Raw genomic sequence first — 113,046 nt, 5'->3', positions numbered from 1 at the left:
TTCGTTAATCCCACCGTTCGGTGAGGTATAGCCGAGACAGCCCATAATAGTGTCGTACAGCTCAACGTGACGGCGCGGTACCTTAATCTCTGCCTGCTGTTTCAGGTGGGCAAACATTTTGGCTTTGTCCGGGTTTTCCAGATACTTGTCCGACATCCACATGATCATCGGCACGCGGAACTGCTCTGGTGGCGCCAGCTTACGCGGCGTACCGTGTAAATGCTCTTTCTCGTTGATGGACTCGCCGTGGTCGGCCGCGTAGATCACAATCGCTTTCTTATCGCGAAGCTGGTCAATCACCCGGCTGAGGAAGGTATCCACATACAGAATCGAGTTATCATAGGCATTGATCAACTCCTGCTTGCTACAGTTCTTGTTAATGCCGACGCACTCAGGCGTCCATTTGGCGAAATCGCGCGTGTAACGCTGATAGTAGCTGTAGTGTGACCCTTTGGTATGCAGAACAATAAGGTGCTTACCCTGCGGATGGTTTTTCAGCGACTGTTCCATTTCAGAGAGCAGCAGCATGTCATCAACGTTCTTTCCGCGGTTACGCGGCTCGGCGCCAATCTGCTCGCGGTAGGCGATGTTATCCGCCATGGTGTTGGTGTAGAACCACATCTCACTTTGCATGGCGAACAGATCGGAGCTAAATCCAAGCTGCTTCAGAACAGCAAATACGTTTTGCTCTTTGAGAGTGCGCTGAGGGTTATCACTTGCACCGCCCTCGCGAACAAACATACAGCGCAACGAGAGCTTCGTGGCGGTATCGCAGGAGTAGCCGCGGTATGCCACCAGATTCTTTTCCTGCGCCAGTTTCGGGGTGGTATCGCGGTCATAACCGAGAATACCCATATGATCCCAGCGCGTCGTTTCGCCGATAACGAAGACCACGTAAGTATCATCCAGCCCGTCAGCCGGAGCCTGGTAGGTGAACTTTTTGGTCGGGTTAATCAGCGATTTCACATCGCTGGATTCGTCCGCCTGAGCCCAGGCATAAAGACCTAACGCCGACAGCCAGTTAGACGGCAGGTACGAGTTAGCCACCACGCCGCCGTAGCTTGGCATATCCACGCCTGTCGCTTTTTCGATCCGTTTTTGCTGCTTTTCCATCAGGCGAATAGGCGCCCATACCAGCAGACCCGCCAGAAGAACGACGGCGACGTTGCGGATGCGCTGTCCCCGGGTACGCAGCTGGCGTAACAGGGTGTAGCGACAGGTGTTACTCCAGATAAAGAAGAGCGGGATCAGGCAGGTCAGAATCGTCCACAGGATGAACCCTTGACCCACCACCTCTTTCGAGAGGTCGATGTCCGTGGTCATCACCGAGGCCACAATACCGTAGCCAATGACCACGTTCATGAATGTCATGTAATAGCTTGCGGCGGCGGAGATAATCACCACCAGCGAGGCCAGAATTTGCCATGTACGACGGCCAAAGAGAGAGAGCAGGCGTAACAGGAAGAAGGTCGCCAGAATTGAGCCAAACACTTCAATCGCGGCAAAAATTCCATTTCTTACAGTGAGGTGTTCGAAATAACCTTCCACTCGTCTGAACAGCACCGCGCCATTCAGAAACAAACCGATATAGACAGCCAGCATCAGACACAATCTTTGCTGGGTAAGAGACCTAATATATTTCATGCAAACAACCCTGGGGGAAGGGGTATAAAAACCCGCCGAATCTCAGTGAGAAAGCTGACAGAGTAAGTAGATGCGAGAGAAACCGTTATCAGAAACGTCTACAAGCGCGATAAGTAGACCACAGCAGGGAAGAAAAGTGGCAGCAGAGAATGTGAATCGATGAAGATTTTTACAAAATAGCAAGTCCGGAAGCGATTTAGAAATAAATAAAAGAGGCCCTGCGGCCTCTTTTCATCGCATCATACATGCGCTTCTTTATACAGTTCGCGCTGCGGCTGACGGATCGTGGTGGACAGCGCCAGCGAAATAATCAGCAAAGCGAATATCACGCAGAAGGTCACGTAGAAGCCGCCAAACAGCGAGGCAATCAGTGAACCGCAAATACTGCCGATACCGAAGCCGAGATAAATGACGCCGTAGTTTTTCGCCAGGTTGTTCAGGCCGAAGAACTCGCTCACCAGTGACGGGAAGACGGTAATAGTGCCGCCAAAGTTAAAGGCTACGCAGGCAATTGCTGCAAAGAATGTCGCCTCGTTCAGCGGAGCGAACAGCAGAGCTGCCATACCCACCAGGGAGATGACCTGCCCCAGCGTAATCACACGGATACGGGCGATTTTGTCAGACAGGATACCCAGCACCAGACGACCCGAGAGGTTAGCGATGGAGATGACCGTTACCGCGTTCGCCGCCGTCGCCGCGTCCAGTTTTACCATCCCCTGCGCGATATCTTTCGCCACACCGATGACATACAGACCGCTCATGCAGGCCGTCAGGAACATCACCGCCAGCATCCAGTACTGCGGCTTACGCATGGACTGAGCGAGGGTGAAATCGTTCTCCACCACGCCGTTAACGGTTTTCACTTCCTGCTGCGGCGCATCTTTCATCAGCGTGGCGCCGAAGAGGATCATTACCAGCACAATCACGCCCCAGATCATAAAGGTTTTCTCAAGCCCCACCGAGGCCAGCAGATGGGAGTCAATGAATTTGAACCCCAGGCTGCCCAGGCCATATGAACCAATGGCAAACGCGGAGATAAGCCCTTTACGCTCCGGGAACCACTTCACGCAGTTAGACAGCGTCAGCAGATAACCTGCGCCGTCCGCCAGACCCACCAGCACCCCGGCGCTTAGCCACAGCATCATCAGGTTGTTTGAATGTGCCGTCAGGAAGAAGCCCACGCCCAGCAGGATCCCGGAGGCCATGGTTACGCGCTTCACGCCGAAGCGCTCCTGAAGTTTGCCCGCCACGGAAGAGGAAATCGCTAATCCAAGGCTCAGCAAGCCGAAGGAGAATGCCACCTGGCTTATCGGTGCGCCGAGCTTATCGGACAGGGCGCTGTTAAACAGGCTCCAGGTATAGACCGAGCCCAGTGCGAACTGGGTAACGATGGTGCCGAAAAGCGTCAGCCAACGCGTGCGGTTATAAGTTGATGTGTTCATGGCAGTGTCCTGCAAGAGAAATTAAGGAAGTTCGCTGAGGACACGATAAACAAAACCCCAAAACGCCAGGGTTAAAACGGCATGAAATGCAGGAGATACGGAATGAAATGCCTGGAAGCGGGAATGAATGACCTTGCCGGAAAAGAAAACGCTTAAAGGTGAGTGACCACTATCACCACAGCCCGCGCCGTTATTGTATTAAATATGTTACCGCAGCGTTTAAAAAAGTAACAACCCTAAAATTTGGCGCTTAAGCCCAGGGTGTACAAATATTCTTCCTCCGACTGCTGGTTGTAGCTGATCTTCGCCCAGGGATGTAAATCACCATACTGCGTATCAACGCGCCACCCCAACGAGTTCACGCTGGCATGCCAGAGGGGATCGGTAAGCGGCTGCGTGGTAGTTGCCTCACCAAATGCATTCACCGTTGCAGGGGGAGCGCCATCAGTGCGCCACGCCATGACGGGGCCGGTGGTAAAATGTCCCGTCACGGGAAAATTCCAGCCAACGCTCAGAACGGTTTCCGCATCTGAACCGGATGGGTCGTTCAGGGCAAAGCCCGCAGCATTCTGCGAATGGTTGATACGCTCCGCGAGAATATCTTCATAACGAGGTTGGTGATCGGCGTCCCATGTATAGCGTTCCGTCGTATTACTTTGTGCATCTGAAACGATATATTCCTGTTGCCACGCAAAAGCGGTGTTACATATAAGCAGGCAGGCTGAGACACCCACCAGGCCAGAAGCAGCATGGCGACCACTGATTTTTTTTAACATCATCAAAGCGACTCCAGAAAGAGCCGAGTTCGGCGATATATGTCATTGTTCGAAGAGGTATTAGGGCGTATAGCCCTGTATTAACTATTGTCTCTTTAGCAAACACGTCAAGCCGGGCAGATTGAAATTTTTGCGTTTACCGTATCAGGAAGGGAGATGACCTATGCAACGTTGCGGCTGGGTAAGCCAGGATCAGCTTTATATCGATTATCACGACAAGGAATGGGGCGTGCCGGAAACCGACGGTAAAAAACTGTTTGAAATGATTTGCCTTGAAGGCCAGCAGGCCGGGCTGTCGTGGATCACCGTTCTGAAAAAGCGTGAGAACTATCGCAAGGCCTTCCACCATTTCGATCCGGTTGCGGTGGCCGCCATGACCGACGAAGACGTGGAAAGGCTGGTTCTGGATACCGGTATCATCCGCCATCGCGGTAAAATTCAGGCCATGATTGGTAACGCGCGTGCTTATCTGGCGATGGAGCAAAACGGCGAACCCTTCTCAGCTTTTGTCTGGTCGTTTGTGGATAACGAGCCGAAGGTGACGCAGGCCGCCACGCTTGCAGAGATCCCAACGTCGACCCCCGCCTCAGATGCCCTGTCAAAAGCACTGAAAAAACGCGGCTTTAAGTTTGTGGGCACCACCATCTGTTACTCCTTTATGCAGGCCTGCGGGCTGGTCAATGACCACATTAAGGGCTGCTTCTGCCACCCGGAGGGCCACCATGATCCGCAAATGGCAAAGTGAGGATACCGCTCCGCTTTTGAGTCTGTGGCTGGAGAGCACCACCGAGGCGCATCCGTTTATCGACGCAAGTTACTGGCAAGCGAATGAAGCGGTAGTGCGGGATGATTACCTTCCCGCCGCCGAGACCTGGGTCTGGGAGGAAAACGGTACCCTGTGCGGTTTTATCAGCGTCATGCAGTTCCAGTTCGTGGGGGCGTTGTTTGTCGCCCCGGCGTTCATCGGAAGGGGGATCGGGCGTGCGCTGCTGAACTATGTTCAGCAGCACTACCCGTATTTAACCCTGGAGGTGTATCAGAAAAACGTGCGGGCGGTGAATTTCTATCATGCTCAGGGTTTTCGCATCGAAGACAGCGCCTGGCAGGATGATACCCAACACCCGACGTGGATCATGAGCTGGCAGGCGGATCAAATGCCGTAAGGGGAAGCGCCGGCCCCTCATATTTCTCCACCCATGCCAGCGCCGTATTCCCCGCACAGCCATTCCCCAGCTTCGAGCTGGGGAGATCTTTGGTCAGGACGTTTACGGCGCCGTTCTTACAAATACCGCCCTCGTCCAGCGCCAGATCCGGCCATGCTCCCTGATGAATGCAGAACACGCCAGGGCGGATCCCGTCACTCACCACGGCGCCAGCCAGCACCTGCCCGCGTGCGTTCCAGACGCGAACGAGATCGCCGTCGTTAATCCCCCGCGCCTTTGCATCGTCGCTATTCAGCGCGATCGGCTCACGACCCGCCACCGCATACTGCTCGCGCAGAGCCGAATAGTTGAGCTGGCTGTGCAGACGATGGGCAGGATGGGCAGACAGCAGCTGAAGCTGCCCCGGCTGCGCATTGCCATGCCATTCGTCCGGCTCCAGCCACGCCGGGTGCGGCGGGCAGTCCGCGTAGCCAAAGCTGGCGATGCGCTCGCTGTGGATCACAATCTTCCCGCTTTCGGTTTTTAACGGGTTATTCTCCGGATCGCGACGGAAGTCAGCAAAGCGCACAAACCGCGCGTTCTGCTCGCTTTCCGGCATTTCGAAGAGTTGATTCGCCTCCCAGAATTCAGCAAATGGCGGCAGCGTCACGCCCTGCGCAGCCCCGCGCTGGCAGGCAATCTGGTAAAACGTTTCCAGCCATTGCAGATCCGTTTTGCCCTCGGTGAAACGCTCCCTTCCGCCCGCTTCCCATAATTCACTCAGGTCAGCAAAGACGTCATAATCATCCCGCGCTTCATCCCGGGGAGCCACTACGCGCTTCATCGGCACCATATGCTGGTTGCTGTAATCCCCCGTCATGGTGAGATCGTTACGCTCGAACGAGGTCGTGGCGGGCAAAACGATATCGGCATGTTTCGCTGACGCGGTCCAGAAGCACTCCGAGATCACCACCAGCTCCGGTTTCTGCCAGGCGCGGATCAGGCGGTTGGTATCCTGGTGATGGGTGAAGTTGGCCCCACCCGCCCACCAGACAAACTTAATATCCGGGAAATGGCGATCCTGACCGTTGTGCTGATAAAACCCGCCGGGGTTCTCCAGAGCTTCAACAATGCGTGCCACCGGAATTTTATCCACAGCGTCCACGCCCCCCTGCACCGAGCCCTGCATGGACGCCAGCACCGCCGCTTTACGCGTCGGGTTGCCGCCGTTGGCAAAGTGATAGGAAAGGCCAAAACCGCCGCCGGGTGTGCCAATCTGCCCAAGCATCGCGGCGAGCGTCACCAGCATCCAGTGCTTCTGCTCGCCAAACTGCTGGCGCTGCATCCCCCATCCGGACATGAGCATCGTGACATGGCTATGGAATAACGCTGCCAGTTCGCGGATTTTAGCGGCATCAACGCCGCAAATCGCCGCAGCCCACTCTGCGGTTTTGGCGATACCGTCGGTTTTGCCCGTCAGATAGTCGGCAAATTTATCGAACCCCGTTGTGCAGCGCGTCAGAAATTCCGTATCGTGCCAGCCGTTCTCCACCAGGGTGTGGGCGATACCCAGCATCATCGCCACGTCGGTGCCCATATGCGGCGCGATCCAGTCGGCGCTGTCGCCGAAGAAATCAAGCGTTTCAGAACGCATCGGATCGATACAGATGATGCGCTTGCCGCTTTTGCGCAGCGCATCGAAGTAGGAAACGCCCTGCTCGTCGGACGCATTCCAGGCAATTTTAAGGGTATTGAGCGGGTTGGCGCTCCACAGCACCACCACCTCTGTATGCTCCAGCACCAGCGGCCAGCTGGTCTGCTGCTGATAAACCTCATTTCCGCCCACGACATACGGCATGATCGCCTGCGCCGCGCCGGTCGAGTAATCACCCAGATGGCCGGTATATCCTCCGGTCAGGCTCATATAGCGTTGCAGCAGGGTTGCGGCCTTATGCAGCACGCCGTTTGAGCGCCAGCCATAGGAGCCGGCAAAAATGGACGACGGGCCATAGCTGTCGCGGATGCGTTTATGCTGCGTATGGATCAGCGCCAGGGCATCGTCCCAGCTCACGCGCACGAACTCATCCTGCCCGCGAATACCTTGCGGTTTATCCGGTGACGCCAGAAAGCCTTTACGCACCATCGGCCAGCGTACGCGGGTTTTGCTATGTACCTGATCGCGAACGACGGTCTGTAAAGAGTTGAGATGGCGCGAAGGCAAAGCCCCGCGAGACGACAGCACGGTGTCGCCATCGGTTTCGACCAGCATCGGCCCCCAGTGGGCGGCGGTCAGAATGGTTTTTGTTGAGGTGCTCAAAGCGTGCGCTCCTGGTTGCGTGCAGGTATGACGGCCTTTCATTGAGGCAGTTTATCGTTTGTGACAAATTTCAGAGTTATACACTGAATTTTCTCCGTATTCGGACGTCATAATCCACTGCCACGTCCGTCGTGGCAAAGAATAAAAAGGATTAAGGAAATAAGATGAAAAAACGCGTACTCGTTATTGCCGCTCTGGTGAGCGGTGCACTGGCTGTTTCAGGCTGCACAACCAACCCTTACACCGGCGAACGCGAAGCGGGTAAATCCGGCATTGGCGCGGGTATTGGTTCCCTGGTGGGCGCTGGCGTTGGCGCACTCTCCTCCTCCAAGAAAGATCGCGGTAAAGGTGCACTGATTGGCGCAGCGGCAGGCGCAGCCCTGGGCGGCGGCGTGGGTTATTACATGGATGTGCAGGAAGCAAAACTCCGTGACAAAATGAAAGGTACAGGCGTGAGCGTGACGCGCAGCGGTGACAACATCATCCTGAACATGCCAAACAACGTGACCTTTGACAGCAGCAGCGCGACGCTGAAACCCGCAGGCGCGAACACCCTGACCGGCGTGGCCGCGGTGCTGAAAGAGTACAACAAAACTGCCGTGAACGTGATTGGCTACACCGACAGTACCGGCAGCCAGGATCTGAACATGCGTCTGTCGCAGCAGCGTGCCGATTCCGTGGCCAGCTCGCTGATCACCCAGGGCGTAGAAGCGAACCGCATCCGCACCAGCGGCATGGGTCCGGCTAACCCGATCGCCAGCAACAGCACGGCGGAAGGCAAAGCGCAGAACCGCCGCGTTGAGATTACGTTGAGCCCTGTGCAGTAGGTAAAAGCAAAACGGCAACCCTGTTGCCGTTTTAGTGTTTGCGCCCTCTCCCGTGGGAGAGGGTTGGGGTGAGGGCATCAGACCGCCACCCGGCAAATTGCTTGATTCGTCAGATTTTCCCGCTAAGGTATTCTCACTAATTTCAGGGAAATCAGCGATGAGCAAACCAACCCGGGCCACCATCAGCGACGTGGCGAAAGCCGCCAAAACCGGTAAAACCAGCATTTCGCGCTACCTCAACGGCGAGAAACACCTGCTTTCCGATGCGCTGCTGGCGCGAATTGAACAGGCCATTGCCGATCTCGACTACCGTCCCAGCCTGATGGCGCGCGGCCTCAAGCGGGGTCGTACCCGTCTGATTGGCCTCATCATCGCCGATATCACCAACCCTTACTCCGTTAACGTCCTCAGCGGCATTGAGGCGGCGTGCCGTGAGAAAGGCTTTACCCCGCTGGTCTGTAACACCAATAACGAAGTTGATCAGGAGTTGCACTACCTCGATCTGCTGCGCAGCTATCAGGTGGAAGGGATCGTGGTCAATGCCGTCGGGATGCGCGAAGAGGGACTAAATCGCCTGCAACAATCGTCGCTGCCGATGGTGCTTATTGACCGCAAAATCCCGGAATTTGCCTGCGATGTGGTCGGGCTGGATAACACCCAGGCGGCCACCACTGCCACCGAACATCTGATTGAACAGTGTTTCGAAGCCATTTTGTTCCTGAGCGAACCGCTGGGTATGGTTAACACCCGCCGCGACCGCCTGGCTGCATTTCGTGCCACGCTGGCGCGTTATCCCGGTGTGATCGCCGAAAATGCCGAAATCTCCCTCCATGAAGCCGATCAGCTGGATAATACCCTGCGCCAGTTCCATACCCGCCATCGGGGTATGCGCAAAGCGGTGATCTCCGCGAACGGGGCGCTGACGCTTCAGGTTGCCCGCTCGCTTAAACGCATTGGCCTGCACTGGGGCAGCGACATCGGCTTACTCGGCTTTGATGAACTGGAGTGGGCTGAACTTGCTGGCGTAGGCATTACCACCCTCAAACAACCCACCTGGCAGATCGGCTATGCCGCGGTTGAACAAGTGGTTCGCCGCATTGAAGGCACCCGCGACGCCGTACGCGAGCAGGTTTTTTCTGGCGAGCTGATCGTTCGCGGCTCTACTGCCCGTTAATTTCCCCTTCGTGACAGCGATCATAAATTCAGCATCCCGATCTTTTCTTTGGAACCGGTTCCATCTAGCGTAATACTATCGATTACACCCTGGAGTCAGGAAATGAGCAGGAAAATTATGGTGGTCACCGCCGCGTATGGCGCGGATCAGGTGCGACAAGCAGGCGGTCAACGGGCGATGCTTCCCGTTATTGCCGGCGCAGGGGCTGATGGCGTTGAAATCCGCCGCGAGCTCTTCAGCAGCGACGAGTTAATGGCCCTGCCTGCGCTCGGCGAGTCCATTGAACTGCTGGGTTTACTGGCGTGCTACTCCGCCCCGGCCCCCCTGTTTATGCCCGATGGAACCCTCAACCCGGATCTTCCGCGCTACCTTAGCGAAGCCAGCACCCTGAACGCCCTGTGGCTTAAAGTCTCGCTGGGCCATTTCAGCGACAAACAACCGCTTGAAGCCCTGCGCGTACTGCTGGATGAAAGCGGCATGACGCTGGTGGTGGAAAACGACCAGACCGACTGCGGTCAGCTCGCTCCGATGCAGCGCTTCAAAGCTGCCTGCCGGGTAATGGCGCTGCCGGTCACGCTGACGTTCGATATGGGCAACTGGCTGTGGGTTGGCGACTCCCCGGAAGAGGCTGCACGTCAGTTGGCTCCCGCCGTGAGCTACATTCATGTGAAGGCCGCGGTCCCGCATAAGGCGCAATTCCGCGCCGTCGCGCCGGATCAGACCGATTCTCGCTGGCGGGATCTGCTTAATCAACTCCCTGCCGATGCGCCACGCGGTATCGAATTTCCGCTGGAAGGGACGGATCTCACCGCCGTCACCCGCCATTACGTCAACCTGCTGCGCGAGGAGTAGACCATGCACAAGACGCTGGATGTCATCACCATCGGCGAGGCCATGGCGATGTTTGTCGCCACCGAAACAGGCGAGCTGAGCGCAGTGGAGCACTTTATCAAACGCGTTGCAGGTGCTGAGCTGAATGTTGCTACCGGCCTTGCGCGGCTGGGGCTGAATGTTGGCTGGGTAAGCCGCGTGGGAAATGACAGCTTTGGCCATTTCGTACTCGACTCGCTGAAAAAAGAGGGCATTGATGCCGCAGGCGTGACCCTCGACGGACGCTTCCCGACGGGTTTTCAGCTGAAATCTAAAGTTGAAAATGGAACCGATCCCATCGTGGAGTATTTCCGTAAAGGCTCAGCGGCAAGCCATCTCTCCGTGGATGATTATCACCCCGCGTATTTCTCCTCCGCGCGCCACCTGCACCTGAGCGGCGTGGCGGCGGCGCTCTCGGCCAGTTCGTACGATTTACTCGATCATGCCGCTTCGGCAATGAAAGCGCAGGGCAAAACGATCTCCTTTGATCCAAACCTGCGTCCGGTGCTGTGGAAAAGCGAAGCGGAGATGGTTGAGAAACTCAACCGACTGGCGTTTCAGGCGGACTGGGTACTGCCGGGGGTAAAAGAGGGAATGATCCTCACTGGCGAGAGCACGCCGGAAGGCATTGCTGATTTTTACCTCAACAAAGGAGTAAAAGCCGTGGTGCTGAAAACCGGTGCTGACGGTGCATGGTTCAAAACTGCCGACGGCGAGCAAGGCGCCGTCGCTGCGGTAAAAGTCGATAACGTGGTCGATACCGTGGGTGCGGGCGATGGGTTTGCCGTCGGGGTCATCAGCGCCCTGCTGGAGGGCAAACCGCTGTCGCAGGCCGTGGCGCGAGGCAACAAAATTGGTTCGCTGGCGATTCAGGTGCAGGGCGACAGCGAAGGATTACCAACACGAGCAGAGCTCGGAGTCTGAATTCCCTCTCCCTGTGGGAGAGGGCCAGGGTGAGGGCAGCAATCCGCACCAGATAATTAAGCCACCGTGTACCCTACAGACAACGGCGGCAACAACCTCAACAACAGAGGCAAGCCTATGAACAGTTCGACCAATGCAGTAAAACGCTGGTGGTACATCATGCCAATCGTGTTTATCACGTACAGCCTGGCGTACCTTGATCGTGCCAACTTCAGTTTTGCATCCGCCGCCGGGATCAACGAAGACCTCGGGATCACCAAAGGGGTCTCCTCCCTGCTGGGCGCCCTCTTCTTCCTGGGTTATTTCTTCTTCCAGATCCCCGGCGCGATTTACGCTGAACGCCGCAGCGTGCGAAAGCTCATTTTCATCTGCCTGATCTTATGGGGTGCATGTGCATCGCTGACTGGCGTGGTGAATAATATTCCTGCTCTGGCGGCTATTCGCTTTATTCTCGGCGTGGTTGAGGCGGCCGTCATGCCAGCAATGCTGATTTACATCAGCAACTGGTTCACAAAATCTGAGCGTTCACGTGCCAATACGTTCCTGATACTCGGTAACCCGGTCACCGTGCTGTGGATGTCGGTGGTTTCCGGCTATCTGATCCAGTCCTTCGGCTGGCGCGAGATGTTCATCATCGAAGGGGTTCCCGCGATTATCTGGGCCTTCTGCTGGTGGGTGCTGGTGAAAGATAAGCCAGCCCAGGCAAAATGGCTTTCTGAAAACGAAAAAGCCGCACTCCAGGCGCAGCTGGATAAAGAGCAGCAGGGGCTGAAAGCGGTGCGTAACTACGGCGAAGCCTTCCGCTCCCGGAACGTTATTCTGCTGTGCGCACAGTATTTTACCTGGAGTATTGGCGTGTACGGCTTTGTGCTATGGCTGCCGTCAATTATCCGCAGCGGCGGTGAAAACCTTGGCATGGTGGAAGTGGGCTGGCTGTCATCAGTGCCTTACCTGGCTGCGACCATCGCGATGATTATCGTCTCCTGGGCATCGGACAAGCTGCAAAACCGTAAGCTGTTCGTCTGGCCACTCCTGCTGATCGCTGCTTTTGCCTTCATTGGTTCCTGGGCCGTAGGCGCGAACCACTTCTGGGCCTCGTATACGCTGCTGGTGATTGCGGGTGCGGCCATGTATGCCCCGTATGGTCCGTTCTTTGCCATCATCCCGGAAATGCTGCCGCGTAACGTCGCAGGGGGCGCGATGGCGCTGATCAACAGTATGGGTGCGCTGGGTTCGTTCTTTGGCTCGTGGTTTGTGGGCTATCTGAACGGCGCCACCGGCAGCCCTTCAGCTTCTTACATCTTTATGGGGGTGGCGCTTTTTGCCTCGGTATGGCTTACTCTGATCGTTAAGCCTGCTAATAATCAACAGCTACCCGTCGGCGCACACCACGCCTGAATCCTTTTAAATCAACGGAGATTAGCATGAAGCCGTCCGTCATTTTGTACAAAGCACTGCCTGAAGATCTGCAAAAACGCCTGGAGGAACACTTTACCGTTACCCGGGTAAAGAACCTCAGCCCGCAAACCGTGGCACAGCACGCCGACGCGTTTGCCTGCGCCGAGGGCCTGCTGGGTTCAAGCGAAAAGGTGGATGCAGCGCTGCTGGAGAAAATGCCGAAGCTTCGTGCAACCTCAACCGTTTCTGTGGGCTACGACAATTTCGACGTGGATGCGCTTAACGCGCGCAACATCCTGCTGATGCACACGCCACATGCTCTGACGGAAACCGTCGCCGACACGCTGATGGCGCTGGTGCTCAGCACTGCTCGTCGCGTGGTGGAGGTGGCTGAGCGCGTGAAAGCGGGCGAATGGACGAAAAGCATTGGCCCGGACTGGTTCGGCGTGGACGTACATGGCAAAACGCTGGGGATTGTTGGGATGGGCCGTATCGGTCTGGCGCTGGCACAGCGCGCCCATTTCGGCTTCAACATGCCCATTCTGTATAATGCCCGCCGTCATCACGCTGAAGCTGAAGAACGTTTCAACGCCCATTACTGCGAGCTTGATACGTTGTTGCAGGAAGCCGACTTTGTCTGCCTGATCCTGCCGCTGACGGATGAAACGCGTCATCTCATCGGCAGGGCGGCGTTTGAAAAGATGAAGAAATCGGCCATTTTTATCAACGCGGGTCGTGGTCCGGTGGTCGATGAGAAGGCGCTGATTGAGGCACTGCAAAACGGTGAGATCCACGCCGCCGGTCTGGACGTGTTTGAACAGGAGCCACTGCCGGTGGATTCTCCGTTACTGAACATGCCAAACGTCGTCGCCCTGCCCCACATCGGCTCTGCAACTCATGAAACACGCTACAACATGGCGGCGACCGCCGTGGATAACCTGATTGCCGCGCTCGGCGGTAAAGTGGATAAGAACTGCGTTAACCCGCAGATACAACAGTAGAAACGAAAAAACCCGCCAGAAGGCGGGTTTTTGAATTTTGTGCTACTGGGTTGGAAGCTTACAGGCTTACAACGTTACCAGCTGCTGGGCCTTTAGCGCCGCTTTCGATGGTGAAGGAAACTTTCTGACCTTCATCCAGAGATTTGTAGCCATCGTTCTGGATAGCAGAGAAGTGTACGAACACGTCTTTAGAGCCATCGTCAGGAGTGATGAAGCCGAAACCTTTATCAGCGTTGAACCATTTTACCAGACCAGTCATTTTAGCAGACATAGAAATTACCTTATTAACAAATATATTGTGCCTTCCGGCTTGATGGATTGCGTTACAGATTTTTAAGCGATGAAGGAAGGGTCACTACGAAGGGTATCTATGGATAACAATCTGGACTGCTTTACTAAACTGCTTTAGGTCTGTGTAACAAACCGACGAAGATAGTTATACCGATATGGTAGAAGAATGACAAGCGTTATTTTCATCATGCATAAAAAAACCCCGCCGAAGCGGGGGTTTTTCTTATTCCGTTGCAGCGACCGCTGCGCTCCAGGCCTGGCTAAAGGCCTGATGCTGGGACGCCAGCGGCCCAATCAGCGTATTGTACTGACTCGCCTGCTGGGAGGTCGGGAACTGGATACCGTTAGAGACGAAGCTCACCTGCGTACCCTGCTCATTAATAAAGTCACCCACCTGAACCAGCTGCTGAGTAAAGACTTGCGCCGCCGGGATCAGTGGTTGCAAGGCGTTTGACGGCTTGGTCACGACTTTCTCATACACCTGGTCATAAACCGGCTTGAGATCCTCGTCCTGCTTCAACGCGGAGCGCGACGCATCAGCCTGCATTTTGGCATTTTGCAACTGCTGGCTCAGCACCCCAAGGGCGCCGTTGGACTGGCGCAGCGGTTCGCGCTGGGTCATATAATCCTGTGGAACGCGAATGGCATTGACGCTATCCACGACCGGGCGAATACCCGAATCCATCGCCTGGCTTACCTGCTGTGAATAGCCATACAGTATGGCGTAATCCGACACGAATGGACCAAACTGTTTTTTCTGATCCGCAGTCAGCGTTGGTAAACGCTCGCCGCTACGCATCACTGTATTCTGTAAAAAATCGATAAACGCTTTGCGCTGATCGCCTTCTTTATCGAAACACCCACTCAGGCTAACAACCATCAACAACGCCGCAATAGGCGCAAACCAGCGAGAGCAGGACTTTCCTGTCGCCATTTTATTACTCCTTTCACCCAAAAAGCGCACACCGGCACACGCGTGCCCAACGCTGACAAGGATAGTCCAGGTCAGCCTTGCAAGATAGAGTTTTCATGCAAAACGGGTATTGCCGTTTTTGTACTGACTATTTACAAAAAAATACCTGTGCATCCCTACATATGATTAATCAGGTAATTAGCATAACTATCCATATAGCTGAAACGGGTAAAGCGATCGTTATCGCACAATTAATCACAACCGTGACGATCCTGTGTTTGGTTTAGGGACTATTCTTAACATGCTCTCTGATGTTCATGATCCCGATGTGTGATTTATGAGGAGTTCTCAATGGAATTAAAAGATCCTGAGTTTGAGCTGCTGAGCAGCCTGGAACAGATTATTTTTAAAGATGTACCGCCGACGGTTACCCTGAATCAAAAGTCCAATCCTTTTAGTGAATTTGAGCGTTTACGCAAAGGGTCGGGCCTGAAAACAGATGAATTCGCAAGAGCGATGGGTGTCAGCGTAGCGATGGTGCTGGAGTGGGAGTCAAAGCGTGAAAAACCTACCCCAGCCGAGCTAAAGCTGATGCGCCTGATCCAGGCAAACCCTGACCTTCGCAAGCAGTTAGCCTGATAAAGTTTGTTTGCCCCCGCCCTTGCGGGGGCTTGTGTTTAGAAGCTTTCACATCGCCAACCCGACTCTTCCCACACCAGCTCATGCGTCAGCTTTAATCCTGCTAAAAACGCTTCATCGTGCGACACCACCAGCAGCGCGCCGGGATAATCGGCCAGGGCCGCTTCAATGGCCTGAACGGAAGCCAGATCGAGGTGGTTGGTCGGCTCATCCAGAAGCAACAGCTGCGTTGCCGCTTCACGCCACAATACGCAGGCTAGCGCGGCCTTCAGGCGCTCGCCGCCGCTTAGATCGGCCAGTGGAAGTGTCACTTTCTCCGCGCCCAGCTGAAGCTGCGCTAAACGGGTACGCAGCGCCCCCTCTTCGAGCGGCGTATTGCCCAGGCTAAGGTGTGTCATCACCGACTGCGACAGATCCAGCCGGGAAAGATGCTGATCGAGATAAGCACATCTGACGGAGACCTTACAGGTTCCCGTAACAGGGGCGGTTTCGCCCAACATCACTTTCAACAGCGTGGATTTCCCACAGCCGTTCGGCCCGCGTAGCGCCACGCGCATCGGGCCATCCATTCGCCAGTTTATCGGGGAGACAGGCACGTGCGGAAGCACCAGTTCTTCCAGCACCAGCACCTGTTTTCCCTCCGGGATTTCACTGCCCGGCAGGGTAAACATCACCGCGTTATCTTCTTCAACCCGCTCGCGTGCCTGGTGAACCGCAGCGTTCAGGGCATGATTTTGATCGCTATGCTGTTTTTTCCAGGAACCAATCCGCTCTTTCGCCGCCCCTTTGTATTTGACCCGTTCAAACGAGGCGATGTTAAGGCTGTCGACCGTGCGAAGCGTTTTGGCTGAACGCCGCAGGCTGTCGTCATGCTCTTTATGCATACGGGCGCGGGTACGCTTGCGCTCGGTGGCAGCATGCTCCAGCGCGGCGCGGGCAGCCAGCTGTTCAGCATCACGCTGGGTTCGATAGTCAGCATAATTCCCACCGTAGCTGCGCAAGCCCAACGCGCTCAGTTCAAGGATACGCGGTACCTGGGCCAGCAACTCACGGTCGTGAGAGGCCACCAGCACCCCGCCATGATACCGGGAAAGCTGCTCGTAGAACCACACGCGGCCTTGCCTGTCGAGGTGGTTGGTCGGTTCGTCCAGCAGCAGGTAATCAGCATCCGCGGTGAATGCACCGCACAGCAAGGCACGAATGCGCTCGCCGCCGCTTAGCTCTGCCGCGCGTTTGTTCGGCTCAAAAGAGGGAAGTTTTGCAGCGATAAAAGCCTGGCTTAGCCGTTCAGCCAGATCCCAGTAACCATCGAGCGTGTCGAGATCGTCGGGTTCATAATGACCGCCGTCGATGCGCGTGCGCGCCGCAAAGATCGCGTCGTAACCAAGCAGTCCGGCAAGAGTCGTATCCGCAGAAATATCCTGCTGCTGCGCCACATAGACGTGTGTACCAAAGCGCTCAATGTGACCGCTGGCGGGTTCATCAACCCCTGCCAGCAGACGCAGAAGGCGTGTTTTACCGCTGCCGTTGCGGCCAACCAGCGCACACACTGACGCATCCAGAGAAAGATTCAGTGGACCAAAAAGGATATCGCCCGTCGCAAACTGACAGGTGACCTGATGCAAAATAAAAGAGGGGGATTGCGCAAAATGAGCCATAAGCACTCCTGAATGAAATCAAAACATCCCCTGCCGACGCGATGCGTTGAGCAAGGATCGAAATTCATCAGTCGTGTTTGTTCATTTTTGGGGGGCGCTCCTGAGGGCGAAATTTAACGGGAACAAGAATAACGGCAATGCGCCGCCCATTTCAAGGTTAAATTTTCACCAGCGCTATTGCCCGAGCGTAAAAAACCCGCCGAAGCGGGTCTCACAATCAGATAAACGCAAACGCATCGCCAAACAGACGATCTTCCCGCGCGTCACGCTCGTTGCAGAACAGGTCGCGGGCAATTTTCGCCATTTCAAAGCGACCGGCAATGTAGATATCGTGCCCGGCCAGCGTTCCGTGATCCTGCAATACCGCAGTCAGCACCGTGCCGCTGCGCCCGCGCCAGCCCTCTTCCGGCTGCTCGACGACCGGCTCGATGCGCAGGTTTGGATGATTGACGCTCAGCGCTTCCAGCTCAGACAGATCGTAAAGGTGCTTCTCTTCACGGCCGCCCCAGTAGATGGTGATATCGCGATTTGGATTACGCGCCAGCGCCGTCAACAGAATAGAGCGGACATAGGAGAAGCCTGTACCACCGGCAATCAGGATCAGCGGACGGTCTTCGTCTTCACGCAGCCAGGCCTCGCCATGAGGAATATCGACCACGATTTCACGCTCTTTCAGGATGCGATCCATCACGGCCATCGCGTACAGGTTAAGCTCAGACGCACCAATATGCAGCTCAATAAATTCCTTCTCTGCTGGCGTTGAGGCCATAGAGAAAGGACGCTTATCACGCTCGTCCATCACGACCATCAGGTACTGACCGGCACGGAATGAGAATGCCGCTTCAGGAACCAAACGGACGCGATATACGGTGTCGGTAATAGCATCTACCGACGTCACTTTACAGCTTAAGGTTGTCATTCGCTCTCTCTGTCGGGAAGTCTATAGGGCTAAACGGTCTTATTCTGCCTTACCGTTATTCATTATGGCCAGCTCGTCCCAGATCGCGTCAATTCGCGCGGTCACGGCAGGATCTTTTTCGATCGGGCGACCCCATTCACGGTCGGTTTCGCCAGGCCATTTGTTCGTGGCATCCAGTCCCATTTTTGAACCAAGGCCGGAAACCGGCGAGGCAAAGTCCAGATAATCAATCGGCGTGTTTTCCACTAACACCGTATCACGCGCCGGATCCATACGCGTGGTGATGGCCCAGATGACGTCATTCCAGTCGCGGGCATTGACGTCATCATCGCAGACAATCACAAACTTGGTATACATAAACTGGCGCAGGAAAGACCATACGCCCATCATCACGCGCTTAGCGTGACCGGCATACTGCTTCTTCATCGTCACCACCGCCAGGCGATACGAACACCCTTCCGGCGGCAGATAAAAATCAACAATTTCCGGGAACTGCTTTTGCAGGATCGGCACGAACACTTCGTTCAGCGCCACGCCAAGTACCGCCGGTTCATCCGGTGGGCGGCCAGTGTAAGTTGAATGATAAATGGCATCTTCACGCTGGGTAATGTGCGTGACGGTGAATACCGGAAAGTTATCCACTTCGTTGTAATAGCCGGTGTGGTCGCCGTACGGCCCTTCGGGTGCCAGCTCGCCCTGTTCAATGTAACCTTCCAGCACGATCTCTGCGCTGGCTGGCACTTCCAGGTCATTGGAGATGCACTTCACCACTTCGGTTTTGGTACCGCGCAGCAGCCCTGCAAAGGCATATTCCGACAGCGTATCAGGAACAGGCGTCACCGCGCCCAGAATGGTTGCCGGATCGGCACCCAGCGCGACGGAAACCGGGAAGCGTTCACCCGGATGGGCCGCGCACCACTCCTGGAAATCCAGCGCGCCACCGCGGTGGGACAACCAGCGCATGATGAGCTTGTTCTTGCCAATCAGCTGCTGGCGATAAATGCCGAGGTTTTGACGCTCTTTATGCGGCCCACGCGTCACGGTGAGGCCCCAGGTAATCAGCGGTGCGGCATCTTCAGGCCAGCACTGCATAATGGGAATTTTGGTCAGATCAACCGCATCGCCTTCCAGCACTTTTTGCTGGCATGGCGCGCCGCGCAGGCGTTTGGTGGGCATATTCAACACCTGCTTAAACTGCGGCAGCTTGTCGAACAGGTCGCGGAACCCTTTTGGCGGCTCCGGCTCTTTCAGAAAGGCCAGCAGTTTGCCCACTTCACGCAGCGCCGTGACATCTTCCTGCCCCATGCCCATCGCCACGCGGCGAGGTGTGCCAAACAGGTTGCACAGTACCGGCATAGCGTAGCCTTTTGGGTTTTCAAACAGCAACGCCGGGCCGCCCGCGCGCAGGGTGCGGTCAGCGATTTCTGTCATTTCCAGATACGGATCAACAGGAAGCGTAATGCGTTTGAGTTCGCCCTGCTTTTCCAGCAGCGCCAGGAAGTCGCGTAGATCGTGGTATTTCATGCAGTTAATCATGGCCTCTCTGTAAGCGCTTCATTATACGGCGTAAGACCGCGTGATGCTGTAATTTTGTTAAATTAGCGTGAACTTCCACGACTTACTCTCTTTTTCGCCATTATAATCACCTTAGCGATCCCGCCAGGGTTTTGGTATGCTTGCGCCCCGAACAATGGGAAGAGTGATTATGCAGGCCTGGTATTTACTGTATTGCAAACGCGGGCAACTTCAGCGCGCACAGGAACATCTTGAACGTCAGTCTGTTAACTGCCTGACGCCCGTGATCACGCTTGAAAAATTGCAGCGTGGAAAACGCACGACCGTCAGTGAGCCTCTGTTCCCTAACTATCTGTTCGTTGAGTTCGACCCCGAAGTGATCCACACCACGACGATCAGCGCCACGCGCGGCGTCAGCCATTTTGTGCGTTTTGGCGCCCATCCGGCAAGAGTACCGTCATCGGTTATTCATCAGCTCTCTGTCTACCAGCAGCCTGAAGATATTACCGATCCGGAAACCCCTTATGCCGGGGACAGCGTGGTGATCACCGAAGGCGCTTTTGAAGGGTTACAGGCCATCTTCGCTGAACCAGACGGTGAAGCGCGTTCTATGCTGCTGCTCAACCTGCTGAACAAAGAGGTGTTGCAGAGCGTTAAAAACACCGATTTCCGCAAAGTTTAGAACTGCACGCCGAACAGACGACGCACGTTGTCATCGGTTTGGGCTGCCAGCCACTGCGCATCTTCCCCGCGCCAGTACGCCACTCGCTCAGCAATGTGTCCCAGATAAGCCGGTTCGTTACGTCGTGATGCCGGTTTGGGCTGCATATCCCGGGGCAACAGATACGGCGCATCCGTTTCCAGCAACAAACGATCGGCCGGGATTACGGATAACAGCTCGCGCAGCTCCAGCCCACGACGCTCATCGCACACCCAGCCCGTGATACCCAAGTAAAGCCCGCGGTTCAGGCAATCCAGCGCTTCCTGACGGGAGCCCGTAAAGCAGTGCAACACCGCGCCTGGCAGTTTCTCCAGCCAGGGGTCCAGTAGCGCCAGAAAACGTTCATGCGCATCGCGACAGTGCATAAACACCGGCATCCCCAGCTCTGCAGCCAGCGCGAGCTGGGCGGTAAATGCCATCTCCTGCTCTTCAGGCGTCGAGAAGTTACGGTTGAAATCAAGCCCGCATTCGCCAATGGCAACCACTTCTGGCGTAGCTGCCAGACGATGAAGCGCCTCAGCGCTTTCCTGCGTCCACTGGCTGCTGTCATGAGGGTGCACGCCTGCGGTGGACCAGCAGTGTTGATAGCGTTGCGCCAGCTGCCGTGCCTGCTCACTCTCATGCAGATTTGTTCCCGTCAGTAACAGCCCGTTCACGCCGGCGGCAATGGCGCGCGCCACCACCTCATCGCGGTCTTTCGCAAACTGGGCGCTGGTCAGGTTAAGCCCGATATCAAACATACGTATCCCCATATGACAACCGCCCTGACGGGCGGTTGGTTTTATTCTTTAGTGGTCTCTTCAGACGGCTCGTCTTCTTCGTCCCGGGTACGCCCCTTTCCGACGTAGAAACGAGCGAAGAATACGCCGACTTCAAACAGGCAGTACATGGGTATGGCCAGTAAGGTTTGCGAGAAGACGTCCGGTGGCGTTAACAGCATACCTACGACAAATGCCCCTACCAGGATGTACGGGCGCTTCTTACGCAGATCGTCAGGCGTGGTCACCCCCACCCAGCAGAGCAGGACTATCGCGACGGGCACCTCGAAGGCGACACCAAAGGCCATAAACAGCGCCATCACGAAGCTGAGGTAGCTGGCGATGTCCGTCGACACCTGTACCCCTTCCGGCGCGGTATGCGTCAGGAAGCCAAAGGCCAGCGGGAAGACAACGAAGTAGGCGAACGCCATACCGATATAAAACAGCAGCGAACTGGACACCAGCAGCGGAATAACCAGCTTGCGTTCATGCCTGTACAGCGCGGGTGCCACAAATGCCCAGACCTGATACAAAATGACCGGCGCAGAGGCAATCAACGACACCCAGAAGGTCAGCTTGATCGGGGTAAAGAACGGCGAAGCAACGTCCGTTGCAATCATCGTTGCGCCCAGCGGCATCTGCTTAATCAGCGGTGCGGAAACCACCTGATAGATATCGTTGGCAAAATAGACCAGACATAAAAAAATGAGGAAAACCGCAATAATGCAGTTTAACAGACGCTTACGCAGCTCAATGAGGTGCGTAATCAGCGGTTGAGTATCATCTACTGCCATGTTTACGCTTTATCACTCGACGAGGGGGATGATTCGGAAACGGGCGCGGCGGGTTTTACCTCAGCCGTTTTGACCACGGGCTCTTCCGGCGGCACCTGCTTTTTCACTTCGGGCTCCTGCGGCGATTGCTCTGGCGAAGCAGCCTGATGTTCCGCGCTGGAAGGCGTCACACCCTCGCGCTGCTCTTCGCTGCCCTTCACCACCGGATTATGGATGGTGTTTGCTTCATCACTCGCCTTCTCAGGATCGTTAACGCTGTATGAGCGCTTCATGGATTCAGCCGCTTCGCGCAACTCATCCATGGATGCTTTCAGCTCCGGCGTCAGGTTGTCCATGCTCGCCTTTTCAACCTTTTTCAGGCTGTCCTGAAATTCCTGAAGCTTCAGTTCCTGCGCCAGCTCGTTCTGCACGGTCGTTGCCAGCGAACGGAGCGCACGCACCCAGCCCACGACAGTTTTTACCGCAACGGGTAAACGCTGCGGCCCCAGCACAATCAAACCAATCACAAAGACCAGCAGTAACTCACCAAAACCAATGTCGAACACGAATTACACCTGCTCTTTATCGTGACGTTTGGCCTCTTCCTTTTTGGCTTCGTCCTGCTTATCGGCGATAGATTTAGCGGTAAAATCAGCGTCCTGACCGCTTTTTTCCTGCTTATTCTCATCATCGCTCATGGCTTTCTTGAAGCCTTTGATTGACGCGCCCAGGTCGGAACCAATTGATCCGAGTTTTTTCGTGCCGAACAGCAGCACAACGATGACGGCAATGATCACTAACTGCCAGATACTGATACCACCCATGCGTGTTCCCCAGTGATAGATGATTAATTAGTCAGATCGCATTATACGTATGCAATCCCTCGATAGCGACGCTAATTCAGCGTGTTTTTTGCCAGCCAGCAAGCCAGACAACCACACCGGCAGCCATAATCCAGGCTGGCATCATTTCCCAGTCCGGACGATTGATCAACAGCAACGTGCCGCTTATCAGCAGCGTCGCGCCAATTCCGAAGAGATAGCGGGACTGCCCCTGACGCACGCGACTGGATTGAAGCTCGTGCGCGATTTTATCCATGCTGTGCTGAAGGTTCTTGCTCTGACGCAAACTGTCGTAAACCAGTTCAGGAATTTCTGGCATTTTTTCAATCCAGAACGGGCCTTTTTCTTTAAGCGAGCGAACCAGGGCTGGAATACCGACCTGATCCTTAATCCAGGATTCGAGGAACGGTTTCGCGGTTTTCCACAAGTCTAACTGAGGATAGAGCTGGCGGCCTACGCCCTCAACGTAAAGTAATGTTTTCTGAAGTAAAACTAATTGTGGCTGCACTTCCATATTAAAACGGCGTGCGGTGTTGAACAGGTTGAGCAGAACATGCCCGAAAGAGATCTCTGAGAGCGGCTTTTCAAAAATTGGCTCACAGACGGTACGGATCGCAAATTCAAACTCTTCCACGTTGGTATCTGGCGGAACCCATCCTGAATCCACGTGCAGTTCGGCCACCTTACGGTAGTCGCGATTGAAGAAAGCGATAAAGTTCTCGGCGAGATAACGCTTATCCTCTTTATTCAGCGAGCCGACAATACCGCAGTCGATGCCGATGTATTTCGGGTCTTCCGGGTGCTCATAGCTGACGAAAATGTTGCCGGGATGCATATCAGCATGGAAGAAGCTGTCGCGGAAAACCTGAGTAAAGAAGACCTGCACGCCGCGCTCGGCCAGCAGCTTCATGTTTGTGCCCTGTTTTTCCAGCGCTACCACGTCCGAGACCGGGATGCCGTAAATACGTTCCATCACCATCATGTTCTGACTGCAATAGTCAGAATAGACTACAGGAACATACAGCATCGGGCTGTCTTCAAAGTTTCGACGCAGCTGAATGGCGTTCGCCGATTCACGCAGCAGGTTAAGTTCATCGATGAGCGTTTTTTCGTATTCCCGTACCACTTCCAGCGGACGCAGACGGCGGCCATCCGGCAACAGACGCGGCACCCAGCGAGCCAGGCGATAGATCAGCTTCATGTCCGCTCTGATAACCGGCAGGATATCCGGGCGAATCACCTTAATGACCACCTCTTTGCCATTCTCCTTCAGGCGCGCGGTGTGAACCTGCGCAATAGAGGCAGAGGCCAGAGGCTGAATGTCGAAATCATCAAACCAGGTCTCGATGGGGATATTGCCCATCGCTTCTTCGATTTGTTTCTTCGCTCTCTCTCCGTCAAACGGAGCGACGCGGTCCTGCAATAGCGCGAGCTGATCGGCAATCTGCGGCGGGAAAAGGTCGCGACGCGTTGAGAGCATCTGCCCAAACTTGATCCAGACCGGTCCCAGCTCCTGCAACGCAAGACGCAGGCGTGCGCCCAGCTCCTGATCCTTATGGCGATTCGGCATCCAGAACAGCGTGCGACGCCAAAGCCGAAGCGGCAGGGTGATACGCATTCTGGGGATAAGCTCGTCGAGCCCGTAGCTCAAAAAGGTGCGAACGATAAAATAGAGGCGCCGAATTTCACCAGGCGTCATTTGCCCTCCAGTTTTTCAAGCCGTTTGGTTAACGCATCAACTGCGCGCTCAACTGCCGCGGTCTCTTCTGCAAACCAGGCGACTTCTAAAGGCCCAGGCGCCATACGCCACTCTTCGGTCAGCACCTCGGCAGCATAGCGCTGTTGACGGAGCAGGCCTTTACGCAGGAAAGTGGAACCAGTGCGCAGCGTTTTGCTTATCCCTTCAGCCGCGATGTCGCCGATATAGGGCGCCAGCAGTTCCGCGGGGTCAAATTCAGCCTGATCGCTGAGTGCAACGAAGTTCTGTACCACCTGAATATCGCCCTCGACCTCCAGCTCACCGCTGCGAATAAGCGCCGTCATCTGCTGACGGTCACGCAGTTTTGGCAATACGCTCATGTGCGTAATCACCGAGCAGTCAGCCTCGCCTTCCCACTCCCCCAGAACGTCAAGCTGGCGTTCGCTGAAGACCAGCACAAGCGGCGTCGAGAACTCTTTTAAAACGATACGCAGCACCTTTCCGTTAAGCCGCTGACGTGCGGTTTTCAGCGCCGGGGCGCGATACAGAAAGGCATTCAGTACATTCTCGATGCCTGCGGTGACTAAGGGTTTAATGGGCACGGGAAACCTCCACTCAGAACTTGTAACCACGATGCAGCGCGACGACACCCGCCGTCATATTGAAGTATTCCACGTTTTCAAACTCCGCATCCTGCATCATCGCTTTCAGCGTGTCCTGATCCGGGTGCATTCGGATGGATTCGGCCAGATAACGGTAACTTTCTGCATCGTTTGCCACCAGCTCGCCGATGCGCGGCAGAACGTGGAAGGAATAGGCATCGTAAGCTTTGCTCAGCGGGTCGATAATCGGTTTAGAAAACTCGAGTACCAGCAGTCGGCCACCCGGCTTCAGCACGCGGTACATAGAGCGCAGCGCTTTATCTTTATCGGTCACGTTACGCAGGCCGAAGGAGATGGTGATGCAGTCGAACGTATTGTCCGGGAACGGCAGCGCTTCGGCGTTGGCCTGAACATATTCAACGTTGCCTACCACGCCGATGTTACGCAGCTTTTCGCGTCCCATTTTCAGCATGGAGTCGTTGATATCTGCCAGCACCACGCGACCGGTTTCGCCAACCAGACGGGAGAATTTAGCGGTCAGATCCCCTGTGCCGCCGGCTAAATCCAGCACCTTTTGTCCACGGCGCACGCCGCTGCAATCAATAGTGAAGCGCTTCCACAAGCGATGAATGCCAAACGACATCAAATCATTCATCACATCGTACTTCGCCGCCACGGAATGAAATACGTGGGCCACCATGTCAGCTTTCTGCGCTTTGGCGACAGTCTGAAAGCCAAAGTGCGTTGTGTCTTGTGAATCGTCAACCATCTCAGAGCCTGCTAATCAGTCAAATGTTCGTGAAGTGTAACAGATTGGGCGCATTTGCCCTACGTTTCAACCACCGTGAAAGAAACGCGCCGACTGCGCTTCGGGGGATAAACTCGCCGCTAACCCATTGTCTTTATTGCGGCTATTTTGCTCACCATCGCCTTCACGCAGACGAAACTCCTCGTCCTGAGCCGTAGCCTGCTCCACCAGTTCCGGATTAATCTCGCGTTTAACTTCCACCCCCAGGCTGCGAAACGCCTCCGCCTGCGCCAGCAAATTGCCGCGCCCGGAGGAGAGTTTTTTCATCGCCTGGCGGTAGTTATCCTGCGCGCGATCCAGGCTTTGCCCCACCGAGGACATATCGTCCACAAACAGCCGCATTTTGTCGTACAGCTTGCTGGCGCGATCGGCAATCTGCTGCGCGTTTCGGCTTTGGTGCTCATAACGCCACAGGTTGGCAATGGTACGTAACGCCACCAGCAGCGTGGTGGGGCTGACCAGCATAATGTTATTTTTCAGCGCTTCGGTGATCAGTTCGGGCTGTCTGTCGAGCGCCAGCAGGAAGGCTGGCTCAACCGGAATGAACATCAGCACATAATCCAGCGATCGCAGCCCCGGCAATTGTTGATAATCTTTTCTGCCCAGCAGACGGATATGGTTACGCACGGAGGCGATATGCTCCTGCAACGCTGTCTCGCGGGTATAGTCATCTTCCGCGTTGAAGTAGCGCTCATAGGCCACCAGCGTCATTTTGGCGTCGATAACCACATCTTTGCCCTGCGGCAGACGAACAATGACATCCGGCTGCATCCGCGAGCGCGCATCGTTTTCAATGCTGACCTGCGTTTCGTATTCGTATCCTTCACGCAGGCCAGAGGCCTCCAGCACGCGCGTCATGACCACTTCGCCCCAGTTTCCCTGCGCTTTGTTATCACCTTTCAGTGCGCGCGTCAGGTTAACCGCCTCCTGAGCCATCTGCGCATTCAGCTGCTGGAGATTACGGATCTCATGCGCCAGCGTGTGGCGCTCGCGAGCCTCCTGACCAAAGCTGTCCTGCACCTGACGGCGAAAGCCGTCCAGCTGTTCACGCAGCGGCGTCAGAAGGCTGTTCAGGCTCTGGCGGTTCTGCTCATCCACGCGGCGATTGCTGTGCTCAAAAATGCGGTTCGCGAGGTTCTCAAACTGCTCGCTAAGACGCTGCTCGCTGTTGATCATCTGACGGATTTTGTCTTCGGCGTGCAGTTGGGTGGATTCAAGGCGGGTGGTCACTTCCCGGAGATCGGCCTCCAGCGAGGTGTTAATGTCGCGCAGATTGCGCAGTTCGTTATTGAGCAGTTCACACTCATCGCGCCAGTGGTCACACAGCGCAAGCTGTTGTTTCGTCGCGCTGAGTTCGGCGACGATCTCTTCGCGCTCTGCCAGCTGATCGGCTTTCTGCTGAGCATGTTGGTAGCCGCAAATGAGCCAGCCAATCCCCACGCTCACCAGCGCAACTATCGCATAAACCAGGATTGAGATATCCACAATGCCCCCTGCATCCACGTGTAACCCGCACAAAATAGAATTGTGCTGTATGAACGTCCAGTTTGAAAGGGTTTTCCTGCGAGGCGTTACGCAAAAAAGAAAGGCCGAGCATGTCGGCCTTTTAGCACTGAAGAGAGAATTAGATCAGACGGCGCGCCGCTTCAACCACGATTTTCACCGCATGGCTTTCAGTCTGCTTCATGGTTTCAGCGTTCGGGATCTCCTGCTGGGTACGGTTGACGATAACGCCCGCCACCATACCGGCACGCAGACCCTGGCTTGCGCACATGGTCAGCAGCGTCGCAGATTCCATTTCGTAGTTCATGACGCCCATCGACTGCCACTCTTCCATTGAGCCTTTGAAACGGCTCACCACGCGACCAGAGAAGGTGTCGTAACGCTCCTGGCCCGGGTAGAAGGTATCGGAAGATGCAGTGACGCCCACGTGGGTGGTGGCGCCCACGGATTTCGCCGCTTCAACCAGCGCGGTGGTGCATTCGAAATCAGCCACTGCCGGGAATTCCATCGGTGCAAAGTGCAGGCTTGCCCCGTCCAGACGCACGGATGCGGTGGTAACCAGCACGTCGCCCACGTTGATGTGCGGCTGAATGGCGCCTGTGGTGCCAATGCGCAGGAAAGTACGAATGCCCAGCTGTGCCAGCTCTTCAACGGCGATAGAGGTAGACGGGCCACCGATACCGGTAGAGCACACGATCACCGCTTTACCGTCCAGCTCTGCGCGCCAGGTGGTGAATTCGCGATGCGCTGCCAGCTTAACCGGCTTATCCATCAGCGCGGCGATCTTTTCCACACGCTCAGGATCGCCAGGGACGATAGCAAGCGTAGCCCCTTGTAAATCGTTTTTAGTGAGGCCGAGATGAAAAACATCAGACTTAGACATAGGTGACTCCTCTGTGGGTCGGTTTGTCAGAAGAAGTAAAACGGTACTTTACAGAAGCAATGTGCATTATTTCGTGACACACCTCACCATGAATGAAAATGATTGCAGTTAATTTCCATAAAATGGTGATTCACATCACATTAACAAGTTATATCGCCGGGTGCTGCACAAAAGATAGACGCTATAAGGCACTGTGGGTTGTTAACCTGGTGTCTATATTTATCTTTGCGCTAATCCATTCATTGGTACGGAGAATGCCATGACTGAAAAAACCGGTTTTGCACCTGCTGCGGCCCCGCATGCTTCAACCATCGTCTCAACCCCTGAAGAGGCCATTACCGCAGGCGAGACCTCCATTCCCTCCCAGGGAGAGAACATGCCAGCGTACCACGCGCGGCCAAAATCCGCCGATGGCCCGCTGCCCATCGTGATCGTGGTGCAGGAAATATTTGGCGTTCATGAACATATTCGCGACCTCTGCCGCCGTCTGGCGCTGGAGGGTTACCTGGCCGTTGCGCCGGAACTCTATTTCCGTCAGGGCGATCCGAATGATTACAGCGACATCCCGACGCTGTTCAGCAACCTGGTCAGCAAAGTGCCGGACGCGCAGGTGCTGGCCGATCTCGACCACGTTGCCAGCTGGGCAGCGCGCAACGGTGGCGATGCGCATCGTCTGATGGTGACTGGCTTCTGTTGGGGCGGACGCATTAGCTGGTTGTACGCCGCGCATAACCCGCAGCTAAAAGCGGCCGTGGCCTGGTACGGCAAGCTGGTGGGTGAAAAAACGCTGAATTCACCGAAGCAACCTGTTGATATTGCGACGGATTTAAATGCGCCTGTGTTGGGGCTCTATGGCGGTCAGGATACCGGGATCCCGCTTGATACGGTCGAGACCATGCGCCATGCGTTGCGCGCAGCAAACGCGAAGGCGGAAATTGTGGTGTATCCGGAAGCCGGGCACGCCTTTAATGCCGATTATCGTCCGAGCTATCATGCGGAATCGGCGAAAGATGGCTGGCAGCGGATGCTGACATGGTTTAGCCAGTACGGCGGGAAAAAAGCGTAAAAGCAAAAAGCCCGGTGGCGGCTACGCCTGACCGGGCCTACATTTCATCAAGCCTGACGCAAATTCTGCGCCGCCTGCACCATGTTCGCCAGCGCCGCGCGGGTTTCAGGCCAGCCACGGGTTTTCAGGCCGCAGTCCGGGTTTACCCAAAGACGTTCCGCCGGGATGCGCTGGGCCGCTTTTTGCAGCAGCGATTCAATCCACTCCACGCTTGGCACATTCGGGGAGTGAATGTCGTACACGCCCGGCCCGATTTCGTTCGGGTAGTCGAACTCTTCGAACGACTCCAGCAGCTCCATGTCTGAACGCGAGGTCTCGATGGTGATCACATCGGCGTCGAGCGCGGCAATGGAGTCCATGATGTCGTTAAATTCGCAGTAACACATGTGGGTGTGGATCTGCGTATCGTCCTTCGCGACAGCCGCGTTGAGGCGGAACGCCTCCACGCCCCACTGTAAGTAAGCATCCCAGTCGCTGCGACGCAGCGGCAAACCTTCACGCAGCGCAGGTTCGTCGATCTGAATGATGCCAATCCCGGCCGCTTCCAGATCCGCAACTTCATCGCGCAGCGCCAGGGCGATCTGTTTGGCGATGGTTTCCCGGGTTACGTCTTCACGCGGGAACGACCAGCAGAGAATGGTCACCGGACCCGTCAGCATGCCTTTTACCGGTTTGTCGGTCAGAGACTGGGCATACTTCGCCCACTCCACGGTAATCGCTTCCGGGCGGCTGACGTCGCCGATTACCACCGGCGGCTTCACGCAGCGGGAGCCGTAGCTCTGCACCCAACCGTTCTGGGTAAAGACAAACCCGTCCAGGTGCTCACCGAAGTATTCCACCATGTCGTTACGCTCGGCTTCACCGTGCACCAGCACGTCCAGACCTAAACGTTCCTGCTCGATAATCGCCTGTTTGATGTGTTCCGCAATACCGGTGCGGTAGTGATTCGCATCCAGATTGCCCTTTTTGAAGTCCAGGCGCAGGCTGCGGATCTCGGTAGTCTGCGGGAAGGAGCCGATTGTCGTGGTCGGCCACGCGGGCAGGTTAAAGCGCGCACGCTGGGCTTCGGCGCGCACTTCATACGGGCTCTGGCGCTGGCTGTCCCGGGCGGTGATGGCCGCCAGACGTTTTTCCACTGCCGGGTTATGCACGCGCGTCGAGTGACGGCGCGCCTGGATCGGAGCGCTCCAGTCGCTAATCGCTGCCGTGTCGCCGCTGTTCAACGCGTCGCGCAGCAGAGCCAGCTCCTCACACTTTTGCAGGGCGAAGGCAAACCAGCTTTTCACCTCAGGGTCGAGTCGGGTCTCCACGCTCAGGTCAATCGGGCTATGCAGCAGGGAACAGGAAGAAGCCACCCACAATTCACGTTTACCGACTATGTCTTTAATTTGTGCATATTTCTCGGTGAGATCGGCACGCCAGACGTTACGACCATTCACCAGACCGGCAGAGAGCAGCCAGTCCACTGGCAGACGCTTGTGCAACTCTGCTACATCGTCTTTGCCGTGAACGAGGTCAACGTGCAGACCCTGAACCGGCAGCGCGGTAATGGTTTTCAGGTTCGGCGTGACGCCTTCGAAGTAGGTGGTCAGCAGCAGCTTCACCTGCCCGGTGAGCGCATTATACGCCGGTTTGAAGGCGTCCAGCCACGCCTGCGGCAGCTCAAGCACCAGCGCCGGTTCATCGATTTGCACCCACTGAATGCCGCGTTTGCCCAGCTCAATCAGCACCTGCTTATAAACCGGCAGAATGTCGTTCAGCAGGCTGAGGCGGTCGAACTGTTCGCCTTTCACTTTGCCCAGCCACAGGTAGGTTATCGGCCCCAGCAGCACGGGTTTCACCTGGTGACCCAGCGCCAGCGCTTCGTCCACTTCATCCAGAAGCTGGGTCCAGGTCAGTTTGAACTGCTGGCCTTTAACGAACTCCGGCACCATATAGTGATAGTTGGTGTTGAACCACTTGGTCATTTCCGCCGCCGCCGCTGGCTCACCCGTTGGCGCGCGGCCACGGCCGATGCGGAACAGGGTATCGATATCCACCGATCCATCGTTGTTCTGATGACGAGCCGGCACGTTGCCAAGCAGCAGGCTGGTGGTCAGAACATGGTCGTACCAGGCGAAATCGCCCACCGGCAGCAGGTCAATGCCCGCCTGTTTTTGCTGATCCCAGTGACGCGCGCGCAGCTCACGTCCCACCGCCAGCAGTTCTTCACGGGTGGCGTTACCTGCCCAGTAGCTTTCTTGCGCTTTTTTTAGCTCGCGACGCAGGCCAACGCGAGGGAAACCGAGAGTGTGAGTGCGGATTGTCATGGTATGCCCCTTGTGAAATTCGTTATTTAGACGTCCAGATGTTTACACATCTATAATTGGCAGGTACTGTATATTCCTCAAGCGCAAAATGTTCATGGCGAAGTGAAGGACTTTCATGATCGAGATAAAACACCTGAAAACGCTACAAGCGTTGCGGAACTGCGGTTCTCTTGCGGCGGCAGCGGCCACGCTGCACCAGACTCAGTCTGCCCTTTCTCACCAGTTCAGCGATCTGGAACAACGCCTCGGCTTTCGTCTTTTTGTGCGTAAGAGCCAGCCTTTGCGCTTTACGCCGCAGGGCGAAATTTTGCTTCAGCTGGCGAACCAGGTGTTGCCGCAGATTGCCAGCGCGTTGCAGTCCTGCAACGAGCCGCAGCAGACCACCCTGCGCATCGCCATTGAGTGTCACAGCTGTATTCAGTGGCTCACCCCCGCGCTTGAGAACTTCCGCCAGAAGTGGCCGCAGGTGGAGATGGACTTCAAGTCCGGCGTCACGTTTGATCCGCAGCCGTCGCTTCAGCAGGGTGAGCTGGATCTGGTGATGACCTCAGATATTCTGCCGCGCAGCGGTCTGCACTATTCGCCAATGTTTGATTTTGAGGTACGTCTGGTGCTGGCCCCGGACCATCCGCTGGCCGCCAAAACGCGTATCACGCCGGAAGATCTGGCAACGGAGACCCTGCTGATTTACCCGGTACAGCGCAGTCGTCTGGATATCTGGCGCCATTTCCTGCAACCCGCAGGCATCAGCCCACAGCTGAAAAGCGTGGATAACACGCTGCTGTTAATTCAGATGGTGGCGGCCAGAATGGGAATTGCGGCGCTGCCGCACTGGGTGGTCGAGACGGTTGAACGCCAGGGTCTGGTGGTTACCAAAACCCTGGGTGAAGGACTGTGGAGCCGGCTGTACGCCGCCGTGCGCGACGGCGAGCAGCGTCAGCCGATTACGGAAGCGTTTATTCGCTCAGCGCGGAACCACGCGTGCGACCATCTTCCGTTTGTGCGGAGCGCGGAGCGACCCAGCGGCGATGTACCCACAGCGAAGCCAGGATCACCGTTCCCCCAATAAGGAAACTCGGCCAGTGCGGCTGTTCCTGCCAGATGGCGAGGTTCACCAGTAGCCCCGCCGGCACGTGCACGTTGTTCATGATCCCCAGCGTTCCGGCGTCTACCTGCGTCGCGCCGTAGTTCCACATAAAGTAGCCCAGCCCCGAGGCCACCACGCCCAGCCAGACCAGAACGCTCCACTGCACGGGGGTGGTCGGCAGCTTTTGCGGGTTGCCGAGCATAAACCATGCCGCAATCGCGACAATCGCTGCGCCCATATAGAACCACGCAAACGCGTTATGCTGCGGCATCGGGCGGGTCTCCATGAGGCGTTTGTAGCCCACCATCCCGATGGCGAAGCTGATATTGGCGAGCTGGACGAACATCAGCCCGGTCCAGAAGTGATCGCTCACCTTGTCATAGCGAATTATCGCCGCGCCAATGACTGCCAGCGCCGCGCTCAGCAGATATCCCCAGCGCAGGCGGCGCCTGCTGAGCAGGTCGTAAATCAGCGTGATATAGAGCGGCGTGAGCACGGTAAAAAGCAGAAATTCCGAGACGGAGAGGTAGACGTAAGCCCGGAAGCTGAACAGGTACATGATGCCGAGCTGCATCGCGCCCACCAGCATATACAGCAGAATGGTTTTCAGCGATTGCCCGCGGGTACGCAGGAACGGCAGGAACACCAGCGCCGCCAGCCCCACACGCATCAGCACCGAAAAGTAGCTGTCGACCGATCCGGCAAGGTATTCGCCAATCAGGCTAAAGGAGAAGGCCCACAGGATAGTGGTGATAATGAGTAGCGCCACAATGCTTGTCTCTCAGAAAGAAGGAGATGCATTGTAGCGAACTCTTTAGTTGACATCTGAACAATAAACAATCAAATGAAGATTATTCAAGGAACAGTTTGCGCAAATACTTAGGTACCGCGTTGTCTGCGTTGGTGCCAATCACTTCCAGCTCCGGGTGCAGATCTTTCAGGCGCTGGTGCGCGTTCTGCATGATGCAGCCTTTGCCCGCCATGGAGAGCATCTCGGCATCGTTCATGCCATCGCCGAACGCGATGCAGTCTTTCAGATCAAAGCCCAGACGCTTCGCGACCGCTTCCAGCGCGTGACCTTTGGACACCCCGCCCGCCATCACTTCCAGACAAGTCAGCGTGGAGAAGCTCACGTTCACGCGGTCTCCCCAGCGGGCGTTGATCGCCTGCTCCAGCGGAAGCAGCGCTTCGTGACTTTCGCAGGTAAAGAACACCTTGCTGATCCCTTCAGGATCCAGCAAACCCGGTTCATACAGGGAGTAGTTGAAGACGGCTTCCTTGAAGAAACGCATTTCGTCCGGGCGATGACGGTTCATAAACCACTCGTCGTCGCGATAAACGTTAGTGACGATATCCGGGTTGTTATGCACAATGCCGAACAAATCAGTGGCGATGTCGCGATCGAGATTGTGGGTAAAAATCAGGTTGCCGTCCGTGTCGTGTACGCGCGCACCGTTGGAGGTGATCATGTACGACTTGATCTCCAGGTTATCGCGGATCTGCCCCACGTCCACGTGGTGGCGGCCGGTGGCGAACACAAAGTTCACGCCACGGGCAGTCAGGAGTTTTAAGGTCTCTTTCGCATAAGGCGACAGGGTGTGGTCGGGGGAAAGCAGCGTGCCATCTAAATCAGATGCAACAACCTGGTACATAGGGATTTCAACCTCTGGTGGAAAACAATAATCAGTTATGCCTGTTGAAAAATTCAACAATGGCGTTGAGCGCGACTGAGCGCATAGCGTCCTTTTCAAAAAGGATCTCATGGTACGCACCGTTGATGACCAGCGGTTTACCCCCTTCACAGGGATGGCCCGCCGCGGCGCGAAGTTCACAATAGCGGTCATGCATGCGGTTATCCACCACACGCTCTTCTTCCGCCTGGATCAGGAGCGTCGGCGTGTCATCATCGCCTACGCCCGCCAGCACCTGCTCACCGGCATGAATACCTTCCCGCACCCAGTGCCAGGTGGGGCCGCCGACCCGCAGACGCGGTTCATCGGCATAAAAACGCAGGTTGCGGCGATAACGCTGCCGACTGTGGGTTAACACGTTGATGGCAAACGGCAACGCCCGCCAGCGTCCTGTTCCTATGGCATAGCCTTCACGAATGCGCTGATGGCCCTCAGCCCAGTCGAGAAGATGGCGCACCATCCAGTCAGGAAAACGTATCACAATGCCGTACATCGGCGCGGTCAGCGCAATGGCGTCGCACTGGTGATTATGGCGCTGCAAAAACAACGTCGAGATCGCGCCCCCCATGGAGTGGGCAAGAATATAACGCTTGCGCCACGGTCCGGGCTGCACTTCCTGCTGCCAGAACGCGGCCAGATCGTCGACGTAATCGCTGAAGTTATCCACGTGGCCGCGATGGGTATCCGGCAGCATCCGGCCGGAAAGCCCCTGCCCGCGATGGTCGATAATTAACACATCAAAGCCCAGATGGAACAGGTCATACGCCAGCTCGGCATATTTGATATAGCTTTCGATGCGCCCGGGGCAAACCACTATCACCCGGTCATTTTTTTCATCATGGAAACGAACGAAGCGTACCGGGATATCCCCGACGCCCATAAACTCATCTTCCTCACGCTGGCGCCAGAAATCGGTCAGCGGCCCCATGGAGAAAGCAGCAAATGCGTTTTCTCGTGTTTCCCAGTCCTTTTTCTGCTGAAACATTGGGTTTCCACCCCCCGTAATTCAGGGAATATCGTTTTTTTCGTCACCGGTCACAAAATGACTCAACAATAGCGTATTGTGGCATAAAAACAGACGATCCGGGAGTTTCAAATGACCTTCGAGTGGTGGTTCGCTTACCTGCTGACATCCATCATCCTCAGCCTTTCACCTGGCTCGGGCGCAATCAACACCATGACCACCTCCATTAATCACGGCTATCGCGGCGCGGCGGCGTCAATTGCCGGTTTACAGACAGGGCTTGGCATTCACATTGTGCTGGTGGGGATTGGTCTGGGCACGCTGTTCTCCCGTTCGGTGCTGGCCTTCGAGGTGCTGAAATGGGCTGGCGCAGCGTATCTTATCTGGCTGGGTATTCAACAGTGGCGCGCCGCAGGCTCGATTGATCTGCATACGCTCTCCCGGACGCAAACACGCGGCCACCTGTTTAAGCGCGCGGTATTCGTTAACCTGACCAACCCGAAAAGCATTGTGTTCCTCGCCGCCCTGTTCCCGCAGTTTATCGTGCCGCATCAGCCCCAGGTGATGCAGTACGTGGTGCTGGGCGCGACCACCATTATTGTCGATATCATTGTGATGATTGGTTACGCGACGCTGGCGCAGCGAATTGCGGCATGGATCAAAGGGCCTAAGCAAATGAAGGCCCTGAACAAAGTCTTTGGTTCGCTGTTTATGCTGGTTGGCGCGCTGCTTGCGTCAGCGCGTCAGGCTTAGCGAGAAATGATGAGATGAATGCCGAAGCCGGCGAACAGTGCGCCGGCAAAGCCGTCGATCCACTTCGCGATGCGCTGGTAGCCGCGACGCATCGCCGGTAAAGCAAACAGGCTTGCCACAACGGTAAACCAGGCGAACGTCTCAACAACGATTAGCAGGAAGATCCCCCAGCGCGCGCCCGCACCGACGTTATCCCCCACAAACAGCGAGAACACAGAGCCGAAGTAAATAATCGCTTTCGGGTTCGCCAGGTTAGTCAGCAGCCCTTTCACAAAGCTACGGCCGCCCGTTGCCAGCTCAACCTTTGGCTCTTCCGGCTTTTTCTCTTCTTTCTTCAGCGCCCCGCGCAGCATCTGGTAGCCCATCCAGCACAGGTAAAGACCGCCGCCAACCATGATGATGTTATGCAGCCACGCCATTTTCGCCAGGATCAGGTTCAGACCAAGCAGCGCAACCGCCGCCCAGACCATAACGCCCATGGTGATACCGAGCACACCCATCATCGCCTCTTTGCGGGAGCGGCTGACGGCCGTTTGTGACACGAAGAAGAAGTCAGGGCCAGGGCTCATCAGCGCAACGATGTGCACTAACGCCACGGTGAGAAATAGCATTAACATAATTAGCTCGCGGGGAAATAATGTAGTGAGTCATCATCCTGGCACTTTTTCGCCCGGCTGACTACTCCTCATCATCACCATCAGCGTGGGAACGGATAAGCGCCATAAACTCTTTACCAAAGCGCTCCAGTTTGCGCGTGCCGACGCCGTTGACGCTGAGCATCTCGCTGGCGCTCAGTGGCATTTGCTCGGCCATCTCGATCAGCGTCGCGTCATTGAACACCACGTATGGCGGGATGTTCTCTTCATCGGCAATGGCTTTACGCAGCTTGCGCAGCTTGGCGAACAGCTTGCGATCGTAGTTGCCGCCGTAGGATTTCTGCATCACGCGCGGCTTCAGGGCGACTACGCGCGGAACGGCGAGCTTCAGTTCAACCTCACCGCGCAGGACCGGTCGCGCCGCTTCGGTAAGCTGAAGCGCAGAGTGCTGGGCAATATTTTGCGTGGCAAAGCCGAGATGGATCAGCTGGCGGATGATGCTTACCCAGTGCTCGTGGCTCTGGTCTTTCCCGATGCCGTAAACCGGCAGCTTGTCGTGCCCCATGTCGCGGATACGCTGGTTGTTAGCCCCACGCAGCACTTCGACGACGTAGCCCATCCCAAAGCGCTGGTTCACGCGTCCGATAGTCGAGAGCGCTTTGCGCGCGTCCATCAGACCGTCGTACTGCTTCGGCGGGTCGAGGCAGATATCGCAGTTGCCGCACGGCGCCTGTCGCCCTTCACCAAAGTAGTTGAGCAGTACCAGACGGCGGCAGGTTTGCGCTTCGGCGAAGGCACCCATCGCGTTAAGCTTGTGGCGTTCGATATCCTGCAACTGCCCCTGCGGTTTCTCCTCGAGACAGCGGCGCAGCCACGCCATATCCGCCGGATCGTAAAACAGCATCGCTTCCGCAGGCAGGCCATCACGCCCGGCGCGGCCGGTTTCCTGATAATAGGATTCGATATTGCGCGGGATATCAAAGTGCACCACAAAGCGCACGTTGGGCTTGTTGATCCCCATCCCGAACGCCACCGTTGCGACCACGATTTGCAGGTCGTCGCGCTGGAATTTTTCCTGTACGTCGGCGCGGATGTGGTTTTCTAACCCGGCATGGTATGCCGCCGCGCTAAAGCCGCGATTTTGCAGACGCGCAGCGGTGTCTTCCACCTTCGCACGGCTGTTGCAGTAGATGATGCCGGACTTGCCGCGCTGCTCCTGCACGTAGCGCAGGAGCTGATCCAGCGGCTTGAATTTTTCCATCAGCATATAGCGGATGTTCGGCCGGTCGAAGCTGCTGACCTGAATATAGGGGTCTTTCAGCCCCAGCAGGCGAACGATGTCCTGACGCGTGGTGTCATCCGCCGTGGCGGTAAGCGCCATAAACGGCAGCTCAGGGAAGCGCTGACGCAGCTGGCCGAGGGCGGCATATTCCGGGCGGAAATCGTGCCCCCACTGGGAGATACAGTGCGCTTCATCCACCGCCAGCAGCACCGGGTTCCAGTGCGCCAGGTGATCGAGGAAGTTGTCCAGCATCAGGCGCTCTGGCGCGATATACAGCAGGCGGATCTGCCCGGTGCGGCACCCGGCCATCACCTCTTGCTGCTGCTCGCGGGTTTGCGTCGAGTTAAGACAGGCCGCCGCCACGCCGTTGGCAAGCAGCTGGTCGACCTGGTCTTTCATCAGGGAAATAAGGGGGGAGACCACAACCGTCAGGCCATTAAGTACCAGCGCGGGCACCTGATAGCAGAGCGATTTTCCGCCGCCGGTCGGCATGACCACCAGGCAATCGCGGCCTTCCAGCACGGTTTCAATGATGGTTTCCTGGCCAGGACGGAACTGCTGGTAGCCAAAGGTTTCATGCAAAACCTGTTTAGCCAGCGATTCCTGATTCAATACTTCCGCCTGCGCCACGTTAACCCCATATGCCAGAAATGAAACAGGCGCTATTTTCAGCGCCTGAGAGAGAAACTTCAACGTTTAACGCAAAAACATTCGAGCAGCTTAGAAAATATCGTTCAGCATGACGCCCACACCAACGCGGGTCTGGTTGAAGTTATAGTCGATCAGCGATTCGCCATAACCGCTATACACCTGGGTATAGAGACGAACGTGCTTCGTCACCGGGTAGCTCAGGCCCAGCTCTGCGCCGCCGTAGCCGGTATTCCAGTTGTACTGCCCTTTGGCGCTCAGCACCGCGTCACCCAGCTGATAGCCCACTTTAAGCTGATAATAGCCCATGTATTTGGTGATATCCGGGTTGTCATCGGTGCTGCCCACCACGTACCACGGCTTCACTTCCACCATGAAATTGCCGTTCTGCGCCATCAGACGCGTATAGACGCGATTCCAGCTGCGTGAGGTTGGGTCGGAACGACCGTTGGAATCGTGGTTATAGCCCACCTCCACGTCTCGCAGCGTCCAGCCTGCAAACTCATAATCAGTGGCGAAACCGAGGAACAGCTGCGGTTCATAGTTGGTTTCGCGGAACGGTGAAGATTCCCCGCTGTTGGAGAGCTGCCACCATGACTTCTGCGTGTAGGACGCGCCAAGTACCGAGTTCGGCCCCAGGATGCCGCGCCAGAACGGGAAGGCGAGGCTGAGCTGGAACTTCACCTCATCTTTACGCGCATTATCAGACCAGTTATAGGAGCTTATCGCCTCTTTGTTGAGATCGCTGGTCTGGGTGTAGATCACGTAGTTTGTGTCATAGGGGTAGAGCGTGAACGGATTGTCATGCTCCTGAAGCATATTGGCGATGATGCTACCCTTAACGGCAGGTTTATCATGCACTTCTTTGATCGTCGCTTCCTGCGCATATGCTGTGAGGGGCAGCGCAACCGCCGCCAGTAACCAACCCAGATACGTCCGCATCGGTGGTGTTCTCCTGAAATGGTGACATTTAATGAATAGTTTTGTCCGGGCATTCTACAGACTTCTGCGATAACTTCCGCTTCCTCGTTTCTTAAAGTGGCATTCCTTTATCCTGAAGCATAAAATCAACATTTTGTTAACAACAAGGATGCCACGTCAGATGTCAGCCACACTCACCGCCGAAGAGACCTTAAAGCTCGTGGGCGAGATTTTTGTGTACCACATGCCATTCAACCGTGCACTGGGTCTTGAGCTGGAGCGATACGAAAAAGACTTCGCTCAGCTGAGTTTCAATAATCAGCCAATGATGGTCGGTAACTGGGCGCAAAGCATTTTGCACGGCGGGGTGATTGCCTCTGCGCTGGACGTGGCGGCCGGTCTGGTGTGCGTGGGCAGCACGCTGACGCGCCACGACACCATCAACGAAGATGAATTACGCCAGCGCCTGTCGCGCATGGGCACCATCGATTTACGCGTCGACTATCTGCGACCGGGACGCGGAAACCGCTTCACCTGCACCAGCAGCCTGCTGCGCGCCGGGAATAAAGTTGCCGTCGCCCGCGTTGAGCTGCATAACGAGGAGCAGGTTTATATCGCCAGCGCAACCGCCACTTATATGGTGGGTTGAGACGGCAAATTCGGGTAAAATTACTTCACTTTTTTGTAACGGATTTTCCCGATGGATGCTAAACAGACGCGGCAGGGCGTTTTACTCGCTCTTGCCGCTTATTTTATTTGGGGTATCGCGCCGGCGTACTTCAAGCTTATCGCCTATGTCCCGGCGGACGAGATCCTCACTCACCGCGTCATCTGGTCGTTTTTCTTTATGATTGCGCTGATGAGCATCAGCCGTCAGTGGTCAGGCGTCAAAACGCTACTGAAAACCCCGAAGAAGGTCTTCCTGCTTGCCCTCTCTGCGGTGCTGATTGGCGGAAACTGGCTGCTGTTTATCTGGGCGGTGAATAACCATCACATGCTCGAAGCCAGCCTGGGCTACTTCATTAACCCGCTGGTGAACATCGTGCTGGGGATGATTTTCCTCGGCGAACGTTTCCGCCGGATGCAGTGGGTGGCGGTGATTCTGGCCCTCTGCGGCGTGCTGGTGCAGCTGTGGACCTTCGGTTCACTGCCGGTTATCGCCCTGGGGCTGGCGTTCAGCTTTGCCTTCTACGGCCTGGTGCGTAAAAAAATCGCCGTGGAAGCGCAGACGGGAATGCTGTTTGAAACCCTGTGGCTGCTGCCTGTCGCCGCGATCTACCTGTTCGGTATTGCCGACAGCGCCACCAGCCACATGGGCAGCAACCCATGGTCGCTGAACCTGATGCTGATGGCGGCGGGCGTGGTCACGACGATTCCCCTGCTGTGCTTCACCGGCGCGGCAACGCGTCTGCGTCTCTCGACGCTTGGCTTCTTCCAGTACATCGGCCCGACGCTGATGTTCCTGCTGGCGGTGGTGTTTTACGGCGAGGTGCCGGGTGCGGATAAGATGGTGACGTTTGCCTTTATCTGGGTGGCGCTGGCGATTTTCGTTGCGGATGCAATTTATACCCAGCGCAGGACTCACAGAGGAATTTAGGTGCTTTGTAGGGCGGGTAAGCGCAGCGCCACCCGCCTGATTTTTACAACCAATTCTTCCGCTTGAAGTACAGGTACGGCGCCAGCCCGGCGAGGATCATAAAGATAATCGCCCCCGGGTAGCCAAAGCTCCACTTCAGCTCCGGCATAAACTCAAAGTTCATCCCGTAGCTGGATGCCACCAGCGTCGGCGGCAGGAACACCACGGAAACCACCGAGAAGATCTTGATGATGCGGTTCTGCTCGATGTTGATAAAGCCCATTGCCGCCTGCATCAGGAAGTTGACCTTCTGGAACAGGGATTCGTTGTGCGGCAGCAGGGATTCGATATCGCGTAAGATCTCACGCGCCTGCTCCAGCTGACCGCCCGGCAGACGCGCCTTGCGAACCAGGAAGTTCAGCGCGCGCTGGGTATCCATCAGACACAAACGCACCTTCCAGCCGATATCTTCCAGCTCTGCAAGCGTGGACAACGCTTCGTCGTACTCATCACCCTGATGGCCTTCCATGATCACGCGGCTCAGCTTTTCCAGGTCGCTGTAGATGTTTTCGATTTCATCCGCCAGCTGTTCGATTTTGGTTTCGAACAGATCCAGCAGCAGCTCATAGGCGTTACCGTCCATCATCGCCTGGCTGCGGGCGCGCATGCGGTAGAGACGAAACGCAGGCAGTTCGCGCTCGCGCAGGGTGAACAGGCGGCCATCGCGGATGGTAAACGCCACGGTGGAGTTCCCCGCGTGGTCTTCGGCATCTTCGAAGAAGAAGAAGGAGTGAATGTGCAGGCCGTCTTCGTCTTCAAAAAAACGGGCGGATGCTTCGATGTCTTCCAGTTCCGGGCGTGTCGCCAGGCTTTGCCCCAGTTCAGATTGTACGCGAAGGCGCTCATCGTCGTCCGGCTCGACCAGATCCACCCATACGGCATCAATGAGGGGCTGTGACTCTTCGGCTTCAAGCCGAGTCAGTCGGTTATTTTCGAGTTGAAATGCGCTCAACATGACCGGGACTCCCAATGCAAAAAATATCGGACAGTTCGGTGGGCACACAGAAACAAATTGGGTTTCAGACCATTAAACAGCCTGACTCAGCGCGACGGGAATGATGCAGTCGCTGACAACCACTAAGGCCATCAGCAAGAGGAGATAGCCTTAGGAGTTGTTCCTGGATGACAGGGAATTGAGCCAGTATCTACTGGGTGTGTCCAAGGCGAATGTCCTCTTAGCGTAATCGTGCGCGCATGTTACGCCAGCAATAACTGTGGCGTCAACACGCAACGGAACGCTGAAGGGCATTAATTGACCTTCAACGTATAAGGCTAGCAGATTATTACAAAATAGTGATATTTTTCTGAAAGTTACACACTTTCCAGCTTGGCATAGGCTGCCACCAGCCATTTGATCCCCTGCCCCTGGAACGCGACCTGCAAACGGCTGTGCTCGCCGCTGCCTTCCAGATTGACGATGGTGCCTTCGCCAAACTTCGAGTGGCGTACGCGCTGGCCCAGCTTGTAACCGGTATCGGTTTCCGAGATTGGCGAGCCCATACGCTGATGACTGACCGGACGGCTGATGCTTGCGCGCAGGCGCACCTCTTCCACACACTCTTCCGGCAGTTCGCCGATAAAGCGCGACGGACGGTGATACACCTCTTTCCCGTACAGGCGGCGGGTTTCCGCGTAGGTCAGGGTCAGTTTCTGCATCGCACGGGTCACGCCCACGTAGGCCAGACGACGCTCCTCTTCCAGACGCCCGCCTTCATCCAGCGACATCTGGCTCGGGAACATCCCCTCTTCCATCCCGACGATGAACACCTGCGGGAACTCCAGACCTTTCGCGGAGTGCAGGGTCATCAGCTGAACCGCATCCTGCCAGGTATCGGCCTGCCCTTCACCCGCCTCCAGTGCGGCGTGAGAGAGGAATGCCTGCAACGGCATCAGGTCTTCGTCTTCTTCGTTGTAGCTGAACTGTCGCGTTGCCGTCACCAGCTCCTCTAAGTTCTCAATACGAGTCTGGCCCTTCTCGCCTTTTTCCTGCTCGTACATGGTGCGCAGGCCGGAATCTTTGATCACCCGGTCGGTCTGGACGTGCAGCGGCATGTCGGCCGTTTCCTGCGCCAGTGCGTCGATTAATTCCAGAAAGCGTTGCAGTGCGCTGGCGGCGCGCCCGGCGAGGGCTTTTTCCTGTAACAACTCGCGGCATGCCTGCCACAACGTGAGCTGACGATCGCGCGAGGCCTGACGCACCACGTCCAGCGTACGATCGCCGATGCCACGCGTCGGCGTGTTCACCACGCGCTCAAACGCCGCATCGTCGTTACGGTTGGCAATCAGACGCAAATACGAGAGCGCATCTTTGATCTCCTGACGTTCGAAGAAGCGCATACCGCCATAAATGCGGTACGGCATGCTCACCTGTAACAGCGCCTCTTCCAGCACGCGCGACTGGGCGTTGCTGCGATAGAGAATGGCACACTGCTCCAGCGCACCGCCGTTCTCCTGCCAGGTTTTAATGCGGTTCACCACGAAGCGGGCTTCGTCGAGCTCGTTGAAGGCGCAGTAAATCGAAATCGGTTCGCCGTCGACGCCATCGGTCCACAGCTTTTTACCCAGTCGCCCGTTGTTGTTCTCAATCAGGGCGTTGGCCGCGCTCAGTATGTTGCTGGTAGAACGGTAGTTCTGCTCCAGACGGATGGTTTGCGCGCCGGGGAAATCGTTGAGAAAGCGCTGGATGTTCTCCACCTGCGCGCCGCGCCAGCCGTAGATAGACTGGTCGTCATCGCCCACGATCATCACCTTGCCGGTATCCCCGGCCAGCAGGCGGATCCACGCGTACTGAATGTTGTTGGTATCCTGGAATTCGTCCACCAAAATGTTGGTGAAGCGTTCACGGTAGTGTTGCAGGATATGTGGTTTGTTGAGCCACAGCTCGTGGGCGCGCAGCAGCAGTTCGGCGAAATCCACCAGACCGGCGCGATCGCACGCTTCCTGATAGGCCTTGTAGACGTTCTGCCAGGTCTGCTCAACCGGGTTACCGAAGCTTTGAATGTGGTGCGGACGCAGCCCTTCGTCTTTCTGACCGTTGATGTACCACATCGCCTGACGCGGCGGCCACTGCTTCTCGTCGAGGTTCATCGCCTTGATCAGACGTTTCAGTAAGCGCAGCTGGTCTTCGCTGTCGAGGATCTGGAAATCCTGCGGCAGGTTAGCGTCCATATGGTGCGCGCGCAGCAGACGGTGCGCCAGGCCGTGGAAGGTGCCAACCCACATGCCGCCCTGGCTGGTACCCATTAGCTGTGCGATACGGTGGCGCATCTCCGCCGCCGCCTTGTTGGTGAACGTCACGGCCATAATCGAGTACGGCGAGCAGTTCTCCACGCTCTGTAGCCAGGCGATACGGTGAACCAGCACGCGCGTCTTACCACTGCCCGCTCCAGCCAGTACCAGCAGGTTTGTACGCGAGGCGGCAACCGCGTCACGCTGTTTGTCATTAAGGCTGTCGAGCAGGTAAGAAACGTCCATTGGCACCGTCACGTCATGTCGGGCGGGCAAATGTTTCCATTCGCCAAAACCCTGTTAATTTATACAGAACAATTGATGATTATATCAGCGTCGTGAGGGATGCCAACCGTGAAATTTCCACGTGCGGCAGAAGACGGCTATCCGGGGTAGTCATCAGATCGGCATTTTCCGGCTTGATCCAGCAGGCCTGCATGCCGCAGCGGATCGCCCCGGCGACGTCCGTGGTCAGGTCGTCGCCCACGTGCAGGATCTCACCGAGCGGCAAATCCAGTTTTTCCGCTGCCAGATGATACATATCGTTGAACGGCTTCGAGCGTCCGTGCGGGCCCGCGCGCAGCACGAACTGAAAATAGTTACCCAGACCAAACAGTTCAGGCTGAGCGTTGCCGTTGGTAATGGCGACCAGCGGCCACTTTTCGGCGAGCTTCGCCAGCGTGTCGTGGGTCTCCTGCGGCACATCGATGCGACTGCGCCATTTGGCGAAGTTTTCCATGGCCGCTTCAGCACCCATGGCCGCGTCCTGCGCGCTCAGGCCGGCATTGAGCATCGCCTGCTCAACCGCACGGCGGCGCCATTCGGTCACGTCATGGTAAATTTCCGGCTCGGTTTCCCGCAGGGACTGACGCAGCTTCTGGAACTCTTTGTTCTGGATCGCTTTCAGCGCAGGATGGTAGTTTTGCACAAACGCCAGCGACTCCTGCTCGGTACGCAGGATCACTGGGCGGTTGTCGTAAAGGGTGTCATCAAGATCAAACGTCAGGGCTGAGATCTGACCGAGTGGGCGGTAAAAACGCATTATTTCCCCCGTTTGGCGCGTGGATGCGCCGCGTCATACACCGAGGCAAGGTGTTGGAAGTCTAAGTGGGTATAGATTTGGGTGGTCGACAGATTCGCGTGACCAAGCAGCTCCTGTACGCCGCGCAGGTCGCCGCTTGATTCCAGCATGTGCGTCGCAAAAGAGTGGCGCAGCTTATGCGGGTGAACGTGGCTGTTCAGACCCTGCTTAATGCCCCACTCCGCAAAGCGCTTCTGCACGTTACGCGCCGAGATCCGCTTGCCGAGCTTCGACAGGAACAGCGCATCCTCTTCCGCGCCAAACAGACCGCGCAGATCCAGCCAGTGCTCAATCCAGGAAACCGCATTGCGGCCGATCGGCAGGCGGCGCTCTTTGCTGCCTTTGCCCATCACCCACACTTCGCCAGATTCCAGATCGAGGTGCTTTAAGTCGAGGTTCACCAGCTCAGAGAGACGCAGGCCCGCGCCGTACATCACCTCCAGCATCGCGCGGTCGCGCACGGCCAGCGGATCGTTGAGATCGATATCCAGCAGGCGGTTTACGTCGTCGACGTCGATATTTTTCGGCAGATGACGCGGGGCCTTTGGCGTGGCGATCCCTTTTGCCGGGTTGGCTTTCAGACCGCCCTGACTGACCAGCCAGTCGAAGAAACTGCGCAGGGCAGAGAGCCGGAGCGCCAGGCTCGCCGGACTGAGATTTTTTTTACGGCTACGCACGACGAACCCGCGTACCGTGGCGGCGTCACATTGTTGCCAGCTTTTCAGGCCGATTTCATCGGCAATCTGCATGATGGCATCAAGCTGACGCTGATAGTTGAGCAGCGTAATAGGGCTGAGCTGGCGTTCTACGCCCAGATAGCGCAGAAAGCGGTTGACGTCAGTGGCGAGCAGTCCGTCCGTCATACGCGCTCAATCCAGCGCTCCAGCAGCTCAGGCAGCATCAGGGCGATCTCCTGCAACAGTTGCGTACCCTGCCCCTGTTCATAGTGATGCGCGTCGCGGCTGGTAAATAACATCACGCCCAGGTCACCATCGCGCCCCATCAGCGACATCGCCACCGAGCCGATAGCTTTGGCTTCCGGCAGCACCACCAGCAGTTCTGGCCCGTTAAGCGGCCCCAGATAGTGGTGCTCATGGCCCAGACGCTGAATGCGCAGCGGCTCAAACGCCTGACGGCTCAGCGCCAGATGGGTAAACCCGGACGGCGCGCCAATGCGCCAGCGGTCAGGGAAGAGACGGATCGTCGCGCCTGCCAGCCCCAGCTCGCGCGCCCAGCGATGGAAGCGGTTGAGGAACTCTTCGAGACTGTGCGCGGAAGCCAGACGCGCCTGAAGGTGCAGAAGACGATAGAACAGGCTTTCGTTATTGCTGGCCTGCTCCATCAGCAGCGTCATGTTCTCTTCGAGCTGATTGATGTGGTTGCGCGAGCGCGCCATGTGCCATTCAACCAGCGACACGGTCTCGCGAACCGGATGCGGCACGCGCATCCTTTCGACGACGCGTGCATTGCGGATAAAAAACTCAGGATTGTGCAGCAGGTAATCCACAACAGCGCTGTCATCCAGCTCCGTTACAGGTTCCCGCAGTTCTTCCCCTGGTTGCTTCATAGATGGATAAACCCGTCATAAACATGTGTCGCCGGGCCAGTCATGTACAGTGGATGACCCGCTCCTTTCCAGGCGATATCAAGACGCCCGCCCGGTAATTCCACGCGAACCTCTTCCGCCAGTAACCCCTGCGAGATTCCGACGGCCACCGCCGCACAGGCACCGCTTCCGCAGGCCTGGGTTTCGCCCGCGCCGCGCTCGTAAACCCGCAGGCGAATGTGTTCACGCTTCACCACCTGCATGAAACCGATGTTCGCCCGCTCCGGGAAGCGCTCGTGGCTTTCCAGCACCGGGCCGAGCGTTTCAACCGCCGCGGTTTGCACATCATCTACCTGAATCACGCAGTGCGGGTTACCCATCGAGACGACGCCGCACAATACTGTCTGCTCGGCGGCACGCATAATATAGGTCTTTTCCGCTTTGTTGGCGCGAAACGGCACGGCAGCGGGTTCGAAGTTCGGCTCGCCCATGTTCACGCGCACCAGTTCGTCGTCGGTGACGCTGAGCACCATCCGGCCATTGGCGGTGCTGACGCGGATATCGCGCTTGTTGGTCAGCCCTTTCAGCCGAACAAAGCGGGCAAAACAGCGCGCGCCGTTGCCGCACTGGGAAACTTCGCTGCCGTCGGCGTTAAAAATGCGATAGTGAAAGTCCAGGTCAGGATCGTAAGGCGGTTCCACCACCAGCAGCTGGTCAAACCCCACGCCCACGTGCCGATCCGCCAGACGACGGATCAGTTCCGGGGAGAAAAAGACATTCTGCGTTACCGCGTCGACGACCATAAAGTCGTTGCCAAGGCCATGCATTTTAGAGAACTGCATCATTTGCTCCATTGCGCGGGTACAGAACGTAATCGTCAGAGATTGACCTGAGTCGGGCCGCCGTTATTGCCGCGATCGTTGGTATCCGGCGTAGATGACTCGATACCACTTTGCACTGGTTTTGTCGGCGGTGGTGCGTTTTTATCCTCTGGCGGGAGGTACAGTGGTCCCTTCAGTCCACAGCCGGTCAGGCTAAACAGAGTGACAAGAACGGCAAGCGTTCGAAAGACGTTTTTCATGTAGAGGTTGCCCGTAAGTTCAAATCTGTTTCTATCATCGCAGGAGAAGACACAAAAGCAAGAGTTTGCCGCTTTCCTGCAACGGGAATTATTTAGCGTTATACTGCCGCCATCACGAAAAACAGGAATAAAACCATGAACGACAGTGAATTTCATCGCCTTGCCGATACCCTGTGGATGACCATCGAAGAGCGTATCGACGAGTGGGACGGCGACAGCGATATCGATTGTGAAATCAACGGCGGGATCCTGACCTTAAGCTTCGAAAACGGCAGCAAGATTATTATTAACCGTCAGGAGCCGCTTCACCAGGTGTGGCTGGCGGCGAAACAGGGCGGCTATCACTTTGATCTAAAAGGTGACGAGTGGATCTGCGACCGCAGCGGCGAAACGTTCTGGGATCTGCTGGAGCAGGCGGCGACGGCGCAGGCGGGTGAGGCAGTGAGTTTCAGGTAGTTTTGTTGCCCGGTGGCGGCTACGCCTTACCGGGCCTACAACGGCTCGAATCGTAGGCCGGGTAAGCGTGAGCGCCAACCGGCAACAGCGGCTCGGACCGTAGGCCGGGTAAGCGTTAGCGCCACCCGGCAACAGCAGCTCGGACCGTAGGCCGGGTAAGCGTTAGCGCCACCCGGCAACAGCGGCTCAGACCGTAGGCCGGGTAAGCGTTAGCGCCACCCGGCGAAAAGGGTCAGGAGAAATACTGCTGCAACAGCGGCGCAGTTTCCTGGTTAGCGGGCGCCGCAGGGGTAATCGCCTGCGTACGGAACGGGATCACCTGCGCTCGTCCATCCACATTCACAATCTGGTAGAACTGCGGCAGGTTGAAGTTGATAAAGCTTGAGCCGTAGGTAAAGCGATCGTGCGAGGATGAATAGAACCGGCTGACGTCGCGCACCAGCTCCTCTTTGCTGCCTTCACAGTGGTGATACACCTCGGCACGGTTGGTTTCATCCAGAATGTAGATATTAAACCCGGCGTTATCGCCCGACTCCTCGAAGAAGAACTGAATAATCCCTTCACTCGCAAAGCCATCCACCACCTGCGGCAGCTTAACGTGGTTGGTTTCCACCTGAACCGACAGGCCATGCAGTTTGTTGTGTGAAATCGCGCCGTAGAATTCAATGGCGTTCTCCAGCTTCTGCACCGACACGTTCAGGCGCTCAAAGAACAGCCCCCAGGTCTGGCCGGAGACGCGCAGCGCTTTAAAGCGTCCGGTTTCATTCCGGGTGCTGGAAAGACGCAATTCGATGCACTCAGACACCAGCTGCTGCACGCGGGTACGAATCAGGCCGCGAAGGTGCTGGCTGTAGCAGAACACCTCCACGCTGTCCGGCGGCGCGGCGTCCTGGTGCATCTTGCCGAGGATCGTTTTCAGCGCCTCGATCATCGCCTGCTCGCCGTTAAAGTGCAGGGTACGCACTTCGTTCCACGAGTTGCGGTACAGCAGATCCACGCTGCCCACCAGGCAGTTTTGCTGCTCACCGAAGCTAAAGACGTCCAGCTTACGGAAGTCAAAGTGAACCACCTGATTGCGGAAGGCCGCCGTCGGGTCGTATTCCAGGTTGACGATGATCGCCAGATGGCGAATCTCACACGGGCTGTAGAGCGCTTTTGGCGTCGGCGCAGGCAGACGCAGTGGGAAGTGGTGCGAGACATCCGCCACCATCTCCTGCAATTTGGCTAAATCGACCACCTCGTTGCCCTTGATAAACAACCGGGTGCGTGAGGTGAGAAGGCCGTTAAACCAGGCCCAGGCCACCAGCTTGTTAAGGTAGCGGTTATACTCCAGCGGCTGATGGCTGATGATCGAATCCATGCTTGGCGCACGGTTGTACAGATACCACCCGGTGCGGTTTGCGCGGCCCGGCGGCACGTAGATAAAGGTCAGATTCGGTTCAGACAGGTCAGGCGAAATCTGTGGGTTCACCAGCGTTACCTTGCCCGGCAACGCTTCAAACGCGGCGTACAGTTTACGGGTCAGCACCCCGATATCCTGTGGGCTGGCAGAAACGCTAAGGTTGTTACGGCGGGCAAAGCGGATCAGGTTGCGGTAGCTCTGCATCATCGCATCAAGCAGCTCGTTGTGCGCCTCGCGCACCTGATCGATTTTCCAGTTGGCGCGGTTGTCGAGCATGGCGAGACGCGCTTCGTCCCATCCCCACTCTTTGACTAACTGGCTGACCACTTCGCGGCGCCAGCCAACGCAGGCGCGCTCGCGGCTCAGTTTTTCACAGACTTTGAGATAGAAACATCGACGCACCAGGTCAAGACGCGTAGCGTCATCAATGGCCGTCAGGTATTCGGTGACGCGTTCCAGCATCATGCAGTAGGCATCAAGCCCGTAGGAGACGATCTCCCCGTCGTGCAGACGCTGCTTAATATCTTTCGCCAGCAGACGCGGGGTGGGGTATTCCCAGGAGTAGGCTTCCAGCAGCAGGGTTTTCAGCACCGCTTTGTACGGTGAATCAATGCTCTTATAGAGCTGCCAGAGGCTTGCACCAAAGTACTCTTCGGCGGACAGGGAGCTCAGACCGCCCAGATCCAGCCACTCGTTTGGCGTCAGTACGCCCTGCGAGTAAAGCGACATGACGTAGTCGTCATAATTCTCTTCTTCATCGCACGGCACCATATTCCACAGAATACGTTTTCCGGCCAGGCGAACCGCAGTACGGTAAAACTCATCCAGCAACAGAATGTGCTGAGTCGAGCCGCAGTCTTCACCACCCAGACTGCCGCTTTCGTTATGGCGGAAACGGTTTTCATCAATCAGGAAGAAGCTCACTTCCACGCCGAGCGACGCCGCCCAGCTCTCCAGCAGACTGCATTTACGCTGCAACAGCTGGCGCTCTTCATTGTCGAGCCAGGACTGATGGCAGACCCAGATATCCAGGTCAGAAGAACAACTTTGCCCAACCGATGATGTGCTGCCCATGGAGTAAACCCCGGTAATCGGCAGCTCGCCTTTCGGCGAAACCTGCGGCGGCATACCACGGTAAAGCTCAAGTTCAGTCAGATAGTGCTGTTGGGTTTCATCAGGCGTGAAGAGGCAAATGCCCTGGGGAACGTTACCATCGAGGTAACCCGGCATTAGCGGATGGTGATAGTGCAACAATGTCGGCAGTAGACTGTATACCTGCTGGAAAGCAGGGCCCATGGCAGCAAGCGCGCGATCCACACGCAATTGATTGATGGCATCCAGTCTCTGTTTCAGAGTCTCAATATAGAGGTACAAGACGTATCGCCTGATGTTTCCGGGTGTCGCACGCCAGTCGAAACAGAACAAGCAGCGGACCCGCAGTATTTCAAAAAATAACCGTTACCCTTTTTCGCCTTGTTGTTTTCTGGTGGTACAGACGAAAAAATGGTCTAAAACGTGATCAATTTAACACCTTGCCGGTTGACCGTAAAGAAAGATGCGCTACATACAAGTGTAGCACCGTTCTGTACGTGTAAATTCCTGAATACGGCGGTGGCTGACGCGAACGCCGCCCTGTCCCTCTCACTCTTCATCAACCGTAAAACTGCCATCCGAGTGTCAACAATGTTAGGATGGTTAGCGATTGATAATGACGGTAACAAGCATGTTAGACAATGTTTTGAGAATTGCCACACGCCAAAGTCCTCTTGCGCTCTGGCAGGCACATTATGTTAAGCAGCGCCTGGAAGCCTGCCACACCGGATTACGCGTTGAGCTGGTGCCAATGGTCACGCGTGGCGATGTCATTCTTGATACGCCGCTGGCCAAAGTGGGCGGAAAGGGTCTGTTTGTCAAAGAGCTGGAGCTGGCATTGCTTGAGAACCGCGCCGATATCGCCGTGCATTCGATGAAGGATGTGCCCGTTGAGTTCCCGGAAGGGCTGGGGCTGGTGACCATCTGCGAGCGCGAGGATCCGCGCGATGCGTTTGTCTCTAATCGCTATGACTCGCTTGATGCGTTGCCGGCAGGCAGCGTGGTCGGCACGTCAAGTTTACGCCGCCAGTGTCAACTGGCTGAACGTCGTCCGGATCTGGTGATTCGCTCGCTGCGCGGGAACGTCGGCACACGCCTTGGCAAGCTGGATAACGGCGACTACGATGCCATTATTCTTGCGGTTGCGGGCCTGAAACGCCTGGGGCTGGAAGAACGTATTCGCGTGGCGTTGCCGCCGGAGCTGTCGCTCCCCGCCGTCGGCCAGGGTGCCGTCGGCATTGAGTGTCGTCTGGATGATGCGCGTACTCAGGCACTGCTCGCGCCGCTGAATCATGACGATACCGCCGTTCGCGTAAAAGCCGAGCGCGCGATGAACACTCGCCTCGAAGGGGGCTGTCAGGTGCCAATTGGCAGCTATGCTGAATTAACTGACGGTGAGCTGTGGCTGCGTGCGCTGGTTGGCGCGCCGGACGGCTCGCAGATGGTTCGCGGTGAACGTCGCGGCAAGCCGCAGGATGCCGAGGCGCTTGGCGTATCGCTGGCGGAAGAGCTGCTGAATAACGGCGCGCGTGAAATTCTGGCTGAGGTCTATAACGGAGAGCCCCCTGCATGAGCATACTTGTCACCCGCCCTTCTCCCGCAGGAGAGCAGTTAGTGAGCCGTCTGCGCGCACTGGGGCAGGTGGCCTGGAGTTTTCCGTTGATTGAATTCTCCCCCGGTCGCGAGCTGCCTACGCTCGCTGACCAGATGCGTGCCTTGCAGGAAGGTGATCTGCTCTTTGCGCTATCGCAGCATGCCGTGGAATTTGCCCATGCGCAGCTGCAACAGCAGGGCGTTAACTGGCCCCACGCACCCCGCTATTTCGCCATCGGGCGCACCACGGCGCTGGCCTTACATACCGCGAGCGGAATCGATGTTCGTTACCCGTTAGATCGGGAAATCAGCGAAGTCTTGCTACAATTACCTGAATTACAAACTATTGCCGGAAAGCGTGCACTCATTTTGCGCGGCAACGGTGGTCGCGAACTGCTGGGCGAAACGCTGCGCGAACGCGGCGCAGACGTGACGTTTGTGGAGTGCTATCAGCGCTGTGCGAAACACTATGATGGCGCGGAAGAAGCCATGCGCTGGCACGCGCGCGGCATTAATACGCTGGTGGTTACCAGCGGTGAAATGTTACAACAGCTTTGGTCGCTGATTCCGCTTTGGTATCGCGAAAACTGGTTACTCCGCTGTCGGCTTCTGGTCGTCAGCGAGCGTCTGGCGAACCACGCCCGGGAACTGGGCTGGCAGGATATTCGGATCGCTGATAACGCCGACAACGATGCGCTGCTGCGCGCATTACAATAACTCTCAAATGGGAAGCCATAATGACGGAACACGAAAAATCCTCCGCCGTGGTTGAAGAGACCAGGGAGACTGTGGACACCACGTCACAGCCAGAGACGACAGACAAAACCGTTGAGAAGAAAAACGGCAGCAATAAAACCAGCCTCACGCTGAGCGTGATTGCCATCGCGATTGCGCTGGCCGCAGGCGTGGGTCTCTACGGACTGGTGAAGAAACAAGGCACCAACCAGACGGCCACCAGCGACGCGCTGGTTAACCAAATCACCGCCCTACAGAAAGCGCAGGAGACGCAAAAAGCTGAGCTGGAAGGCGTGATCAAACAGCAGGCTGCCGCCCTCGCCGACGCGAACAGCAAACGTGAAGAGTTGACCAAACAGCTGAGCGAAGTGCAGGAGAAAGTCGCCACGATTTCGGGAACCGATGCCAAAACCTGGCTGCTCTCACAGGCCGATTTTCTGGTGAAGCTGGCCGGGCGCAAGCTCTGGAGCGATCAGGATGTCACCACCGCCGCCGCGCTGCTGAAAAGCGCCGACGCAAGCCTGGCCGATATGAACGATCCGAGCCTCATCAACGCACGCCGCGCTATTACGGAAGATATCGCCAGCCTGTCTGCGGTTTCTCAGGTCGACTATGACGGTATCATCCTTAAGGTAAATCAGCTCTCCAACCAGATTGATAACCTTCAGCTGGCCGATAACAACGACGATGACTCCCCGATGGATTCTGACGGCACCGAGCTGTCCAGCTCCCTGAGCGAATGGCGTATCAACCTGCAAAAGAGCTGGCAGAACTTTATGGACAGCTTTATTACCATTCGCCGCCGCGATGAAACTGCCGTGCCGCTGCTGGCACCGAACCAGGATGTCTATCTGCGCGAAAACATTCGCTCCCGCCTGCTGGTGGCTGCTCAGGCCGTACCGCGTCACCAGGAAGAGACCTACAAACAGGCGCTGGATAACGTTTCAACGTGGGTACGTGCTTACTACGATACCAATGACGCAACCACGACCGCGTTCCTGGAGGATATCGACAAGCTGAGCCAGCAAAACATCACCATGAACGTGCCGGACAAGCTGGAAAGCCAGCCGATTCTGGAGAAGATCATGCAGACGCGCGTGCGTAACCTGCTGGCCCAGCCGGGCGTTCCGGCAGAGCGCCCGGCTGAAGCACCTGCCGCCGCGCCAGCGCCTGAAAGCGCGCCGCAAGGAGAGTGATGATGCTAAAAGTCTTCTTACTCTTCATCCTGCTGATCGCCGGAATTGTACTGGGGCCGATGCTCGCGGGTCACCAGGGTTACGTATTGATCCAGACCGATAACTACAACGTCGAAACCAGCGTGACAGGGCTGGTGATCATCCTGATCCTGGGTGTGGTCGTCCTGCTGGCAGTGGAATGGATCCTGCGTCGGATTTTCCGTACCGGGGTTCACACGCGCGGCTGGTTCGTTGGCCGTAAGCGCCGTCGCGCCCGTAAGCAGACCGAGCAAGCGTTGCTGAAGCTGGCCGAAGGCGACTATCAGCAGGTTGAAAAGCTGATGTCGAAAAATGCCGACCATGCAGAACAGCCGGTTGTTAACTATCTGCTGGCCGCTGAGGCGGCGCAACAGCGAGGCGATGAGGCCCGCGCCAATCAGCATCTTGAACGCGCATCTGAGCTCTCAACTAAGGATCCGATTCCGGTTGAGATCACCCGCGTTCGTCTGCAACTGGCGCGCAATGAAAACCATGCCGCACGTCACGGCGTTGACCGTCTGCTGGAAATCACCCCTCGTCATCCGGAAGTGCTGCGTCTTGCGGAGCAGGCATACATTCGGACCGGTGCCTGGGGTTCGCTGCTGGACATTATCCCTTCCATGGCGAAAGCCGACGTGGGCGATGATGAACATCGTGATGAACTTCAGCGTCTGGCCTGGATTGGCCTGATGGATCAGGCGCGCGCCGATCTTGGCAGCGACGGCCTGAAAACCTGGTGGAAAAACCAGAGCCGCAAAACGCGCCAGCAGGTTCCCCTTCAGGTGGCGATGGCAGAACATCTGATTGAGTGTGACGACCATGACACCGCGCAGGAGATCCTTCTCGACGGTCTCAAGCGACAGTATGATGACCGCCTGGTGATGGTCATCCCGCGTCTGAAAACCAACAATCCGGAACAAATAGAAAAAGCATTGCGCCAGCAGATCAAAACCGTGGGCGATCGTCCGCTGCTGTGGAGTACGCTGGGCCAGTCTTTGATGAAACACGGCGAGTGGCAGGAGGCGAGTCTCGCCTTCCGCGCAGCGCTGAAGCAACGCCCGGACGCATTTGATTACGCCTGGCTTGCTGATTCGCTGGACAAGCAGCACAAGCCGGAAGAGGCCGCAGCCATGCGGCGTGATGGGCTTCTGCTTACGCTACACAATAACGGAACGCAGCAGTAATTATCCAGGAGGCCAGATGGCCTCCTTTTTTGTACCCATAAAAAAACGCCTGCTATAAAAGCAGGCGTTAAAACAGGTCTGTAAGACAACATATTTGGTGCTTCACTCAACGTTATGTCCATGGTGTTTGATGAGGCCGAAGCGACATCTGTCAGTGGACGATAAGCACCGTAAACGGCTCTGCGTCATTCCTGAGTTTATGAGGCCGTAGGGCGAACATAAGAGATGGAATGAGCATCTACACGCATATTATTGCATGTAATGTGCCAGGTTTACACGCATAACTTTTACATCGCGCAACATTTTAAGATAAAAGGAAATTATGTTGTTAAGAGACGCCTTACGCCATACAAAATCGCGCTAAGGGCGGCAATCTGTCGTCACCAGGAGACAGGTTAAGAGAGAAAATAATAAATTCTTTATTATTAAAGGCTTATATGTCGCTGAATCGCGACAAGGATATAGAGTGTTGTCGGGGAATGGCTACAGGATGAAAAAGCGCAGAAAACAAAAAACCCCGCCGAAGCGGGGTTCAAAATTGGTCGGCGAGAGAGGATTCGAACCTCCGACCCACTGGTCCCAAACCAGTTGCGCTACCAAGCTGCGCTACTCGCCGATGTACTGCTTTTTTGAATTTTTAGTTCAACTCATTAAAAGTCGTGGTGCGAGGGGGGGGACTTGAACCCCCACGTCCGTAAGAACACTAACACCTGAAGCTAGCGCGTCTACCAATTCCGCCACCTTCGCAATTCACAACTCTTCAATAATGGGGTGGCTAATGGGATTCGAACCCACGACAACTGGAATCACAATCCAGGGCTCTACCAACTGAGCTATAGCCACCACTGTATTCTTTCACGCGGTTCTGACTACTTCTCAGACCACCGCAGCTCTAGCGCCGGGACTAAAATGGCGCGCCCGACAGGATTCGAACCTGAGACCTCTGCCTCCGGAGGGCAGCGCTCTATCCAGCTGAGCTACGGGCGCTTAGCGCCGTTGCGGGGCTGGATATTACGTACCTCCGACCCCGCTGTCTAGTGCTTTTTTGAAAAAAATGCGCGTTTGGTTATGGTTTGCACATTTTGCCGCTTATTCCTCCACTTTATGGGCGGAGCCACGGCGACCCAGGCCAAAAAGTTTATATGCAGCTGTGACGGCAGCCAGGAAGATCATCCCGACAAACAGCGACATGCGGGTATCTTCATTAAAGTACATTCCAATTAATACGCAAATCAGGAACGCCATCGTCAAGTAGTTCGCATACGGGAACAGAATGGAACGGAATGGATGGCTGGCGATCGCTTCTTTGTGCGCCTGTCGGAAACGCAGCTGGCTAATCAAAATGACAAACCACGGTACCATCCCCGGCAGTACGCTGGCGCTATAAACATAAACAAACACGCGCTGCGGATTCGGGATGATGTAGTTCAGGCAAGAGCCAATCAGCAGAATCACAATCGACACCGCTACGCCCGCCACCGGTACACCCACGCGGGAGACTTTACCCATCACCGCCGGCAGCTGTTTGTTTTGCGAGAGCGCGTAAAGCATACGCCCACAGCTGTACATTCCGCTGTTACAGCCGGAGAGCGCCGCCGTCAGCACCACAAAGTTGATAATGGCGGCTGCCGCCGTGATGCCAATCTTAGCGAAGGTTAAGACAAACGGGCTGCCGGTGGTGCCGATCTCGTTCCATGGGAAAATGGTCACGATAACGAAGATCGCGCCCACATAGAAAATCAGGATACGCCACAGTACCTTGCCTACCGCGCTACGCAGCGTGACCTGCGGGTTTTTCGCCTCACCTGCGGTAATGCCGATCAGCTCAACGCCCTGATAGGAGGCGACAACGATACAGAGCGCCGTCAGAAAGCCCTTCCAGCCGCCCGCAAAGAAGCCGCCGTGCCCGGTCAGGTTACCAAAACCGATAGCGTGCCCGCCGTTACCGAAGCCAAAGAAGATGACCCCAAGGCCAACGACAATCATCACGATGATGGTGGTGACTTTGATCATCGCAAACCAGAACTCGATTTCGCCGTAAAGACGAACGGCGGCAAGGTTCGCCAGCGCCACCAGCCCTACGGCAATAAGCGCGGGTATCCACTGGGCCATCTCCGGGAACCAGAACTGCACGTAGACCCCGATGGCGGTGATCTCCGAAATCCCCACGGCCATCCACATAAACCAGTACGACCAGGCCGTGAGATAACCAAAGAACGGGCTCATATACCGGTGGGCGTAAACAGCGAAAGAGCCCGTCACCGGCTCCAGGAACAGCATTTCGCCCATTGAGCGCATGATGAAGAAGACGAACAGTCCGGCAATAATATACGCCAGCAGGACGGAAGGCCCCGCCCACTTCAGCGTGCTTGCCGAGCCCATAAACAGGCCAACGCCGATAGTCCCGCCCAGCGCGATCAGTTCAATATGTCGAGCTTCCAGCCCACGCTGAAGCTCCGGTTTTTTCTCTGCCATAATTCCTCGGTTGTGTTTGCTGTTTCCCGACTTGTTGCCGGGTATTGTTTTGAGGGGTACTGAAATACGGAGCGAATGGTTTCTTAAATTCTGGCAAATGGCAAACAATGCATTAAAAAAATGAATGCATTGCACATAAACTCAGCAGTTTTGCGGGGGGCGTTGCAGCGCGAACAGCAGATCGCGCTGCATATTGATTACATTTTCCCGGTGTAGTGCCAGGCGAGGTAGCGCAGAAGGCGAATCTGTCGTTTTATACGCGTCGGTTGGGAGAGCAGGCGGTAGAGCCACTCCAGCCCCAGGTTTTGCCAGACTTTGGGCGCACGCTTAACGTGGCCGGTAAAGACGTCGTAGGTGCCGCCAACGCCCATATAAAGCGCATCCGGGCTGACCAGACGGCAATCGCGCATCAGTATTTCCTGGCGCGGCGACCCCATAGCGACAGTGACAATTTTCGCCCCGCTGTCGCGCACGCGCTCATATAACGCCTGGCGATCTTCCGGCCTGAAATAGCCATCCTGGCTGCCCACTATGTTAACATTCCACTGGTTACGCAGCTTTTGTTCGGTCTGCGCCAGCACCTCTGGCTTGCCGCCGATCAAAAATACCGGCGTGCCTTCAGCGCCTGCGCGCTCCATAAGCCGCTCCCAAAGGTCAGCACCCGCCACGCGAGACACATTAGCGTCTGGAAACTTTTTACGAATTGAACGCACCACGCTAATACCGTCTGCGTATTTAAACTCCGCGGCTTCAATCAGGCTTTTCACTTCCGCATTATCTTCAACCGCCAGCATTTTTTCTGCGTTGATGGCCACCAGCGTGCCCGACTTCATCTGCCCGTCCGCGAACAGAAAATCCAGCGCGTGCTGCATGTCACGCCAGCCAATCAGCTGTAGCCCGCGCAGCGCATAACGCGGGGCTGAAGTTGTATCCGTCATGATAATCCCTACTCAGACTTGCGACAGCGTTGTGCTGCCCTGTGGCTCACGTCTGTGCACAAGCCCTGCACTGTCAAACAACCAGTACAGCAGTTTTGCCAGCAGCAGACAGAGTCCGAAAACGACCATAAAGAACACCACGCGTGAGACGAATGAATCCAGCCCCTCGCGCGCCAGAACGATCATATTGAAAATGGCACCGAAACAGAAACTGTGCAAAACAGCGGCTTTGTAGCGGTTGGTCTCTTCGTTACCCAGCGTATATAGCCAGTCGAACCATTTTATTATCAGCCCTACCGCGATCGCGCCAGGCAGGATAAACCACGTTCCGCCCATCACTACCAGCGAGCCAATCAGAGTTGGGGAAATCGCCAGACCCGAATGGTTGTTCAGCACTTCCCAGGTGAAGTAGTTCGCCGTGTTCAGGACAATGCCGGGACGATCGGGCCACAGCCACGTCGGTATAAAGACATAGAAATCGCGAACAATCGGCGCCAGCCCCTGGAATTCGATTTTGTCGTAGTTTTGCAGCAGTAATGCCAGGTTTTCCCACGGCGAGAAGGTGTCGCGCGTCAGATACAGGAAGGTGTAAAACGCTTCGTCGCCGGCCACGTTCAGCCCGTAGCGCTTCAGCGCCAGCCAGAACATCCCCACAATGCCAAAGACGCCTGCCGCCGCCAGCATCCACAGCGAGATCCAGCCGCGAATAATGCCGATAAACAGGAAAATCGCGAAGGCGATAATGATGTTGGCGCGGGTGCCGCCGACGATCATGTAGGTCAGAATGCCAAATGCGACGGTGCTGACCAGGAAGAACAGCCAGGCTTTGCTGTCCTGACGCAGGAAAAAGACCACCAGCATCGCCGGGATAAAGAAATAGAAGAAACGCTTGAGCGCGACGCCGGAGACTTCGGCGGAGAAAATCTGGCTATAGGACTGCAACTTAAACAGTAAAAAGCCGTTATGCATGAAGAAAATCGCCACGCTGACGAGGGCGATAGTCATCAGCATAACCCACGTCAGATGGGTTTCTACCCGGTTCATGGTAAACAGCGGACGACGAGGGGTGGTGTCTTTTGCCGCTCGCAGGCGCGTTTTATAAGTGACGTAGTACACCCCGTAGAAGCAGGTCGCAGAGAGCAGCGCCTGCAACAAGATTTCCGGCGGCGCGACGCCAACATCAAAGCGGAACACGAGGATGCTGGTCAGCGGGAAGCCAAAGAAAAAGGTCAGCAAAAACAGCAGCGAGAAGAATACGTTGAAGTTAAAACGTACCCGCCGGAATTCAAACCAGGTGAGCGTGGCGATAAACAGCGTGCTCAGCAGCCAGACCACCAGCAAGCCGCTAAACTGCAACTGGCTCATGCGTTGTCTCCTGAAGCAATACGCAGCGCGCGGTGCCACGGCGTGAGGTAGTTCGGGCTGAAAAAGTCGATGCTATTTTTATCCACCAGCGTGAGCTGACGCTGCGCTTCCCGTACCACCTCGACATTAAGCGTGTCAGAGGTAAACAGCACCGGAATATGCTGCTCGGCCATGTCCTGCCAGAACGGGTTTTCGCGGTTGAGCACGCAGGGTACGCCCGCCTGAATCAGCAGACACAGCGTGCCAATCCCCTGCTGACGGGCAAAGATGAAATAGCCCAGATCGCATTTTCGCAGCAGCGCGAGATAGTCATCAAATTCCAGCTTATCGCTGAGAATGTGCAGGTTTTCCGCGCTAAACAGCGCAAGCCCCTGCTGGCGAACTTCATCGATGTAGGCGTCGTTATTGGCGGGATAGCCCATCGGCACCACCACGTTCACCGTGTCGCCAAACTGCTGATGCACCGCCCTCAGCGCCGCGACATGCTCGTTACTGCGATCGCCGGAATTCCCCACCAGGATGGTCAGCTTGCCCTCTCGAACCGTGTCATTCGCCATGGTGTTCAGCGCCGGATCCATACGGGTCGGGAAATAGAGCAGCTCCCCGCGAACCTTCGGGTGCTGTTTAGCAAAATAGTTGAGATCGCCTCGGGTAGCAAAAACGCAGCCCACGCGCGCCTGCGCCAGACGACGCAGCGGATAGAAAAGTCGGAACTTCCAGCCACGGGAGACTTCGTAGAGATCCGCTCCCCAGATATGCCAGCTGAACTGAGAAGGTTTGATCCCGCCGCTTAACAGCGCCAGCCACAGTCCGGTATTGAACTGTCCATGGAAGAAGAAACGTTGGCTTCGATCCGCTTTGGCTTTAGCAACCACGGCCTTCGTCAGCGCCGCTTTGTCTGGCCAGAAGGTGATATGCAATGCCGGACACGCCGCGCTCAGGCCGCTGTCGCGTCCAACGACCATAAACTCACGCGCATCGGGCGTGCCGGATGCCAGTTCATCGTTGAAGAACCGCAGAACGGTCTGGTTATGATGCGGGATATCCGATCCCAGTATGTGTATCAGTGCAGTCATGCGCGTTTACGCCAAAGTAAAAATACGCCGCAACAGGCAGCGAAATAAACGATATAAGTTGCCATATAGGCCTGCGCCGCCCCCAGCGCACCGTGGGTGGGGATCAGCCAGTGAGAAAATGCCGTTAGCAGCGCAAACTGGCCGATCTCTGCCAGGATATACAACCGCAGCGAAGCCTTCGCAATCACCAGATAGCCGAAAACGTATGCCCCCACTTTCAGCACATCGCCGACCAGTTGCCAGGCAAACAGATCGCGCATGGCGGTAAACTTCGCTGAAAACAGCAGCCAGATGGCGAAATCACGCAGTAACCAGACGGTAAAGCTGGCGATCGCAACGGCCGGCAACACGAAACGCAGGGCGCGAAAAATCTCGCGGGTAATATCCTGCCTGGACGTCAGGCGCGATAAGGTTGGCAGCAAATAGACGCTAAAGGAAGCCGTAATAAATTGGAGGTAAGCATCTGAAATGCTGCTTACGCCCTGCCAGATCCCCACTTCATCCCAGCTGTAATGCGCTGCCAGCAGGTTTCGCATCATCACGTAAGCCACGGGAAGCGTTACCGAAGTGATGAGCGCCATCAGGGTAAACTTTCCTAGCTGCCCCGCCAGTATCTTGTCCCACTGCGGTTTCAGGTAACTCAGCGGGACATTGCCTCTGCGCATCAGCATAAACGCTGCCGGAACGACAACGAGCGCAGGCACCAGCGCCAGCCCCAGCAGCGCGCCTTCATAGCCGCCCAGCCGATAGCAGAAGTAGTAGGCGATAACGCCGATAATGCTGCCGAGGATCAGAGCCAGCGCATTCCCGGCGGCATCACGGAAGCCTTTCATCAGCGCCAGCAGCAGGTTCGCCCAGGCGATGCCCATCTGAACGAACGCCACCAGGCGCACCAGTCCCTGATAGTGCGTGTGTCCGAACAGTCCCTGACTAACAGGTGCCGCCGCCAGCAAAAAGACGATGGCCAGCAACGTAGAGAAGCCCAGCACCATAGCAGAGGAGGTGCCCACCACCGTGCGAAGCTTTTCGGCATCGTCATGATGCTGCGCGACGTATTTGGTGACGCCATTGAATATCCCGGCACCTGCCAGCACGCCAAGCACCGTGACCAGTTGGCGGAAGTTCCCTGCCAGCCCAACGCCTGACGGACCAAATGAGACGGCCAGCAGCTTGACGACCAGTAACCCGGCGCCAATTTTTACTAGCGTGGACGCTGCCGTCCACACCGACGCTTTTGCCAGAGACATATCAGGCGAAATAACTCAGAAGCGAATTGATCACCGTACGCTGGTTCACCGGCGCGAGGTTGTAGAACAGGGGCAGGCGGAGCAGACGTTCGCTCTCTTTGGTGGTGTAGCGGTCTTCACCGGCAAACATCCCGAAGGCTTCGCCAGCCGGGCTGGAGTGCAGCGGAATATAGTGGAATACCGCCATAATTTCCGCCTCTTTCAGCCAGGCAATCAGCTTGCTGCGATCGTCGTTATCGCGCAGCTTGATATAGAACATGTGGGCGTTGTGGATGCAGTCTGCCGGAATGGTCGGCAGTTCAATACGTCCGGCTTTAGCCAGCGACTCCAGCGCGTCGTAGTAGGTTTGCCACAGGGAGAGGCGTTGCAGATTGATTCGCTCTGCCGCTTCCAGCTGCGCCCAGAGATACGCGGCCTGCAAGTCCGCCATCAGGTAGCTTGATCCGATATCGCGCCAGGTGTATTTATCCACCTGACCGCGGAAGAACTGGCTGCGGTTGGTCCCTTTTTCACGGATCACTTCCGCACGCTCGACAAGAGCACGATCGTTAATCAGCGTCGCGCCGCCTTCGCCGCCTGCGGTGTAGTTTTTGGTTTCGTGGAAGCTAAAGCAGCCGATATGACCGATGGTTCCCAGCGCGCGACCTTTGTAGGTGGACATCACGCCCTGCGCGGCGTCTTCCACCACGAACAGGTTGTGCTTTTTGGCGATGGCCATGATGGTGTCCATTTCACAGGCCACGCCCGCGTAATGCACCGGAACAATCGCCCGCGTTTTGTCGGTGATCGCCGCTTCAATCAGCGTTTCGTTGATGTTCATGGTATCCGGACGGATATCCACAAACACGATTTTCGCCCCGCGCAGGACAAACGCGTTCGCCGTGGAGACGAAGGTGTAGCTCGGCATGATCACTTCATCGCCGGGCTGAATATCCAGCAGCAGCGCGGCCATTTCGAGCGATGCGGTGCAGGACGGCGTCAGCAGCACCTTGGCACTGTGAAAACGTTGCTCCATCCACTGCTGGCAGCGACGGGTAAAACCACCGTCGCCACAGAGCTTGCCGCTGCCCATAGCCGACTGCATGTAATCAAGTTCAGTGCCCACAACGGGAGGCGCGTTAAATGGAATCATCTTGTCACCTGTATAACCAGTAGGCGGTGGCGTCAATGCTGGCACCACTCGCAATATAACGTTTAAGCGCAGCGGTGTTGCCCATCTGGGTTGCGACCCGCAGCGTCGATACCTGTTGTTGCTCCGCCCAGTGCAGCGCCGCCTGCATGAGTTTTTCGCCCATGCCGCGCCCGGCTAACAAACCGATGCGCGCCTCTTGCTCGTTGAGCCTGCGAAGCGAAACAAAACCCTGAATCTGCCCACCGGCAGTACGGAACACCAGACAGACGTGGTCAAACGTGCCTTTAACCGCATTCTCTATCCACCGGGCATAAAAGCGGCCGCTGTCATCGGGCGCATACCAGGGCGCCCGGAAACGGCTTTGAGCGAAAGCCAGCGCCGCCATCTTGCGCAGCGCGGGGATATCCTGCTCCGTTGCAATTTCCGCGCCCGGTGAGCCGTGGCGGGCCACGGTAACAGAGAGATCAACCTCGCCCTCGACCAGCCGGAATCCGTGCTGCTGGAGCGCGTCCAGCAGATCGGCGCGGTCCGCCGGGATCTTAGCCTGTACGCGCTGCCAGGCGCTGAAGTCTGCGTCCTGCAACGCAGGAGCGTTATCGCGCAGACGCACTATCGCTGAGGGGAGCGAAAAAAATACGCTTTCCCACTCAAGGGACTCCAGCACGCCGTTGAGAGTAATCAACGCCAAACGCCCTTAGTATCAACAATATACTGCTGACGCACGGCATCAGCGGAGACCGCTTTAAACGCATTGTGATCCACCAGCAGCACCAGCACATCCGCCGTCGCCAGCGCGTCATCCAGTGCGGTAAGGGTGCAGTGACCGGCAAGTTTTGCCGGCAACGCATGAATATTCGGCTCAACCACCAGCGTTTCACCGGTGTGCCAGGCTGCGATCGTTTCGGCAATTTCCATTGCCGGGCTTTCGCGCAGATCGTCAATATTCGGTTTGAATGCCAGACCAAAGCAGGCAATTTTCAGCTCACTGGCACGTTTGCCGCTGTCGGCGAGGCAATCCGCCACCGTGGCTTTCACCTGGTTGATAACCCAGTGCGGTTTGTGGTCGTTTACTTCGCGCGCGGTGCGAATCAGGCGTGCCTGTTCCGGATTCTGCGCCACGATAAACCACGGATCGACAGCGATACAGTGCCCACCCACACCCGGCCCCGGCTGAAGGATGTTCACGCGTGGGTGACGATTGGCAAGGCGAACAAGTTCCCAGACGTTAATCCCCTGATCGGCGCAAATCAACGACAGTTCATTCGCAAATGCAATGTTAACATCGCGGAAGCTGTTTTCGGTCAGTTTGCACATCTCGGCGGTGCGGGAGTTGGTCACCACGCATTCGCCTTCAAGGAAGATCTTATACAGCTCGCTGGCGCGCGCGGAGCAGACTGGGGTCATGCCGCCAATCACGCGGTCATTTTTAATCAGTTCCACCATCACCTGGCCTGGCAGTACGCGCTCAGGGCAGTAGGCGATGTTGATATCGGCCTGGTCGCCCGCCTGCTGGGGGAAGCTGAGATCGGGACGCGCCTCGGCCAGCCACTGTGCCATCTGCTCGGTTGCCCCAACAGGTGAAGTGGACTCAAGAATAACCAGTGCCCCTTTCTTCAGCACAGGCGCAATGGATTTTGCCGCCGCCTCGACGTAAACCATGTCAGGCTCGTGATCGCCTTTAAAGGGCGTAGGCACCGCAATCAGGTACGCATCGGCTTCTACCGGCGTGGTGCTGGCGCGCAGGAAGCCACCGTCCACCGCCTTTTTCACCACACGATCGAGATCGGGCTCCACGATATGAATTTCGCCACGGTTGATGGTTTCTACCGCATGCGCGTTGATATCTACGCCAATAACCTGCTTTTGACGAGAGGCAAAGGCCGCCGCAGTAGGCAGCCCGATATAGCCGAGACCAACAACAGAGATGGTAGTAAAACTCATAGCGTTACCCGATTGTGTTTAAGTGCGTGCAAAATACGTCCACAAGCCTGCCCGTCCCCGTACGGGTTATGGGCACGGCTCATCGCCTGATACTCTTCTTCGTCATGCAGTAAGCGCGTGACCTCTTCGACAATACGACGCGGATCCGTTCCCACCAGACGCACGGTACCGGCAGTGACCGCTTCCGGACGTTCAGTGGTTTCGCGCATCACCAGTACCGGCTTACCGAGGGAAGGCGCCTCTTCCTGAATGCCGCCAGAATCGGTCAGGATCAGCCAGGCGTGGTTCATCAGCCAGACAAATGGCAGATAGTCCTGCGGCTCTATCAGGAGCACGTTTTCCACGTGGCCCAGGATACGGTTGACCGGTTCGCTGACGTTAGGGTTAAGGTGCACCGGATAGACAATCTGCACATCCTCATTCTGCGCGGCGATTTCAGCCAGCGCGTGGCAGATTTGCTCAAAGCCACGGCCAAAACTTTCGCGGCGGTGTCCCGTCACCAGAATCGTTTTCTTGCCGTTGTTCAGGAACGGATAGCGCGCAGCGAGTTCTGCCTGAAGCTCGCTGTTAGCCAGCACGCGGTCACGCACCCAAATCAGCGCATCAATGACCGTATTGCCGGTAACGAAGATTTTGCTGTCGCTGATGTTTTCGCGCAGCAGGTTCTGACGTGAGTTCTCGGTTGGCGCAAAATGGTACATCGCCAGGTGACCGGTGAGCGTACGGTTGGCCTCTTCCGGCCACGGGGAATAAAGATTGCCGGTACGCAGTCCCGCTTCGACATGGCCAACAGGGATACGCTGATAGAACGCGGCCAGGCTGGTCGCCACGGTGGTGGTGGTGTCGCCGTGCACCAGCACTACATCCGGCTTGAACGACTCCAGAATAGGCTTTAATTCTTGCAGAATACGGCAGGTGATTTCCGTCAGTCCCTGTCCCGGTTTCATTATATTGAGATCGTAATCCGGGACGATAGAAAAGAGGGTTAAGACCTGATCGAGCATCTCACGGTGCTGGGCAGTCACGCACACTTTCGCTTCAATATCAGGATCTCTGGCCAGCGCATGAACCAGAGGCGCCATCTTGATGGCCTCCGGCCTGGTGCCAAATACGGTTAGTACTTTCACATCGATTCTCTTCGATTAGACGATGAAGGCCGCAGCCTTCATCGTAGACGGCGTTCTTAGTTTGTGCGGCGACGTAATAACGCTACGCCAGCGCCAGTCAGTGCGCCCACAATCCCCCACATGATCATCAGGAATGCGCGACGCGGACTATCGCGTTTTACAGGCTCTTCAGGCGTTCTTAAATAACGATAGGTCTGAAAACGCGGGTCCAGCGTTGGACCGACGTTGAGCGTATTGAGCATGGCGCGGTTTTGGTCGTAATCAAGGTCAAAGTCAGGGCCAACGGCCTGGATATTTTCCAGACGTGCCTGAAGCATTGGGCGACCAAGAAGGAACATTTCTGAATCAGGGAGTTCGTCAGCCGGAACATCCGTTTCGCTACGGGAAATATTGTGCTGTTCCGCAATCTTCAGCGCCTGCTCAATATTATGCACGCGACGGGCGAAGATGGCCTTAGCGACCTCTTCCTGACGTTTGACCTGCGCTTTCATCTGGATAGTTCGCGCAGCCCAGGCGCCTTTCAGCTCGTCATTCAGATGACTGGCCGCACGCTGGCTGGCAAAAGCAACGTACTGACGCAACAGGTTATTGGCGTCAGGCGCCGTTTCCGCAATCAGCTTCACGCTGTCGCTAACGTTACGGAGCACATCGCCAGGCATAAACTGAATGTTGTTGATTAAATCATCCAGCAGCGCGGCATCCGCTTTGCTGTTACCGACCATGCGCTGCTTGTAGTAGTCTGTCTGGGACCAGAAATCGCGACGTGTATCCCACGACGCCAGCTGCATCACAAACTCTTTGTAGGACTCATCCATCACCGAGGCCTGATCCGGGGTCGCCAGATTGGCCTTGATATCAAGATTACGCAGGAATTGCTGCTGGGAGTAGTAGCCTCCAAGCATATTCACCGTTGGTCGGTCTGTGATCGCCGTGGCGCTCCACTCTTGTTTCGCAAAGAAGGTGTAGGCAAGCGCTAACAGCGCGAACCCCAGGCCAATCCCCACAATCCACAGTTTGCCCTGCCATAACACTCGAAACAAACCACGAATATCCAGCTCGTTCTCAGTGCCCACTGATTTCGCTCCCGCCAACGGTTGAGTCATCATAGTCCCGGTTTTACTTAGTTAATGTTGTGTTTTTGCCACTGTTCCGACGCATCCTGCGTTTTAAACGTTTAATAAAACGCGCGACTTTCCATGCACGCTTGATGCAGTAACCGTACATGAAAAATGCTAGCAAGAATAATACCAACATTACCCATTCAGGAATGAAATGAGCGTATTCCGCGGCAACGCCAATCGCAGCCAGAATAGCAGCCGCTAGCGTAATCAACACAAACGCCTGACGAGACGTGAAGCCGGCGCGCATAATCAGATGATGAATATGCTGCCGGTCCGCAGAAAATGGGCTCATTCCTTTACGCAGACGACGATACATAATCGCCACCATATCCATCAGCGGAATGGCAATGATCCAAAGCGCTGTAACCGGGCTGATTGGATGTGTTTTACCCTGAGTGGTTTCCAATAAGATCCAGATAATAGTGAAACCAATCAATGTGCTACCCGCATCGCCCATAAAGACTTTATAGCGACGGCCCAGCGCGCCAAGATTTAAAAGAATATAGGGCAGAATGGCCGCAATCATAGCAAAACACCACATTGCCAGGCTGTATTGACCATCAAACCATAAGATTATGCCAATGGCAGCAAATGAAACACAAGATAGTCCGCCCAATAAACCATCAATCCCATCTACCATATTAAATGCATTGATGGCGACCCATACGGCAAAGAGTGTAAGGAAGTAACCAAACGGCCCAAGTACCATCTCCCAAGAACCAAAAATGTATCCAAGACTGCTAAGGTGAAGGTTTGCCGCCACCATCATGGCAAGAGCAACTGCAGCCTGCACGAAGGCTCGAATTTTTACACTGATATCGTAGCGATCATCAAGTGCCCCCACAACAACCAGAACAGACGCACAGCACAGGTACAGCCTGGCATGTGGGATATAGTAATCCGCGATAGCAAAAGTGAAAGAAACACCTGCAAAAACGGAGATTCCTCCCACCAAGGGAATCATACCTTGGTGCCGTTTACGGAAGTTAGGTTTGTCCACTAAACCGACATATTTTGCTACCTTACGTGCTAAAAAAAGAAAGCAAGTAGTGAACAAAAAAATACTGGTGAGTTCAGCAAACGTATCGAATAGGTTCACAACGGATGTTCTCAACATATGTTAGTCAAAGAAGTATAACCATGATGGCATCAAGCCAGAAGGCATAAAGCACACCTCTTGCGACCCATTTGTTTATTATTCAAGCTATTAATATTTTTACTGTGCGAATTTTCTTATTGTCGCACCGACCGGGCAAAATTGGGAGTGTGTGGTAATAGCGTATAGCCCATAAATAAAAAACGCCACGTAAAAACGTGGCGTTTACTGGGATTATTTGCGTTACGAGCGTTTCATCATGTCGAAGAAATCGTCGTTCGTTTTAGTCATCGCCAATTTGTTAATGAGGAATTCCATTGCGTCGATTTCGCCCATTGGATGGATGATTTTGCGCAGGATCCACATTTTCTGCAGCTCTTCCTGAGTGGTAAGCAGCTCTTCTTTACGGGTACCGGAACGGTTGTAGTCGATCGCCGGGAAGACGCGTTTTTCTGCGATTTTACGAGAAAGGTGCAGTTCCATGTTGCCTGTACCTTTAAACTCTTCGTAGATAACTTCGTCCATTTTGGAGCCGGTATCGATCAGCGCCGTCGCGATAATGGTCAGGCTACCGCCCTCTTCCACGTTACGCGCCGCACCGAAGAAACGCTTCGGACGATGCAGGGCGTTGGCATCCACACCACCGGTCAGTACTTTACCGGAAGCCGGCACCACGGTGTTGTAGGCACGCGCCAGACGGGTAATGGAATCGAGCAGGATGATCACGTCTTTCTTGTGCTCAACCAGGCGTTTCGCCTTCTCGATAACCATTTCCGCAACCTGAACGTGGCGGGAAGCAGGCTCGTCGAAGGTTGACGCAACCACTTCCCCTTTCACCAGACGCTGCATCTCGGTCACTTCTTCCGGACGTTCGTCAATCAGCAGCACCATCAGCACACAGTCTGGATGGTTGTAAGCAATGCTCTGCGCGATGTTTTGCAGCAGCATGGTTTTACCGGCTTTCGGTGGTGCCACAATCAGACCACGCTGGCCACGACCAATTGGCGATGCCAGATCCAGCACACGAGCGGTTAAGTCTTCAGTAGACCCGTTACCACGCTCCATACGCAAACGAGAGTTCGCGTGCAGCGGCGTTAAGTTCTCGAACAGGATCTTATTGCGGGAGTTTTCCGGTTTGTCGTAGTTGACTTCATTAACCTTCAACAGCGCAAAGTAGCGTTCACCCTCTTTTGGAGGACGAATCTTACCTGAAATGGTGTCACCAGTGCGGAGGTTGAAACGGCGGATTTGGCTAGGGGATACGTAGATGTCGTCAGGGCCGGCGAGGTAGGAGCTGTCTGCAGAGCGGAGGAAACCAAATCCGTCTTGCAGTATCTCCAGCACACCGTCGCCAAAGATATCTTCGCCACTCTTAGCGTGTTGCTTCAGGATGGCGAAAATGATGTCCTGCTTGCGCATACGAGCCTGGTTTTCCAGTCCCATATTTTCGCCGAGAGTGATCAGCTCAGAAACCGGCGTATTCTTTAATTCGGTAAGATTCATAATGGTGTGGGTTCTTAAACTCGGGGTGATTCTCGAACTTAATGTTGTGAATGGTATGGCAGGGTCATCCATGCCTGTTTAGCGGCCATCACCTCATGTCTGTTCGCTGTCTGGTCACAGGGAAAGAACGCAGAACTGAAACGACAAGACGGATTGAGTGACAAGCCCGGAATCTAGCAACTTCACGCACTGTTTAAGTTAACAACGGGAAGTATCGGGTAAAACAAGATTCAAACAACAAGATATGTTTAAAACGTAGTCATAGCTAACTTAGCACGACTAAAGCCGGGCGTCCAGAGCTCACCATTAATTAGGCGCTCTGGACGCTCAGCGGAGAAACCTTACGCCAGGTTAGCGTCCAGGAACTCTTTCAGTTGACCTTTGGACAGTGCGCCCACTTTGGTCGCCGCCACGTCACCGTTCTTGAACAGCAGCAGGGTCGGGATGCCACGGATACCGTATTTTGGCGCGGTGCCCGGGTTCTGGTCGATGTTCAGCTTGGCAACGGTCAGTTTGCCCTGATATTCGTCAGCGATTTCATCCAGAATCGGAGCGATCATTTTGCAAGGACCACACCATTCAGCCCAGAAATCAACGAGGATCAGCCCGTCAGCTTTAAGTACGTCCGTGTCAAAACTGTCGTCAGTCAGGTGAATAATTTTATCGCTCATATATAACTCCACAGGAATAAGCCTGGTACGTTGGTTTTGTCTCCACCAACGACGTGTTGATGTCGCATTAACCAACTAAAGGTTGACTTTATTTCACCGGATACGCTTTCGTAAAGCAATAGTAAGCTGATATTCTACCACACTATGAGCAAAACACATTTAACAGAACAGAAGTTTTCCGACTTCGCCCTGCACCCAAAGGTGATCGAAGCCCTTGAAACTAAAGGGTTTCATAACTGCACGCCCATTCAGGCTCTCGCCCTGCCGCTGACGCTGGCCGGTCGTGATGTTGCAGGGCAGGCGCAAACCGGTACTGGCAAAACGATGGCGTTTTTAACGTCAACGTTTCATTATTTACTTTCTCACCCAGCGATTGCAGACCGCAAAGTTAACCAGCCGCGCGCGCTAATTATGGCCCCGACGCGAGAACTGGCGGTACAGATCCACGCAGACGCTGAGCCCCTGGCGCAAGCCACTGGCCTGAAACTTGGCCTGGCCTATGGCGGCGACGGCTACGATAAACAGCTGAAAGTGCTGGAAAGCGGCGTGGATATCCTGATTGGGACCACCGGCCGTCTTATCGACTACGCCAAACAGAACCATATCAACCTCGGCGCAATCCAGGTCGTGGTGTTGGATGAAGCAGACCGCATGTACGATCTGGGCTTCATTAAAGACATCCGCTGGCTGTTCCGCCGTATGCCTGCGGCAAACCAGCGTCTGAACATGCTGTTCTCCGCAACCCTTTCATACCGCGTACGTGAACTCGCATTCGAGCAGATGAACAATGCGGAATATGTGGAAGTAGAACCGGAGCAGAAAACCGGGCACCGCATTAAAGAAGAGCTCTTCTATCCTTCTAATGAAGAGAAAATGCGCCTGCTGCAAACCCTGATCGAAGAAGAGTGGCCGGATCGCGCGATCATCTTTGCGAACACTAAACACCGCTGTGAAGATATTTGGGGCCACCTGGCGGCAGATGGTCACCGTGTGGGCCTGCTGACCGGCGACGTGGCGCAGAAAAAACGCCTGCGCATTCTCGACGAATTTACTCGTGGCGACCTTGATATTCTGGTCGCGACCGACGTGGCGGCCCGTGGCCTGCACATTCCAGCCGTGACGCACGTCTTTAACTATGACCTGCCAGATGACTGTGAAGACTATGTACACCGTATCGGTCGTACCGGTCGTGCCGGCGCAAGCGGTCACTCCATCAGCCTTGCATGTGAAGAGTATGCGCTGAACCTTCCGGCCATTGAGACCTATATCGGTCACTCTATTCCACAGAGTAAATACAATCCGGACGCGCTGATGAGCGAACTGCCGCCACCTAAGCGCCTTACCCGTCCACGTACCGGTAATGGCCCGCGTCGTTCCGGCGGTGCGCCGCGTAATCGTCGTCGTTCAGGTTAAAAAATGATGCTCAGTTCCACCTCGCTCTATGCGGCAATTGATCTCGGTTCGAATAGTTTTCATATGCTGGTTGTACGCGAGGTGGCGGGAAGCATACAGACGCTGACGCGCATCAAGCGCAAGGTCCGCCTGGCGGCGGGCCTGAGCAGCGATAATCACCTCTCTCCCGAAGCCATGGAACGTGGCTGGCAGTGTCTGCGCCTCTTTGCAGAGCGTCTGCAGGACATACCGCATGCCCAAATCCGCGTTGTCGCGACCGCGACGCTCCGTCTGGCGGTTAATGCCGTCGATTTTATTGCCAAAGCGCAGGAAATTCTCGGCTGCCCGGTGCAAGTCATCAGCGGTGAAGAAGAAGCGCGTCTGATATATCAGGGCGTGGCGCACACTACCGGGGGCGACGATCGCCGTCTGGTGGTGGATATTGGCGGAGCGAGTACTGAACTAGTGACCGGCACGGGTGCCCAGGCGACCTCGCTGTTCAGTCTGTCGATGGGCTGCGTAACCTGGCTTGAGCGCTACTTTACTGACCGCAATCTCGCGCAAGAAAACTTCGACGAGGCTGAAAATGCCGCGCGTGAAGTGCTGCGTCCGGTCATGGACGAACTGCGCTACCACGGCTGGAAAGTGTGTGTTGGGGCGTCAGGAACTGTACAGGCGTTGCAGGAAATCATGATGGCGCAGGGGATGGATGAGCGGATCACGCTTGCTAAACTCCAGCAGCTTAAACAGCGCGCCATTCAATGTGGTCGTCTGGAAGAGCTGGAAATTGAAGGGCTGACGCTCGAACGTGCGCTGGTCTTCCCCAGCGGGCTAGCCATTCTCATCGCCATTTTCACCGAGCTAAACATCCAGTGCATGACCCTGGCAGGCGGCGCACTGCGCGAAGGTCTGGTCTATGGGATGCTGCATCTTTCGGTGGACCAGGACATTCGAAGCCGTACGCTACGTAACGTCCAGCGCCGCTTTATTGTGGATACCGATCAGGCGCAGCGAGTGGGCCAACTGGCATCGCTCTTTGCGGATCAGGTTAAACCACGTTGGGATATCGAACCGTTAAGCCGCGATTTGCTGCTAAGTGCGTGTGCGTTGCATGAAATTGGGCTTAGCGTTGAGTACAAACAAGCGCCGCTACACGCAGCCTGGCTGGTGCGTAATCTCGATTTGCCGGGCTACACTCCCGCGCAGAAAAAATTGCTCGCGACCCTGCTGCTGAATCAAACCAACGCCGTTGACCTCTCTTCACTCCATCAGCAAAATGCTGTACCGCCGCGCGTGGCCGAACATCTCTGCCGCTTACTTCGTCTGGCGATTCTGTTTGCCAGCCGGCGTCGCGACGATCTCCTCCCGGCCATTACGCTGGTGGCAGACGATGAAAAACTGACGCTGACGCTGCCGGAAAATTGGCTAGAAGATCATCCGCTTGGAGCAGAGTTGATCGAGCAGGAGTGCCAGTGGCAGAGCTATGTGCACTGGGCGCTTGATGTGAAGTGACCCTTGAAGCGTGCCGGGGGGCGGCTTCGCCTTACCCGGCCTACAAAATTGTTATCCTTTCTCTTTGGCTTTCGCCAGCATGGCGCGTATGTTCGCCACGTTGGCTTGCCCCTTGTGCATCCGCTCTTCAGCGGTAATAGCTTTACGCTCCTGCTCCCAGATAAGATCGTCCTGAGGCAACTCCAGCAGGAAACGGCTCGGCTCCGGGCGCACCAGCTCACCATACTGACGGCGCTCTTTGCACAGCGTAAACGTCAGCTCTTTCTGCGCACGGGTGATCCCCACGTAGGCCAGACGGCGCTCTTCGTCGACGTTATCTTCATCAATGCTGCTCTGGTGCGGCAGCAGGCCCTCTTCCATCCCCACCAGATAGACATACGGGAACTCCAGCCCTTTCGAGGCATGCAACGTCATCAGCTGGACCTGATCGGCTTCTTCTTCACTCTCGCCGCGCTCCATCATATCGCGCAGCGTGAAGCGGGTGACCACCTGCGTCAGGGTCATCGGCTCGTCAATCTCAGATCCTTCAAGCATTTCGGTCATCCAGCTGAAGAGCTGGTTAACGTTTTTCATGCGCATTTCTGCCGCTTTCGGGCTGGCGGAGGTTTCATACAACCAGGATTCGTAATCAATGCCGTGGATCAGGTCGCGTACTGCCGCCACGGGTTCGCGCTCTGCCAGACGCTGCACCTCACCCAGCCAGTGGGTAAATCGGGTTAAGGCGTCATAGCCGCGCCCGGTCAGGGTCTGGCTCAGCCCCATATCGAAGCTGGCGGTGAACAGACTTTTGTTGCGGGTCATCGCCCATTCACCCAGCTTTTGCAGCGTCGCAGAGCCAATCTCGCGCTTCGGCGTATTTACAATGCGCAGGAAAGCGCTGTCGTCATCCGGGTTGGTCAGCACGCGCAGATAGGCCAGCAGATCCTTGATTTCCGGACGCGAAAAGAACGACGTACCGCCGGAGATTTTGTAGGGGATGCGGTTCTGCATCAGCATCTTTTCAAAGACGCGCGACTGGTGGTTTCCGCGATAGAGGATCGCGTAATCCTTGTATTCAGTTTTGTTGACGAAGTGATGGGCAATCAGCTCGCCGGTTACGCGCTCCGCTTCGTGCTCTTCGTTATTGGCGCTAAGGACTTTCAGCTCGGTCCCGTAACCCAGTTCAGAGAACAGGCGCTTCTCAAAGACGTGCGGGTTGTTGGCAATCAGGATGTTCGCCGCCTTCAGGATACGCCCGGAAGAACGGTAGTTCTGCTCCAGTTTAATCACCTGCAACGCCGGGAAGTCTTTGCTCAGCAGCACCAGGTTTTGCGGACGTGCGCCACGCCATGAGTAAATCGACTGATCGTCATCGCCTACAACGGTAAAACGCGCGCGCTGTCCTACCAGCAGCTTCACCAGCTCGTACTGGCTGGTGTTGGTATCCTGGTATTCATCCACCAGCAGGTAACGAATTTTGTTCTGCCAGCGCTCGCGCACCTCTTCATTCCGCTGAAGCAGCAGCGTCGGCAGCAGGATCAGATCGTCGAAATCCAGTACGTTGCAGGCTTTCATATGCGCGTCGTACAGGCCATAGCAGTGGGCAAAGATGCGGTCACGCTCGCCTTTGGCACTTGCCGCAGCCTGGGCCGGCGTCATCAGATCGTTTTTCCAGTTCGAGATCGTCGAGATCAGCTGTTGCAACAGCACTTTGTCATCTTCGATCAGCCCTTCCGTCAGCTCTTTGAGCAGCGCCACCTGGTCGGTGTCATCAAAGAGCGAAAAGTTGGACTTCATTCCCAGCGCCGCGTATTCGCGCTTGATGATATCCAGACCCAGCGTGTGGAAGGTGGAGATCATCAGCCCGCGCGCCTCTTTACGGCCCAGCGTCTGGCCGACGCGCTCTTTCATCTCACGCGCCGCTTTGTTGGTAAAGGTGACCGCCGCGATATGGCGCGCCTGGTATCCACAACCCCGAATTAAGTGGGCGATTTTGTTGGTGATCACGCGTGTTTTACCGGATCCCGCTCCCGCCAGCACCAGGCAGGGTCCGGTGACGAATTCGACAGCTTGTTGTTGTCCGGGGTTTAAACGCATAAATGATCACTCAATGAAAGTCGGGAGAGGAGGAAAAACGCGTGGTAGTATACCGATCGTAAACTCGTTGACTCAAGGCACGATCATGGCAAAAACAGCAGCAGCACTGCATATCCTTGTTAAAGAAGAAAAACTGGCACAGGATCTGCTCGAACAGATTAAAAACGGCGCCGACTTCGGCAAACTGGCGAAGAAACACTCGATTTGCCCGTCAGGCAAACGCGGTGGTGACTTAGGCGAGTTCCGCCAGGGCCAGATGGTCCCGGCGTTTGATAAAGTGGTTTTCTCCTGCCCGGTGCTGGAGCCAACCGGCCCACTGCATACGCAGTTCGGCTATCACATTATCAAAGTGTTATACCGCAACTAATCAAAAGCCCGGTGCATTAACTCACCGGGCTTTTTTATTTGAGTGTTCCAGCGTTCAGATACCGTCGCCGTATTCGAAGGTGTGGTGAATACCGTTAAAGTGCTGATCCATATCCATCGACGGTTTATCGCTGTCTGGCTTACCGACGATGCGCGCCGGGACGCCAGCGGCGGTGGTGTGCGGCGGTACAGGCTGGAGCACAACCGATCCCGCGCCAATCTTTGCGCCGCGTCCGACTTCAATATTGCCAAGGATTTTAGCACCCGCGCCGATCATCACCCCTTCACGAATTTTCGGATGGCGATCGCCGCTGGTTTTACCTGTACCGCCCAGCGTAACGGATTGCAGAATCGACACGTCATCTTCGATCACCGCCGTTTCACCGACAACAATGCCGGTGGCGTGATCGAGCATGATCCCGCGGCCAATTTTCGCCGCCGGGTGAATATCGACCTGGAAGGTCACGGAAACCTGGTTTTGCAGGAAGATGGCCAGCGCGCGGCGTCCCTCATTCCATAACCAGTGGCCGATGCGGTACGCCTGTAAGGCGTGGAAGCCTTTGAGATACAGCAGCGGCGTGGAGTATTTATCCACCGCCGGGTCACGCGTGCGCACGGCCTGAATATCGCAGGCGGCAGAAGCAATCATTTCCGGATCGGCAGCGTAGGCCTCTTCCACCACCTCGCGAATAGCGATAGCAGGCATGATAGGGGAAGCCAGTTTATTGGCGAGCATGTAGCTCAGGGCGCTGCCGAGATTTTCGTGCTTGAGTAGCGTCGCGTGATAAAAACTGGCCAGCATGGGCTCACAGTCGGCCAACGCTCGGGCTTCGGCTTTAATATTATTCCAGACGATATCCAGTTCTTCACACGGCATTGCTTGCTCCAGACGATAGTTAATGACCAGCCAGTTCTGCGCTGGCTGGGTCATTCAGGTGACGATACTTCCCGGCTAATTGCTGCTGCGCTCGTCCTTGCGCGCACGACCTAATAAGGTCAATGCTGCCTCGCGCGCATTTTTTCCGCAATACAATACCTGATAAATTTCCTCGGTTATTGGCATTTCGACACCGAAACGATGCGCCAATTCGCGAACTTCTTTGGTATTGCGATAGCCTTCAACCACCTGACCAATCTTCTCCTGCGCGCTTTTGACATCGCTACCCTGTCCGAGCATCATGCCAAAGCGGCGGTTACGCGACTGGTTGTCGGTGCAGGTCAGCACCAGATCGCCCAGCCCAGCCATTCCCATAAAGGTGGCCGGATCGGCGCCCAGCGCTTCTCCCAGGCGTGACATTTCGGTCAGGCCACGGGTGATCAGCGCCGTACGCGCATTCGCGCCGAAGCCGATGCCGTCAGACATCCCGGCCCCGATGGCAATGACGTTCTTCACCGCGCCGCCCAGCTGTACGCCGATAAAATCAGGGTTGCTGTACACGCGGAAGCTTTTGCCGCAGTGCAGCAGTTGCTGAAGATCGTCGGAAAATGCCTGGTCGGTGGACGCCAGCGAGATCGCCGTCGGCAAGCCCGCAGCCAGCTCTTTGGCGAATGTCGGCCCGGAGATCACCGCCAGCGGGATCGCTGTTCCCAGCGCTTCGCGGGCAACGTCCTGCAACAGACGTCCGGTTTCCGCTTCCAGCCCTTTCGTCGCCCACACAATACGCGCATCCGCACGCATCAGCGGCTTAATCTGACGCAGGACTTCGCCAAACACATGGCTTGGCACCACAATCAAAATATTGCGGCTGGCCGCCAGCGCGGTCGCGAGGTCGCTTTCCAGATACAGTGAGTCAGGGAACGGAACGTCCGGGAGAAACGCCACGTTGCAGCGGTCGTGTTGCAACGTCGCGATATGTTTTGGATCGTGGCCCCACAGGACCACGTCGTGACCATTTCTTGCCAGTGTGATGGCAAGAGCGGTGCCGTAAGAGCCGGCACCGATCACAGTCATTGACGCATTAACAGTGCTCATCAGGCATCCTGATGTTGTTCGGCACCTTCGCCAGCCTGCTGCTGTAGATAGTTCATAAACAGCGCATCAAAGTTGACTGGCGCAAGGTTCAGTTGCGGGAATGTACCGCGAGAAACCAGGCTGGTGATGCATTCACGCGCATACGGGAACAGGATGTTCGGGCAGTATGCACCCAGGCAATGCGCCATCTGGTTACCTTCGATGCCGCCGATAGAGAAGATACCGCCCTGCTGTACTTCGCACAGGAATGCAGTTTCTTCGCCCAGGGAGGCGGTCACGGTGACACGCAGTACGACTTCATACACGTCATCCGCCAGCTGGGTGGATGCGGTATCCAGATCAAGTTTAACCTCTGGCTGCCAGTCTTTCTGGAAAACGTGCGGCGCATTTGGCGCTTCGAAAGAGACATCCTTGGTGTAGATGCGCTGGATCTGGAAAGTCATCTCGGTGTTGTTTTGTTCTGACATGGAAAAACCCTTTTTAATTGTCCTAAAGTCTCTAGCTCAGCAGCGGATCGAGTCCACCGCGGGCGTCGAGCGCATACAAGTCATCACAGCCGCCAATGTGCTGCGCATCAATAAAAATCTGTGGAACCGTTGTGCGACCACTGCGTTGGATCATCTCTTCGCGTTTAATCGCGTCACCATCAATCGGCAGTTCCTTAAACGTTACGCCTTTGCTGGACAGCAGCGCTTTCGCTCGGTGGCAGAACGGGCACGTTGCTTTGGTGTAGATCTCAATATTGGCCATCACTTAACTCCTTATTTACCGCGCACTAAAGGAAGATTCTCCCCGCTCCAGCCGGAGATGCCTTCTTTCAGCACCGTTACGTTTTCAAAGCCTGCTTTATGCAGTGCGTTGGCAGATTCCTGCGCCTGCATGCCAGTGCCGTCAACAACAATAATCGGCTGGGCTTTATGCTTCTCCAGCTCACCAATGTTGTTCGCTTTAATTTCCGCTGGCAGCAGGTTGATAGCACCTGCAATATGGCCCTTGCGGAAATCGTCGCGCTGACGCAGATCGACAACCACGGCGTCCTCTTTGTTGATCAGACGTGTCGCTTCACCGCGGGTGATCACCTTAATTTTAGACGTCAGTCCCTTAAATGTGGTGAACAGTACAGCGACCAGCAGGCCAATCCACGCGATGCTCAGAACCGGGTGGCGGCTAACGAATTGCATAATTTCTTGCATGGGGGGTAACAACTCCCGACTAAGTGATTAAAAAAACCAGGACAGGAGTATACCTGTGCGCTGTGGCAAATACAGCCAGCGACATAAAGCTAATCTATTTTCTGCGGCATGCCACGTAAAAAAAGCCTCAAAATGGCCTGAGAACGGCCTTGCCCCCGCGCTTTCTTTGATCTTCTGCGGCTATTTTATCGATTCAGCTGTAGTAAAATTACGCAAATTTTTTGTCTCTTGAGCATGAGGTTGTCGCAATGTCGGTTTCTAAAAAACCTATGGTACTGGTGATTCTGGATGGCTATGGCTACCGTGAAGATCAACAGGATAACGCCATTTTCAACGCCAAAACCCCGGTTATGGATGCGCTATGGGCAAAACGTCCCCACACCCTGATTGATGCGTCTGGTCTGGAAGTCGGCCTGCCGGATCGTCAGATGGGCAACTCTGAAGTGGGTCACGTTAACCTGGGCGCAGGCCGTATCGTTTATCAGGACCTGACGCGCCTGGACGTTGAAATCAAAGAACGTACATTCTTTGCCAACCCAACGCTCACCGGAGCGGTTGATAAAGCCGTTGCCGCAGGCAAGGCCGTTCACATTATGGGCCTGCTCTCTGCGGGCGGCGTTCACAGCCACGAAGATCACATCATGGCGATGGTAGAGCTGGCCGCCGAGCGCGGTGCGGAAAAAATCTATCTGCACGCCTTCCTGGATGGTCGCGATACGCCGCCACGCAGCGCAAAAGGTTCTCTGAAAGCCTTTGAAGATAAATTTGCCGCACTGGGCAAAGGCCGCGTGGCATCCATCGTTGGCCGTTACTATGCCATGGACCGCGACAACCGCTGGGACCGCGTTGAGCAAGCCTATGATCTGCTGATCCTGGCAAAAGGCGAGTTCCAGTTCCCGACCGCCGTTGAAGGCCTGGAAGCGGCTTACGCGCGTGATGAAAACGACGAATTTGTGAAGGCAACCGTGATCCGCGCTGAAGGCCAGGCCGATGCCGCTATGGAAGATGGCGATGCGCTGATCTTCATGAACTTCCGTGCTGACCGCGCGCGCGAAATCACCCGCGCCTTCGTCAACAGCGATTTCGACGGTTTCGCCCGTAAGAAAGTGGCGAAGATCGATTTCATCCAGTTGACCGAGTATGCAGCGGATATCAAAGCCCCATGCGCGTATCCACCCGCTTCCCTGGAAAATACCTTCGGCGAGTGGATGGCGAAAAACGATAAAACGCAGCTGCGCATCTCCGAAACTGAGAAGTATGCGCACGTGACCTTCTTCTTTAACGGGGGCGTAGAAGAGCCGTTTAAAGGCGAAGACCGCATCCTGATTAACTCACCGAAAGTCGCCACATACGATCTCCAGCCAGAAATGAGCTCTGCGGAGCTGACCGAAAAACTGGTGACCGCGATCGAAAGCGGTAAATACGACACCATCATCTGTAACTATCCGAATGGCGACATGGTGGGCCACACCGGCGTGATGGAAGCTGCCGTTAAAGCGGTTGAAGCGCTGGACCACTGCGTTGAGCAGGTCGCGAAAGCGGTTGAATCCGTGGGCGGCCAGCTGCTGATCACCGCTGACCACGGTAACGCAGAACAGATGCGTGACCCGGCAACCGGTCAGGCGCATACTGCCCATACCAACCTGCCTGTTCCACTGATTTATGTAGGTGATAAGTCAGTGAAAGCAGTGGAAGGCGGCAAGCTTTCCGACATCGCGCCAACCATGTTGTCGCTGATGGGTATGGAAATCCCTGAAGAGATGACTGGCAAGCCGCTGTTCATCGTGGAATAATCGCTCCCCATGAGGGGAAAGGCGATTTTTTCAATCACATGGGTCGTGAAGCCGTTTCGGTTATCAGTCAGACCTCTGCTTTGCGCCAGCGCACTCAGCGCTGGCGTATTGCTGTGCGCCGCATCTGCCCACGCGGATGACCGCGACCAGCTCAAATCCATTCAGGCCGATATCGCCGCCAAAGAGCGTGTGGTACGCCAGCAGCAGCAGCAGCGCTCTGCCCTGCTTGCCCAGCTTAAAAAGCAGGAAGAGGCTATTTCCGCCGCCGCGCGTAAGCTGCGTGAAACACAAAACACCCTTGCCCAGCTTAATAAGCAAATCGATGAAATGAACGCATCGATTGCGAAACTGGAGCGTCAGCGCGATGCCCAGGAGCGGAACCTTGCTGCACAGCTTGATGCCGCTTTCCGCCAGGGTGAGCACACAGGCCTTCAGTTGATCCTCAGCGGTGAAGAGAGCCAGCGCGGTCAGCGTTTACAGGCCTATTTCGGCTATCTCAACCAGGCTCGTCAGGAGACCATTGCGCAGCTGAAACAGACGCGCGAAGAAGTCACCACGCAAAAAGCCGAGCTGGAAGAGAAGCAGAGCCAGCAGCAAACGCTGCTCTACGATCAGCAGGCGCAGCAGGAGAAGCTTGAGCAGGCGCGCAATGAGCGTAAGAAGACGCTCGCCGGGCTGGAGTCCTCTATCCAGGCAGGACAAAGCCAGCTGAGCGAAATGCGCGCCAACGAATCCAGACTGCGTAACAGCATTGCCCGGGCAGAAGCCGCGGCCAAAGCGCGCGCCGAAAAAGAAGCGCGCGAAGCGCAGGCGGTGCGTAATAAGCAGCAGGAAGCCTCCCGGAAAGGCACCACCTACAAACCGACTGAAAATGAACGTTCCCTGATGTCGCGTACCGGCGGCCTCGGCTCCCCGCGTGGTCAGGCTTACTGGCCCGTTCGCGGTACGATCCTGCATCGCTATGGCGAACAGTTGCAGGGTGAGCTACGTTGGAAGGGGATCGTTATCGGTGCGTCTGAAGGTAGCGAAGTGAAAGCCATCGCCGATGGCCGCGTGATCCTGGCCGACTGGCTACAGGGTTACGGGCTCGTGGTGGTGGTCGAGCACGGTAAAGGCGACATGAGTCTTTACGGCTACAACCAGAGCGCGCTGGTCAGCGTTGGCACTCAGGTGCGCGCGGGTCAACCCATTGCCCTTGTGGGCAGCAGTGGCGGTCAGGGCCGCCCGTCACTCTATTTCGAAATTCGTCGTCAGGGTCAGGCGGTCAATCCACAGCCGTGGTTGGGAAGATAAGTTTTGCTTCAATTTCGTCGAATTGTTTTTTCCGTCGTCAGCGCACTGGCGCTGGCTGCACCGGTTTATGCAGGCAAACTCGCGATTGTGATTGATGACTTCGGTTATCGACCACACTATGAAAATCAGGTGCTGGCGATGCCGTCAGCCATCTCTGTCGCCGTCCTGCCTAATGCGCCTCACGCGCATGAAATGGCGACCAAAGCGCACAATGGCGGCCATCAGGTCCTCATCCATCTGCCGATGGCCCCTCTCAGCAAGCAGCCGCTGGAAAAAGATACCCTGCGTCCGGACATGAGCAGCGACGAGATCGATCGCATCATCCGCGATGCGTACAATAAAGTGCCGTATGCCGTGGGTCTGAATAACCATATGGGCAGCGCGATGACCTCCAGCCTGTACGGTATGCTGAAAGTGATGCAGGCGCTGGAGCGTTACAATCTCTACTTCCTCGACAGCATGACCATCGGCAATAGCCAGGCGATGCGTGCCGCTCAGGGGACGGGTGTAAAAGTCATCAAGCGCAAAGTCTTCCTGGACGACTCCCAGAACGAAGCGGATATCCGCGTGCAGTTCAACCGCGCGGTACAGCTGGCGCGCCGTAACGGTTCGGCGATTGCCATTGGGCATCCGCATCCGTCTACCGTTCGCGTTTTGCAGCAAATGTTGCCGGGCTTACCCGCCGATATCACGCTGGTACGTCCGAGCGATCTGCTCAATGAACCTCAGGTGGATACTTCCCGTCCGGGTAGCGCGCAACCACCCACAACGCAGCCGCGTAATCCATTCCGCGGCGTGAAGAACTGCTCGCTGAAACAGCCGCCTGAACCGGTCTATGCAACCCGCTTCTTCACGGTGATTGGCGAAAGCATCAGCAGCAGTACGCTGGTTAAATACGTCCAGCAACAGTGGCAGGGTTGGGGGAAAAAAGCCTGATCGGCTAACGCCTATTCTGCCAGATAAGAGTCCGACTGCTCTTTTGCAACGGACTCTTTCTTTTCCCGATCCTGATACCAGGCCTTGAAATACTTCAAAAAACTGTACGCCGTGGCATAAAACCCTGTCACCACACCCACTTTGCCCTGACGCCACGCACCGCTAAACAGATACCATTTGAAAAATGCGCCGATAGCGCTGATCGCGCCGCGACCAAGAGAGGGACGTATCGTCTGATATTGAACCAGGCGAGTGGTATATCCGTTTAATTTATTGAAAAGTTCATGCAGTGAATAAAACGTATCATGTCTGACATAGCCAGGAATACGTTCAGAACGGAGAAAACCTTCAACCTGATCGTCTACTGGCCGGTTATTAAATCGCGACTGCGTACGGTTAAAAAGACGCACCGGATAATCCGGAGATGAGACTGGATAAATCGTTCGGACATTTTCTCCCAGAACAAACCAGTGACGACATATCCGCCACGCCATATCCGGTTCGGGTTCATCGCCCATTTTTAATTTTAAAATAGCACCAACGGTTTCTTGATCGAGTATTTCGTCACTGTCCATGCACAGCACCCAGTCGTTGTGCGCATGGGATACGGCATGATTCATCTGCTCGCCGTGCCAGCTATATTTTTTGAATATGGGCGACAATCCATAACTCTGGCAAATATATATCGTTGCGTCTGTACTGCCGGAATCAACTACAACGAATTCATCCGCTATTTTTAAAAGAGGAGGAATAACATCGTGCAACGTTCTTTCGGAGTTAAACGTTAATAAGCAAACCGTTATTTTAAACATATTCTCACTCTCTCAAAAACAACATAAAATTTTTGCGCTAATACTATCGAATTGAGAAGAGGCGATTAAAGTCTTAAATCGCACTTTTAAAATAAGCGCGTTTAAAACCTTTCCTTATAAAAAGACAAAGAAATACAAAAAATCTATTTTATTTCAGTAAATTCTTTATAATGCGGTCAGATGAAGGGTAGCATACGGATTCAGACATGCCGCAAAAACGTAAAATCCTCCTCCTGGACACAGGCAAAGAATGGGGGGGAGGTACCAACAGTATGCTTGAGCTTCTGAAGCGAATCAACCGCGACAAATTCGACATTACCTGTTGTTTTTACAGTGATTATAGTCGAGCTGAAGGTCAAACGATAGGCCAGGTGCTCAACAGCATTGGGATCCCATTACTCGTTATCCCTCAACGTAAGCAACCGGCATGGGCAAAACTCCTGAAAGAAGCGGGACGTGGTCTGCTGTTTTTCTCGCGTTCGGCGCGCAAAGCATTTACGCGGCATATTGATACCCTGTGGCGTATCCGGCCCAACGTCAGCAAGATCGAGACCATTTTCAGGGAAGGTGGATTCGATACGCTGTATATGAACAACCAGCCAGGCTCTAATGAAGAAGGGTATCTGGCGGGCGCAAACCTGCGTGCACGGATAATCCAGCACTGCCGGATTGAACCAGTGCTGACCCCGCCGCTGGTGAAGCTGGTGAATGCCCATGCCACAAAAATCATTGCCGTCTCGCACGGCGTTGAACGCGTGCTACTTCAGCATGGCGTCCGGCCAGAGCTGTGTACCACGGTCAACAATGCCATCGACATCCATCAGCCTTTGCCGGACCGATGCGCGATGCGCCAGCGACTGAACATTGAAGACGATACGTTTGTATTCGGCAGCATTGGCTCGTTAATCCCTCGTAAGGCCAACCACCACACGCTGGAGGCGCTGGCACAGTTCAGCCAGAGACACCCGCAGGCAAAATGGAAAATGGTGCTGGTCGGTGAAGGGGCTGAACGCGGCGCGCTGGCTGCACAAGCTGATGCATCAGGTATTGCTGAGCACGTCATTTTTACCGGTTTCCAGAACACGCCTTTTGACTATCTCGCCACTTTTGACGCGTTCATTCTGGCCTCGCAGAGCGAAGGCTTGCCCCGCGTCGTGCTGGAAGCAATGCTGCTCAACATCCCCGTGATTGGTTCAAAAGTGACCGGCACGGCAGAATTGATCGACCATGAGTCGACCGGGCTGCTGTTCCCCTGGAGCGACGTGTCGCAACTTGCTCAACATCTGGATAATATCTGGCAGGATCCTGCTCTGCGCGCCCGGCTCGCCGCAGCCGCGCACCAGAATGTCTGCAACATGTATGCCATTGAAAGCTATGTTAACGGTGTCGAGGCCGTTCTTGGCGCGCAATAACCAAACGAGAAGAACATGTTTAAATTCCTGAATGCTCGCTACCGCCACATTACCGGGCGTCATAACATTCCTTACGCTTCCCTTCCGGTCACGCGCGATCTCGTTGCGGTTGATTCCATTGTGATCCCGTGTACGGGCGCAGATTTCGTCGAAGAGGCGTTATTGTCAGCGACCTTTGCAGAGCGTTATGCCTCTGACGTCAGCGAGATTGTTATCGTCAGCGATCAGCCTGAATCCGCTTTCGGCGAACTGCCGCCAAAAACTCGCGTTGTTACCCTCACGCTTCCAAAACGTGAAGAAGGTTACCGCTATAAGCAGATCTACCTCAGTCGTCTGGTGAAGCTTAACGCTCCGTTGCAGGCGCGCGGTGAAGGTGTGCTGATGATCGACTCCGATCTCAACCTGCTTAAAATGCCAGAGATCAACATGGCGGATATGCACATCTACTCCAGCTTCCGTCAGGGCAAAATGATTGCCAAGCTGGACGGCGCGCCAGCGGAGAAAGTGCCGGCGTATTACAAAGAAACGGTGCGCCCGTATCTGGTCGATCATGTTAACGGCGCGTTTCTTGCCGCCACCAAAAAGACCTGGCGCCGTATCTGCCCGCTGTGGCTGACGCTGTTCCAGGATACCTGGGAGCTGATGGACGATACGCAGCCGCCGACCGATCAGCTGCCGCTCGCTGCGCTGCTGGACATGCTGGATGTCAAAACGGTTAACCTGGGCGACTGGATGAACTGGCCGGTCTCCAAGAAGATCGGCGGACAGGAAGCCGTTGTGCCGAAAGAGGTGATTGGCGCGCACGGCGGTTTCCCGCTTTCCGAATGGCAGAAGTATCTGGAATCACCGGATAATAAGCTGCTGTTCAAAGGTCAGGATTACACCCGCAAGGTGCGTTACCTGACGGACGAAGAGAAAAAGAATCAGTAAAAAAGGGGCCTCAGGCCCCTTTTTGATTACTTATCCCAGCTCAGGATCACTTTCCCTGACTGGCCGGAACGCATTGCGTCGAAGCCCTGCTGGAACTCATCGATGGAGAAACGGTGAGTGATAATCGGGGACAGATCCAGACCGGACTGGATCAGCGCAGCCATCTTGTACCAGGTTTCGAACATCTCGCGGCCATAAATGCCCTTAATGAACAGCCCCTTGAAGATGACTTTGTTCCAGTCGATGGACATGTCTGACGGCGGAATACCCAGCATCGCGATTCGGCCACCGTGGTTCATAGTGTCGAGCATGGTGCGGAACGCCGGTGGCGCGCCGGACATCTCCAGACCCACGTCAAAGCCTTCGGTCATGCCCAGCTCTTCCATCACGTCTGTCAGGCTCTCTTTCGAGACATCCACCGCGCGGGTGACGCCCATTTTGCGCGCCAGCGATAGGCGGTATTCGTTCACGTCGGTGATCACCACGTTGCGCGCACCCACATGCTTCGCCACGGCTGCCGCCATAATGCCGATTGGGCCCGCGCCGGAGACCAGCACGTCTTCACCCACCAGGTCAAAGGAGAGCGCCGTGTGTACCGCGTTGCCGAACGGGTCGAAGATGGAGGCCAGGTCGTCAGAGATATTGTCCGGGATTTTGAACGCGTTAAACGCCGGGATCACCAGGTATTCCGCGAAGCAGCCCGGACGGTTCACGCCCACGCCGACGGTGTTGCGGCACAGGTGCGTACGCCCACCGCGACAGTTGCGGCAGTGACCGCAGGTAATGTGGCCTTCACCGGAGACGCGGTCGCCAATGTTGAAGCCTTTCACTTCCTGGCCAATGCCGACCACTTCGCCGACATATTCGTGGCCGACAACCATTGGCACGGGAATGGTTTTTTGCGACCACTGGTCCCAGTTGTAGATGTGAACGTCAGTACCGCAGATGGCGGTTTTACGAATTTTGATCAGCAGATCGTTATGACCGACTTCCGGCTCCGGCACGTCGGTCATCCAAATCCCTTCTTCCGCTTTCAGTTTGGATAACGCTTTCATCACACGTCCTCAGGCAATTACGCCCAGCTGTTTGCCGATGCGGGTAAAGGCTTCCACCGCACGTTCAATTTGTTCAGGCGAGTGCGCCGCAGACATCTGGGTGCGGATACGCGCCTGACCTTTTGGTACCACCGGGAAGAAGAACCCGGTCACGTAAATCCCTTCTTTCTGAAGCTCACGAGCAAATTTCTGCGCGACAACCGCGTCACCCAGCATCACCGGAATGATCGCATGGTCAGCGCCGGCCAGGGTGAATCCTGCGGCGCTCATTTTTTCACGGAACAGGCGGGCGTTAGCCCACAGGCGGTCGCGCAACTCAGCCCCGGATTCCACCATCTCCAGCACTTTAATAGAGGCGGCCACAATCGCCGGCGCCAGGGAGTTGGAGAACAGGTACGGGCGGGAGCGCTGACGCAGCCACTCAACCACCTCTTTGCGCGCAGCAGTGTAGCCGCCAGACGCGCCACCAAGCGCTTTGCCCAGCGTACCGGTGATGATATCTACGCGGCCCATTACGTCGCAGTATTCGTGGGAGCCGCGGCCATTTTCGCCGACAAAGCCAACCGCGTGAGAGTCATCCACCATCACCAGCGCGTCGTATTTATCCGCCAGATCGCACACGCCTTTCAGGTTGGCGATCACGCCGTCCATGGAGAACACGCCGTCGGTGGCGATCAGCACGTGGCGGGCACCGGCTTCACGGGCCTCTTTCAGGCGGGCTTCCAGCTCAACCATGTCGTTGTTGGCGTAGCGGAAACGCTTCGCTTTGCACAGGCGTACACCGTCGATGATGGAGGCGTGGTTCAGGGCGTCGGAGATAATCGCGTCTTCTGCACCGAGCAGGGTCTCAAACAGACCGCCGTTGGCGTCGAAGCAGGAGGAGTACAGAATCGCGTCTTCCATTCCGAGGAAGTTCGCCAGCTTTTGCTCAAGCTGCTTGTGGCTGTCCTGGGTACCGCAGATAAAGCGAACGGAGGCCATGCCGAAGCCGTGGGTATCCATGCCGTTTTTCGCCGCGGCAATCAGCTCAGGGTGATTCGCAAGACCTAAATAGTTGTTCGCGCAAAAGTTGATCACATGGCTGCCGTCGGCAACGGTGATGTCCGCCTGCTGGGCAGACGTGATAATACGCTCTTCTTTGAACAACCCTTCCGCACGTGCGGTGTCGAGGTCGCTGTTTAACTGTTTGTAAAAATCACCACGCATTGCAATTCTCCAGACTCGGCAAATTTTGGCACATATTACCCAAACCAATAGTTCATGACGAGATGACGCCGTATCTCTTCTCGTTTTTGCAGCATAAATCACGTGTACCCCTGCTGCATATCGGTGAATGGCTGAAGACCGGGCATTGTGATGATATGATAAAGAGATTAGCGTTCGGGATGTTCCCCGGACTCCACACTTCAAAGGTTACAGTTATGATCATCGTTACCGGCGGCGCGGGCTTTATCGGCAGCAATATTGTTAAGGCCCTCAATGACAAAGGCATCACCGACATCCTGGTGGTGGACAACCTGAAAGACGGCACCAAGTTCGTAAACCTGGTGGATCTGAACATCGCTGACTACATGGATAAAGAAGACTTTCTTATCCAGATTATGGCGGGTGAAGAGTTCGGCGAGATCGAAGCCATCTTCCACGAAGGGGCCTGTTCCTCCACCACCGAGTGGGACGGCAAGTACATGATGGACAACAACTATCAGTACTCCAAAGAGATCCTGCACTACTGCCTGGAGCGTGAAATTCCATTCCTGTACGCCTCTTCCGCGGCAACCTACGGTGGGCGCACTTCAGATTTCATCGAATCCCGCGAGTATGAGCAGCCGCTGAACGTTTACGGTTACTCCAAATTCCTGTTTGATGAGTACGTGCGTCAGATCCTCCCAGAAGCAAACTCTCAGATTGTCGGCTTCCGCTACTTCAACGTCTACGGACCGCGCGAAGGCCACAAAGGCAGCATGGCGAGCGTGGCCTTCCACCTGAACACCCAGTTAAATAACGGCGAAAGTCCGAAACTGTTCGAAGGCAGCGACGGCTTTAAGCGTGACTTCGTCTACGTAGGCGACGTGGCGGCAGTGAACCTGTGGTTCCTGGAAAACGGCGTGTCCGGCATTTTCAACCTGGGCACAGGCCGCGCGGAATCCTTCCAGGCGGTGGCAGACGCGACGCTGGCTTACCATAAGAAAGGCAGCATCGAGTACATTCCGTTCCCGGATAAGCTGAAAGGCCGCTACCAGGCATTCACCCAGGCGGACCTGACTAACCTGCGCGCCGCAGGCTACGACAAGCCGTTCAAGACCGTTGCCGAAGGCGTAACGGAATATATGGCCTGGCTGAACCGTGACCGCGATATAAATTCACAAAATCATTCGAGCGGTATCAAGGCGGCAACGAAGTGAATCTCCGGGAGCTTACAAAAGTAAGTGACTGGAGTGAACGCAGGCAGCCAACGCAGAGACAGCTTGAAGGATGAAGTGAATGAAAATACTGGTGATCGGCCCGTCCTGGGTGGGCGACATGATGATGTCGCAAAGTCTCTATCGCACGCTCAAGGCGCGTTATCCCCAGGCGATAATCGACGTGATGGCACCCGCATGGTGCCGTCCGCTGTTATCGCGTATGCCGGAAGTGAACGAGGCGATCCCGATGCCGCTCGGCCACGGGGCGCTGGAAATCGGTGAACGCCGCAAACTCGGCCATAGCCTGCGCGAGAAACGCTATGATCGCGCATATGTCCTGCCAAACTCCTTCAAATCCGCTCTCGTGCCCTTCTTTGCGGGCATCCCGCACCGTACCGGTTGGCGCGGTGAAATGCGCTACGGCCTGCTTAACGACGCCCGGGTGCTGGATAAAGAGGCCTGGCCGCTGATGGTAGAACGCTACGTGGCGCTGGCCTACGACAAAGGCGTGATGCGCAGCGCGAAAGATCTGCCGCAGCCGCTACTGTGGCCGCAGCTCCAGGTAAGCGACGGGGAGAAATCCCACACCTGCAACGCGTTTGGCATTTCGTCCGAACGCCCGATGATTGGCTTCTGCCCCGGCGCGGAGTTTGGTCCGGCAAAACGCTGGCCGCACTATCACTACGCAGAGCTGGCGAAACAGCTGATCGACGAAGGCTATCAAATTGTGCTGTTTGGCTCGGCGAAAGATCACGAGGCGGGCAATGAAATTCTCGCCACGCTCAGCACCGAGCAACAGGCCTGTTGCCGAAACCTGGCCGGGGAAACGCAGCTCGAGCAGGCGGTTATTTTGATTGCCGCCTGTAAAGCCGTTGTCAGCAACGACTCTGGCCTGATGCACGTCGCCGCCGCGCTGGATCGTCCGCTGGTGGCGCTGTATGGCCCGAGCAGCCCGGACTTCACGCCGCCGCTGTCGCACAAAGCGCGCGTAATTCGCCTGATCACCGGCTACCACAAGGTACGTAAAGGTGATGCCGCAGAAGGCTACCATCAGAGCCTGATCGACATTACGCCGCAGCGCGTTCTCGAAGAGCTCAACGAACTTCTGTTGAGCGAAGAAGGATAACGAATGCGGGTATTGATCGTTAAAACCTCTTCGATGGGCGATGTGCTGCATACGCTGCCGTCACTGACGGACGCGATGCGGGCCATTCCCGGCATTCGTTTTGACTGGGTGGTGGAAGAAGGCTTCGCGCAGATCCCCACCTGGCACGAAGCGGTTGACCGCGTGATCCCGGTGGCCATTCGCCGCTGGCGCAAAGCATGGTTCTCCGCACCGATTAAAGCCGAACGTAAAGCCTTCCGCGGAGCGGTGCAGGCCCGGCGTTACGACGCGATCATTGACGCTCAGGGCCTGGTGAAAAGCGCCGCGCTGGTCACGCGTCTGGCGCACGGCGTAAAGCACGGCATGGACTGGCAAACCGCCCGCGAACCGCTGGCGAGCCTGTTCTATAATCGTCGCCACCATATTGCGAAGCAGCAGCACGCCGTGGAACGTACCCGCGAGCTGTTCGCGAAAAGCCTGGGCTATGCAAAACCTGAAGCCCAGGGTGACTACGCTATTGCACAGCATTTTTTGCGCGATACGGAGGAGCATGCCGAACCGTATCTGGTGTTCCTGCATGCCACAACGCGCGACGATAAGCACTGGCCGGAAACGCACTGGAGAAGGCTGATTGAATTAATGCAACCTTGCGGTATCCATATTAAACTCCCGTGGGGTGCAGAACATGAGCGGCAGCGTGCGGAACGTCTGGCAGCAGGCTTTTCCCACGTTGAGGTGTTACCCAAACTCACGCTGGCGCAGGTTGCCGCACAGCTGGCGGGCGCTAACGCCGTCGTTTCTGTGGATACAGGGTTAAGCCATTTAACCGCCGCACTGGATCGTCCTAATATCACGATTTTCGGCCCGACCGATCCGGGGTTGATCGGGGGTTACGGTAAAAACCAGCATCAGATGGTCAGCCCTACGCAACAAACGAAGGATATTAGCGCAGATGCTATTTTTTCATTTTTACAGGGCAGCCATCGGCTTTCCAACAGGGATATTTAACCCATGAGTTATGTATTTCTGCTGATTTTACTCTTTCCGGTGAAACTCCTCCGGAAGCTGTTTCGAAAAGACACGGGCAAAAACCTTGTCATTCAGACAGCCAAAATCGGTGACTTTATTAATGCGACACCTCTTCTGGCATATCTGCAAAAAAGCGATGTGTTGGTCAGTCGCAGCGTTGGTGCGCTGGCGAAGCATGATGAGACTATCGAGCAGATCTATTTTATTGAGCAGCATAAGCGCAACCTGTGGCGTAAACTGTGCTTCGCGTGCAGGATCATGAACCGCTACGACAACATCTACCTGCTACAACCCAACAGCGTGAACCTCTTTTTTGCCGCCGTCTGCAATGCTAAAAACAAACAATTTTTAACCATTTACACGCGCAGGTGGTATCACGGGATTTTCTATCTTGCGGCTGACGGTACCGTTGAGCATGGCAAAAAAACGCTTTCGGTGACGAACTACCTGAAACTGGCCGACCGCGCACTCACATGGCAAGACTCTCCCAAGCACGCCACAAAGCCGCTCTTTAAACCGACGACCTGGCCGGCCACTCTTGATAAACCTGACGTTATCCGCATCGGCATCAGTATTGCGGCGGGCAATAAAGCCAAAACCGTTCCTCCGGTTATCTGGAAGCGGATTGTTGATCAACTCGCTGATTTACCCTGCGAGTTTTATGTCTTCGGCGCGCCAAACGAACAGTCGTGGATGGACGATATCACCCGCCTTTACGGTGAAATCCCTAATTTTATCAATCTTATTGGCAAAATTTCGCTGGAAGAGCTTCCCTGGGCCATTTCTAAGATGGACTGTTATATCGCGTCTGACTCGGGGAATGTGTATATCGCAGACGCCGTTGGCGTTCCGGTAGTCCTGCTGTTTGGTCCGTGTTGTCACTATGAACAACGTCCGCTTGGCAATGTGTTGCTGCTCGGGAATGACGACAACATTTGTTCTTATGTGTTTGAAACGCGCTATTACTTCCCGCAAGAACGGGAAGCACTATTCTCTGTCACTGACTCCGCGTTACACGATCTTCAGCAGTTTATCCGTACATTACCCAAAGCCCGCTCACTGGCTAGCGCTACCGACGCTCAAGGAAACTAATTTTTATGGCTTTTTTAAGCGTCATTATTGCTGCGCATAACGCTGAAGCTACGCTGCATGCCACGCTTTCAAGCCTGCTGGCAGCAACCGTTCAAGACACTGAAATTATTATTTTTAATGACAGTTCTGAGGATACCACGCAGGCAATAATTGAAGAGTGGTCACCTAAATTTCCTCAGATCATAACGCGCACCGTGAACTTTCGTAACGTCGGCCGGGTACGAAACAGTGCTGTCGCACTGGCATCCGGTGAATATATTACGATGCTCGACAGTGACGATTGCTTAAAGCCGGGCAGCCTCAGGGACGCAATTACCTTTCTGAAAGCGCAACGTCCGGATATGTTACTGACACGTTTGCTTGAGATTCGCGATCCCCGGAAAATGACTTCAGACTGGCAGGGATTCAATCCTGTGCCATTGTCACAACATGAAGCAGTCGCTCGTTTCTTACGCCATAAAGACTTTCAGGCGCATCTCATTGGCCAGTTTATTCATCGTAGCCTGTACGAAAGCAACCCTATTCCTCCAATGTTATGTTATGAGGATTTCGCTGTCTTCCCCGGAATGTTGATGCAGTCGAGCAAAATAGTCTATCAACGCCAGGGGCATTATTATTACGTCAAGCGTCGCGACAGTTTGTCGAGCAGTCTGGACGCCAGCAAAATTTCAACGCTTGTCGAATGCACGTTACAGATGGAAAGAACATTTCCGTCAAGCTACAGGCATCTTGTCAATTGCCACTGGTTTGATATTTACAGCAACCATCGGTCCTGTCTTACAGACCAACAATTGCAACTCGTGAAACAACGCGTAAAGGCCATGTACACATTGTCTTTTTTCCTGTCCACCGATGTTCGTTTTAGCTACAAAAAAAGGGTTATTGAGGCGTTATGGAAAAAATAAAACCACGGCTATATCAACTGACGATTGCTTTGAGCCTCATCTCTTTGATGCTGGCATTAGTCAGTTCAGGGAAGCAAAGAGAGTTTTTCTATATTGCTATTTACGTCAGTATTATTGGCCTGGCTTTCGAATATAAAAAAATCACTCTTCGACCTTTTACTATAGCGCTGCCCATTCTGCTGATTGGGTTACTTAACCTCGGCTGGTACTTAATCTATGAGTATCATAACGAGGGACTCAACCTTTATAGCGACTATCTAGGCGCCAGCAAAAAGTTAATTTTAGCGAGTATCCTGATTTTCTACATTGACCGCTTTAAGTTTTACATTGATAAAGACAACTTCAGGAAATTTTTCTTCTACGCAGCGGCCTTAGGGTTTGTGCTCGCCACAGGATATGGCTTGTGGCAGGCCTCGCAAGGTATGACTCGCGTTGAGATGGCAATTAACCGTGCCACCGTTTCAGCCTATGTTTATTCTGTCCTGTCACTGGCTTTCGTATACAGTCTTTACCTTCAGCAGAACGTGAAGCTGTATGTTGTTGCGGGCTTCACTATATTAATCTCTTACTTCGTCATACTGTTGACGGGTACCCGTGCTGCGATGGGTTTATATCTGCTTCTGGCGGTTGTGCTCACGCTGTATCATTTCAGAAAGATTCATCTCAAATCCACTCTCATTTTTTTATGTATTGTGGCCGGCATTGTCGTCGTGAGCTACAAGCCGTTGATTGCACCGAAAATAACGCAAACCCAAATTGAAGTTGAGAATTATCAGAAAGGCTATGACCGCACGTCACTTGGCGCACGTTTTTCGATGTGGACTGTCGGGATCGCTAATGGTCTTGCACATCCGTTGGGGCAATCACTTGAAGACCGTGAAACGTGGACACGGCAGTATATAAAAGACGGGCATCCTCACCTTGGCAGTGCACTCGAATACATCAAGGTCCACCTGCATAATGAATTTATTGAGAAATACTCTTTGCAGGGGATCCCCGGCGTGGCGGTAATGCTCTTTTTCTTCGTTTCGATGATTGTGTATGCCTTACGAAACAGAAACGCACTGCTCCTAACCTCAATGCTACTTTTGATTTTGTATGGACTGACGGATGTCATACTGCTCAGTTCAGAAGCCTTAATCTTCTTTATGGTTTTGTTTGCATTAAGTACACCTTTCACCCAAACAAAGCAGCATTAACAAATATGCCCGCCTGGCGGGCATAACTATTTTTTGTACTGGTAAAACTCCGCCAGCGTCATCCCCACGGTCTTATCTGATAACCAGGTAAAGAGCTGCTCCAGATCCTGATAAAGCCCCTCAATCGCGGCCTCGTCTTTAAAAGTAGGGCTCCCGCCAGGCATAAATTCCGACGAATGCAGCATGAACTCTACGTAGTCATTTCCCTGAGACAGGCACTGCTGCGCCACCCTAATCATCTCCTCCGCGTTACCGCCGGCCGGGCGTAACCAGTTAACTGACGGAGAACGGTATTTACCGCGCAGACGATCGTAACCCTGCTTCAGGGAATTCAGCCATGCCGGGTGTTTATACTGGATGCTCATTGGCACTTCGAGGAGAAGGCTGTTTCCCGGCCGGGAAATGTCGTCTACGTCCAAAAAGTAGGCGCGATCGGGAAAATGCTGGTAATTCGTTCCGCCATTACCCTGCGGGGCACCTTTCGCGTTGCGCCAGTTCACGCGCGGCGTAACGGAACAATCTACCTGATACCCCAGCTCAATCAGTAACCGGGCGTAACGGCTGTCGAATGCCCAGCGCCCGGCGCGATGGCTGAGCATTTTTGTCTGGAAAGTCTCTTCCAGTAAGCGGGTCATGAACAGCACTTTCTCACGCATGACCTCGTCTGAAAACTCAATCAGATAAGGCTGCCAGCGCCAGTCATCACCGGTCAGATCGTGCTCCGGAGGGCTGTTCCAGGCATGGAGATGCATTCCTACCTCGCCCTGCCCCCGGGCTATGACCTCTTTCGCGAACTCAATGAACACCGGTTCGACGGCCATCTCGTAGTTGGTGAGCCAGACAGGCTTAAAGCCGAAACGCTCGCAAAGCGTCTGAAACCGCGCCAGGTAGCGCGCGTTTTCCGTTTTGATGACCCGGTGGTTCTGCCAGAGATTATCCCCTTCGGTATCGATCGTGATGATAAACGCTGGTTTTTTCATAATGAGTCCGCAAGAGAAAATAGTTAGCGCTATGTTACGCACGCCCGAAAGCTGGAGTAAACCCTTCCAGGGAAATTCCTGACATTATGGAGAAAGAGTGCAAGTCTTTACCAGGTCTATTAGAATTGCCAACAGTACAACGCCGATAAGATGATGATGAATAACTTACCTGACACGCCTGATTTGCGCATTTTACTGATTAAACTTCGCCATCATGGTGACATGTTACTCACCACCCCCGTCATCAATTCATTGCGCCAGAAATGGCCTGAAGCCCAAATCGACGTGCTTCTCTATGAAGAGACGCGAGACATGCTCGCCGCGCATCCGGCAATCGGTACGATCTATGGTATCGATCGTAAATGGAAGCAGTTGGGGACGCTGAAACACCTGCAAAAAGAGTGGCTGTTGCTTCGTGCTTTACGCGCTCAGCATTATCATCTGGTGATCAATCTTGCCGATCAGTGGCGCAGCGCACTGGTTACCCGCTTCACTGGCGCACCGGTTCGGCTCGGGTTCGCTTTTAACAAGCGCAATAATGCCTTCTGGCGTTTTTGTCACAGTGAACTGGTCTCGGTCGCCAGCCATCAGTCGCTGCACACCGTTGAACAAAACCTGTCCATACTGAAACCATTACCCGTTGCCGCCAGACCCGACGTCACCATGGCTTACAGCGCGGATGACTGGCACCATGCTCATCACAAGCTGACACAAAAGGGCGTGGGGGAACGCTATATCGTTATTCAACCCACTTCACGCTGGTTCTTTAAGTGCTGGGACGAAGGCAAAATGGCGCAAACTATCGCCGCATTGCAGCAGGACGGCCACACTATCGTCCTTACGGCGGGACCGGATAAGAAAGAGCTGGCGATGATTGACCGCATTCTTGCCGCCTCCCCGCAGACGGGTGTTGTATCGCTGGCAGGGCAGTTAACCCTGCGCCAGCTGGCCTCGCTTATCGATCACGCAGCCCTGTTCATTGGCGTTGACTCCGTCCCCATGCACATGGCCGCCGCCCTTCAGACGCCCTGCGTGGCGCTGTTTGGCCCATCAAAGTTGACGTTCTGGTCGCCATGGCAGGTTAACGGCGAGGTCATCTGGGCTGGTAACTACGGCCCGCTTCCCAACCCTGACGCCATTGATACAAAAACGACGGAACGTTATCTCGACGCCATCCCCGTTGATGCTGTCGTCTCCGCCGCAAGGAGATACCTGCAATGAAGCTTCATCGTCTGGCCATTGTGCGCCAAAAATATCGGCCGGATGGGGGAGCAGAACGTTTTGTCTCCAGGGCACTCACCGCGCTGAGCAATCAAAATCTTGAGCTCAACGTCATCACCCGCGAGTGGCAGGGCGAAAAGCAGGACGACTGGCATATTCATATCTGCGATCCACGAAAGTGGGGCCGCATCAGCCGTGAACGCGGCTTTGCACACGCCGCGCGCGCGCTGTGGCAGCAACAGCAGTTTGATATTGTACAGAGCCACGAACGTATTCCGGGCTGCGATATTTACCGCGCCGGAGATGGTGTACATCGACGCTGGCTGCTACAGCGTACGCGTATTCTTCCCGCCTGGCGCGCGAAGCTGCTCATGCACGATCGCTATCACCGCTACGTGATGAACGCCGAACGTGAAATGTACCAGGCTCCCGAGTTGAAAGCCGTTATCTGTAATGCGGAGATGATCAAGCGCGAAATCGTCGAAGACTTTGATATTGACGCAAAAAAGATACATGTGATTTATAATTCAATAGATTCCCGCCGCTTCGTTCCGGCAGAAGAGAGGCAGCGCGCTGTACTGCGTAAGCAATTTGGCTTACCCGCTGATGCCGTCATTTTCTGCTTCGTGGGTTCAGGGTTTGAACGCAAGGGGCTGGCAAGCGCTATTCAGGCTATAGCAGGAACATCGGCGTGGCTGGTTGTGGTCGGTCAGGATAAAGCGGAAAGCCGCTATCGCGACCTCGCCCGTTCATTAGGCTGTGAGGGGCAAATCCGTTTCCTGGGGATGCAAAAAGAGACGCTGCCATTTTATCAGCTTTCTGATGGTTTACTGCTGCCGACGCTGTATGATCCTTTCCCTAACGTCATACTTGAAGCAATGGCCTGTGGATTGCCCGTCATTACGTCAGAGAGTTGCGGTGGTTCAGAATTTATTGAGCAAGGCCAGAACGGGTTTTACTGTGATGCACTTGATATCCACACATTGAAGGAGGCCGTCATGTCCATCCCTTCACTGGAAAAAAATAACAATATGGGGCTTGCGGCGCGTGAACGCGTTAGAGAAGCAACCCCTGAAAAACTATCAAGTCAGCTTATTTCGCTTTATCAAAAATTACTGGATTAATAATGCGCATCCTAATGATTATTGATGGTTTACCCGGTGGAGGAGCCGAAAAAACGGTTCTCACCCTCTCCAGCGGACTGACAGAACTGGGGCATCAGGTCACCCTTTTCTCCTTACGGAAGGTGTGCGACTACGCCATTCCGGAAGGCATCGATTTTCAGGTCGTGCAGGATACCTGTAAAAAACCCTGGCGGAAGCTGACCGAGATCCCGCGTCGCGCCCGTTTGCTGGATCGCGCCATTGAGCAGGCAGAACGCAGCGGTAAATTTGACGTCGTCTTCTCGCATCTGCATAAAACCGACCGTATCGTGGCGCACAGCCGCGTGCTGGATCGCGATAAGGTCTGGTTCTGCATACACGGGATGTTCTCCTTTTCCTATTTGCGCCATCGCAGCGGGCTTTCTCGCTGGTTTAAGCATTATAAAATTCGTCATACCTATGAAAACCGCAACGTGGTGGCGGTATCCGGCGCCGTGCTGCACGATCTGTCTGAAGTACTCGCGATCCCCCTGCGGCGCAAAGCGGTTATCCATAACCCGTTTGATATCCCTGAAATTCAGCGTCTGGCGGAAGCGCCCTTTGAGATGCAGGGGCAGAATTACATTATCCACGTTGGCCGTTTTCATGAGCACAAACGTCACGACCGGCTGCTGCGGGCGTTTGCGATGAGCAAGATTGACGCATCGCTGGTGTTGATGGGCAAAGGCTCTGACGTGAAAATTAACCAGCTCAAACAGCTTGCCGCTAAGCTGGGAATTGAAAACAAGATCGTCTTCCGCCCGTTTGAAACCAATCCTTATCCGTGGATCAAAGGTGCACGCCTTTTAGTGTTAAGTTCCGACTGCGAAGGTTTTGGTAATGTACTGGTAGAGTCCATTATCTGTCAGACCCCACCGGTGAGTACAAACTGCCCTGGCGGCCCTGCTGAGATCCTTACTGGCCCTCTGGCGCGTGGTCTGACCGCGATAACCGACGAATCACTGGCGAAAACACTGGCAGAACTGTATGCCTCTCCGCCGGTTGTTGATCGCGAAACGATCGCATCGTTCGGTATCAACGCCATTTGCCAGCAATACATTGCTTTGGTCGACAACCAAAAATAATCAGGTTTCATATGCAAAATTCAGCGCCTTTATTAAGCGTGGTGGTTGCCGTTTATAACGGTGAAGCTTTTCTCGATCAGTTCTTTACCTGCCTTGTAAATCAACACATCGACAGTATGGAAGTCATCATCGTGAATGACGGCTCCACTGACCGCTCGATGCAGATTGTCGAAAAATGGCGCGAACAGCTGCCACAGATGCAGGTCATTGAACAACCTAATCAGGGCGTGTCCATCGCGCGTAATACCGGCCTGGCCGTTGCGACCGGCCAATATCTCTCTTTCCCGGATATTGATGATGTCTTCAAACCCGGCATGTACCAGCGTCTGCTGGATATGGCCGTCACACAGAACCTGGATGTCGCCACCTGCAATGGCAACTACGTCTGGGAAAATAACAAAAAACCGTCTCGCCCTATCTTCCCTGAAGATAAGCTCGCCTCAACGGGCGTCATGAATGGCGCGGCATGGTTAAAAAAGGCGCTGGATTCACGTAAGTTCCTGCATGTGACCTGGCTGAATATCTATCGTCACGATTTTATTCGTCAGCACGGCTTCCGTTTCGAGCCTGGCCTGCGCCATCAGGATATCCCGTGGACGACTGAGGTGCTGCTTGCTGCAGAACGCGTTCAGTACACCAGCGAACGCTTTTACGACTACTACATTCACTCCGCCTCGGTATCGCACACCCCGGATAATGACGACACGCTGATTCGCTCAGCGCGCCATTACATGAAGATCCTGAAGATGCTAGATGCCATTAACCAGCGCTACCCGGATAAAGTGAAAAATATCCCGGCCTGTCACTGGCAAATCGCCAAAGAGGGTCTGGGAATTATTCATACCTTCGACAACATGAAGGATGAAGCGAAGAAATCAATGATAATCAAAGAGTTCTTCGACACCGGGATCTGGAAGCTCATCTGGAAAAGTGCCAAAAGCCCGCGTTTGCGCTGGCGCCTGGGCCGACGCTACTTCCGTTTAAAACGGTATCTGGCATAAGAGATAGCTTTAGCACGCTTAAATGCTTAGAATTTCCCGGCCGAAACTAAAAAAACGGATAATCGCTTGGAATTGTTGTATACCGCCCTGCTCTACATCATTCAGCCACTGGTGTGGCTGCGACTGTTGCTTCGTAGCCGTAAAGCGCCTGCGTACCGTAAACGCTGGGCCGAACGCTATGGCTACTGCCGCAATAAAGTGGCGCCGGACGGTATTCTGCTGCATTCCGTGTCAGTCGGGGAAACGCTGGCCGCCATTCCACTGGTGCGTGCCTTACGCCATCGTTATCCGTCACTGCCCATCACCGTCACCACGATGACGCCAACCGGCTCAGAGCGCGTGATGTCTGCCTTCGGTAAAGACGTGCATCACGTCTACCTGCCGTACGATCTCCCCTGCGCCATGAACCGTTTCCTGAATACCGTTCGCCCTAAACTGGTGATCGTCATGGAAACTGAACTGTGGCCGAATATGATTTCCGCCCTGCATGCCCGTAAAATTCCTTTGGTTATCGCCAACGCGCGTCTGTCGGAACGCTCGGCGAAAGGGTACGGCAAGCTGGGTAAATTTATGCGTCGCCTGCTCAGCAAAATTACGCTGATCGCCGCGCAGAACGAAGAAGATGCCGCGCGCTTTATCGCCCTCGGCCTGAAGCGCAACCAGCTTGCGGTCACGGGTAGCCTGAAGTTCGATATTTCCGTCACCCCTGAACTCGCCGCCCGTGCGGTAACGCTGCGTCGTCAGTGGGCGCCGCGTCGCCAGGTCTGGATTGCCACCAGCACCCATGACGGCGAAGAGGCCATTATTCTTCAGGCTCACCGCCAGCTGCTGGAAAAATTCCCTGATTTACTGCTGATTCTGGTTCCTCGCCATCCTGAGCGTTTTAAAGATGCCCGGGAGATGGTGCAAAAAGGCGGTTTCAGCTTCACCCTGCGCAGCAGCGGCGAAATCCCCTCTGGCAGCACGCAGGTGGTGATTGGCGATACGATGGGCGAACTGATGCTGCTGTACGGGATTGCCGATCTTGCATTCGTTGGCGGAAGCCTGGTGGAGCGCGGTGGTCATAACCCGCTGGAGCCGGCAGCCCACGCCATTCCCGTGCTGATGGGTCCACACACGTTTAACTTCAAAGATATCTGCGCGAAATTGCAGCAAGCCGATGGCTTAATCACCGTGACCGATGCGGACTCGGTGGTCAAAGAGGTCTCAACCCTTCTGACTGACGAAGATTACCGCCTGTGGTACGGTCGTCACGCCGTTGAAGTCCTGCATCAGAACCAGGGTGCACTGACCCGTCTGCTGCAACTTCTGCAACCTTACCTGCCGCAGCGGAGCCACTAATGTCAACGCGTCTGTCGGTCGTGATGATCGCCAAAAACGCCGCCGACCTGCTTCCGGATTGCCTGGCCTCTGTTGCCTGGGCTGACGAAATCGTCATTCTCGATTCCGGAAGTACGGACAATACGGCGGACGTTGCCCGTGCAGCCGGGGCAAAAGTCTTTACCGACACCGACTGGCAGGGCTACGGTATTCAGCGTCAGCGTGCGCAGGGTTACGCCACAGGCGATTACGTGTTGATGATCGATACCGATGAGCGCGTCACCCCGGAACTCCGACAGGCCATTCAAACGGTGCTTGCTGCGCCACAGCCCGGCGCGGTCTACAGTATCGCGCGTCGTAACTATTTCCTGGGCCGCTTTATGCGCCACAGCGGCTGGTACCCCGACCGCGTGATGCGCCTCTATGCCCGCGAGCGTTATCAGTACAACGACAACCTGGTCCATGAGTCTCTGGCCTGCGATAACGCCCAGGTCATCCCCCTGACGGGCGATCTGCTTCATCTGACCTGCCGCGATTTCGCCAGCTTCCAGCGGAAACAGCTGAACTATGCCACCGCCTGGGCACAGGAGCGGCATGCGCGCGGCAAGAAGGCCACGCTGACCGGCATCTTCACCCACACGCTGGGCGCGTTTCTGAAAACGCTGCTGCTACGTGGCGGCGTGCTGGACGGCAAACAGGGCTGGTTACTGGCGGTAGTGAATGCCCAGTATACTTTCAACAAATACACCGAGCTGTGGGCGCTGAACCGCGGCTACTCAGAGAAAACGTGAGCCATGAGCACAAAAGCGATTTATCCGGGTACCTTCGATCCGATCACTAACGGTCATCTTGATATCATCACCCGTGCGGCGTGTATGTTCGACAAAGTGATTCTGGCCATTGCCGCCAGCCCGAGCAAAAAGCCGATGTTCGACCTGAACGAACGCGTGCAGCTTGCCACCGATGCGATTTCGCATTTGTCGAATGTTGAGGTCGTCGGATTCAGCGATTTGATGGCAAACTTTGCCCGTGCCCAGCAGGCCAATATCCTGATCCGCGGTCTTCGCGCGGTAGCAGACTTCGAATATGAGATGCAGCTGGCGCACATGAACCGCCATCTGATGCCGGAGCTGGAGAGCGTATTCCTGATGCCCTCCAAAGAGTGGTCCTTCATCTCTTCTTCGCTGGTAAAAGAGGTGGCGCGCCATCGCGGGGACGTTACCCACTTTCTGCCGGTTAACGTCCACCAGGCGTTGATGGAAAAGTTAAAGTAACCCTACTTCTGGCACTGACGGCAGTAAAACGTGGCGCGCTGAGCGTGCTTCGTGGCAATAATCGGCGTCCCGCATGCTCTGCACGGTTCCCCCTTACGACCATAAACCTGCAACTCCTGCGCAAAATAGCCCGGCTTCCCGTCGCTTTGCAGAAAATCCTTCAGCGTCGTCCCACCCTGCTCAATTGAGCGCAGCAGTACCGCTTTAATCACTCTGACCAGCAGCTCGCACTCCTGCGCAGACAGTGAAGAGGCCAGCCGATCGGGATGGATCCCGGCGGCAAACAACGATTCGCTGGCATAGATATTCCCCACGCCCACGACCAGCTTGTTATCCATCAGCCAGGGTTTAATCGGGGTTTTCTTTTTCGCGCACTTCTCTTTGAGATAATCCGCGTTAAACGCCTCTGAGAGCGGCTCAGGTCCAAGATGCGCCAGCACGTTGTGCCCTTCCAGCTCTTTGGTCCACAGCCATGCGCCAAAGCGACGCGGGTCGGTATAACGCAGCACCTTGCCGTTACTCATCACCAGATCAACGTGGTCGTGCTTTTCCGCAGGCAACTCTTCGGTGAGGATGCGCAGGCTTCCCGACATGCCCAGATGGATAATGATCCAGCCGTCAGGCAGCTCCAGCAGCAGGTATTTCGCGCGGCGCTGTACGCTCAGGACGGGTTTATCGCTTAACGCGTGGATCTCATCGGACACCGGCCAGCGCAGACGCCCGTTGCGAACGACAGCATGAAGAATAGTCGCGCCAACCAGATGGGGCTCAATGCCGCGGCGGCTGGTCTCTACCTCAGGTAATTCAGGCATGGTTCCTCCGTTGAGATGCAGAATGCAAAAAACCCCGCAGTTGCGGGGTTTTTCAATACAAGGAGACTAAAATTATTTGATTTTAGCTTCTTTGTACAGTACGTGCTGGCGTACAACTGGATCGAATTTTTTCAGTTCCAGTTTTTCCGGCTTAGTACGTTTGTTCTTCGTGGTGGTGTAGAAGTGACCTGTACCAGCAGAAGAAACCAGCTTGATTTTCTCGCGAATACCTTTAGCCATGATTTATTTCCTCTTTAAGTACTTAGTACTTTTCGCCACGGGCACGCAGTTCGGACAGAACTGTATCGATGCCTTTCTTATCGATTACACGCATACCTTTAGCAGATACGCGCAGGGTGACAAAACGCTTCTCGCTCTCAACCCAGAAACGGTGAGAGTGCAGGTTCGGCAGGAAACGGCGTTTAGTCGCGTTCAGTGCGTGGGAACGGTTGTTACCGGTCACCGGACGCTTGCCAGTAACTTGGCAGACTCGGGACATGTCTATTCTCCAAAAATCAAATTAGCTCGAGCTTCGTATGGGGTATCGGCGCCTCGTCAGGCTTTACAGCCCGGTCATCGCATAGTTCTATTGAACTCTCGATTGCCAGGCCCAAATGCCAAACCCGAGATTCTCAAAGGTGGCGTAGTATACGCTGACTCGGCGGTGTGCTCAAGTCCCGAACAGACAAAGATCCCGATGGATCGCGAGAAAAGGCCTAAATCCAGCCACGTTCGGCAAAAGAAATGTACTCTCCGCGGCCAATTATCAGATGGTCCAGCACACGAATGTCCATGAATTGACAACATTTGATAATACGTTCGGTAATTGCTTTGTCAGCTCTGCTTGGTTCTGCACAGCCAGAGGGGTGATTATGCGCGAGGATCACGCCGGCTGCATTCACTTTTATCGCTTCCCGCACAATTTCACGCGGATGCACCTCAACGTGGCTCAATGTTCCCGAAAAAAGGCGGGTATGTTTCAGTACCCGGTTTTTGTTGTCGAGAAAGATCACCATAAAGATCTCCCGCTCCAGATCGGAAAGCTGGCTTTGCAGAAATTCGCGGGTCATATCGGGGGTGAGGATCGGGTCTTCTTCCTCCATACGCACGTTGTAAAATCTCCGGGCCAGCTCCGCAATGCCCCGCAACTGGGCATATTTCGCCACGCCAATACCCTCAACGTGCGTAAACGCCTCCAGCTCGGCGGTCAACAATCCATACAGTGAGCCGAAATGCTCTATCAGCTCTTTCGCCAGCGTAAATACCGTTTTCCCCGGCGTGCCTGTGCGTAAAAAGAGCGCCAGCAGCTCGTCGTCCTTTAACAACGTGACGCCATGGCGCAGCATTTTTTCACGCGGTAGCAGCAGTTCAGTCTCTTCCATGCCCGGCCTCCTTCTGTTTGCCATTATGCTGCCACAGGCAAATTCGGGGCTCGACGCTGGCGTTTCGTTCTTGCGTAGCGCCTCGCAAAGTGAATTAAGGACATCATCACCCCGTTTTAGGGATTGTGATAAAATGCCCGCTCTCTGGTGAAACCCAACAGGAAAGAATCATGATGAGCCTGGCCGGTAAAAAAATCGTTCTTGGCGTCAGCGGCGGTATTGCTGCCTATAAAACGCCAGACCTGGTGCGCCGTTTGCGCGAGCGCGGGGCCGACGTACGGGTCGCGATCACCGAAGGCGGCAAAGCCTTTATCACCCCGCTGAGCCTGCAAGCCGTCTCGGGATACCCGGTATCCGACAGCCTTCTCGACCCGGCAGCCGAAGCCGCAATGGGCCATATTGAGCTGGGGAAATGGGCCGATCTGGTTATCCTTGCCCCCGCCACGGCAGATGTAATTGCCCGCGTGGCGGCCGGGATGGCGAACGATTTGGTAACGACCATTTGCCTCGCCACGCCTGCGCCCGTCGCGGTTGTACCCGCAATGAACCAGCAGATGTATCGCAACGCCGCTACCCAGCATAATCTGGATACGCTGGCCTCGCGCGGCCTGCTAATTTGGGGACCGGAGAGCGGCAGCCAGGCCTGTGGCGACGTGGGGCCAGGGCGTATGCTCGACCCATTGACGATTGTTGATATGGCCGCCGCCCATTTCTCGCCTGTCAACGATCTGCAACATCTCAACATCATGATTACCGCGGGCCCCACGCGCGAGCCGCTGGATCCGGTGCGATACATCACCAACCACAGCTCCGGCAAAATGGGCTTTGCAATTGCTGCCGCGGCAGCCAAACGCGGCGCGAACGTGACGCTGGTGAGCGGCCCGGTGTCGCTTACCACCCCTGCGTTTGTGCGGCGTATTGATGTAACTACCGCGCTGGAAATGGAAGCCGCCGTACAGGCGCATGCTCAACAGCAGCATATTTTTATCGGCTGTGCGGCCGTCGCTGATTACCGCGCCGAAACCATTGCCGACGCCAAAATTAAAAAGCAAGGTGATGAATTAACAATAAAAATGGTGAAGAACCCGGATATCGTTGCCGGTGTCGCCGCATTGAAAACTCATCGTCCTTACGTTGTTGGGTTTGCCGCAGAAACGAATAATGTGGAAGAATATGCCCGGCAAAAACGTACCCGCAAAAACCTCGATTTGATTTGCGCGAACGACGTATCGCTGTCCACGCAAGGATTTAACAGCGACAGCAACGCATTGCACCTTTTCTGGCAGGATGGAGATAAAGTCTTACCGCTTGAGCGCAAAGAACTCCTGGGCCAACAATTACTGGACGAGATCGTTACCCGTTATGATGAAAAAAATCGACGTTAAGATTCTGGACCCGCGCGTTGGCGAGCAATTTCCGCTGCCAACGTATGCCACCTCCGGCTCTGCCGGTCTTGACCTGCGCGCCTGTCTCGATGACGCCGTAGAACTGGCGCCGGGTGCAACGACCCTGATCCCGACCGGGCTGGCGATTCACATTGCTGACCCGTCACTGGCAGCGGTGATCCTGCCGCGCTCTGGCCTGGGCCATAAGCATGGCGTCGTGCTGGGTAACCTGGTCGGCCTGATCGACTCTGACTATCAGGGTCAGCTGATGGTATCCGTCTGGAACCGTGGCCAGGACAGCTTCACCATTGAACCGGGCGAGCGTATTGCGCAGATGGTGTTTGTACCGGTGGTGCAGGCAGAATTTAACCTGGTGGCAGACTTCGACGCTACCGACCGTGGCGAAGGCGGCTTCGGCCATTCCGGGCGCAAATAACCGCCCGACAAACACGCATCTCACAGCGCCATAATGCAATAACAAACCGCAAACGTCAGTTTGCGGGTCGCTGTGTGGTTGCCAGCCTGACAAGTGCTTATTTTCAGGGGTATTTTGTAACATGGCAGAAAAACAAACCGCGAAAAGGAATCGTCGCGAAGAAATACTTCAATCTCTGGCTCTGATGCTTGAATCCAGCGACGGCAGTCAACGCATCACCACCGCCAAGCTGGCGGCCTCTGTGGGCGTGTCAGAGGCGGCGCTGTATCGTCATTTCCCGAGCAAAACCCGGATGTTCGACAGCCTGATCGAGTTTATCGAAGATAGCCTGATCACGCGCATCAACCTGATTCTGAAGGATGAAAAAGACACCAGCACGCGTCTGCGTCTGATTGTGCTGCTGATTCTGGGCTTTGGTGAACGTAACCCGGGTCTGACCCGTATTCTTACCGGCCACGCGCTGATGTTTGAACAGGATCGTCTGCAAGGCCGTATAAACCAGCTTTTTGAGCGTATCGAAGCCCAGCTTCGTCAGGTTCTGCGCGAGAAGAAAATGCGGGAAGGCGAGGGATATAATACGGATGAGACGCTGCTGGCAAGCCAGATCCTGGCATTTTGCGAAGGGATGCTCTCCCGGTTTGTGCGCAGCGAGTTTAAATATCGACCAACGGACGATTTTGACGCCCGCTGGCCGTTAGTGGCAGCACAATTACAGTAACGCCATCGCCGGATGGCGGCTTCGCCTTATCCGGCCTACGAACAGGTAGGCCCGGTAAGCGTAGCGCCACCGGGCAACGCAATTAAACCCCGAACTCTTCGCGATACGCTTTTACCGCCGCCAGGTGATCCGCCATCTCAGGCTTCTCTTCCAGATATGCAATCAGGTCTGTCAGCGTGATGATAGAGATCACTTTGCAGCCATAATCGCGTTCCACTTCCTGAATAGCAGAGATGTCGCCACGCCCACGCTCCTGACGATCGAGCGAAATCAGCACACCCGCAAGCGTTGCACCGTTAGCCTGGATAATTTCCATCGATTCACGGATCGCGGTGCCTGCGGTGATCACGTCATCCACCAGCATCACGCGGCCCTGCAACGCACTGCCGACCAGATTGCCGCCTTCACCGTGGGTTTTGGCCTCTTTACGGTTAAAGCAGTACGGTACGTCGCGGTCATGGTGCTCCGCCAGCGCCACCGCCGTGGTGGTTGCAATTGGAATGCCTTTGTACGCGGGGCCAAACAGCAGATCGAAATCAATCCCGGAATCTACCAGCGCTTCGGCATAGAAGCGGCCTAACAGTGCCAGGTCGCGCCCGGTATTAAACAGCCCGGCGTTGAAGAAATACGGGCTTTTACGCCCGGATTTCAGCGTGAACTCGCCAAACTTAAGTACCTGCTTGTTAAGCGCAAACTCAATAAACTGGCGCTGATACGATTTCATGGATTTGCTCCTTTGTCTTTTCAGTCTTACAGGCAAAAAAAAGGCGACTCATTGGTCGCCTTAAAATCAATTTTCTAACGCCGCTTTCTGCGTCGCTACAATAGATTCAATACCCCCTCGGGCCAACGCCAGCAAGGTGAGCAGTTCTTCGTGAGTGAATGGCTCGCCTTCTGCCGTGCCCTGCACTTCAATGATGCGACCATCTTCGGTCATCACCACGTTCATGTCGGTTTCTGCGGCAGAATCTTCAACGTATTCCAGATCGCAAAGCGCTTCGCCGTTAACAATACCAACGGAGACAGCAGCAACCATCCCTTTCATTGGGTTGGTTTTCAGCTTACCGGCGGAAACCAGCTTGTTCAGCGCATCTGCCAGCGCCACACAGGCACCGGTAATGGAGGCCGTACGCGTGCCGCCATCGGCCTGGATCACGTCGCAGTCCAGCGTGATGGTGAACTCACCCAGCGTTTTTAAGTCAACCGCGGCGCGGAGCGCACGTGCGATCAGGCGCTGGATCTCCATAGTACGGCCGCCCTGCTTACCTTTTGCCGCTTCACGGGCATTACGGGTATGGGTTGCGCGCGGCAACATACCGTATTCCGCGGTGATCCACCCCTGGCCCTGACCTTTCAGGAAGCGAGGCACGCCCTCTTCGATGGACGCGGTGCAAAGCACTTTGGTGTCACCAAACTCAACCAGCACGGAGCCTTCAGCGTGTTTTGTATAGTTACGGGTCAGGGTGACGGGACGCACCTGGTTGGCGCTACGACCTGCTGGACGCATGATGGATTCTCCGGCTTGAAACGAATGTGGCTGCGCATTATACGGATAAAGGACGCTTATTCCTATCCTGAGAAGCCCCTGAAAGCTATAATCCCCCCATCTCTCCTTTAAAAACGGGAATGTCTATGATCCGCAGTATGACCGCCTACGCCCGGCGTGAAATCAAGGGTAGCTGGGGTAGCGCTACCTGGGAAATGCGCTCGGTAAACCAGCGCTATCTGGAAACATATTTCCGTATGCCGGAACAGTTCCGCAGCCTGGAGCCTGTGGTGCGTGAGCGTATCCGTACGCGTCTGACCCGCGGGAAAGTGGAATGTAACCTGCGTTTTGAGCCCGATGCCAGTGCACAGGGCGAACTGATCCTGAACGAAAAGCTGGCAAAACAGCTGGTTAATGCGGCGAACTGGGTCAAAATGCAAAGCGATGAAGGCGAGATCAACCCGGTTGATATTCTGCGCTGGCCTGGCGTGATGGCCGCCGGAGAGCAGGATCTGGACGCGATTACCGCTGAAATCCTGGCTGCACTCGACGGCACGCTGGATGACTTTATCGTTGCCCGCGAAACCGAAGGCCAGGCGCTGAAAGCGATGATTGAGCAACGCCTTGAAGGCGTGAGCGCCGAAGTGGCTAAAGTGCGCGCGCATATGCCAGAAGTGCTGCAATGGCAGCGTGAGCGTCTTGTCGCCAAACTGGAAGAGGCGGAAGTCCAGCTGGAAAACAACCGTCTGGAACAAGAGCTGGTGCTGATGGCGCAGCGTGTAGACGTGGCTGAAGAGCTGGATCGTCTGGAAGCGCACGTTAAAGAGACCTACAACATCCTGAAGAAGAAAGAAGCGGTAGGCCGCCGTCTCGACTTTATGATGCAGGAGTTCAACCGCGAGTCGAACACGCTGGCGTCTAAGTCTATCAATGCAGAGGTGACCAATTCAGCAATTGAACTGAAGGTCCTGATTGAGCAGATGCGCGAGCAGATCCAGAATATCGAGTAATACCTTTCAGGGTGGTGTCTGGCACATCACCCATTATTTTTTCTAATCCATATTTATCCTTACTTTCTTTGTCTCCCGCCTTATCACAAGCCCGCCTGGCATGCGTTGATAAATTCCTTTAGGGCAAATCCCCTCGCCTTAGAAAATCTCAATCGTGATCTTGCGCACAAATCGCTAATCTCCTCCTCTTCATTCCGGAGGGTTTATGCTGCTTCACATTCTCTATCTTATTGGCATTACCGCAGAAGCCATGACCGGCGCGCTCGCCGCCGGACGTCGCCGTATGGACACCTTCGGCGTGATCATTATTGCCACGGCCACTGCGCTCGGCGGCGGGTCCGTGCGCGATATCCTGCTTGGCCATTATCCGCTCGGCTGGGTTAAAAACCCTGAGTACGTCATTATCGTGGCAACGGCAGCCGTGTTAACCACGATTGTAGCCCCGGTGATGCCTCATCTGCGCCGCTTGTTCCTGGTGCTGGATGCGCTTGGGCTGATTGTTTTTTCCATCATTGGCGCACAAATTGCTCTCGATATGGGTGAAGGCCCGGTTATTGCCACCATTGCGGCGGTGATCACGGGCGTGTTTGGCGGGGTGCTGCGCGATATGTTCTGCAAACGTATCCCGCTGGTTTTCCAGAAGGAACTGTATGCCGGCATCTCCTTTGCCGCGGCAGTGCTTTATGTCGCCTTGCAGCACTATGTCACCAACCACGATGTGGTGGTTATCTCCACGCTGCTGTTTGGTTTCACCGCGCGTATGCTGGCATTGCGCCTGAAGCTGGGCCTGCCCGTTTTTCATTACAAGCACAACGCGCATTAATGTCAGAACCCGTTAATGTGCTGCTCAGCCAGCCACCTTGCCAGCCTATCAACGGGAGGCGCATGCAGCCAGTTAACGACCTGCTGCGCCTTCTCTTCACCTGTTCCCGGCAAAGCCTGCCAGTCAGCGGCGCTCCGCTGATTCAGCGCCTGCCACGACGCCGCCCCAACCGCATTCAGCGTGGCTTTTGTCAGCGGGATCCCCATCGCTGTGACCCAGCGAATAAAAGGTTGTTTGCGCACAATATTAAAACGATGCCAGAGCGATATCCCGCGCCCGGCGGAAAAGCCAGGCGTGGACTGTAGCTGCGCCTGCGTCAGTGTTAACCACGAAAAAATATGCTCGAAACGATGCGTCTGATGAAGCGTTCGCCAGCCCGCCTCGCCTAACCCCTCGATCCCTAGCCCTTGTTTTGAGCTAAGCCACGTCAACCGGGCAAAGAACTGTTCCATACACGCTGGTGAGGCATAAAAACAGGTCAGCGAGTGGTACTGCAGGGCCGGAGGTTCTGGTTTTTCCCTGTTCGCTCCCCGCCAGACAACTCGATCGAATCGGGGGATCCCCTGCCCGGCGAGGCTTATCAGAACCTGATCGCCGGGAACAATATCCAGCCGCTGCCAGCGTGTGACCGACCCCAGGCTCACCCGCCGCACCTGTTTATCATCAAGCTTTACTGGATCCAGTTCGGCTACAACGGACACCTTGCCCGTTCGCCCGACGCCAAACTGTATCCCTCGCACTTCAGCAACCTGAGCGACAGGCGTATATTTCCATGCGACAACCCAACGGCCTTCACCGGGTAACCAACCGTCGCCCGCGGGTTCATCCGCTGAACGCACCACAATGCCGTCCGTGGCAAAGGGCAATGCTGTTGTATGCCACGCTGAACGCTGCGCTTCGACCGCATTCACAGACGCGGCGGGCAGCGTATAACGCGCCGTCAGGGTGAACCCGGCTTTTGACAACGCATCCAGAGATACCTGCATCTCTTTAGGTCCATCCGGCCAGGCCCAGATAAACACGCCGAGCTGCCTGAGAAGTGCGCTATCGTTATGACGCATCATGGCGCCCGCCACTTTTGCCCGCATGTTCATCCCCCCCATCTGACGCTGGATGTGGTTTTCATGAATCCAGAACAGTTCACCCTGTAAGACGCTATTTGCCAGGGGGCCGGACAGGTTTTGCGGAACAGAGGGGATTG

At 55.4% G+C, this 113,046-nt stretch carries 110 protein-coding genes and 4 tRNA genes (2 of these 114 running past the window's edge); 46 read left to right on the top strand and 68 right to left on the bottom strand.

Features of this window, described 5'->3' with window-relative positions:
• From eptB to ACQG03_RS01135, 3 genes are all read right to left on the bottom strand, one after another.
• Positions 1–1,644, bottom strand: partial view of a kdo(2)-lipid A phosphoethanolamine 7''-transferase gene (eptB, locus tag ACQG03_RS01145; protein ID WP_022646694.1) — the 5' portion only. It extends 51 nt beyond the left edge of the window; 1,644 of the gene's 1,695 nt are visible here — the first part of the coding sequence; the start codon lies at positions 1,642–1,644; the stop codon falls past the left edge of the window.
• Between the two features lie 239 nt (positions 1,645–1,883).
• Positions 1,884–3,086 carry an L-lactate MFS transporter gene (locus ACQG03_RS01140; protein WP_023299065.1) on the bottom strand — a complete coding sequence of 401 codons (1,203 nt, stop codon included), beginning with the start codon at positions 3,084–3,086 and terminating at the stop codon, positions 1,884–1,886.
• 236 nt (positions 3,087–3,322) lie between these two features.
• A complete protein-coding gene (locus ACQG03_RS01135) occupies positions 3,323–3,865 on the bottom strand; it encodes a hypothetical protein (RefSeq protein ID WP_063163308.1) in 543 nt (180 codons plus the stop codon).
• 160 nt (positions 3,866–4,025) lie between these two features.
• Between ACQG03_RS01135 and tag the strand changes: the two genes are divergently transcribed.
• Entirely contained in the window at positions 4,026–4,607 is a 582-nt protein-coding gene (gene tag / locus ACQG03_RS01130; RefSeq protein WP_045621359.1) for a DNA-3-methyladenine glycosylase I, read from the top strand.
• A complete protein-coding gene (locus ACQG03_RS01125) occupies positions 4,585–5,025 on the top strand; it encodes an N-acetyltransferase (RefSeq protein ID WP_022646690.1) in 441 nt (146 codons plus the stop codon). Before tag ends, ACQG03_RS01125 begins: the two co-directional genes overlap by 23 nt.
• Here the strand turns inward: ACQG03_RS01125 and ACQG03_RS01120 are convergent.
• Positions 4,994–7,363, bottom strand: coding sequence for a molybdopterin guanine dinucleotide-containing S/N-oxide reductase (locus tag ACQG03_RS01120; protein ID WP_063163309.1), 2,370 nt, complete (start codon positions 7,361–7,363; stop codon positions 4,994–4,996). The two genes, ACQG03_RS01125 and ACQG03_RS01120, sit on opposite strands and share 32 nt — an antisense overlap.
• A gap of 122 nt (positions 7,364–7,485) precedes the next feature.
• Between ACQG03_RS01120 and ACQG03_RS01115 the strand changes: the two genes are divergently transcribed.
• The 6 genes from ACQG03_RS01115 (at position 7,486) to ghrB (ending at position 13,515) form a co-directional block, all read left to right on the top strand.
• A complete protein-coding gene (locus ACQG03_RS01115) occupies positions 7,486–8,148 on the top strand; it encodes an OmpA family lipoprotein (protein WP_022646688.1) in 663 nt (220 codons plus the stop codon).
• A 157-nt stretch (positions 8,149–8,305) separates the two neighbouring features.
• A complete protein-coding gene (locus ACQG03_RS01110; protein WP_063163310.1) occupies positions 8,306–9,322 on the top strand; it encodes a LacI family DNA-binding transcriptional regulator in 1,017 nt (338 codons plus the stop codon).
• Between the two features lie 102 nt (positions 9,323–9,424).
• The gene (locus ACQG03_RS01105) at positions 9,425–10,174 is read left to right on the top strand and encodes a sugar phosphate isomerase/epimerase family protein (protein ID WP_023305240.1); all 750 of its coding nucleotides are present in this window, start codon (positions 9,425–9,427) and stop codon (positions 10,172–10,174) included.
• Between the two features lie 3 nt (positions 10,175–10,177).
• Positions 10,178–11,116 (top strand): sugar kinase, encoded by a 939-nt coding sequence (locus ACQG03_RS01100; protein WP_063163311.1) that lies wholly within the window; start codon positions 10,178–10,180, stop codon positions 11,114–11,116.
• A 117-nt stretch (positions 11,117–11,233) separates the two neighbouring features.
• Entirely contained in the window at positions 11,234–12,514 is a 1,281-nt protein-coding gene (locus tag ACQG03_RS01095) for an MFS transporter (protein ID WP_063163312.1), read from the top strand.
• 26 nt (positions 12,515–12,540) lie between these two features.
• Positions 12,541–13,515 carry a glyoxylate/hydroxypyruvate reductase GhrB gene (gene ghrB, locus ACQG03_RS01090; RefSeq protein WP_063163313.1) on the top strand — a complete coding sequence of 325 codons (975 nt, stop codon included), beginning with the start codon at positions 12,541–12,543 and terminating at the stop codon, positions 13,513–13,515.
• Between the two features lie 58 nt (positions 13,516–13,573).
• Here ghrB and cspE read toward each other — a convergent pair whose 3' ends face one another.
• Both cspE and ACQG03_RS01080 read right to left on the bottom strand, forming a co-directional pair.
• The gene (gene cspE / locus ACQG03_RS01085; RefSeq protein WP_003860775.1) at positions 13,574–13,786 is read right to left on the bottom strand and encodes a transcription antiterminator/RNA stability regulator CspE; all 213 of its coding nucleotides are present in this window, start codon (positions 13,784–13,786) and stop codon (positions 13,574–13,576) included.
• Positions 13,787–14,029: 243 nt separating this feature from the next.
• Positions 14,030–14,740 carry a DUF3053 domain-containing protein gene (locus ACQG03_RS01080; RefSeq protein ID WP_023299059.1) on the bottom strand — a complete coding sequence of 237 codons (711 nt, stop codon included), beginning with the start codon at positions 14,738–14,740 and terminating at the stop codon, positions 14,030–14,032.
• 330 nt (positions 14,741–15,070) lie between these two features.
• Between ACQG03_RS01080 and ACQG03_RS01075 the strand changes: the two genes are divergently transcribed.
• Complete coding sequence (locus ACQG03_RS01075; protein WP_003860776.1) at positions 15,071–15,358, top strand: HTH-type transcriptional regulator; 288 nt, start codon at positions 15,071–15,073, stop codon at positions 15,356–15,358.
• Positions 15,359–15,396: 38 nt separating this feature from the next.
• Here ACQG03_RS01075 and ACQG03_RS01070 read toward each other — a convergent pair whose 3' ends face one another.
• The 3 genes from ACQG03_RS01070 to ubiD form a co-directional block, all read right to left on the bottom strand.
• The gene (locus ACQG03_RS01070) at positions 15,397–17,016 is read right to left on the bottom strand and encodes an ABC-F family ATP-binding cassette domain-containing protein (protein WP_063163314.1); all 1,620 of its coding nucleotides are present in this window, start codon (positions 17,014–17,016) and stop codon (positions 15,397–15,399) included.
• A gap of 217 nt (positions 17,017–17,233) precedes the next feature.
• The gene (gene fre / locus ACQG03_RS01065) at positions 17,234–17,935 is read right to left on the bottom strand and encodes an NAD(P)H-flavin reductase (protein WP_003860778.1); all 702 of its coding nucleotides are present in this window, start codon (positions 17,933–17,935) and stop codon (positions 17,234–17,236) included.
• Between the two features lie 39 nt (positions 17,936–17,974).
• Positions 17,975–19,468, bottom strand: coding sequence for a 4-hydroxy-3-polyprenylbenzoate decarboxylase (ubiD, locus tag ACQG03_RS01060; RefSeq protein WP_088581798.1), 1,494 nt, complete (start codon positions 19,466–19,468; stop codon positions 17,975–17,977).
• Between the two features lie 172 nt (positions 19,469–19,640).
• On the opposite strand from ubiD, the gene rfaH reads away from it, so the two are divergent.
• Positions 19,641–20,132 carry a transcription/translation regulatory transformer protein RfaH gene (gene rfaH / locus ACQG03_RS01055; RefSeq protein ID WP_063163315.1) on the top strand — a complete coding sequence of 164 codons (492 nt, stop codon included), beginning with the start codon at positions 19,641–19,643 and terminating at the stop codon, positions 20,130–20,132.
• On the opposite strand, the gene tatD is transcribed toward rfaH, so the two are convergent.
• The 9 genes from tatD to udp form a co-directional block, all read right to left on the bottom strand.
• Positions 20,129–20,911, bottom strand: a complete 783-nt coding sequence (tatD, locus tag ACQG03_RS01050; RefSeq protein ID WP_063163316.1) for a 3'-5' ssDNA/RNA exonuclease TatD — start codon at positions 20,909–20,911, stop codon at positions 20,129–20,131. The genes rfaH and tatD overlap by 4 nt on opposite strands.
• Before the next feature lie 41 nt (positions 20,912–20,952).
• Entirely contained in the window at positions 20,953–21,723 is a 771-nt protein-coding gene (tatC, locus tag ACQG03_RS01045; RefSeq protein ID WP_022646678.1) for a Sec-independent protein translocase subunit TatC, read from the bottom strand.
• A 2-nt stretch (positions 21,724–21,725) separates the two neighbouring features.
• Positions 21,726–22,268 (bottom strand): Sec-independent protein translocase protein TatB, encoded by a 543-nt coding sequence (gene tatB, locus ACQG03_RS01040; protein WP_022646677.1) that lies wholly within the window; start codon positions 22,266–22,268, stop codon positions 21,726–21,728.
• A gap of 3 nt (positions 22,269–22,271) precedes the next feature.
• The gene (tatA, locus tag ACQG03_RS01035) at positions 22,272–22,526 is read right to left on the bottom strand and encodes a Sec-independent protein translocase subunit TatA (protein WP_022646676.1); all 255 of its coding nucleotides are present in this window, start codon (positions 22,524–22,526) and stop codon (positions 22,272–22,274) included.
• Positions 22,527–22,602: 76 nt separating this feature from the next.
• On the bottom strand, positions 22,603–24,243 hold the full coding sequence (gene ubiB / locus ACQG03_RS01030) for a ubiquinone biosynthesis regulatory protein kinase UbiB (RefSeq protein WP_063163317.1): 1,641 nt from the start codon (positions 24,241–24,243) through the stop codon (positions 22,603–22,605).
• The gene (gene ubiJ, locus ACQG03_RS01025; protein WP_022646674.1) at positions 24,240–24,845 is read right to left on the bottom strand and encodes a ubiquinone biosynthesis protein UbiJ; all 606 of its coding nucleotides are present in this window, start codon (positions 24,843–24,845) and stop codon (positions 24,240–24,242) included. The genes ubiB and ubiJ overlap by 4 nt, the downstream gene beginning before the upstream one ends.
• A 13-nt stretch (positions 24,846–24,858) precedes the next feature.
• Positions 24,859–25,614, bottom strand: coding sequence for a bifunctional demethylmenaquinone methyltransferase/2-methoxy-6-polyprenyl-1,4-benzoquinol methylase UbiE (gene ubiE / locus ACQG03_RS01020; protein ID WP_022646673.1), 756 nt, complete (start codon positions 25,612–25,614; stop codon positions 24,859–24,861).
• A 66-nt stretch (positions 25,615–25,680) separates the two neighbouring features.
• Complete coding sequence (rmuC, locus tag ACQG03_RS01015; protein ID WP_063163318.1) at positions 25,681–27,138, bottom strand: DNA recombination protein RmuC; 1,458 nt, start codon at positions 27,136–27,138, stop codon at positions 25,681–25,683.
• Between the two features lie 139 nt (positions 27,139–27,277).
• Positions 27,278–28,039, bottom strand: coding sequence for a uridine phosphorylase (gene udp, locus ACQG03_RS01010; RefSeq protein WP_003860792.1), 762 nt, complete (start codon positions 28,037–28,039; stop codon positions 27,278–27,280).
• 259 nt (positions 28,040–28,298) lie between these two features.
• Between udp and ACQG03_RS01005 the strand changes: the two genes are divergently transcribed.
• A complete protein-coding gene (locus tag ACQG03_RS01005) occupies positions 28,299–29,105 on the top strand; it encodes a dienelactone hydrolase family protein (RefSeq protein ID WP_023299052.1) in 807 nt (268 codons plus the stop codon).
• A gap of 47 nt (positions 29,106–29,152) precedes the next feature.
• On the opposite strand, the gene metE is transcribed toward ACQG03_RS01005, so the two are convergent.
• The gene (metE, locus tag ACQG03_RS01000; RefSeq protein WP_023299051.1) at positions 29,153–31,414 is read right to left on the bottom strand and encodes a 5-methyltetrahydropteroyltriglutamate--homocysteine S-methyltransferase; all 2,262 of its coding nucleotides are present in this window, start codon (positions 31,412–31,414) and stop codon (positions 29,153–29,155) included.
• A 115-nt stretch (positions 31,415–31,529) separates the two neighbouring features.
• Here metE and metR point away from each other — a divergent pair, with 115 nt between their 5' ends.
• Positions 31,530–32,483: an HTH-type transcriptional regulator MetR gene (metR, locus tag ACQG03_RS00995; RefSeq protein WP_015570000.1), complete on the top strand. Its 954-nt coding sequence runs from the start codon at positions 31,530–31,532 to the stop codon at positions 32,481–32,483.
• Here the strand turns inward: metR and ACQG03_RS00990 are convergent.
• The 3 genes from ACQG03_RS00990 to pldB all read right to left on the bottom strand — a co-directional run bounded on the left by ACQG03_RS00990 (position 32,371) and on the right by pldB (position 35,177).
• The gene (locus tag ACQG03_RS00990; protein ID WP_003860795.1) at positions 32,371–33,270 is read right to left on the bottom strand and encodes a carboxylate/amino acid/amine transporter; all 900 of its coding nucleotides are present in this window, start codon (positions 33,268–33,270) and stop codon (positions 32,371–32,373) included. The genes metR and ACQG03_RS00990 overlap by 113 nt on opposite strands.
• A gap of 82 nt (positions 33,271–33,352) precedes the next feature.
• Positions 33,353–34,153 (bottom strand): sugar/pyridoxal phosphate phosphatase YigL, encoded by an 801-nt coding sequence (gene yigL, locus ACQG03_RS00985; protein WP_023299050.1) that lies wholly within the window; start codon positions 34,151–34,153, stop codon positions 33,353–33,355.
• Between the two features lie 31 nt (positions 34,154–34,184).
• Positions 34,185–35,177, bottom strand: coding sequence for a lysophospholipase L2 (gene pldB / locus ACQG03_RS00980; RefSeq protein ID WP_063163319.1), 993 nt, complete (start codon positions 35,175–35,177; stop codon positions 34,185–34,187).
• Positions 35,178–35,288: 111 nt separating this feature from the next.
• Between pldB and rhtB the strand changes: the two genes are divergently transcribed.
• Positions 35,289–35,909 carry a homoserine/homoserine lactone efflux protein gene (gene rhtB / locus ACQG03_RS00975; RefSeq protein WP_063163320.1) on the top strand — a complete coding sequence of 207 codons (621 nt, stop codon included), beginning with the start codon at positions 35,289–35,291 and terminating at the stop codon, positions 35,907–35,909.
• Here rhtB and rhtC read toward each other — a convergent pair.
• The 3 genes from rhtC to pldA all read right to left on the bottom strand — a co-directional run bounded on the left by rhtC (position 35,906) and on the right by pldA (position 39,377).
• Entirely contained in the window at positions 35,906–36,526 is a 621-nt protein-coding gene (gene rhtC / locus ACQG03_RS00970; RefSeq protein ID WP_006179256.1) for a threonine export protein RhtC, read from the bottom strand. The genes rhtB and rhtC overlap by 4 nt on opposite strands.
• 61 nt (positions 36,527–36,587) lie before the next feature.
• Positions 36,588–38,417 (bottom strand): ATP-dependent DNA helicase RecQ, encoded by a 1,830-nt coding sequence (gene recQ / locus ACQG03_RS00965; protein ID WP_032626543.1) that lies wholly within the window; start codon positions 38,415–38,417, stop codon positions 36,588–36,590.
• 90 nt (positions 38,418–38,507) lie between these two features.
• Positions 38,508–39,377, bottom strand: a complete 870-nt coding sequence (pldA, locus tag ACQG03_RS00960) for a phospholipase A (RefSeq protein ID WP_039272915.1) — start codon at positions 39,375–39,377, stop codon at positions 38,508–38,510.
• 160 nt (positions 39,378–39,537) lie between these two features.
• Here pldA and yigI point away from each other — a divergent pair, with 160 nt between their 5' ends.
• Both yigI and rarD read left to right on the top strand, forming a co-directional pair.
• A complete protein-coding gene (gene yigI / locus ACQG03_RS00955; protein ID WP_006812366.1) occupies positions 39,538–40,005 on the top strand; it encodes an acyl-CoA thioesterase YigI in 468 nt (155 codons plus the stop codon).
• A 51-nt stretch (positions 40,006–40,056) separates the two neighbouring features.
• On the top strand, positions 40,057–40,953 hold the full coding sequence (rarD, locus tag ACQG03_RS00950; RefSeq protein ID WP_063163321.1) for an EamA family transporter RarD: 897 nt from the start codon (positions 40,057–40,059) through the stop codon (positions 40,951–40,953).
• Between the two features lie 43 nt (positions 40,954–40,996).
• Here rarD and corA read toward each other — a convergent pair whose 3' ends face one another.
• The 8 genes from corA to lptM all read right to left on the bottom strand — a co-directional run bounded on the left by corA (position 40,997) and on the right by lptM (position 47,928).
• Positions 40,997–41,947 carry a magnesium/cobalt transporter CorA gene (gene corA, locus ACQG03_RS00945; protein ID WP_003860807.1) on the bottom strand — a complete coding sequence of 317 codons (951 nt, stop codon included), beginning with the start codon at positions 41,945–41,947 and terminating at the stop codon, positions 40,997–40,999.
• 150 nt (positions 41,948–42,097) lie between these two features.
• A complete protein-coding gene (gene ysgD / locus ACQG03_RS00940) occupies positions 42,098–42,154 on the bottom strand; it encodes a YsgD/CorL family protein (RefSeq protein WP_212743980.1) in 57 nt (18 codons plus the stop codon).
• Between the two features lie 149 nt (positions 42,155–42,303).
• Positions 42,304–44,466, bottom strand: a complete 2,163-nt coding sequence (gene uvrD / locus ACQG03_RS00935) for a DNA helicase II (RefSeq protein WP_017383586.1) — start codon at positions 44,464–44,466, stop codon at positions 42,304–42,306.
• A gap of 79 nt (positions 44,467–44,545) precedes the next feature.
• Positions 44,546–45,262 (bottom strand): 5-amino-6-(5-phospho-D-ribitylamino)uracil phosphatase YigB, encoded by a 717-nt coding sequence (gene yigB, locus ACQG03_RS00930; RefSeq protein ID WP_022646664.1) that lies wholly within the window; start codon positions 45,260–45,262, stop codon positions 44,546–44,548.
• On the bottom strand, positions 45,262–46,164 hold the full coding sequence (gene xerC, locus ACQG03_RS00925; RefSeq protein ID WP_063163322.1) for a tyrosine recombinase XerC: 903 nt from the start codon (positions 46,162–46,164) through the stop codon (positions 45,262–45,264). Before xerC ends, yigB begins: the two co-directional genes overlap by 1 nt.
• Complete coding sequence (locus ACQG03_RS00920) at positions 46,161–46,868, bottom strand: DUF484 domain-containing protein (protein ID WP_023295731.1); 708 nt, start codon at positions 46,866–46,868, stop codon at positions 46,161–46,163. Before ACQG03_RS00920 ends, xerC begins: the two co-directional genes overlap by 4 nt.
• Positions 46,865–47,689: a diaminopimelate epimerase gene (dapF, locus tag ACQG03_RS00915; protein ID WP_023299045.1), complete on the bottom strand. Its 825-nt coding sequence runs from the start codon at positions 47,687–47,689 to the stop codon at positions 46,865–46,867. The genes ACQG03_RS00920 and dapF overlap by 4 nt, the downstream gene beginning before the upstream one ends.
• A gap of 35 nt (positions 47,690–47,724) precedes the next feature.
• Positions 47,725–47,928, bottom strand: coding sequence for an LPS translocon maturation chaperone LptM (gene lptM / locus ACQG03_RS00910; protein WP_063163323.1), 204 nt, complete (start codon positions 47,926–47,928; stop codon positions 47,725–47,727).
• 135 nt (positions 47,929–48,063) lie between these two features.
• On the opposite strand from lptM, the gene cyaY reads away from it, so the two are divergent.
• On the top strand, positions 48,064–48,384 hold the full coding sequence (gene cyaY, locus ACQG03_RS00905) for an iron donor protein CyaY (RefSeq protein ID WP_063148962.1): 321 nt from the start codon (positions 48,064–48,066) through the stop codon (positions 48,382–48,384).
• Positions 48,385–48,616: 232 nt separating this feature from the next.
• Here cyaY and cyaA read toward each other — a convergent pair whose 3' ends face one another.
• Entirely contained in the window at positions 48,617–51,160 is a 2,544-nt protein-coding gene (cyaA, locus tag ACQG03_RS00900) for a class I adenylate cyclase (RefSeq protein ID WP_023299043.1), read from the bottom strand.
• Positions 51,161–51,509: 349 nt separating this feature from the next.
• Between cyaA and hemC the strand changes: the two genes are divergently transcribed.
• From hemC to hemY, 4 genes are read left to right on the top strand one after another with little or no spacing between them, the layout of a single operon-like run.
• Positions 51,510–52,451, top strand: a complete 942-nt coding sequence (gene hemC / locus ACQG03_RS00895; RefSeq protein WP_023305227.1) for a hydroxymethylbilane synthase — start codon at positions 51,510–51,512, stop codon at positions 52,449–52,451.
• Positions 52,448–53,188 (top strand): uroporphyrinogen-III synthase, encoded by a 741-nt coding sequence (gene hemD / locus ACQG03_RS00890; RefSeq protein WP_023299041.1) that lies wholly within the window; start codon positions 52,448–52,450, stop codon positions 53,186–53,188. The genes hemC and hemD overlap by 4 nt, the downstream gene beginning before the upstream one ends.
• A gap of 20 nt (positions 53,189–53,208) precedes the next feature.
• Positions 53,209–54,402 carry a uroporphyrinogen-III C-methyltransferase gene (gene hemX, locus ACQG03_RS00885; RefSeq protein WP_022646657.1) on the top strand — a complete coding sequence of 398 codons (1,194 nt, stop codon included), beginning with the start codon at positions 53,209–53,211 and terminating at the stop codon, positions 54,400–54,402.
• A gap of 2 nt (positions 54,403–54,404) precedes the next feature.
• A complete protein-coding gene (gene hemY, locus ACQG03_RS00880) occupies positions 54,405–55,604 on the top strand; it encodes a protoheme IX biogenesis protein HemY (protein ID WP_032622057.1) in 1,200 nt (399 codons plus the stop codon).
• Positions 55,605–56,143: 539 nt separating this feature from the next.
• On the opposite strand, the gene ACQG03_RS00875 is transcribed toward hemY, so the two are convergent.
• The 17 genes from ACQG03_RS00875 to trxA form a co-directional block, all read right to left on the bottom strand.
• Positions 56,144–56,220: transfer RNA gene (locus tag ACQG03_RS00875), tRNA-Pro, on the bottom strand.
• Between the two features lie 44 nt (positions 56,221–56,264).
• A tRNA-Leu gene (locus tag ACQG03_RS00870) sits at positions 56,265–56,351 on the bottom strand.
• Positions 56,352–56,371: 20 nt separating this feature from the next.
• Positions 56,372–56,447: transfer RNA gene (locus ACQG03_RS00865), tRNA-His, on the bottom strand.
• Between the two features lie 67 nt (positions 56,448–56,514).
• A tRNA-Arg gene (locus tag ACQG03_RS00860) sits at positions 56,515–56,591 on the bottom strand.
• 102 nt (positions 56,592–56,693) lie between these two features.
• A complete protein-coding gene (gene thrP, locus ACQG03_RS00855; protein WP_023305225.1) occupies positions 56,694–58,079 on the bottom strand; it encodes a bifunctional threonine/serine APC transporter ThrP in 1,386 nt (461 codons plus the stop codon).
• Positions 58,080–58,276: 197 nt separating this feature from the next.
• Positions 58,277–59,017, bottom strand: coding sequence for a lipopolysaccharide N-acetylmannosaminouronosyltransferase (gene wecG, locus ACQG03_RS00850; protein WP_022646653.1), 741 nt, complete (start codon positions 59,015–59,017; stop codon positions 58,277–58,279).
• 12 nt (positions 59,018–59,029) lie between these two features.
• Positions 59,030–60,382: an ECA oligosaccharide polymerase gene (gene wzyE / locus ACQG03_RS00845; protein WP_058646808.1), complete on the bottom strand. Its 1,353-nt coding sequence runs from the start codon at positions 60,380–60,382 to the stop codon at positions 59,030–59,032.
• Complete coding sequence (locus ACQG03_RS00840) at positions 60,379–61,458, bottom strand: TDP-N-acetylfucosamine:lipid II N-acetylfucosaminyltransferase (RefSeq protein ID WP_038415039.1); 1,080 nt, start codon at positions 61,456–61,458, stop codon at positions 60,379–60,381. Before ACQG03_RS00840 ends, wzyE begins: the two co-directional genes overlap by 4 nt.
• Positions 61,455–62,705 (bottom strand): lipid III flippase WzxE, encoded by a 1,251-nt coding sequence (wzxE, locus tag ACQG03_RS00835; protein ID WP_022646651.1) that lies wholly within the window; start codon positions 62,703–62,705, stop codon positions 61,455–61,457. The genes ACQG03_RS00840 and wzxE overlap by 4 nt, the downstream gene beginning before the upstream one ends.
• Before the next feature lies 1 nt (position 62,706).
• A complete protein-coding gene (gene rffA / locus ACQG03_RS00830; protein ID WP_063150578.1) occupies positions 62,707–63,837 on the bottom strand; it encodes a dTDP-4-amino-4,6-dideoxygalactose transaminase in 1,131 nt (376 codons plus the stop codon).
• A 4-nt stretch (positions 63,838–63,841) separates the two neighbouring features.
• The gene (gene rffC / locus ACQG03_RS00825) at positions 63,842–64,519 is read right to left on the bottom strand and encodes a dTDP-4-amino-4,6-dideoxy-D-galactose acyltransferase (protein ID WP_023305220.1); all 678 of its coding nucleotides are present in this window, start codon (positions 64,517–64,519) and stop codon (positions 63,842–63,844) included.
• Positions 64,516–65,778 (bottom strand): UDP-N-acetyl-D-mannosamine dehydrogenase, encoded by a 1,263-nt coding sequence (gene wecC / locus ACQG03_RS00820; protein WP_022646648.1) that lies wholly within the window; start codon positions 65,776–65,778, stop codon positions 64,516–64,518. The genes rffC and wecC overlap by 4 nt, the downstream gene beginning before the upstream one ends.
• Complete coding sequence (wecB, locus tag ACQG03_RS00815; protein ID WP_032622055.1) at positions 65,775–66,905, bottom strand: non-hydrolyzing UDP-N-acetylglucosamine 2-epimerase; 1,131 nt, start codon at positions 66,903–66,905, stop codon at positions 65,775–65,777. Before wecB ends, wecC begins: the two co-directional genes overlap by 4 nt.
• Before the next feature lie 56 nt (positions 66,906–66,961).
• The gene (gene wzzE / locus ACQG03_RS00810; RefSeq protein WP_022646646.1) at positions 66,962–68,008 is read right to left on the bottom strand and encodes an ECA polysaccharide chain length modulation protein; all 1,047 of its coding nucleotides are present in this window, start codon (positions 68,006–68,008) and stop codon (positions 66,962–66,964) included.
• Positions 68,009–68,021: 13 nt separating this feature from the next.
• Positions 68,022–69,143, bottom strand: a complete 1,122-nt coding sequence (gene wecA / locus ACQG03_RS00805) for a UDP-N-acetylglucosamine--undecaprenyl-phosphate N-acetylglucosaminephosphotransferase (protein ID WP_047359830.1) — start codon at positions 69,141–69,143, stop codon at positions 68,022–68,024.
• A 222-nt stretch (positions 69,144–69,365) separates the two neighbouring features.
• Positions 69,366–70,625, bottom strand: coding sequence for a transcription termination factor Rho (gene rho / locus ACQG03_RS00800; RefSeq protein WP_001054528.1), 1,260 nt, complete (start codon positions 70,623–70,625; stop codon positions 69,366–69,368).
• Positions 70,626–70,966: 341 nt separating this feature from the next.
• Entirely contained in the window at positions 70,967–71,296 is a 330-nt protein-coding gene (trxA, locus tag ACQG03_RS00795) for a thioredoxin TrxA (RefSeq protein ID WP_006812392.1), read from the bottom strand.
• A gap of 144 nt (positions 71,297–71,440) precedes the next feature.
• On the opposite strand from trxA, the gene rhlB reads away from it, so the two are divergent.
• Together rhlB and gppA are read left to right on the top strand one after the other, a co-directional pair.
• Entirely contained in the window at positions 71,441–72,709 is a 1,269-nt protein-coding gene (gene rhlB, locus ACQG03_RS00790; protein ID WP_022646644.1) for an ATP-dependent RNA helicase RhlB, read from the top strand.
• A 6-nt stretch (positions 72,710–72,715) separates the two neighbouring features.
• A complete protein-coding gene (gene gppA, locus ACQG03_RS00785; protein WP_038416966.1) occupies positions 72,716–74,200 on the top strand; it encodes a guanosine-5'-triphosphate,3'-diphosphate diphosphatase in 1,485 nt (494 codons plus the stop codon).
• Between the two features lie 51 nt (positions 74,201–74,251).
• Here gppA and rep read toward each other — a convergent pair whose 3' ends face one another.
• Positions 74,252–76,276 carry a DNA helicase Rep gene (gene rep / locus ACQG03_RS00780; RefSeq protein ID WP_022646642.1) on the bottom strand — a complete coding sequence of 675 codons (2,025 nt, stop codon included), beginning with the start codon at positions 76,274–76,276 and terminating at the stop codon, positions 74,252–74,254.
• 85 nt (positions 76,277–76,361) lie between these two features.
• Here rep and ppiC point away from each other — a divergent pair, with 85 nt between their 5' ends.
• Positions 76,362–76,643, top strand: coding sequence for a peptidylprolyl isomerase PpiC (gene ppiC, locus ACQG03_RS00775; RefSeq protein ID WP_006812396.1), 282 nt, complete (start codon positions 76,362–76,364; stop codon positions 76,641–76,643).
• Positions 76,644–76,697: 54 nt separating this feature from the next.
• Here the strand turns inward: ppiC and cysE are convergent, their stop codons facing one another.
• The 5 genes from cysE to ACQG03_RS00750 all read right to left on the bottom strand — a co-directional run bounded on the left by cysE (position 76,698) and on the right by ACQG03_RS00750 (position 79,807).
• Positions 76,698–77,519 (bottom strand): serine O-acetyltransferase, encoded by an 822-nt coding sequence (gene cysE / locus ACQG03_RS00770; RefSeq protein WP_022646641.1) that lies wholly within the window; start codon positions 77,517–77,519, stop codon positions 76,698–76,700.
• Positions 77,520–77,594: 75 nt separating this feature from the next.
• Positions 77,595–78,614 (bottom strand): NAD(P)H-dependent glycerol-3-phosphate dehydrogenase, encoded by a 1,020-nt coding sequence (gene gpsA / locus ACQG03_RS00765; protein WP_006812398.1) that lies wholly within the window; start codon positions 78,612–78,614, stop codon positions 77,595–77,597.
• Positions 78,614–79,081, bottom strand: coding sequence for a protein-export chaperone SecB (secB, locus tag ACQG03_RS00760; protein ID WP_003860835.1), 468 nt, complete (start codon positions 79,079–79,081; stop codon positions 78,614–78,616). Before secB ends, gpsA begins: the two co-directional genes overlap by 1 nt.
• A gap of 31 nt (positions 79,082–79,112) precedes the next feature.
• A complete protein-coding gene (grxC, locus tag ACQG03_RS00755) occupies positions 79,113–79,364 on the bottom strand; it encodes a glutaredoxin 3 (RefSeq protein WP_003860837.1) in 252 nt (83 codons plus the stop codon).
• An 11-nt stretch (positions 79,365–79,375) separates the two neighbouring features.
• Positions 79,376–79,807, bottom strand: coding sequence for a rhodanese-like domain-containing protein (locus ACQG03_RS00750; protein ID WP_003860840.1), 432 nt, complete (start codon positions 79,805–79,807; stop codon positions 79,376–79,378).
• A 248-nt stretch (positions 79,808–80,055) separates the two neighbouring features.
• On the opposite strand from ACQG03_RS00750, the gene gpmM reads away from it, so the two are divergent.
• From gpmM to ACQG03_RS00735, 3 genes are read left to right on the top strand one after another with little or no spacing between them, the layout of a single operon-like run.
• On the top strand, positions 80,056–81,600 hold the full coding sequence (gene gpmM / locus ACQG03_RS00745; protein ID WP_063146892.1) for a 2,3-bisphosphoglycerate-independent phosphoglycerate mutase: 1,545 nt from the start codon (positions 80,056–80,058) through the stop codon (positions 81,598–81,600).
• Between the two features lie 33 nt (positions 81,601–81,633).
• Entirely contained in the window at positions 81,634–82,893 is a 1,260-nt protein-coding gene (gene envC, locus ACQG03_RS00740) for a murein hydrolase activator EnvC (protein WP_230259580.1), read from the top strand.
• A gap of 3 nt (positions 82,894–82,896) precedes the next feature.
• A complete protein-coding gene (locus ACQG03_RS00735; RefSeq protein WP_063150581.1) occupies positions 82,897–83,829 on the top strand; it encodes a divergent polysaccharide deacetylase family protein in 933 nt (310 codons plus the stop codon).
• 11 nt (positions 83,830–83,840) lie between these two features.
• On the opposite strand, the gene ACQG03_RS00730 is transcribed toward ACQG03_RS00735, so the two are convergent.
• Positions 83,841–84,641: a glycosyltransferase family 2 protein gene (locus tag ACQG03_RS00730; RefSeq protein WP_023299030.1), complete on the bottom strand. Its 801-nt coding sequence runs from the start codon at positions 84,639–84,641 to the stop codon at positions 83,841–83,843.
• A 206-nt stretch (positions 84,642–84,847) separates the two neighbouring features.
• Between ACQG03_RS00730 and ACQG03_RS00725 the strand changes: the two genes are divergently transcribed.
• Both ACQG03_RS00725 and ACQG03_RS00720 read left to right on the top strand, forming a co-directional pair.
• Entirely contained in the window at positions 84,848–86,053 is a 1,206-nt protein-coding gene (locus ACQG03_RS00725; protein ID WP_022646636.1) for a glycosyltransferase, read from the top strand.
• A gap of 15 nt (positions 86,054–86,068) precedes the next feature.
• Positions 86,069–86,983, top strand: coding sequence for a hypothetical protein (locus ACQG03_RS00720; RefSeq protein ID WP_023305215.1), 915 nt, complete (start codon positions 86,069–86,071; stop codon positions 86,981–86,983).
• Between the two features lie 26 nt (positions 86,984–87,009).
• Here ACQG03_RS00720 and tdh read toward each other — a convergent pair whose 3' ends face one another.
• Positions 87,010–88,038, bottom strand: a complete 1,029-nt coding sequence (gene tdh / locus ACQG03_RS00715; protein ID WP_017383610.1) for an L-threonine 3-dehydrogenase — start codon at positions 88,036–88,038, stop codon at positions 87,010–87,012.
• Positions 88,039–88,047: 9 nt separating this feature from the next.
• On the bottom strand, positions 88,048–89,244 hold the full coding sequence (gene kbl / locus ACQG03_RS00710) for a glycine C-acetyltransferase (RefSeq protein ID WP_015570030.1): 1,197 nt from the start codon (positions 89,242–89,244) through the stop codon (positions 88,048–88,050).
• 215 nt (positions 89,245–89,459) lie between these two features.
• On the opposite strand from kbl, the gene rfaD reads away from it, so the two are divergent.
• The 6 genes from rfaD to ACQG03_RS00680 all read left to right on the top strand — a co-directional run bounded on the left by rfaD (position 89,460) and on the right by ACQG03_RS00680 (position 95,770).
• Positions 89,460–90,440 carry an ADP-glyceromanno-heptose 6-epimerase gene (rfaD, locus tag ACQG03_RS00705; RefSeq protein WP_022646634.1) on the top strand — a complete coding sequence of 327 codons (981 nt, stop codon included), beginning with the start codon at positions 89,460–89,462 and terminating at the stop codon, positions 90,438–90,440.
• Between the two features lie 79 nt (positions 90,441–90,519).
• The gene (gene rfaF, locus ACQG03_RS00700) at positions 90,520–91,566 is read left to right on the top strand and encodes an ADP-heptose--LPS heptosyltransferase RfaF (protein WP_063163324.1); all 1,047 of its coding nucleotides are present in this window, start codon (positions 90,520–90,522) and stop codon (positions 91,564–91,566) included.
• Positions 91,567–91,569: 3 nt separating this feature from the next.
• Entirely contained in the window at positions 91,570–92,553 is a 984-nt protein-coding gene (gene rfaC, locus ACQG03_RS00695; protein WP_063163325.1) for a lipopolysaccharide heptosyltransferase RfaC, read from the top strand.
• Positions 92,554–92,556: 3 nt separating this feature from the next.
• Positions 92,557–93,666, top strand: a complete 1,110-nt coding sequence (locus ACQG03_RS00690) for a glycosyltransferase family 9 protein (protein WP_063163326.1) — start codon at positions 92,557–92,559, stop codon at positions 93,664–93,666.
• 5 nt (positions 93,667–93,671) lie between these two features.
• Positions 93,672–94,571, top strand: a complete 900-nt coding sequence (locus ACQG03_RS00685) for a glycosyltransferase family 2 protein (RefSeq protein WP_023305212.1) — start codon at positions 93,672–93,674, stop codon at positions 94,569–94,571.
• Complete coding sequence (locus ACQG03_RS00680; RefSeq protein ID WP_045308211.1) at positions 94,559–95,770, top strand: O-antigen ligase family protein; 1,212 nt, start codon at positions 94,559–94,561, stop codon at positions 95,768–95,770. Before ACQG03_RS00685 ends, ACQG03_RS00680 begins: the two co-directional genes overlap by 13 nt.
• A gap of 26 nt (positions 95,771–95,796) precedes the next feature.
• Here ACQG03_RS00680 and ACQG03_RS00675 read toward each other — a convergent pair whose 3' ends face one another.
• Positions 95,797–96,750, bottom strand: a complete 954-nt coding sequence (locus ACQG03_RS00675) for a polysaccharide deacetylase family protein (RefSeq protein ID WP_426726062.1) — start codon at positions 96,748–96,750, stop codon at positions 95,797–95,799.
• 150 nt (positions 96,751–96,900) lie between these two features.
• On the opposite strand from ACQG03_RS00675, the gene rfaQ reads away from it, so the two are divergent.
• From rfaQ to coaD, 7 genes are all read left to right on the top strand, one after another.
• On the top strand, positions 96,901–97,971 hold the full coding sequence (gene rfaQ / locus ACQG03_RS00670; protein WP_074148365.1) for a putative lipopolysaccharide heptosyltransferase III: 1,071 nt from the start codon (positions 96,901–96,903) through the stop codon (positions 97,969–97,971).
• Positions 97,968–99,095, top strand: coding sequence for a glycosyltransferase family 4 protein (locus tag ACQG03_RS00665; protein WP_023299023.1), 1,128 nt, complete (start codon positions 97,968–97,970; stop codon positions 99,093–99,095). The genes rfaQ and ACQG03_RS00665 overlap by 4 nt, the downstream gene beginning before the upstream one ends.
• A 2-nt stretch (positions 99,096–99,097) precedes the next feature.
• Positions 99,098–100,198, top strand: a complete 1,101-nt coding sequence (locus ACQG03_RS00660; protein ID WP_063163327.1) for a glycosyltransferase — start codon at positions 99,098–99,100, stop codon at positions 100,196–100,198.
• Positions 100,199–100,209: 11 nt separating this feature from the next.
• A complete protein-coding gene (locus ACQG03_RS00655) occupies positions 100,210–101,199 on the top strand; it encodes a glycosyltransferase (protein ID WP_045621031.1) in 990 nt (329 codons plus the stop codon).
• A 66-nt stretch (positions 101,200–101,265) separates the two neighbouring features.
• The gene (waaA, locus tag ACQG03_RS00650; protein WP_003860874.1) at positions 101,266–102,540 is read left to right on the top strand and encodes a lipid IV(A) 3-deoxy-D-manno-octulosonic acid transferase; all 1,275 of its coding nucleotides are present in this window, start codon (positions 101,266–101,268) and stop codon (positions 102,538–102,540) included.
• Positions 102,540–103,310 carry a glycosyltransferase family 2 protein gene (locus tag ACQG03_RS00645; RefSeq protein ID WP_003860875.1) on the top strand — a complete coding sequence of 257 codons (771 nt, stop codon included), beginning with the start codon at positions 102,540–102,542 and terminating at the stop codon, positions 103,308–103,310. The genes waaA and ACQG03_RS00645 overlap by 1 nt, the downstream gene beginning before the upstream one ends.
• A 3-nt stretch (positions 103,311–103,313) precedes the next feature.
• Positions 103,314–103,793 carry a pantetheine-phosphate adenylyltransferase gene (gene coaD / locus ACQG03_RS00640; RefSeq protein WP_022646622.1) on the top strand — a complete coding sequence of 160 codons (480 nt, stop codon included), beginning with the start codon at positions 103,314–103,316 and terminating at the stop codon, positions 103,791–103,793.
• A 2-nt stretch (positions 103,794–103,795) separates the two neighbouring features.
• Here coaD and mutM read toward each other — a convergent pair whose 3' ends face one another.
• The 4 genes from mutM to radC all read right to left on the bottom strand — a co-directional run bounded on the left by mutM (position 103,796) and on the right by radC (position 105,987).
• Complete coding sequence (gene mutM, locus ACQG03_RS00635; RefSeq protein ID WP_003860879.1) at positions 103,796–104,605, bottom strand: bifunctional DNA-formamidopyrimidine glycosylase/DNA-(apurinic or apyrimidinic site) lyase; 810 nt, start codon at positions 104,603–104,605, stop codon at positions 103,796–103,798.
• A 72-nt stretch (positions 104,606–104,677) separates the two neighbouring features.
• The gene (gene rpmG / locus ACQG03_RS00630; protein WP_003024094.1) at positions 104,678–104,845 is read right to left on the bottom strand and encodes a 50S ribosomal protein L33; all 168 of its coding nucleotides are present in this window, start codon (positions 104,843–104,845) and stop codon (positions 104,678–104,680) included.
• Between the two features lie 22 nt (positions 104,846–104,867).
• Positions 104,868–105,104: a 50S ribosomal protein L28 gene (gene rpmB, locus ACQG03_RS00625; RefSeq protein WP_002436699.1), complete on the bottom strand. Its 237-nt coding sequence runs from the start codon at positions 105,102–105,104 to the stop codon at positions 104,868–104,870.
• Between the two features lie 217 nt (positions 105,105–105,321).
• Positions 105,322–105,987, bottom strand: coding sequence for a RadC family protein (radC, locus tag ACQG03_RS00620; protein ID WP_022646621.1), 666 nt, complete (start codon positions 105,985–105,987; stop codon positions 105,322–105,324).
• 173 nt (positions 105,988–106,160) lie between these two features.
• Here radC and coaBC point away from each other — a divergent pair, with 173 nt between their 5' ends.
• From coaBC to slmA, 3 genes are all read left to right on the top strand, one after another.
• Entirely contained in the window at positions 106,161–107,372 is a 1,212-nt protein-coding gene (gene coaBC, locus ACQG03_RS00615) for a bifunctional phosphopantothenoylcysteine decarboxylase/phosphopantothenate--cysteine ligase CoaBC (RefSeq protein WP_087878399.1), read from the top strand.
• Positions 107,350–107,808 (top strand): dUTP diphosphatase, encoded by a 459-nt coding sequence (gene dut, locus ACQG03_RS00610; RefSeq protein WP_015570042.1) that lies wholly within the window; start codon positions 107,350–107,352, stop codon positions 107,806–107,808. Before coaBC ends, dut begins: the two co-directional genes overlap by 23 nt.
• Positions 107,809–107,929: 121 nt before the next feature.
• A complete protein-coding gene (gene slmA / locus ACQG03_RS00605) occupies positions 107,930–108,526 on the top strand; it encodes a nucleoid occlusion factor SlmA (RefSeq protein ID WP_003860901.1) in 597 nt (198 codons plus the stop codon).
• Positions 108,527–108,608: 82 nt separating this feature from the next.
• Here slmA and pyrE read toward each other — a convergent pair whose 3' ends face one another.
• Both pyrE and rph read right to left on the bottom strand, forming a co-directional pair.
• Positions 108,609–109,250: an orotate phosphoribosyltransferase gene (gene pyrE, locus ACQG03_RS00600; protein WP_023305206.1), complete on the bottom strand. Its 642-nt coding sequence runs from the start codon at positions 109,248–109,250 to the stop codon at positions 108,609–108,611.
• Positions 109,251–109,316: 66 nt separating this feature from the next.
• Entirely contained in the window at positions 109,317–110,033 is a 717-nt protein-coding gene (gene rph, locus ACQG03_RS00595) for a ribonuclease PH (RefSeq protein WP_048966550.1), read from the bottom strand.
• Between the two features lie 125 nt (positions 110,034–110,158).
• Here rph and ACQG03_RS00590 point away from each other — a divergent pair, with 125 nt between their 5' ends.
• Both ACQG03_RS00590 and ACQG03_RS00585 read left to right on the top strand, forming a co-directional pair.
• Positions 110,159–111,022 carry a YicC/YloC family endoribonuclease gene (locus ACQG03_RS00590; protein ID WP_003860907.1) on the top strand — a complete coding sequence of 288 codons (864 nt, stop codon included), beginning with the start codon at positions 110,159–110,161 and terminating at the stop codon, positions 111,020–111,022.
• A gap of 205 nt (positions 111,023–111,227) precedes the next feature.
• A complete protein-coding gene (locus ACQG03_RS00585; protein WP_023299016.1) occupies positions 111,228–111,845 on the top strand; it encodes a trimeric intracellular cation channel family protein in 618 nt (205 codons plus the stop codon).
• Positions 111,846–111,847: 2 nt separating this feature from the next.
• Here the strand turns inward: ACQG03_RS00585 and ligB are convergent, their stop codons facing one another.
• Positions 111,848–113,046 carry the 3' portion of an NAD-dependent DNA ligase LigB gene (ligB, locus tag ACQG03_RS00580; protein WP_063163328.1) on the bottom strand. Its footprint extends 472 nt past the window's final position, so only the last 1,199 of its 1,671 coding nucleotides appear in the window; the start codon falls outside the window, past its right edge — the gene reads right to left on this strand; it ends in the stop codon at positions 111,848–111,850.

The sequence above is a fragment of the Enterobacter cloacae complex sp. 342H5 genome (assembly GCF_050030905.1).
GTDB classification, from domain to species: Bacteria; Pseudomonadota; Gammaproteobacteria; order Enterobacterales; family Enterobacteriaceae; genus Enterobacter; species Enterobacter intestinihominis.
The sequence above is the reverse complement of the archived record's forward strand: the minus strand, read 5'-3'. Positions and strand labels throughout refer to the sequence as shown.

Excerpts from the sequence above, each read along its gene's own strand:
- hemD (WP_023299041.1), top strand. The coding sequence starts at position 52,448 with ATGAGCATACTTGTCACCCGCCCTTCTCCCGCAGGAGAGCAGTTAGTG.
- rfaF (WP_063163324.1), top strand. The coding sequence starts at position 90,520 with ATGAAAATACTGGTGATCGGCCCGTCCTGGGTGGGCGACATGATGATG.
- tdh (WP_017383610.1), bottom strand. The coding sequence starts at position 88,038 with ATGAAAGCGTTATCCAAACTGAAAGCGGAAGAAGGGATTTGGATGACC.
- ACQG03_RS01125 (WP_022646690.1), top strand. The coding sequence starts at position 4,585 with ATGATCCGCAAATGGCAAAGTGAGGATACCGCTCCGCTTTTGAGTCTG.
- ACQG03_RS00920 (WP_023295731.1), bottom strand. The coding sequence starts at position 46,868 with ATGAAGCAACCAGGGGAAGAACTGCGGGAACCTGTAACGGAGCTGGAT.
- hemC (WP_023305227.1), top strand. The coding sequence starts at position 51,510 with ATGTTAGACAATGTTTTGAGAATTGCCACACGCCAAAGTCCTCTTGCG.
- rho (WP_001054528.1), bottom strand. The coding sequence starts at position 70,625 with ATGAATCTTACCGAATTAAAGAATACGCCGGTTTCTGAGCTGATCACT.
- rhtB (WP_063163320.1), top strand. The coding sequence starts at position 35,289 with ATGACCTTCGAGTGGTGGTTCGCTTACCTGCTGACATCCATCATCCTC.
- coaBC (WP_087878399.1), top strand. The coding sequence starts at position 106,161 with ATGAGCCTGGCCGGTAAAAAAATCGTTCTTGGCGTCAGCGGCGGTATT.
- ACQG03_RS00685 (WP_023305212.1), top strand. The coding sequence starts at position 93,672 with ATGGCTTTTTTAAGCGTCATTATTGCTGCGCATAACGCTGAAGCTACG.
- rhtC (WP_006179256.1), bottom strand. The coding sequence starts at position 36,526 with ATGTTAATGCTATTTCTCACCGTGGCGTTAGTGCACATCGTTGCGCTG.
- rfaD (WP_022646634.1), top strand. The coding sequence starts at position 89,460 with ATGATCATCGTTACCGGCGGCGCGGGCTTTATCGGCAGCAATATTGTT.
- ACQG03_RS00590 (WP_003860907.1), top strand. The coding sequence starts at position 110,159 with ATGATCCGCAGTATGACCGCCTACGCCCGGCGTGAAATCAAGGGTAGC.
- ACQG03_RS01105 (WP_023305240.1), top strand. The coding sequence starts at position 9,425 with ATGAGCAGGAAAATTATGGTGGTCACCGCCGCGTATGGCGCGGATCAG.
- ACQG03_RS01115 (WP_022646688.1), top strand. The coding sequence starts at position 7,486 with ATGAAAAAACGCGTACTCGTTATTGCCGCTCTGGTGAGCGGTGCACTG.
- ACQG03_RS01095 (WP_063163312.1), top strand. The coding sequence starts at position 11,234 with ATGAACAGTTCGACCAATGCAGTAAAACGCTGGTGGTACATCATGCCA.
- hemX (WP_022646657.1), top strand. The coding sequence starts at position 53,209 with ATGACGGAACACGAAAAATCCTCCGCCGTGGTTGAAGAGACCAGGGAG.
- corA (WP_003860807.1), bottom strand. The coding sequence starts at position 41,947 with ATGTTGAGCGCATTTCAACTCGAAAATAACCGACTGACTCGGCTTGAA.
- dapF (WP_023299045.1), bottom strand. The coding sequence starts at position 47,689 with ATGCAGTTCTCTAAAATGCATGGCCTTGGCAACGACTTTATGGTCGTC.
- rarD (WP_063163321.1), top strand. The coding sequence starts at position 40,057 with ATGGATGCTAAACAGACGCGGCAGGGCGTTTTACTCGCTCTTGCCGCT.
- rhlB (WP_022646644.1), top strand. The coding sequence starts at position 71,441 with ATGAGCAAAACACATTTAACAGAACAGAAGTTTTCCGACTTCGCCCTG.
- wzzE (WP_022646646.1), bottom strand. The coding sequence starts at position 68,008 with ATGACTCAACCGTTGGCGGGAGCGAAATCAGTGGGCACTGAGAACGAG.
- lptM (WP_063163323.1), bottom strand. The coding sequence starts at position 47,928 with ATGAAAAACGTCTTTCGAACGCTTGCCGTTCTTGTCACTCTGTTTAGC.
- hemY (WP_032622057.1), top strand. The coding sequence starts at position 54,405 with ATGCTAAAAGTCTTCTTACTCTTCATCCTGCTGATCGCCGGAATTGTA.
- pldB (WP_063163319.1), bottom strand. The coding sequence starts at position 35,177 with ATGTTTCAGCAGAAAAAGGACTGGGAAACACGAGAAAACGCATTTGCT.
- metR (WP_015570000.1), top strand. The coding sequence starts at position 31,530 with ATGATCGAGATAAAACACCTGAAAACGCTACAAGCGTTGCGGAACTGC.
- metE (WP_023299051.1), bottom strand. The coding sequence starts at position 31,414 with ATGACAATCCGCACTCACACTCTCGGTTTCCCTCGCGTTGGCCTGCGT.
- ACQG03_RS01070 (WP_063163314.1), bottom strand. The coding sequence starts at position 17,016 with ATGGCTCATTTTGCGCAATCCCCCTCTTTTATTTTGCATCAGGTCACC.
- trxA (WP_006812392.1), bottom strand. The coding sequence starts at position 71,296 with ATGAGCGATAAAATTATTCACCTGACTGACGACAGTTTTGACACGGAC.
- ACQG03_RS00675 (WP_426726062.1), bottom strand. The coding sequence starts at position 96,750 with ATGAAAAAACCAGCGTTTATCATCACGATCGATACCGAAGGGGATAAT.
- ACQG03_RS01100 (WP_063163311.1), top strand. The coding sequence starts at position 10,178 with ATGCACAAGACGCTGGATGTCATCACCATCGGCGAGGCCATGGCGATG.
- secB (WP_003860835.1), bottom strand. The coding sequence starts at position 79,081 with ATGTCAGAACAAAACAACACCGAGATGACTTTCCAGATCCAGCGCATC.
- rfaC (WP_063163325.1), top strand. The coding sequence starts at position 91,570 with ATGCGGGTATTGATCGTTAAAACCTCTTCGATGGGCGATGTGCTGCAT.
- wecA (WP_047359830.1), bottom strand. The coding sequence starts at position 69,143 with ATGTTGAGAACATCCGTTGTGAACCTATTCGATACGTTTGCTGAACTC.
- xerC (WP_063163322.1), bottom strand. The coding sequence starts at position 46,164 with ATGACGGACGGACTGCTCGCCACTGACGTCAACCGCTTTCTGCGCTAT.
- gpmM (WP_063146892.1), top strand. The coding sequence starts at position 80,056 with ATGTCGGTTTCTAAAAAACCTATGGTACTGGTGATTCTGGATGGCTAT.
- yigL (WP_023299050.1), bottom strand. The coding sequence starts at position 34,153 with ATGTACCAGGTTGTTGCATCTGATTTAGATGGCACGCTGCTTTCCCCC.
- pyrE (WP_023305206.1), bottom strand. The coding sequence starts at position 109,250 with ATGAAATCGTATCAGCGCCAGTTTATTGAGTTTGCGCTTAACAAGCAG.
- ACQG03_RS00725 (WP_022646636.1), top strand. The coding sequence starts at position 84,848 with ATGCCGCAAAAACGTAAAATCCTCCTCCTGGACACAGGCAAAGAATGG.
- ACQG03_RS01075 (WP_003860776.1), top strand. The coding sequence starts at position 15,071 with ATGGAATTAAAAGATCCTGAGTTTGAGCTGCTGAGCAGCCTGGAACAG.
- ACQG03_RS00730 (WP_023299030.1), bottom strand. The coding sequence starts at position 84,641 with ATGTTTAAAATAACGGTTTGCTTATTAACGTTTAACTCCGAAAGAACG.
- slmA (WP_003860901.1), top strand. The coding sequence starts at position 107,930 with ATGGCAGAAAAACAAACCGCGAAAAGGAATCGTCGCGAAGAAATACTT.
- cysE (WP_022646641.1), bottom strand. The coding sequence starts at position 77,519 with ATGCCGTGTGAAGAACTGGATATCGTCTGGAATAATATTAAAGCCGAA.
- wecG (WP_022646653.1), bottom strand. The coding sequence starts at position 59,017 with ATGACGGATACAACTTCAGCCCCGCGTTATGCGCTGCGCGGGCTACAG.
- ghrB (WP_063163313.1), top strand. The coding sequence starts at position 12,541 with ATGAAGCCGTCCGTCATTTTGTACAAAGCACTGCCTGAAGATCTGCAA.
- fre (WP_003860778.1), bottom strand. The coding sequence starts at position 17,935 with ATGACAACCTTAAGCTGTAAAGTGACGTCGGTAGATGCTATTACCGAC.
- rep (WP_022646642.1), bottom strand. The coding sequence starts at position 76,276 with ATGCGTTTAAACCCCGGACAACAACAAGCTGTCGAATTCGTCACCGGA.
- tatC (WP_022646678.1), bottom strand. The coding sequence starts at position 21,723 with ATGGCAGTAGATGATACTCAACCGCTGATTACGCACCTCATTGAGCTG.
- kbl (WP_015570030.1), bottom strand. The coding sequence starts at position 89,244 with ATGCGTGGTGATTTTTACAAACAGTTAAACAGCGACCTCGACACCGCA.
- tatA (WP_022646676.1), bottom strand. The coding sequence starts at position 22,526 with ATGGGTGGTATCAGTATCTGGCAGTTAGTGATCATTGCCGTCATCGTT.
- ACQG03_RS00680 (WP_045308211.1), top strand. The coding sequence starts at position 94,559 with ATGGAAAAAATAAAACCACGGCTATATCAACTGACGATTGCTTTGAGC.
- ACQG03_RS01140 (WP_023299065.1), bottom strand. The coding sequence starts at position 3,086 with ATGAACACATCAACTTATAACCGCACGCGTTGGCTGACGCTTTTCGGC.
- mutM (WP_003860879.1), bottom strand. The coding sequence starts at position 104,605 with ATGCCTGAATTACCTGAGGTAGAGACCAGCCGCCGCGGCATTGAGCCC.
- radC (WP_022646621.1), bottom strand. The coding sequence starts at position 105,987 with ATGGAAGAGACTGAACTGCTGCTACCGCGTGAAAAAATGCTGCGCCAT.
- rffA (WP_063150578.1), bottom strand. The coding sequence starts at position 63,837 with ATGATTCCATTTAACGCGCCTCCCGTTGTGGGCACTGAACTTGATTAC.
- udp (WP_003860792.1), bottom strand. The coding sequence starts at position 28,039 with ATGTCTAAGTCTGATGTTTTTCATCTCGGCCTCACTAAAAACGATTTA.
- gpsA (WP_006812398.1), bottom strand. The coding sequence starts at position 78,614 with ATGAGCACTGTTAATGCGTCAATGACTGTGATCGGTGCCGGCTCTTAC.
- tag (WP_045621359.1), top strand. The coding sequence starts at position 4,026 with ATGCAACGTTGCGGCTGGGTAAGCCAGGATCAGCTTTATATCGATTAT.
- yigB (WP_022646664.1), bottom strand. The coding sequence starts at position 45,262 with ATGCGTTTTTACCGCCCACTCGGTCAGATCTCAGCCCTGACGTTTGAT.
- rph (WP_048966550.1), bottom strand. The coding sequence starts at position 110,033 with ATGCGTCCAGCAGGTCGTAGCGCCAACCAGGTGCGTCCCGTCACCCTG.
- grxC (WP_003860837.1), bottom strand. The coding sequence starts at position 79,364 with ATGGCCAATATTGAGATCTACACCAAAGCAACGTGCCCGTTCTGCCAC.
- ACQG03_RS01120 (WP_063163309.1), bottom strand. The coding sequence starts at position 7,363 with ATGAAAGGCCGTCATACCTGCACGCAACCAGGAGCGCACGCTTTGAGC.
- ppiC (WP_006812396.1), top strand. The coding sequence starts at position 76,362 with ATGGCAAAAACAGCAGCAGCACTGCATATCCTTGTTAAAGAAGAAAAA.
- rfaQ (WP_074148365.1), top strand. The coding sequence starts at position 96,901 with ATGATGATGAATAACTTACCTGACACGCCTGATTTGCGCATTTTACTG.
- ACQG03_RS01080 (WP_023299059.1), bottom strand. The coding sequence starts at position 14,740 with ATGGCGACAGGAAAGTCCTGCTCTCGCTGGTTTGCGCCTATTGCGGCG.
- ACQG03_RS01005 (WP_023299052.1), top strand. The coding sequence starts at position 28,299 with ATGACTGAAAAAACCGGTTTTGCACCTGCTGCGGCCCCGCATGCTTCA.
- wzxE (WP_022646651.1), bottom strand. The coding sequence starts at position 62,705 with ATGTCTCTGGCAAAAGCGTCGGTGTGGACGGCAGCGTCCACGCTAGTA.
- ACQG03_RS00585 (WP_023299016.1), top strand. The coding sequence starts at position 111,228 with ATGCTGCTTCACATTCTCTATCTTATTGGCATTACCGCAGAAGCCATG.
- coaD (WP_022646622.1), top strand. The coding sequence starts at position 103,314 with ATGAGCACAAAAGCGATTTATCCGGGTACCTTCGATCCGATCACTAAC.
- rpmB (WP_002436699.1), bottom strand. The coding sequence starts at position 105,104 with ATGTCCCGAGTCTGCCAAGTTACTGGCAAGCGTCCGGTGACCGGTAAC.
- cyaY (WP_063148962.1), top strand. The coding sequence starts at position 48,064 with ATGAACGACAGTGAATTTCATCGCCTTGCCGATACCCTGTGGATGACC.
- wzyE (WP_058646808.1), bottom strand. The coding sequence starts at position 60,382 with ATGAGCCAGTTGCAGTTTAGCGGCTTGCTGGTGGTCTGGCTGCTGAGC.
- ACQG03_RS00660 (WP_063163327.1), top strand. The coding sequence starts at position 99,098 with ATGCGCATCCTAATGATTATTGATGGTTTACCCGGTGGAGGAGCCGAA.
- dut (WP_015570042.1), top strand. The coding sequence starts at position 107,350 with ATGATGAAAAAAATCGACGTTAAGATTCTGGACCCGCGCGTTGGCGAG.
- rfaH (WP_063163315.1), top strand. The coding sequence starts at position 19,641 with ATGCAGGCCTGGTATTTACTGTATTGCAAACGCGGGCAACTTCAGCGC.
- ACQG03_RS01110 (WP_063163310.1), top strand. The coding sequence starts at position 8,306 with ATGAGCAAACCAACCCGGGCCACCATCAGCGACGTGGCGAAAGCCGCC.
- cspE (WP_003860775.1), bottom strand. The coding sequence starts at position 13,786 with ATGTCTGCTAAAATGACTGGTCTGGTAAAATGGTTCAACGCTGATAAA.
- thrP (WP_023305225.1), bottom strand. The coding sequence starts at position 58,079 with ATGGCAGAGAAAAAACCGGAGCTTCAGCGTGGGCTGGAAGCTCGACAT.
- uvrD (WP_017383586.1), bottom strand. The coding sequence starts at position 44,466 with ATGGACGTTTCTTACCTGCTCGACAGCCTTAATGACAAACAGCGTGAC.
- ACQG03_RS00840 (WP_038415039.1), bottom strand. The coding sequence starts at position 61,458 with ATGACTGCACTGATACACATACTGGGATCGGATATCCCGCATCATAAC.
- ACQG03_RS01135 (WP_063163308.1), bottom strand. The coding sequence starts at position 3,865 with ATGATGTTAAAAAAAATCAGTGGTCGCCATGCTGCTTCTGGCCTGGTG.
- rpmG (WP_003024094.1), bottom strand. The coding sequence starts at position 104,845 with ATGGCTAAAGGTATTCGCGAGAAAATCAAGCTGGTTTCTTCTGCTGGT.
- tatD (WP_063163316.1), bottom strand. The coding sequence starts at position 20,911 with ATGTTTGATATCGGGCTTAACCTGACCAGCGCCCAGTTTGCGAAAGAC.
- ubiB (WP_063163317.1), bottom strand. The coding sequence starts at position 24,243 with ATGACGCCTGGTGAAATTCGGCGCCTCTATTTTATCGTTCGCACCTTT.
- ACQG03_RS00645 (WP_003860875.1), top strand. The coding sequence starts at position 102,540 with ATGTCAACGCGTCTGTCGGTCGTGATGATCGCCAAAAACGCCGCCGAC.
- ACQG03_RS00690 (WP_063163326.1), top strand. The coding sequence starts at position 92,557 with ATGAGTTATGTATTTCTGCTGATTTTACTCTTTCCGGTGAAACTCCTC.
- wecC (WP_022646648.1), bottom strand. The coding sequence starts at position 65,778 with ATGAGTTTTACTACCATCTCTGTTGTTGGTCTCGGCTATATCGGGCTG.
- pldA (WP_039272915.1), bottom strand. The coding sequence starts at position 39,377 with ATGCGGACGTATCTGGGTTGGTTACTGGCGGCGGTTGCGCTGCCCCTC.
- ACQG03_RS00720 (WP_023305215.1), top strand. The coding sequence starts at position 86,069 with ATGTTTAAATTCCTGAATGCTCGCTACCGCCACATTACCGGGCGTCAT.
- ACQG03_RS00655 (WP_045621031.1), top strand. The coding sequence starts at position 100,210 with ATGCAAAATTCAGCGCCTTTATTAAGCGTGGTGGTTGCCGTTTATAAC.
- yigI (WP_006812366.1), top strand. The coding sequence starts at position 39,538 with ATGTCAGCCACACTCACCGCCGAAGAGACCTTAAAGCTCGTGGGCGAG.
- ACQG03_RS00665 (WP_023299023.1), top strand. The coding sequence starts at position 97,968 with ATGAAGCTTCATCGTCTGGCCATTGTGCGCCAAAAATATCGGCCGGAT.
- gppA (WP_038416966.1), top strand. The coding sequence starts at position 72,716 with ATGCTCAGTTCCACCTCGCTCTATGCGGCAATTGATCTCGGTTCGAAT.
- ubiE (WP_022646673.1), bottom strand. The coding sequence starts at position 25,614 with ATGGTTGACGATTCACAAGACACAACGCACTTTGGCTTTCAGACTGTC.
- ACQG03_RS00750 (WP_003860840.1), bottom strand. The coding sequence starts at position 79,807 with ATGCAAGAAATTATGCAATTCGTTAGCCGCCACCCGGTTCTGAGCATC.